Genomic DNA, 115,343 nt, shown 5'->3' on the forward strand with positions numbered 1-115,343 from the left:
GCTATTATATTCATAAAAATGAAATAGGAATGGAATTGGAAGTACTGGTAGTATAATTCGTAAAAATTTTATATAATCACCTCTCAACCAACATTAATACAATATTATCATTCTTACTGAATTACCTATCGCATTAGCTACTTTAGTAACTTATCTATGAATTTACTTGCTTATCCTTTTTGATGAGACCAACTATTAAAAAAATAAATTTCATAATCAAATATTCTAAAGACAGCTTTATGTGGTACATATAACGCAACAAGAATCCGTGCAATACCCAGTAACATAATTTTAGTAAAGGTCATCTATATTCCCTTTTTTTTGCCTTTCTATAAATTCAACAAAAAAGAGTGCATATCCTTCTTTTAGGACAGCCCATTTAGTTGATTAAATAATATCATTAATCCCCTCAACTAAACACAATTTTAATTTTGAAATAGTATACTCCTATACTTCAATAAGAAAGAGCCAATATTCTCCTTACACTAACCTGCTCGTTTCATTAAGTACATCATTTCACAAAGTTATCTTACCATATATTATCATTACATTTAAGTCATATTTTTAAAAATTACAGCTTAGACATAATATCAGAACCTTTACATACAAAAAGGCGAGTTCTAATCAAATCTCGCCCTTAATAATCTTTCATTCTTAAAAATTACTAAATACAAGTAAATTTGCTGTAACGTTTATTCCTTATTGGCATACATAGTCTCGGTACTATGACTGTAAAGTTCAATAATATTCCCAAATGGATCTTCACAATAAACTAAATAATATGGCTTTCCTTCCCATGTATTCCAGATCTCACTCCGCTTTTTCCCACCTGTTTTTGCAATTTTATCCGCAAGTTTTTCCAAGTCATCTGCTATTAAACAAATATGAAAATAGCCTTGATAATCCTGCTTTCCTCTGTCTTCCATTTTTGGTTCTTGAAATTCAAAAAGCTCGAGACCAACCTGATTCTGCGAAACCAAATGCGCATTCCTCATTTTTTTGATGTTTTTACCCAATAAGTCATTGGTCATATTATGTTCCTTTTCTAATTCTGAGACAAAGGTATATGGCCCAGCAATTAGTTTAAAGCCCAAGACCTCCCCATACCACTTGATAGCTGCCTCAATATCGGGAACGGATAAACCTATATGTGTAATTGCTGTCATTATAAATCCCTCCTGATAAGCTAATTCCCTTTGTAAGTGGCTGTCACTCCCCGGATTTTGTTAAAATGACGGTTTAAGTAGTAAGGCTCTTAACCTGTTACAGATTAATGGCTAAGAATGCCTCCTTCACATATTAGCGTAAATCCCTCCTTTAATAGGGATTTCGATAAGGCAATCCAAGCATTAAAGCACGTACCTGCATTATGTAAAAGAACATGCATCTCTTCTGCACAGCTAACGATAACGAATACGAGACTAGGCTTATACCTATTGCTTTTTTAAATCCTATCGAGGGAATATGGGGACATTTTACAGGTCGAGGAATCAAGAGAAAATGATTGATGACAAGCTTAAACTCTTGTTGAAGCTCATTACAAATAACTGATCATTATTTATAGTTACTGCGTAAAAAAGGCTCTCAACATAAACGTTGAAAGCCTTGATAGCCTAAGTGATAGATACCAATGTGCGGGGTCGTAGATTATATCAAAACACTGATTTAAAAAGCTTTTGTCAAAGCCCCGAGAGATATAATCAGGGACTTTCTATTAAAAATTCAATCTATTAAGTCGATGTCTATCTTGGTTCCGATTCCACAACATCTCCATTTTGAAAAACATCATAGAATCCAACCGTGCCAGTACCTCCGTCATCAATAAAATCCTGACTTTGTGCTCTTAAAGAATAAAACAAGTTGCCGTCTGAGTCCTCATGAAGCTCGCCAGCGCTACTAAATACTAAATCATCATTATCAAGGGCATCCTCTGCATAAGCAATCGCTGTTTCTACTGTAAACAACTCTGCTTGGTATTCGTCAAGTAGTAGTGTCCATGTATCAACACCGACAATCCCGTCCCGGACTAAACCATGCTCTGCTTGTAATTCACGGACTTGTTGGTCTGTATGTGGACCAAAATTTCCATCGACTTCTGTTTCATGTCCAAAGTGATTTAACATCACTTGTATAAATTCAACTTCAAAACTTTGGCTACCCTGTTTGACAATCGGCTGTTCTTCAGGCGGCCAATTTAATATCGCTTCGTATCCTGGTGGTATTTCTGATTCTGATAGTTGAATCGAATCATTTTCCGAGGCTGCGTCTACAGTTTGAAAGGGAACAACTTGCACTGCTACAAGCATAACTGCAGGTATTACTGCTAACCATTTCTTTTTCAACATAATCTCCTCCTAAAATAATATAGACTTCGGCATTCGCATAGGCAGATACGACAGTCGATCCCTTGTCATATCTTTTGTTATCCTCAGCTGATAGCCCGCACTATTATCCCGATGTATCGACGTCTGTATACAGATGGTGCATGGTGAGGCCAGTTTGGTCACAAGCGATAGGTCTATTTCCCTTTTTCCTTTCGCTCTCGACCACCTCCTTCGCCTTCTTATTCCAAGAGGTAATTAATTGAATATTTTACATATACCCTATTAAAAATGTGTGAAACACTTTATTGTGTACTTATTTTTATTTTTATCAATAATATAATCTATGAAACCTCAAAATGGCCATACATTTGCCAACCGCTATCTCTCCTATCTATCATTCGAATGTTGTTTTTCTTAATAGTAGCTTACCAGGTAGATTATACAAGAACATCTAGTTCATCTCGTTCTATTGCTTGAATCTAACAAAGATTTTTTACTATTAGATTCTAAAATCCACAAAAAAACTCCTAAACCCTTAGATATAAAGGTTTAGGAGCCAAAAGCCTTTTGTAATTTACTTAAATCATAATATCGATACCGGTGGTCGGGGTCGAACCGACACGTCCGTGAAGACACGGGATTTTGAGTCCCGCGCGTCTGCCAATTCCGCCACACCGGCATAGGTATGGAGGCGGTAACCGGATTTGAACCGGTGATAAAGGTTTTGCAGACCTCTGCCTTACCACTTGGCTATACCGCCAAAAATAAAATGGAGCGGAAGACGGGATTCGAACCCGCGACCCCCACCTTGGCAAGGTGATGTTCTACCACTGAACTACTTCCGCATATGGCTGGGCCACTAGGATTCGAACCTAGGGTACACGGGATCAAAACCCGATGCCTTACCGCTTGGCTATGGCCCAATCAATAAATTTGTTAATTATATGAGGGCGATCGATGGGGATCGAACCCACGTGTGCCGGAGCCACAATCCGGTGCGTTAACCACTTCGCCACGACCGCCATATAATTGTAAATGGCAGGGGTAGTAGGAATCGAACCCACATTGACGGTTTTGGAGACCGTAGTTCTACCGTTAAACTATACCCCTATTATTTATTAAAATGGTGGAGGGGGGCAGATTCGAACTGCCGAACCCTGAGGGAGCGGATTTACAGTCCGCCGCGTTTAGCCACTTCGCTACCCCTCCAACTAAATTGAAGTAAATGGTGGCTCGGGACGGAATCGAACCGCCGACACACGGATTTTCAGTCCGTTGCTCTACCGACTGAGCTACCGAGCCATAATTAAAATATTTTAAATGGCGGTCCGGACGGGACTCGAACCCGCGACCTCCTGCGTGACAGGCAGGCATTCTAACCAACTGAACTACCGGACCATTTTTGGTTGCGGGGGCAGGATTTGAACCTACGACCTTTGGGTTATGAGCCCAACGAGCTACCAGACTGCTCCACCCCGCGGTATGAAATAAAGTATTAAGATGAAATATGGTGGAGGATGCAGGGCTCGAACCTGCGACCCCCTGCTTGTAAGGCAGGTGCTCTCCCAGCTGAGCTAATCCTCCATATTGGTGACCCGTACGGGATTCGAACCCGTGTTACCGCCGTGAAAGGGCGGTGTCTTAACCGCTTGACCAACGGGCCTTATTTTATGTAATAGTGGCGGAGAGCGAGGGATTCGAACCCTCGAGGCCGCGTAAACGGCCTACACGATTTCCAATCGTGCTCCTTCGGCCACTCGGACAGCTCTCCGTATGGCTCCACAGGTAGGATTCGAACCTACGACCGATCGGTTAACAGCCGATTGCTCTACCACTGAGCTACTGTGGAATAATCCAAAATGAAATCTATTTGGTTTTTCAAACATAAATTGCTCGTCCTACCAAATGAGATATTTTAGAGTAGCTTCATTCCTGTCATACAGCTCTTGTATGGTAAGGAATTTACTTGCCTGGCGGCGTCCTACTCTTGCAGGGGCAAAGCCCCAACTACCATCGGCGCTGAAGAGCTTAACTTCTGTGTTCGGCATGGGAACAGGTGTGACCTCTTCGCTATTGCTACCAGACAATATAATTATCACCCAAGTGAACCTCAAGAAAATCAGTGACAACCAATATTATAATCGTTTTTGAAAAAAAATCAAGTATAAAGTTGGGTTTTTATAAGGTTTATACCTTAAAAACTAAATAAGAGAAAACAAGACATCAAATAAAGAATTTAGTTAAGTCCTCGATCGATTAGTATCCGTAAGCTCCACGTGTCACCACGCTTCCACACCGAACCTATCAACCTCATCGTCTCTGAGGGATCTTACTCACTCGAAGTGATGGGAAGTCTCATCTTGAGGGGGGCTTCATGCTTAGATGCTTTCAGCACTTATCCTTTCCACACGTAGCTACCCAGCGATGCTCCTGGCGGAACAACTGGTACACCAGCGGTGTGTCCATCCCGGTCCTCTCGTACTAAGGACAGCTCCTCTCAAACTTCCAACGCCCACGACGGATAGGGACCGAACTGTCTCACGACGTTCTGAACCCAGCTCGCGTACCGCTTTAATGGGCGAACAGCCCAACCCTTGGGACCGACTACAGCCCCAGGATGCGATGAGCCGACATCGAGGTGCCAAACCTCCCCGTCGATGTGAACTCTTGGGGGAGATAAGCCTGTTATCCCCGGGGTAGCTTTTATCCGTTGAGCGATGGCCCTTCCATGCGGAACCACCGGATCACTAAGCCCGACTTTCGTCCCTGCTCGACTTGTAGGTCTCGCAGTCAAGCTCCCTTGTGCCTTTACACTCTACGAATGATTTCCAACCATTCTGAGGGAACCTTTGGGCGCCTCCGTTACCTTTTGGGAGGCGACCGCCCCAGTCAAACTGCCCGCCTGACACTGTCTCCGAACCGGATCACGGTCCTGGGTTAGAATGTCCATACAGCCAGGGTGGTATCCCACGGATGCCTCCACCGAAGCTAGCGCTCCGGTTTCCAAGGCTCCCACCTATCCTGTACAAGCTGCACAGACATTCAATATCAGGCTACAGTAAAGCTCCACGGGGTCTTTCCGTCCTGTCGCGGGTAATGCGCATCTTCACGCATAGTATAATTTCACCGGGTCTCTCGTTGAGACAGTGCCCAAGTCGTTGCACCTTTCGTGCGGGTCGGAACTTACCCGACAAGGAATTTCGCTACCTTAGGACCGTTATAGTTACGGCCGCCGTTTACTGGGGCTTCGGTTCAAAGCTTCGCCTTGCGGCTAACATTTCCCCTTAACCTTCCAGCACCGGGCAGGTGTCAGCCCCTATACTTCGCCTTTCGGCTTCGCAGAGACCTGTGTTTTTGCTAAACAGTCGCTTGGGCCTATTCACTGCGGCTCCATGTAAATGAAGCACCCCTTCTCCCGAAGTTACGGGGTCATTTTGCCGAGTTCCTTAACGAGAGTTCTCCCGCTCACCTTAGGATTCTCTCCTCGCCTACCTGTGTCGGTTTGCGGTACGGGCACCTATGATCTAACTAGAGGCTTTTCTTGGCAGTGTGAAATCCGGAACTTCGGTACTAAATTTCCCTCCCCATCACAGCTTGAAATTGCCAGACGGATTTGCCTATCTGACTTTCTCACTGCTTGGGCGCACATATCCATCAGTGCGCATTCCTTATCCTACTGCGTCCCCCCATCGCTCAAACAATCATGAGGTGGTACAGGAATATCTACCTGTTGTCCATCGCCTACGCCTTTCGGCCTCGGCTTAGGTCCCGACTAACCCTGAGAGGACGAGCCTTCCTCAGGAAACCTTAGGCATTCGGTGAAAGAGATTCTCACTCTTTTTTCGCTACTCATACCGGCATTCTCACTTCTAAGCGCTCCACCAGTCCTCACGGTCTGACTTCACAGCACTTAGAACGCTCTCCTACCATTGTTCGTAAGAACAATCCGCAGCTTCGGTGATACGTTTAGCCCCGGTACATTTTCGGCGCAGAGTCACTCGACCAGTGAGCTATTACGCACTCTTTAAATGATGGCTGCTTCTAAGCCAACATCCTGGTTGTCTGGGCAACTCCACATCCTTTTCCACTTAACGTATACTTTGGGACCTTAGCTGGCGGTCTGGGCTGTTTCCCTTTCGACTATGAACCTTATCACCCATAGTCTGACTCCCAAGTAAAAGTAACTGGCATTCGGAGTTTGACTGAATTCGGTAACCCGGTGAGGGCCCCTAGTCCAATCAGTGCTCTACCTCCAGTACTCTATTTCTTGAGGCTAGCCCTAAAGCTATTTCGGAGAGAACCAGCTATCTCCGTGTTCGATTGGCATTTCACCCCTACCCACACCTCATCCCCGCATTTTTCAACATACGTGGGTTCGGGCCTCCAGTCAGTGTTACCTGACCTTCACCCTGGACATGGGTAGATCACACGGTTTCGGGTCTACGACCGCATACTCATTCGCCCTATTCAGACTCGCTTTCGCTGCGGCTCCGTGTCTTCCACTTAACCTTGCATACGATCGTAACTCGCCGGTCCATTCTACAAAAGGTACGCCGTTACCCATTAACGGGCTTCGACTACTTGTAGGCACACGGTTTCAGGTTCTATTTCACTCCCCTTCCGGGGTGCTTTTCACCTTTCCCTCACGGTACTGGTTCACTATCGGTCACTAGAGAGTATTTAGCCTTGGGAGATGGTCCTCCCGGATTCCGACGGAATTCCACGTGTTCCGCCGTACTCAGGATACACTCCGGAGGGAATTCTTTTTCAACTACAGGGCTGTTACCTTCTGTGGCTGACCTTTCCAGGTCGATTCATTTAAAGAATTCCTTGGTAACTCCGAGTGGAGTGTCCTACAACCCCAGAAAGCAAGCTTTCTGGTTTGGGCTCTTTCCGTTTCGCTCGCCGCTACTCAGGAAATCGATTTTTCTTTCTCTTCCTCCGGGTACTGAGATGTTTCAGTTCCCCGGGTCTACCTCATGCACCCTATGTATTCAGATGCATGTACTGTTCCATTACGAACAGTGGGTTCCCCCATTCGGAAATCCCCGGATCAAAGTTTACTTACAACTCCCCGAGGCATATCGGTGTTAGTCCCGTCCTTCATCGGCTTCTAGTGCCAAGGCATCCACCGTGCGCCCTTATTCACTTAACTAAGTTACAGTAAATAAGCGTACTAATTTATTAGCCTTGCTTTTATTTAATTCAGCTTCAGCTCCTAGAAACTACCGTCATAAGCAATTGACATTCCAAACGCTAAAAACCAAGCGTTTTCCAGTCTCTTGCTTATGCGTCCGTTTCTGAACAGTCGCTTCAGCCTTTTACATTAATATTGATGTCGTTGTTACTCTTATTTAGTTTTCAAGGTACAAATAGAGAGATTTACTCTCTCAAAACTGAACCAAACAACACAGTATGCCCTTCCTACCCGAAGGTAGGGTTCCGTAATAATCCTTAGAAAGGAGGTGATCCAGCCGCACCTTCCGATACGGCTACCTTGTTACGACTTCACCCCAATCATTAGTCCCACCTTCGGCGGCTGGCTCCAAAAGGTTACCTCACCGACTTCGGGTGTTACCAACTCTCGTGGTGTGACGGGCGGTGTGTACAAGGCCCGGGAACGTATTCACCGCGGCATGCTGATCCGCGATTACTAGCGATTCCGGCTTCATGTAGGCGAGTTGCAGCCTACAATCCGAACTGAGAATGGTTTTATGGGATTGGCTTGACCTCACGGGTTCGCTTCCCTTTGTTCCATCCATTGTAGCACGTGTGTAGCCCAGGTCATAAGGGGCATGATGATTTGACGTCATCCCCACCTTCCTCCGGTTTGTCACCGGCAGTCACCTTAGAGTGCCCAACTGAATGCTGGCAACTAAGATCAAGGGTTGCGCTCGTTGCGGGACTTAACCCAACATCTCACGACACGAGCTGACGACAACCATGCACCACCTGTCACTCTGTCCCCGAAGGGAAAACTCTATCTCTAGAGGTATCAGAGGATGTCAAGACCTGGTAAGGTTCTTCGCGTTGCTTCGAATTAAACCACATGCTCCACCGCTTGTGCGGGCCCCCGTCAATTCTTTTGAGTTTCAGCCTTGCGGCCGTACTCCCCAGGCGGAGTGCTTAATGCGTTAACTTCAGCACTAAGGGGCGGAAACCCCCTAACACCTAGCACTCATCGTTTACGGCGTGGACTACCAGGGTATCTAATCCTGTTCGCTACCCACGCTTTCGCTCCTCAGCGTCAGTTACAGACCAGAGAGTCGCCTTCGCCACTGGTGTTCCTCCACATCTCTACGCATTTCACCGCTACACGTGGAATTCCACTCTCCTCTTCTGTACTCAAGTCCTCCAGTTTCCAATGACCCTCCACGGTTAAGCCGTGGGCTTTCACATCAGACTTAAAAGACCGCCTGCGAGCGCTTTACGCCCAATAATTCCGGACAACGCTTGCCACCTACGTATTACCGCGGCTGCTGGCACGTAGTTAGCCGTGGCTTTCTGGTTAGGTACCGTCAAGGTTGGGTCAGTTACTACCCAACTTGTTCTTCCCTAACAACAGAGTTTTACGATCCGAAAACCTTCATCACTCACGCGGCGTTGCTCCGTCAGACTTTCGTCCATTGCGGAAGATTCCCTACTGCTGCCTCCCGTAGGAGTCTGGGCCGTGTCTCAGTCCCAGTGTGGCCGATCACCCTCTCAGGTCGGCTACGCATCGTCGCCTTGGTGAGCCGTTACCTCACCAACTAGCTAATGCGCCGCGGGCCCATCTGTAAGTGACAGCCGAAACCGTCTTTTATCTTCTCACCATGAGATGAAAAGTGTTATCCGGTATTAGCTCACGTTTCCGCGAGTTATCCCGATCTTACAGGCAGGTTGCCCACGTGTTACTCACCCGTCCGCCGCTCATTCCATAAACATTACCCCGAAGGGTTCTGTTTATTTCCTGCGCTCGACTTGCATGTATTAGGCACGCCGCCAGCGTTCGTCCTGAGCCAAGATCAAACTCTCCATAAAAGTTTGTAATACTTAGCTTTTGTAGAAGCTGACTTCTACTTGTTTTAAAAAGAAAAACGAGTTTCCTTTTTCTTGACATACTGGTTGTTTTGTTCAGTTTTCAAAGAGCAAATTTGTTTGTCGCGTTGTTTAGCAGCGACTTTTCTAATATAACATAACTGTTAACGTTGTGTCAACAATTAATTTTAAATTTTTGCCGCTAATCTTTAGTGGATTTTTGCGACGGATTTAACTTTATCACGGCTCTATATTAAAGTCAACGGTTATTTTACAAAAAAATATCTGTTACTTAACAATTGTTTCAAGAAAGGGACGGATTATTAGGTTCTACGCTATTTCCCGCCCACTCTTATTACATATGCAAATTAATTATTATGTGTTACTTCATCGGTTAAAATATATTTTCTTTGATATACAGCATGTCCTTTTGTCTGCTCGAGAACAACGTTAATTATATTTTTCTCAACAAGGTAAGAAAGGATCGCACTTAAGTCTAATCTATATGGTTGGATCATAACATGACTTTTTATCTCAGCATATGACCAAGCACTCTCCTTTGTTTTCATAATATCTAACAAATGCTTAGCTGATATCATGGCACGATTATGTATCACGAAGTCCATACCTATTATCATTAATTCAATTCGTTTATATACTGCTTCATTACTCTCAATGAAAACTTCATATAATTTATATACCTCGGAATCAATTTTCTTTACTTGGCTCCAAACAGTTACTTCGGGATAATAGCCTTTTTCTATTACAGCCAATCTTGCTAAATAGTGAAGGGAATTAAGTATTTTACTATGTGCATCATTAAATTCCCCTGTTTCATAAAGAGCCTTAGCTTCACTATAGCTTTTAACTAATTTGCCGAAATCAATCATTTTCCTTAAATCTCGTTTCTCTTTAGGGAAATCTCGTAGTTGTTCCTTTAACCGAGCAATGTATTCATTTCTATCAAATACGGGTTTCCCCAGAATAATCCATTCAACTGCTCTTCGATAGCCACTTGTATCAATCCATTCCACCAAAACATCCATACGGACAATATGCAGCGCCGCTGTTTTTCCTTCTATTTCATAATGCTTCACATACCAGTTTTGCTCATATTGATCCACGATAATAAGTAGAATAACATCGAATTCGTCGGTAACTGGACTGTCATGTTGAATCTTCTCTATTAATAATATCCCCAATGTATTGGGATTACTTGCATGTTCTTGATATATAGGTCTCAGCGAATTTTCCATTCTACGGTTTCCTCCATTTTCGATTTCTATTTAGAGTAATTCGTTACATTTGATTGAAAAACCTTTTTCATAATTAATTTTTTTAGTTTTTATGCTATACTACAGTTGTAAAATAAGGGGGAAAAACATGGCACAACAATTGGTATATTCAAGTAAAATAAATAAGATTCGTACGTTCGCGCTGATTCTAGTTTTTGCAGGTATTCTGTTAATGTACGCAGGTATTCTCACTAAAAATATTGAGTGGTTAATGGTTATATTTTTTATATTAGGATTACTGATGGTTGTTTTCAGTTGTGTTGTCTATGTCTGGATAGGAACTCTATCCCTTAAGGCGGTACCTGTTGTATGTCCAAGCTGTGACAAGCCAACCAAGATGTTAGGTCGTGTTGATGCTTGTATGCATTGCAAACAACCATTGACCATGGATAAGAACCTAGAAGGTGAAGCATTCGATGAAAAATATAATAAACGTAGCTATGCAAAATCACAAAAGAAACGTTAAATTACTGCACGCACTAAATCCGTCGAAATCGACGGATTTTTTTACCGACAGACAACATTGCATATCAACGATCTAACGAAGGGAAAGATATTTCAATGGAACCCCTATTGCATTTTGATTTTATAAGTGAAACGAGAAAAAATAGTCCCTTTCTTTTTAAAGATCCGATCAAAATTTTTTCCACTACTAAAATAGACGAAGTGATTCCTTTATTAAATGAAATTGAAGCAGAAACGAGCAAAGGCTACTATGCAGCAGGATATCTTTCCTATGAAGCTGCTCCTGCATTTGAAAAAGCTTTAAAAGTTCATTCTAACCCAGTCATGCCACTTCTTTGGTTCGGAATTTATGAGAAGCCGGAGAAGAAGCGACTTCAATCCGTTCAAGAATTTCATACTTCCGAATGGAAAGCTCAAACTACTTTATTCGATTATAACAATTGTATCGGGCAAATTAAAAATTACATTAAAAAGGGCATTACCTATCAAGTTAACTATACCATTCGTATGCTGGCCCAGTTTTCCGGCGATTCTGTTGCATACTACAATCAACTAGCCAATGCTCAAGCAGCAGATTACAGTGCCTATTTAAACATTGGTGATTTTACAATCGTTTCTGCTTCACCCGAATTATTCTTTCACTTAAAAGAAGGTAAGCTTACTACTAAGCCGATGAAAGGTACGATTGAGAGAGGAACTACTTCAGAAGAGGACCAGTCAAATGCAAATTGGCTTTATCATTCGAAGAAAAACCGCGCTGAAAATGTGATGATTGTCGATCTGCTGCGAAATGATTTAGGAATGATAGCAAAGCCAAACAGTGTAAAGGTACCGAAGCTATATTCCATCGAGGAATACCCAACAGTCTATCAGATGACTTCCACAGTAACTGCAGAGATTTCAAAAGAAAAAACAATTGCCGATATATTCACCGCGTTATTTCCTTGTGGCTCCATTACAGGAGCACCTAAAATAAGTACAATGAATATAATTAATCGGCTTGAACCTACTCCACGGGAAGTGTATTGTGGAACGATTGGTTACATAACTCCTGACAAGGAGGCTATTTTTAACGTACCAATACGAACAGTAATGATCGATAATCATAGTGGTGATGCAACGTACGGAATTGGCGGCGGGATTACTTGGGATTCAAATGATCAGGATGAATACAAGGAAGCACTAACAAAAGCAAAAGTATTAGCCGTCTCGCCGATGCAGTTTCAATTATTAGAAACAATTGGGCTTGAAGACGGAGTCTATTTCATTTCACAAAATCACTTAAACCGATTGAATAAGAGTGCTTCTTATTTTAACTATCATGTAGACATAGCAAGCGCAAAAGAGAAACTTCAGGATTTTGCAATTGCCCACCAACACGGAAAATGGAAGGTCCGACTACTTTCCGATCGTGATGGGCAAATTACAATAGAAGGAAAGGAAATAACTGAACTTACCGATTCTGTTCCAGTCAAGCTAGCTCATCATGCAGTAGATAAGGAAAACCCTTTTCTGCATTATAAAACAACGAACAGAAACATTTATGAAAAAGTGAAACAACGACACCCTGAAGTATTCGACGTTCTAATGTGGAATCAGGAGGATGAAATTACAGAATTTACGACAGGTAATATTGTAGTAGAGATAGAGGGCAAATTATATACACCACCATTAAGTTCAGGCTTACTTGCTGGCACGTACAGGGAAGTATTACTTAATGAGAGAATTATTTTAGAAAGAAAGTTACTAGTTGGGGAACTCAGTAGTATATCTAAAATGTGGCTCATTAATAGTGTAAGAAAATGGATGCTTGTTCATCTATTATAATGATAAATAATATTAGAGCCATAATAAAAGCCAATTGTAAGTTAATCTTACAATTGGCTTTTAGCAATTAGTGTTTTTGTGTTAGCATTCCTTGACAACCAGGGCACTTCCCGTAAACTTCAAGTCGATGATGACTTACTTCAAATCCAGTTACCTGTTCAGCTAGGGATTCTACTTCATCTAATGATGGATAATGAAAATCAACAATTTTTCCACACGCTTCGCAAATAATATGATAATGATCAGAAGTATTGCAGTCAAACCTGCTTGATGAATCTCCGTAGGTTAATTCACGAACTAACCCTACTTCTCTAAGCACACGGAGGTTATTATAAACAGTTGCCACACTCATGTTAGGGAATTTCCCTTCCAACGCTTTATATATATCATCTGCTGTTGGATGAACCATCGTGTTAAGCAAGTACTCTAGAACTGCGTGCCGCTGTGGTGTGATACGGACGCCTGATTCTTTTAATGTATCAATTGCTTTCCGTAGCCGCTTTTCAGACACCGCCAAACACCTCACTTTCAAATTAATAATATATTCAATTAACAACGTTATTAGATTGTAATCTTTATAATTAGTGTAACTGCTTACCTAGTGTTCTGTCAATATTAGAGGTTGTTCAAAAAAGTCCGGTAAAAATGACACATCGAGAGCAGTAGACCTTCGACTAAGTACCGACACGTCCTGTGTCGAACGTCGAATTCACCACATCCTGCGGAAGCCCGGTACGGGGAGCTTACGCCGCCTCGAACTTCGACGCACAGGACGTGCTAGTGTCGGCGTCGCAAAAGGACGTTGCGATCTTAGACGACCTTGGTCCTTCTTATCCTCCTTTTCGAACACATACCATAAGTATATTATACAAATTGAATTAAATATCTACCTTTAACGGTAATTCATCGCCACCTAGCTTCTTATTAACATATCTAGCTGCAACAAATAGAAAATCGGATAATCGATTTAAATAGGATAATACAAGATCATTTTTCAATTCATCACCTAGACCAACCACGATACGTTCTGCTCTTCTAACAACCGTTCTCGCAGTATGCAAGGCGCTTGAAGCACTATGACCAGACGGAAGGATAAAGTTTCTCAGTGGATCTAATTGACCATCCCAATTGTCAATTTGGTCCTCCATCTCTTGAATATGTTCCTGCTTTAATTTCCAGTTTACCTCTTTATCAGCTGGCGTAGAGAGCTCAGCCCCTACATGAAATAGAATCGTCTGTACACGATGCATCTGCTCTAAGAACTGCTCTTTCTCATTCCAGTCTTCCTGATTGAGAAAACTTAGCGCAAGACCAATTATAGAATTTGCTTCATCACATGTTCCATACGCCTCTACACGTAAATGATTTTTTGGTACACGTTCGCCATAAACTAATGACGTTTGTCCTTTATCACCAGCACGCGTATAAATTCGCATTGCTAATACCCCCTAGATAAATCGATTTTATTCGTATAATCGCCCGCACCAGTTATATACTGGTCAAGATTTTTTGTAAAAATCTCTAATGCCCGTGTTACATAATCTGGTGAAAGACCTGATATATGAGGGGTGATTGTAATGTTATCCTCTGACCAAAATGGATGGTCTTTCGGTAATGGCTCTTGCTCCGTTACATCCAAAATCGCGTGAGCAATTTCATTTTCTTGTACAGCTTTAAGAATCACTTCACTGCTAACTGCGTCACCTCGTCCCATATTTAAAAACACGCCATGATTTGGCATTGCATTAAAATGATTATCCGTAAAAAATCCGCTTGTCTCTTTTGTTCTCGGTAGTACTGATACAAGGAAATCTGCTTCAGCTAACACATGCTTAAGCTTATCATTTGTAACATTTTCATCAAAATACGCTACATTTTTTCCACTTCTGGATACACCAATCGTTTTCATTTGAAAAGCTTTTGCAAGACGAGCAACCTCTTGACCGATTGCGCCAGTTCCAGCAATAACAATTGTACTTCCAGTTATTTCTTTTACTTTTACAGATTTGTCCCATCGATGGGCCTTTTCATTTTGCATCAATATTTTTTCCTGGCGATAAACTTGTAATAACATTGATATAGCATATTCAGCCATTTGTATCTTATGAATACCTCTTGCATTCGTTACGATAATTTCTTTTTCCTTAATGAGTTCAACAGGTAATTCATCTACTCCAGCCGATAGAACCATAATCCATTTAAGGCTGGCTGCACGTTGAATAACCTGCACATTAACATCACTACCATACGTGACAAGAACCTCAGCCTCAGCTAAATATTTCTTCGTCATCTCATCACTTTCGGAGAATAAAAAATGTTGATTGGAATAGTCCTGTTTTAACTTTTCTTGATGCTTGCCTGATATTTTTGCTGAAAATAAAATCATTACGAAAGCCCTCCCCCTAAAACCCCTTTCTTCTATACTAATTGTTTTTTTTAAAACTGAAAACAATAAAGCAAAACAGCCCAAAATTGGACTGCTTCCTTCGTACGCTTTATGATAGATTTTCTTTTATAAATTCTAACGCTTCTTCTACATGCCCTTTGACTCTTACTTTTCGAAATTCCTTTTGGAGTTTTCCTTCTTTATCAATGATGAACGTAGAGCGTTCGATTCCGTAATATTCTTTTCCGAAGTTCTTCTTCAATTTCCACACATCAAACATCTCTGCAATTTTATGGTCTTCATCAGCTAACAATAAAAATGGCAGTTCATGTTTATTAATGAACTTCTGATGGCTTTCAGCCGGGTCTGGACTAATACCAATAATTACGGCGTCTAATTCCGCAAAGCTCTCATGCTGATCGCGAAAATCACAAGCCTCTGTCGTGCATCCTGGTGTCATATCCTTAGGATAAAAGTATAAAACCACATGCTTACCCTTGAAATCAGATAGATGCACCTGCTCGCCAGATTGACTTGGCAACGTGAAATCCTCTACTTTTTTTCCAATCTCTATTGTCATGAAAATTTCCCTCCAACTTAAAACATTCTATTGCAACTATATCATATCAAGCTGATAGATTCATATATCCCTGCTTCTATCTCGAGATTGAAGCACTCTAACCACAAATGCAGCCGGTAAAATATATCCGATCAATGCTTGTGTTAAAGCAATGAATCTCCCAATTCCAACTGGAGTAATATCTCCATATCCAACCGAAAGTAATGTAACGCCACTGAAATAAACGGAATGGATAATAGATCCTATAATACTTACCTGCCGCAGCTCCCCGTTTTCTACGAGAACAATTCCTTCAATAGATAAAATGAAATAAATCATGCCATAGCCAAACATAAGAATGATATAAATAATGAGTAATGCCATAAATATCTCTATCGAAAACCGACTCTCCTTCATTTCCAGAACTTGAGCAAAGCTTTTCCCATGGAAAAAGTCAAAGAAGCTTTTTATCACGATAAGGCATATCCCAATCATAACTAGCCAAGGTATAACCATTCAGGACCCCTCATTTATAATTGTTATATGATATATGTATGCTTCATACTGAAAAAGCTTGTCTTAGAAAAAACGAAAATGTGAAATTTGACGTTCGCCACTTCGTAATCATTCTGTATTCCATTTTATGTTATATTAGTTAATGTCAGTACGGAGAAATCAAGGGAGGATTTCAGAAATGAATTTCACAAAATCAGAAGAGCTTCACACAGAAGCTTTGGAACATATTGTTGGAGGAGTTAATTCACCTTCTCGTGCATTTAAAGCGGTAGGCGGTGGCTCGCCTGTATATATGGAACGTGGGCAAGGTCCTTATTTTTGGGATGTTGACGGAAATAAGTACATAGATTATTTAGCAGCTTATGGCCCAATTATAACTGGTCATGCACACCCACATATTGCTAAAGCTATTGCACACGCTGCGACTACTGGTGTCTTGTATGGTACACCGACAAAATTAGAAAATCAATTTGCTAAAATGTTAAAGGAAGCAATTCCTTCTCTGGAAAAGGTTCGTTTCAACAATTCAGGAACCGAAGCAGTTATGACTACAATCCGTGTAGCTCGCGCTTATACAGGTAGAACAAAAATTATTAAATTTGCGGGCTGTTATCATGGACACTTTGATGCGGTACTCGTACAAGCTGGCTCAGGACCATCTACACTTGGCACTCCAGATTCAGCAGGAGTTCCTAAATCAACTGCTGCCGACGTCATTACCGTTCCCTTTAATGATTTAGATGCTTATAAGGAAGCACTAGATAAATGGGGAGATCAAATTGCTGCTGTATTAGTTGAGCCAATTGTAGGGAACTTCGGAATTGTCGAACCACATGAAGGCTTTTTACAAGCTGTTAATGATTTAACACACGAAGCAGGAGCACTTGTTATTTATGATGAAGTGATTACTGCCTTTCGTTTCACCTATGGAAGTGCACAGCAGCTATATGGAGTAGAACCTGATATGACAGCAATGGGTAAAATCATTGGTGGAGGACTTCCTATTGGGGCCTACGGTGGTCGTAAAGATATTATGGAACAAGTTGCACCACTTGGACCTGCATATCAAGCTGGAACGATGGCTGGTAATCCTGCATCAATGGCTTCTGGTATTGCGTGCTTAGAAGTTTTGAAACAGGATGGCGTATACGAAAAATTAGATCAGCTTGGAGAAATGCTGGAAAATGGTATTTTAGAACAAGCTGAAAAATATGGTGTGCCTATTACAGTCAATCGTTTGCGTGGAGCACTGACAGTATACTTTGGTGAAGAAAAGATTACGAATTATGAACAAGCTGAAGCTACAGATGGAGATGCGTTTGCAACCTTCTTTAAACTAATGCTGAACCAGGGAATTAACCTAGCACCATCAAAATATGAAGCATGGTTCTTAACAACAGAGCATAAGGAATCTGATATTGCTCAAACAATAGACGCTGTTAGTCACGCCTTTAGTGTCATGACAGGTAAATAAAAACACTGTAGTTTGTCCCAAATTCTTTTTAAGATAACAAAACAGATAGGAAAGTTAAGCTTTCCTATCTGTTTCTTTATTTGGACTTGCTTCCTTCATCCAAATTCTGAATTTGATACAACTGATGGTAGTCCCCTTGTTTTTCCATCAATTCTTGGTGAGACCCGACTTCTGTAATTTCGCCGTTTTCAATCACAACAATTCTATCGGCATGCGTGATCGTTGCAAGGCGATGTGCAACAATAAAGGTTGTACGATCTGCTGCTAATTTTTCCATTGTTTCCTGGATTAAATGTTCGCTCTCCAAGTCTAACGCGGAGGTTGCTTCATCAAAAATTAAAATCGGTGGATTTTTGAGAAATACGCGCGCAATGGCAACCCGCTGCTTTTGTCCACCTGATAATTTTACACCGCGTTCTCCTACTAACGTGTCATATCCATTTGGCAGGTTCGTAATAAAGTCATGCGCATTAGCAGCCTTTGCAGCAGCAATTACTTCTTCGTCCGTTGCGTCCGGATTTCCCATTCGAATATTCATAGCGATGGATTCACTAAAAAGAATATTGTCTTGTAAAACCATTCCAATGTTATTCCGAAGTGCTCTTGCTTTCATATCACGAATGTCCATCCCATCGACTTTAATCGAACCATCCGTAACATCATAAAATCTTGGGATCAAACTAATTAAGGTAGACTTCCCGCCACCACTCATCCCGACAAAAGCAATCGTTTCTCCTTCCTCGACATGCAAATTGATGTTTTTCAACACCTTTAGCTCCGCTTCGTCATATTGGAAGGAAACATTTTCAAAATCGACAGCGCCATTAACTCTTCCAGGATCAATCGCATTTTCCTTATCGACAATGTCATATTTCTCATTCATAAATTCAAAAACACGATCAATCGAAGCGACTGCTTGAACCAATGTCGTTGATGAATTAATTAACCTCCGAAGTGGACTGTATACGCGTTCCAAATAGCCAACAAAAGCGACCATTGTTCCCATCGTTACATTACCTATAATGACTTGATAGCCCGCAAAAGCAATGACTAAAAGCGGAGCAAGATCAGTAATCGTATTTGTTACAGCGAATGTTTTGGCATTCCAGTTTGTATGAACAAGCGCTTTATCAAGAAAATTCCCATTGCGCTCTACAAATTGTATTTGTTCATAGTCTTCTAACGCAAAGCTTCTCGTAACAGGTACACCTTGAACACGCTCATGTAAATGTCCTTGAACTTCCGCTAACGCCTGGGATCTGTCCCTTGTCAATTTCCTGAGTCTCCCATAAAAGTATTTAATCGCAAACCCAAAGAATGGGAACAATATAATCGAAACAATGGTTAATCCAATATCCATTGATAGCATAATACCTATTGCAATGAGTATCGTTATTAAATCTAACCAAACGTTCATTAGACCTGTAATGACAAAATTCTTCGTCTGTTCGACATCATTTATTACCCGGGAAATAATTTCGCCAGTTTTTGTCTGAGAATAGAATTTCAAACTTAGCTTCTGGATATGATCAAAAAGTCTATCCCGAATATCATATAAGACTTTATTGCCTACCCACTGTCCAAGGTATTGACGAATGTATTCAACTGGTGGCCGTAATAATAAAAATACTACAAAGGCAATTCCCATTACCCATAGCAATTTACTTATTTTGTCAGCATCACTCATGTTTTCTGCAACGATGATATCATCAATTACATACTTTAAAATTAATGGCATTAATAATGGGATACCAAATTTAATAATACCGATGACTATTGTCCAAAGTATTTTCCACTTATACGGGGCAACAAATTTCATGTATTGCTTTACACTGCTCATATTATCATTCCCAATCTTTTTAATTCATCTTTTGCTTAGAAAAAATTTGCACTCGTTAATGGGATTCTTAGAATGCCTTCTTTACTTGCTTAGAATCCCTTACCTTATACTTTAAAGTGCAAACCTTCAGCGAATGACTTAGTTGCACTTATAGTCCAATAGAAAATCCTTGTTACAAATAAGGTAACAAGGACAAGTCCCTTTGTATTTCATGTATATTTCTTACTCACCGATAGGTTAAGTATCGTTCATACCAACCATCAATAAAATCTGGTGCAAAGGGACCTTTTCGTTGACGTACCCACCGCAATAAATATTCTATATTATTATGAAGAATTCGATCTAGTACAACTGGGTAATTCATCTTTTGGCGATGGTCTTCATATTCATCCTCATCCAAAAGATCATATGTCATATCTGGATATACTTTCACATCCAAATCATAATCGATATATTTCAATGCCTCATCATCGTATACAAATGGAGAACTGATATTACAATAGTAGTGAATACCATCGTCTCTCAGCATACCGATGATATTAAACCAATGCTTCGCATGAAAATAACATATTGCTGGTTCTCTTGTGACCCAGGTGCGACCATCACTTTCCGTAACTTGTGTTCGGTCATTCGCCCCAATTACAATAGTTTCTGTAGCTTTTAATACCGTACTGTTCTCCCAGATCCGATGAAGCTGTCCATTATGTTTATAGCTCTGTATCTGCATTTTTGAACCTGCTCCCGGAGTAACCATCCTATCTTCCTTTCCCCGCTCTTCCGCCATCAATTATCATTCATTATAATGCTAACCAAATTAAATATAAAGTATTATGAATCCTAAATGGAAAGCTCGGGCAATTTTTATGTGTTATTAGTTAGGGATAAGATGAATTGAATTCAATGAAAAAGAGCTTCCTAATTAATAGGAAACTCTTCTTCACTGTCATACACAAATATTTACTTCTTTTTTGCTTGTGACTGTTGATTTTGTTGCTTTACTTGCTGAGCATCTGTCTCAGAAGCAAATTCAGTACCGAATTGACCTTGACCTTGAGCAGCCTGTTGATTCTGCTGTTTTACATGCTGAACATTTGTTCCAGCAGCAGTTTTGTTAGGTTTTTTAGCCATCAGTATCACCTCCAACAATGATTAATTTAACCACATAACAAATTGTTATCCATTAAATTTGTAAATTTTTCATGAAAAAACTACCAGCGGATAATAATCTGGATTTGGCGCAATTTATGAATGCATTTCACTTCATTATTGGAGGTAGCCGCAATGCAAACACCTAGAGATTTCACTGAACTATCTATGATAAGCAAAACAAGGTGGCAGGATGAAGAATTACAATTTTTTCAGCATGCACTTTCACAAATTTTACCTTACATTAATGCAGAGGGCTTAACAATTCTGCATGAAATTAATAAAGAAATTTACAACCGGGCGGATTAGAAGACTTGACATTCGTTGGTACGCATTTAGACGAATATCTTAGTTGCACTTATGCAGAGAGGAAAGTTTTACCTTCACTCTCTGCATAACAGGACTTCCAATATACATAAGGAAGTCTTAAGGATTTATAAATATTTCATCATTTTTTGATGCGAAACAGGGAATGGGTACTTCCCAATAGCTTCTTTATCAATAAATATTACTCGCTCATCATCTGTTTCTGCTTGCAGTGTATATGCTTCAAATATCTCGAGTTGCCAGATAATATGGGAGAATACATGCTTCAATTTTCCTTTTCGTTCACCAAGCTGAATACGTATTCCATACTCACTATAAACCCAGGTTTCAAGATGCTCCATTCCGATCTCTTCAATCGGTACCATTGGGAACTGCCAGAGATTTGCTAATAATCCATTTTCTCCGCGTTTTTCAATAACGTATTCGTCTTTGTCATTTTTTATTAACAATGCAACATACGCAATCGGTTTTTGTTTCTTTGCTTTTGTTTTTATCGGTAACTCTTCTTGAATGCCTTCTGAAAAAGCAAGACAATGATCTTGTACCGGACAAAATAAGCAAGTTGGGGATTTCGGTGTACAAATTGTGGCACCTAGATCCATAATTGCCTGATTAAAGGATGAGGGATCCTCTGTTGAAATTACTTGCCGAACATAATCCTCAAACAGTTTCTTTGTTCGTGGCATCGCGATATCCGCTTCAATTTTCAATAGACGTGAAAATACTCGCATGACATTTCCATCAACCGCTGGTTCAGGTTGATTATACGCGATAGAAAGGATAGCTCCTGTCGTATATGGACCAACCCCTTTTAATCCTCCAAGTTCCTTACGATTCGAGGGAACTACTCCTCCGTACTCAGAAACGACTTCACGAACTGCGTTTTGAAGGTTGCGCGCACGGGAATAGTAACCTAAGCCCTCCCATGCTTTCAATACTTCCTGCTGGTCTGCTTTCGCAAGCTCGTAAACCGTTGGATATTTCTCCATAAAACGATTAAAATATGGAATAACGGTATCGACCTTTGTTTGTTGCAGCATAACTTCAGAAACCCAAATTTTATATGGATCACGTTCTCTGCGCCATGGAAGATCCCGTTTACTTACGTTGTACCAGTGCAGCAAATCTGCTTGAAATTGATCAATGTTAAAATGTTGTAATATATTATTAGTCATCAAGGCACTTCCTTTTATGTTACAATATGTTAGGTAGTATTATCTTCAAATTTGTATTCAAGGCTATCCTAAGGAGGACCTTATTATATGGATACTGGCACACATATAGTTATGGGGATTGCACTGGGCGGTTTAGCTACACTTGACCCTGTAGTGCAAAGTGATCCTACACTATTTCATGCAGTATTAGTCGGGACAGTGGTTGGTTCACATGCCCCTGATTTTGACACAGTTTTTAAACTAAAAAATAATGCAACCTATATACGCCATCATCGTGGTGCATCACATTCTTTACCTGCAATCATTCTTTGGGGACTATTGGTGTCCAGTGTTATCTATATGTTCGTACCACAGGTTAGCTATTTGCATCTATGGCTATGGACATTTTTGGCAGTGATTATCCATGTGTTTGTTGATCTATTTAATGCATATGGAACACAGGCTTTTAGGCCTTTTTCAAGTAAATGGATTGCGAAGGGCTTTATTAATACCTTTGATCCATATATTTTCTTCTTAAATGTTGCTGGTATCTGTGCTTGGGCGCTAGGAGCTAATCCTGGTTATACATGGATTACCATTTATACTGTGATTGTATTATATTACATTAAACGGTATATGGACAAAAGAGAGATTGTAAAAAAAATCCATGAATATTATCCAGATACGGTAGAAGTTGCCACATCTCCTACGATGAAGCAAAATTATTGGCGTGTAGCAATTACAACGAAAGATAAATTTTATGTAGGCACTGTTGAAAATCGGCATATTGAAATTGTGGATGAATTCTGGAAGGTTCCCTTACCTGAAACTCCAATAATCGAAGTAGCGAAAACAGATAAGAATATCGAAGCCTTTCTAAACTTCTCTCCTGTTTACCGGTGGGAAATTAATTACTTCGATTCTTTTACAGAAGTTCGCTTCATCGATTTACGTTACCGCTCTAAAACGTATTACCCCTTTGTAGCGGTCGTAAAAATTGACGAGAATATGGAAATAATCAGTTCCTATACAGGATGGATCTTCTCAGAACACAAACTGCAAAGTAAACTATATGTCGGCGATCCAACTACGTAAAGGAAAACTTCATTCGCTGGGGTTGATTTCTTTTTCCCGCTGAATGTTAACTAACAGCACAAGGGTGCCCCACGGACCCTTGAACAGAATCGCAGAAAAAACAGCAGGCACTTACCTGCTGTTTTTTTCTATTTTGTTACCTTTTTACCTAACAACGAAATAGGCAATGCTTCTATCTGCTCGTACATTTCTTCAAGTAAATTTATTCGGTATCCCCATGCAAATACACCATTTATATAACTAATTTTAAATGTAAATCCAGGCTCCATTTTTAATTGATATACTTCATTCGCCTGAAAATCTTCCGGATTCATCGTATATGCAAGCGCAACTTGCATTTTACGCTCATTAATCTGCACCTCTGAAATATTTCCTAATTGTTCTGCTTTCTGTGCTTTTTCTTTTAAAACACCAATTTCCCTATGTAGCTGTTCGATCGAATAATCGCTATATCGATAATTCATCCTTCTCTCCCCTTCCCATTCTATCTTACCAATTGTGTGGACGAATGGGAACACATTCAGATAGCTAAACACCCATGATTGATTTAATTTACAGAATTGCAGCTATGACTACTGGTAATCCTGCTTCTTTCCATCCAAAAATTGGTTGATTAAATCGAAGGAAAAACCTTTCCGGTACAAGGATTCTGTCATTTTTTGCCTTAATGCAAATCCCTCATGCTTCGATTGATATTTACGTAAAAGCTTTTCCCCCTGAAACACGAGTGCATCCCATTCCTCTGACTGATCTTTCCCTTCTTCCATACTTGCTAGTGCTTTTGTGATTGCATCCTGTGTAAAACCTTTTTGAATGAGATTTACTTGCAATTGCTGAATTTTTTTACGAAACGCTTCTTTTTTTCCAGTATTTAGCTTTTTCTGGATATGCTTTTTTATTTTCTCAAGCTGGATGTCCAGCGGATAATTTTCTAATGCAAGCTCAGCCTGTTGCGCCAAAACTCCTTTATCAATCAATTCCTTTTTGATTAAAACAGGACCTTTTGTTGTCGTATTGATTCGTGATTGGACAAAAAAGTGAGCAAATTGCTGATCATCAATTAACTTCTCGTTTATTAATCGCTTCATAATTTGTTCGATATGCTCTGGATCTACTTCTTTTTTTACTAAGTAATCCCTAATTTCTTTTTTTGTACGCATTCGATAGCTTAAAAAGTGAATAACCTGGGTATATGACTTATGAACTGTATCGTTTTCAACAAGCGTAGCTATCATTTCGCCATCAAGTTCCATACCCTTACGAAGTCGATATTCAATTAATATCGCTTCATCTACACTAAACCCATATTCTTCACCTTGCTTCGTATTTAAAAAGATATTGAACCGATTTTTATGTTTCTTTTGAGTTGTTATCTTCGTTATTTTTCGCACGTATTCCACCTCTTCCTCTTATCATAACAGAATAATAAGGGGGAAGGAAAAGACTTGAGAGTTCGTTTTGAACAACCTCTAAAATTTGTTTAACAAAACACTTAGATTTTTATCGGAAGCGTATATACTAAACATATAACACAAAATTTGATTAGGAGGATGGATATGAATTTTTTAATTAGCGGTGGAACCGGATTTGTCGGAAAACACCTTTGCCAAGCACTTCAAAAGAAAGGACATCATACGTATATACTTACAAGGTCCCCTCTCGATCATATGAACACGAAGGCCACTACTTACATAGATTATAATTATCCGGTGGATAATTTACCACCTATTGAAGGTGTTATCAACCTAGCAGGAGAATCTCTCTTTGGTTACTGGTCACAAAAGAAGAAAGATCAAATTAAGAACAGTAGGTTAGAAACGACAAATGTATTAATACAATTAATGAAACAGATGAAAATAAAGCCGAATGTATTCATTAGTGGATCGGCAGTTGGCTATTATGGCATTTCTGAAGATCTTATTTTTACGGAAGCTACTGCAAAATCTGGAAAAGATTTCTTAGCTGAAGTGGTTGTAGAATGGGAGCAGATTGCCAAAAAAGCAGAAACTCTTGGAATTCGTACAGTTTACACGAGATTTGGCGTGATTCTTGGTAAAGAAGGATCGCTGCCATTAATAAGTCTTCCAGTAAAATTATTTGCTGGAGGGAAAATTGGAAACGGTGAACAATGGATGTCATGGATTCACATAGAAGATGTTGTTCGATTGATTGATTATTGTCTCTTTAATAAGTCAATGGAAGGGGCAGTCAATACAACAGCGCCTCATCCATTGCGAAACAAGGATTTCATGCGTACGTTAGCAAAAGTATTAAAGCGACCACACTGGACCACAACTCCTTCCACACTAATACATGCTGCGATTGGAGAAATGGGGCAACTAATTACGAAGGGTCAATATGTGTTACCACAAAAAGCATTGGATCATGGATTTGAGTTTAAGTATCCAGAGTTAGTAAAAGCCTTGAAAGAACTGAAGAAATCATAGTTAATTTTTCTGAACAAAATTTTTACAAAAAAAGTATTTGCTTTTTAAGAAAAAGGTTGTAAAATAACCTTATCAAATTGAGTTTAAAAAGAGGTCAAAAAGGTCCTGGGTTGGTTATGCTACAATGCCTTACTGCCTCTATTAAAATACGAAAGAGATGAATAAAATCGTAATACAACACTGAATTAAATAGGGAAGGCAAATGGTGCGCCACCAGCATTGACTGGTTCTAGTGGGTTCGATTCCCACCCCGAATTTTTGTTGAACGCGAAAATAAAAATTCGAGGGTGGGCTACTTACTGGATTTCCTTTTGGAAAGTCAGCAAGTATACCCACCTGGAATGAGGAGGGTATTTTTTATGTTGAAAATACGTGATTTGCATGAGGTGCCAGTACTTTTTGAACTGATGTCACATCCAGATGTATTTCCCTATGTTAGACATAAAGCAGAAACAAGCGATGAATTTTATTTCCTTACGAAGATGACAATCGAAGCCGAAGAAAACGGCGAGCTCATTTCTCGTACCATTGTCGACGAATATTTACAGCCAATCGGCACAATCAATTTATTTGATATTCAGGATAATCACGGGTTTTTAGCAACATGGATTGGCCAGCCCTACTTCGGAAAAGGTTATAATAAACAAGCAAAAGAGCAATTCTTTGATTTATTATTCTTCACCTATAATATTGAAGGTATTTTTATGAAGGTAAGAAAGACAAATATACGTTCCATGAAGGCAGTTTTAAAATTACCCTACGTTGCTTTAGCTAATGAAATTTATTCTGATGTTTACAATCAAATTAATCCGGAAGAAGACATATATGATTTATTCGTCATTACAAAAGATCATTATGTGTCTTATCAACAATTCAGATCGATGGAAACAGAATCTACAGATGAAGAAGTTTCCTAAGGAAGCATATTTTGATTCATTTTGGGCATCCTAGTAGTAAAGTGAGGGATGTCCATGCCAAGGTTAAGACCAGGTCAAAGTGAGAAGTTTCTCAATAAAACACAAGAAGTTCTGTACCAAAAGGAATTCAAGCATGCAGACCGTATTTACAAACAGTTGTCACAAAGAGGAAACCGAAGCTGACTGCTTTGGTTTCCTTTTTGTTCAAAAGGGTTACGAAGCTTAGTGCAATTTAATATTTTATTGCTTCTGTATCCATCGCAATCCATTTTTTTAACTTATTAACCGCCTCTTTTTTTGCTTCCTTTTTTCTTCTGCCAAAGCCATAACCGCAGATAATATCTGTTGAAACTAATTCAGCTACCGCCTGCCAAATTTGTTCTTGCTTTATATTCCAAGCATATAGAATGACTGTATTGTTTTCTTCTTCCAGTATTTCTATAGTATCTACCGGGAATATTGCTTGTATTAGCTTTATTTTCGTTTTACTCGTTATCATTGGATGATACAAAATCATACAGCCTAAATTCATGATTATCCCCCCCTTTTGTTCCCCTTTGGAACATTTTACTATATGTTACATTACCGAACAAGGAATCCATCTCTTATCTCACGTAACCGTGATAGGATTAAAGTTAGCTTAAAAGTAAAGAACGGAATCCTAATCTATAATGCAGAGTGTGATAAAAATGAGTCTTGAACAAATTGCATATAATATTAAATTTTTTCGTGATCAGCATAACTGGACACAACAAGAGCTAGCAGATAAATTAATGATATCTCGTTCTGTCGTTACAAAATGGGAAAACTCGACAGCTACTCCCGATATAGCTTCATTAATAAAGCTCAGTAATGTATTCGATGTATCACTTGATCATTTAACAGGGAATTATTCGTTTCGTAATGACTTATTAAAAGACTTTAAACGAATATATAGTTCAAAAGACAAACCCTTTGATGATGAGATTGTTGAACTAATGGAATACATCATGATACACCCCATGTTTAAAGAACAAATATATAAGCTAAAGAAGTTGCCAATTAAAAAGCAACTATCTGTGCAACAGCTATTCAGTAATTTAATCGATCAGTATGAAAAGCTTTAAAAGAGACTAGAATTTGAATTCAGTCTCTTTTTTATTGCACTTTTTTAGTTATATCTGTTATACTACTTATATAACAGATATAACTATTAGAGAAAGGGTGCTAATTGAATGTGTTTATAAACTTAAATTTAGAATCCAGTGAACCGATTTACATTCAGCTACAGCAGCAAATTATTGAAGGAATAGCTAAAAAACAGCTTCAACCTGGAGATGCGTTACCTTCTGTTCGATCATTAGCAGCAGATATTGGCATCAACCTGCATACAGTTAATAAGGCTTACCAGCAATTGAAACAAGACGGGTTTATTTTGATTCACCGACAAAAAGGTGTCGTTGTTCATCCGGATGGGGTTCCACAGGCTGATGAGGAATATAGACAAGAGCTAAAAGCTAAGCTCCGTCCCCTTATAGCCGATTCCATATGTCGAGGGTTAAGCGAGGTTGAGTTTAGTCAATTAAGTAAAGAACTGTTTCAATTATTCAATGAAGAGGAAGGTGAAAAGAATTGAATGGTTTTCTGATTATTATATTTCTGCTTATTCTAATTCCGGTATTTATTTCTACTATGTTTATCCCTTTCTGGACGCGTAAAACAGAAAGCTTTGGGGTAACAATTCCAGAAGAAATTTACCAAAGCGTAGAATTAAAGCAAATGCGAAAACGATATATGCGAATTACTGGGATAAGTGGATTCATTGTAACGGCAATATTTTTATCCATAGGTGCTTCCATTACCTTGGACGAAAATATGTTTAGTTTATTATTCAGCGTCCTAATCTTTGGATATCTTATTAGCTCTTTTATCATTTATTTAACCTTTCATCGTGAAATGAAATCGCTGAAGAAAAGGAAACAATGGGGTATAGAAAAATCACAGCAGGTTTTTGTTAGCATCCAATTCCGCTCCCAAAAGCTTAATCATTCCAATTTATGGTTTCTTCTTTCTTTTATAGCAACAATCGGGTTGATCGTCCTGACATTACAATCGTATCACCAAATTCCAGATAGAATCCCACTACAATATAATTTTGCTGGAGAGGTTACGAACTGGGCAGAAAAATCATACCGTTCTGTTCTTATCTTACCGATTATGCAATTATATTTAACCCTGCTTTTTGTCTTTATCAATACCATGATTGCAAAAGCAAAACAACAAATTAATGCGGACACACCTGAGGAATCAATGCGGAAGAATGTTATTTTTAGGAGGAGATGGTCTGCTTACATTATTATTACTGGGATTGCATTAACACTGTTATTCTCGCTTATTCAATTGTCTCTCATCTATCCAATAAATCAGCAGTTGTTAATTATTATTCCGCTTGCTTTCAGTATCGCGTTGACATTAGGAGCTATCATACTTTCGGTTACAACTGGGCAAGGTGGCAGCCGCATAAAAAATAATTCAAATGCTTCAACCGATGGCGCAATAATGAATCGGGATGATGATGCACATTGGAAGCTTGGGATATTTTATTTTAATCGGGAAGACCCTTCACTTTTTCTTGAAAAACGATTTGGTGTCGGCTGGACAATCAATTTGGCACGGCCGCTCGCTTGGATTATTTTCTTAGGCATTATTGGGCTGGCAGTTATTATCCCTTATTTGCTTGGAGCTTAATGTAACTATCGGAGGTGAATTAATGCAAGCAATTATTGAATCTATTAATTGGAGTATCGTTGCTCCTTTTATCGTCATTCAAGTTATTTTAATGATTGTTGCTATTCTTGACTGGGCAAAAGCGGATGATTTTCGCGGTGCGAGATGGCTTTGGTTTTTTATTATCGTTATTTTAAACACAATTGGCCCAATTATTTACTTTATTTTCGGAAGGAGACGGTGATCGATGACCTTGCTAACCGTTAACAATCTAGCAAAAACTTACGATGGAAAGACTGCAGTTAACAATATAAGCTTTGAATTTGAGTATGAAAAGTGTATTGCACTCATCGGACCAAATGGCGCAGGTAAAACAACAATTCTCCGCACACTTGCGGGGCTTCTAAAGCCTTCAGAAGGGACCATTCGCATTTCTGATGTGGCAAGTAACGATGATGTTCGAAAATATATTGGGTATCTGCCCCAATATCCTGTATTCCATCCATGGATGACAGGTATGGAATTTTTAGTTTATAGCGGACAGCTCGCTTTTCTTTCAAAAAAGGAAGCAAAAAATCGTGCAGAGATACTACTTGAGAAAGTAGGTATTGCCGATGCAAGGAACATGCGAATTGGGAAATATTCTGGTGGAATGAAGCAGCGCCTTGGAATTGCTCAAGCAATTATTCATAAACCAAAGCTACTAATACTGGATGAACCCGTTTCATCACTTGATCCAATTGGTCGTCGAGAGGTTCTTACATTAATGGAAGAATTAAAGAAAGAGATGTCTATTCTTTTCTCTACGCATATTTTAACTGATGCAGATGAAGTAAGTGATGCGTTATTACTTTTACATCAGGGAAATATTGTAGAATCTGGGTCGATGGCAATGTTACGGCAAAAATACCAGACCTCAACGATTGCGTTAGAATTCGAAAGTGATTTGCCTAGTTATCAAGCCAAAGTAAATGCTCTAGAAAGTGTTTCAGGTAGTCACGTGGAACGAAACGTTCTCCAAGTTAATGCAACAGATATTGCGATCGCACGACAGGAGATTCTTGCTACTGCTGCAAAAGAAAACTGGGAGCTCGTAAACTTTAAACTTAACCGCGCTTCACTTGAGGATATGTTTATGAAAGTGGTGAATAGCTGATGCAATGGATGACACTTTTTAACAAGGAAATGATGGAAAACTGGCGTAATAAAAAATGGATTTGGGTACCATTAGTATTGATTTTACTTGCCATTTTAGATCCGATTTCTAATTATTATTTACCGCAAATTATTGAAGCGGTTGGTGGTTTACCAGATGGAGCGATTATTAATCTCCCTGAATTTGCACCAGCTGACGTTGTGATGATGAGTTTAAGTCAGTTAAGCAGCCTAGGTGTGTTAGTGATTGTACTGATGGCAATGGGGACAATTGCGAGTGAGCGAAAAAGCGGTGTTTCTGAATTAATACTTGTGAAGCCTGTCTCCTATCGAAACTATATTACCGCTAAATGGGCAGCATTGCTTGCTCTTGTTTGGGCTGCACTGTTCGTTGGCTTACTTGCAAGCTGGTATTATACGAATATTTTATATGGTGATCTTTCTTTTAAAAGTTTTTTGCTTATTTTTATTTTCTATGGACTGTGGCTTACTTTTGTCATTTCCATCGTCATTTTTTACAATACATTAGTAAAAACTCCTGGCCTTGTCGCATTTCTATCTATTTTGACGATAATGGGAATGAGCATTGTGACACAAATATTCGGGCACATTCTTGAATGGAGTCCGAATAATTTATCAAGCTATATTTATGAGATGGTAATTGCTGGTGAAGTTTCATCTGATCTTGTTGCAACCTCGGCGATTACGATTGCGTTCTCCCTCATCTTGCTAGTTGCTTCGATATTTACGTTTAAGGCGAAGGAATTGGCTGGTTAATTGCTGTAGAGGTGTACGGAAGTGCCATTGGATTGATCGATGGGTGTCGGTTTTCAACAAAATGATGCTTTTAATTTTGAGGATGGTGCTAGTTTCATTCGCGATAGTGCTTTATTCTGTGGAATGGTGTCTTAATTGAGCGGAGTAGTGCTTTATTCTACGTTATGGTGCTTTATTTGAGCGGAGTAGTGCTTTATTCTACGTTATGGTGCTTTATTTGAGCGGAGTAGTGCTTTATTCTACGTTATGGTGCTTTATTTGAGCGGAGTAGTGCTTTATTTGATTGATATGCACGATGGTACTATTGGTTTGACAGTAGCAATTTATTCAGGGCAGAAAGGACTGGCGAGCCAGTCCTTTATTTTTTTTATTTTGTACTTACAGTTGTTACTCTTCGTATCAATAAGAATGAAATGAGATAAATTACAATGCCTATGCCGAAAATTTGCAGGAACAAGGTTAGCTTTAAATCTGAAAATAAATCGGTAAAAAAGTCAATTAACCAACCTTGTGCAATCCCAACAAATAAGATAATCACTTCAATCCCGACAACAATTCCTCCCCCTAACAGTCCATATCTATAAAATATCAGACCAGTTAAGAACATTACAGTTAGAAAAAGAAACATTACGGACATATCAATAATTACTCTATTAACCCATGTATCTTCCATGAGCTGTGCCACGTGCATAAAACCAAATGTATGGAGATTTGTTACATCAGTAAAATATAAAATAATCGTGTGTAACGTATTTGCAATTACTGCTTTCATTAAAGCTATTGCAGCAAAAAACAGACCAAGACTTATAAATAAGTTCTTTCTCGTTGCGCCCATCTTTAGAGCAAAAGGAATACTTTCTCTTACTGTAATAAACCCTAAAATACCACAATATACGTAGATGAATTGAAACATGAAGTAGAGACTACCATCTTCCACCCCAAGTAAAAAGTAAGAAATCGTTAATGAAACGCCTAGTATACCGAGTAAAATTGTCCAGAAAATCATCAGTGAGTAGCGTATATCCGTTATGAAGAAATAAAGTAATCCATTTATCTGCCTGCCCATTTTAAGCACCCTTCTTTCTTTCTGTTAAATAAATCATTAACTCTTGGATTGGAATACCTTCCACTTCTAGTCCATGCACATTTGCATCTGATGCCGTTCCATAAACGTATGCAGTCATTACTCCTGCAAGTTGCTTTCGCTCAATTACTTCCTTACCTGCTAGGAATCCTTCAACTTTCTCAATGCTTCCTGAAACGGAGATTGTGTTATCACGAAGTGTCTCCGCCTCTTCTTGTAAAACCAGTGACCCTTCTCTTAAAATAAGTACTTCTTCAAACAGCAAGCTCACTTCATCAATTAAATGGGTGGAGAAAATAATCGTTCGCTTTTCTGTCTGATATTCTTCTAACATAATTTCGTAAAATCTTTTTCTTGATGGTGCATCAAGTCCGATATACGGTTCATCAAAGATTGTAATTGGAGCTTTACTTGCAAGGCCAACTGTAATACCTAAAGCCGATTCCATTCCTTTGGAGAGCGTTTTTACTTTTGCATTTAAGCTTAAGTTATATTCCTGAATCAAGTCCTCTGCTAGTTCTTGATCCCAATTTGGGTAGAAATACGAATATATTCTAAGGACATTTTTAATCTTTAAATCCTTTTTAAAGTTGTTTCCCTCTTTAATTAAACAAATCGATTCGGTTAGTCGCTGGTTATCGAACGGATTCTCTCCATCGATCAAAATCTCACCACCGCTTGGTAATATCTGTCCAGATAGAATATCCATAAATGTCGTTTTACCAGCACCATTTCTCCCGAGTAATCCATAAATTTTTGGTTCATCTAATGTGAAAGAAACATTGTTCAGAGCAGCTTTTTCTTTATACTTTTTAGATAGATTTTTCACTTCAATCTTCATTTGAAGTATCCTCCCTTTCCACCATTTCGATAAGTTCCATTGCACTAATACGTAGCTTCTCCGCCTCACTTTTTAGGGGAAGCATGTAATTTTCATAAAATGACTTCTTTCGCTTTTCAATTAAGATTTGCTGTGCATCTTCGGTAACAAACATCCCAACACCCCTCCGTTTAAATAGAATGCCCTCTGCGACAAGCTCATTGATTCCTTTTGCTGCAGTAGCTGGGTTAATCTTGTAATAAGCTGCAAATTCATTTGTAGATGGAACGCGTTCTTCTGCTTTTATCGTTTCATTTATGATGGAATCCTCTAGCTGTTCTTTAATTTGAAGGAATATTGGCTTACTATCATCTAATGAATTTTTCATATTCAGTTCCTTCCTATTTGGTTAATTACTTATGTAACTAACCCTATAACTAATGAACATTTTTGTCAATAGTTTTTTGAAAAAATAAAAAAACAGCCTAGCAAGTGCCAAACTGTTTTAAGTCTTATATTGTATCCAACTGGACCTTAATCCTCACCAATCTTCTTGTCTTCACTCTTTGGGAGTCGTCCTGCTTTTTTTACGGATTCCCGAAGCAAAAATTCTACATGACTGTTGACGCTTCGAAACTCATCCTTTGCCCATGACTGGAGGATATCATATAATTTGGGGTCTATCCGCAATGGAAAGTTCTTTTTTTTAGCCATAAATACCCCCTCTTTTATTGATATAATGAACCAGTATTGATCACTGGCTGCGTCCCATGATCTGACACAATCGCAACGAGTAAATTATTAATCATCGCTACTCTGCGCTCCTCGTCTAAGTCAACAATCCCCTCTTTTTCAATTCGCTCAATCGCATCCTGCACCATTCCGACCGCACCATCAACGATTTGCTTACGTGCAGAGATAATTGCACTTGCTTGCTGGCGCTGCAGCATTGCCTGAGCAATTTCTGTTGAGTAGGCAAGATGTGTCAATCGTGCTTCAATCACTTCAACGCCAGCTACTTTCAAACGATCCTGGAGTTCTACTGTTAATTCATTCGATACTTCTTCTGCATTCCCGCGTAGTGTAAGCTCAACATTTTCAAACGTATCATACGGGTATTTTGTAGCAACCGCTCGAATAGCTGTTTCACTTTGAATTTCGACAAACTGTTCATATTTATCAACATCAAAAACCGCTTTTGCTGCATCCACTACTTTGAACACAATAACTGCAGCTATCTCAATCGGATTCCCGTTCACATCATTTACTTTCAAACGATTGCTATTAAAGTTTCGCACACGTAGTGAAATGGTTCTCCTCACTGAAAATGGAATCGTAACTACAATACCTTCTCGTCGTATTGTCCCCATGTACTTACCGAGAAATATAACGACAACCGACTGATTAGGCTGCACAAGCGTTATTCCACTGCCTAAGGTAACAGCTAAGATTAAGCAAATCCCACCTAGTACAAACTGTTCTTGAACAAAACTGAATACCGTACCTGCCAAAAGCAATGCAACGAGAAGAATACCGATGAAGCCATTTATCATCCAAGCCTTTTTCTCATGAATCATATTAACACACCTTCCAAAATGATTTTATTTTTATATTAATATGATATCATTTTTGTATTAAATTGTAAATTAAAATGTCAGAATAATTAACTAGCAGCATTAATTATATTTGAAATCGGATCCTTTTTAGGTATTACAAAATAACCTCCACCGTCTGTATAAATGACCAGATCGCCGAGCGCCGCAGTCGAATAAATAAGGGCATTTACACTATATAAATTGTCAATCACCTGGTCTACTGGATGTCCATAATTATTATCTTTACTATAGGTAAGAATAGCTATCTCAGGATTGACTTCTTGTAAAAATTCTAATGATGAGCTTGTCTTTGACCCATGATGTCCAACTTTTATTATTTCGGATTCAACATCATAATCTTCCATTATTTTTTTCTCCTGTTGTTTCTCTACATCACTCATTAATAAAAAATCCATCTCCTTATAGGAAACCTTTAATACAATCGATGACTTATTATTGTTTTTAAATTTTTCATAGGCATTCCAGATTTCAATATTAATCAGTGGATCAATTTCAATCGTGTCATTTTTTTCTGCGATTTGAACTGGGATATTCTGTTTTCTTATTTCCGATATATATTTGGCAAAAGTTCTTGTTGGATGCAGCTTTCCCGTATCGAGAATTTCATTGACAGTGACAGCTTTCATCACTTCCGGAAGACCGCCAATGTGATCCATATCTGGATGTGTTGCAACTAATAAATCTAATTCAGCAATACCTTGGCTTTTTAAGTACGAGATGATTTTTTTCCCAGACCCGGGTGGCCCACCATCAATTAGAATTGTTTTATCTAAAGGCGTTTCAATTAGAATACTATCTCCTTGACCAACTTCAATAAAATGCATCTGCATATTTGGGGTATCTTCACTATAACTATTATTAGGATAAGCAATTAGGCAAATATGAATAATGATAATTACTGATAGCCATCTTTTCATAAAAAACATCCTTTTTTCGCTGTTTGTTATAGCTTTTACGAATGTTCATATGTTATTAGCTTTTTATTGTAGGGATATTTTGGGTTGAATATTAGTATTGAAGGCTGCGACAACAGTGTTTTTATCACTTGTTACAGCAAAAATAACGCGGTCTGAGCATTTTCGAATTACGGTAAAATAACTTTATTCTGGAGAGATTATTAGGAAAGGATGGATTCCTAGACACAGCCTAATGTAGAATCGTGGTTCTGAGTTACCAAATGGCCTCGTTTTCTTTTTATTCGGGCACTCATCATCTTTATGTGTTACCAAATTACCTCGATTTTTCTTTATTCGGGCACTCATCTCCTTTATGAGTTACCGAATGGCCGCGGTTTCTCTTTATCTGGTCACAGGTCTCTCCATCTGGGGTCACAAGATCTTATACCACGGGTAACTGGTCCACACTTTCAAATAATATAAAGCCGTTAAATTTAATTCCCTAACTTACATAAACAAAAAAACCCGCTGCAAACACGCAGCGGGTTTCACTTAAGCTATTACTTTTTCTGAACGACAATCTCCTGATCAACAGCATCGACATGCACATTATCGACTGTTTCTTCTTCTAGAATTAAATCTGTTAATTGATCTTCAATTTTATCTTGGATGACACGACGTAATGGTCTTGCACCGAATCGTACATCATAGCCTTGTTTAACGAGCTCTTGCTTCGCTTCATCTGAAATTGTAATGTGAATATTATTTTCTTCAATCGTTTCTTCAAGATCTTTTAGCATTAAATCTACAATTTTTAATAGATCTTTTTCTGCTAACTCATTAAAGTTAACAATTGCATCGAAACGGTTCAAGAATTCAGGTTTAAAGTAGTCACTTAGGTTTTCCAATGTTGATACAGATTCATGACGATCACTGTTAAAGCCAACATTGACTGATTTTACTCCAGTTCCTGCGTTACTTGTCATAATAATCACAGTTTCTTTGAAGCTGACCTTTCTGCCATGTGAATCGGTCAAATGACCATCTTCCATAATTTGCAGGAACATATTCTGTACGTCTGGATGTGCTTTTTCAATCTCATCCAAAAGCAGGATAGAATATGGATTGCGGCGAACACGCTCAGTTAGTTGTCCTGCCTCTTCATGACCAACATAGCCTGGAGGTGATCCAATAATCTTAGACACAGCGTGTTTTTCCATGTACTCACTCATATCAAGACGAATCATCGAGTCACGCGTACCAAATAATTCTTCTGCTAATACTTTTGTCAGTTCGGTTTTCCCTACACCAGTTGGTCCGACAAATAAGAAGGATCCAATCGGGCGATCTTTCGCTTTTAGTCCTGCACGACTACGGCGGATTGCTTTAGCAACTTTATCAACTGCTTCATCCTGACCAATTACTTTCTTACGCAGGTTTTCGGCAATATTTTTCATTTTTGCTTGTTCATCTGCTTGCATTTTCGTTACTGGGATGCCTGTTTTCTCTTCGACAATTAATTGAATATCTGAGATGTCGACATCTAGTACTTTTTCACCGTCTACGGCTTTTTCAACTTGCTTTTGTAATTGAATTTCCTGATATCTTAGATTCGCAGCACGTTCATATTCTTCTTTTTCTGCCGCTTCTTGTTTCTCTTTGACTACCTCATCTAAACGTTTCTGCAAGGAATCGGAATCTTTTTGGGCATTTGCCAGGTTTAGACGTGATCCAACCTCATCCATCAAGTCAATTGCTTTATCTGGCAGGAAACGATCTTGAATATAGCGACTTGATAGTGTCACAAATGCACGAACAACCTCATCTGAATATCGAACTTCATGGAATGCTTCATAACGATCTTTGATTCCATTTAAGATTTGAATAGCATCTTCTTGCGAAGGTTCATTGACCATGATTGGCTGCAAACGGCGTTCTAGTGCCGCATCCTTTTCAATTTGACGGTACTCTTTCAATGTCGTAGCACCGATTAATTGCAGTTCACCACGAGCTAGTGCCGGCTTTAGGATATTTCCTGCATCCATTTGGGAACTTTCTGCAGTCCCAGCACCGACGATTAGATGAATTTCATCGACAAACAAGATAACATTTTCACGTGCTTGCAATTCTTCAATCAGTTTTTTCATACGTTCTTCAAATTGTCCGCGTATTCCTGTATTCGCTACAAGTGAAGCAACGTCAAGCAAGTAAATTTCTTTATTGAGCAGCTTGGCAGGTACATTGCCTTCTACAATTTTAACTGCTAGTCCCTCTGCGATTGCTGTTTTACCAACACCTGGCTCCCCGATAAGAACCGGATTATTTTTTGTTCTTCTATTTAAAGTCTCAATAACTCGTTTAATTTCTTTATCACGGCCGATTACAGAATCAATGCTACCAGCACGTGCTGCATCATTTAGATTTTTTGCTAATTGGTCAATCAAGCCATTCCCTTTGTTTGCTTTTTGTTTTGTTTGTGTTCCCGTTTTGCTTGCTCCATTACCTTGGAAGAAGTTATTTGAAAATGCTTCATTGAAATCCCCGAACGGAGAATTTGAAAAGAAGTCATTTGAATTCATCATCTTTCCTTGAAGCTCTTGGAAACATGTAGCACATAAGTGCATTTCCACTCGCTGATTATTTATCTGCATTTGCGCATTTATATTTGCTTCATTTGTTCCACATTGTTGACATTTCATTTTCCATTCCTCCTTGGAAATATTCCATATCGTTCTCAAGTTTGACTTTGACTATCTTTGACCTTAACTACATTATACTCTGACCTTTTTTGACTTTCAAGTGTTTTGATAAATTTTTTTATAAAAAGTGAAAAATCCCGACTAGTTATTAGTCGAGATCGTTGGATATACTTTATTTAACAGCTTCCCTTTGGCGTAATTCAACACGCCTGATTTTTCCAGAGGTTGTTTTTGGAAGCTCGTCCAGAAACTCAATTTCCCTTGGATATTTATATGGTGCTGTTAATGCTTTAACATGCTCTTGTAATTCTTTGACCAATGCTGTTTCGTCATGATCTATATTATTTTTTAATACGACAAATGCTTTGACAATACTTCCTCGAATCTCATCCGGACTTGCGACAACAGCACATTCCTGAACATATGGATGTTTGACCAAAGCATCTTCCACTTCAAATGGACCAATCGTATAGCCAGAGCTAATTATAATATCATCGCTTCTTCCCTCAAACCAAAAATAGCCATCCTCATCTTTGCGTGCCCTGTCTCCAGTGATGTAGTATTCTCCACGGCGAGAATGCTTTGTCCGCTCTATATCTTTATAGTACTCTCTGAAAAGAGCTGGACTATCTAATTTCACAGCAATATCACCAACTTCATTCGTTGAGACTGGTTGACCTTTGTCATCAACAATTTCCACATCGTTACCTGGAGTTGGTTTTCCCATGGAACCAGGTTTCACTTTCATTCCTTTCATTACTCCTAATAGTAATGTGTTTTCAGTTTGACCATAGCCATCGCGAACTGTGATATTGAAATACTTGCGGAATACATCAATAACCTCCACATTCAATGGTTCACCAGCAGATACAGCACTTGTTAAAGCCGAGAGATTATAGTTGCTAATCGTATCTACTTTTGCCATCATTCGATATTCTGTTGGCGTACAGCACAGGACATTGATTGCTTGCTTCTCTAAAATGCTTAAATATTTTTGTGCATCATATTTTCCGTGATAAATAAAGCCAGTTGCTCCTGTACCAAGCACAGATAAAAACGGAGTCCATATCCATTTCTGCCAACCAGGCCCAGCCGTTGCCCATACTCTATCTCCCTCTTTAATAGAAAGCCAGTGCTCTGGAGCCGTCCTTAAATGCGCATAGCCCCAACCATGTGTATGAACAACACCTTTTGGACTTCCTGTTGTACCAGAAGTATAGGAGATAAAAGCAATATCATCCTTTGTTGTCGATGCAATCTCTAGTACATCAGATTGTTGTTCTCGTAGTTCATCTAAAAAATAAAAATCATCCCGAGTCTCACCAACCACAAATTTGATTAGCTCATCATACTCCTCAATATCCTTATATTGTTCTACGTAAGGATAATAGCTGATTATTCCACGCACTTCACCATGGCTTACACGGTATTGCAAGTCTTTTGTTTTTAGCATTTCAGAGCTTGGAATAACAATAACCCCGACTTTGATTGCTGCCAAATATACTTCATAAGCCTCGATTAGTCGAGGTACCATTATAAGTACTTTATCTCCTTGCCTTAGTCCTTTTTCAAGAAGGGCATTACCTATTTTATTAACGTTTTTCATTAATTGTTCATAGGTCACTTCTTTTGTATGACCTGTTTCATTTTCCCATATTAGTGCCGTTCGTTCTGTATTTGTAGCATGCTTTTCCATCTCCATTACAATATTATAATCTGTTGGCGCGATTAGGTCTCTCCGATTCACCATGTATCCCCTCCCACAATAATTATTTTTATTGTAACAAATAATTAAGAATATTTATATAAATAAAAACTAAGGACTTCTGTTTATAGTCCATTCTTCTTTGAGTAATCCATAAACAGTCCTGTCTAGGTATTCACTGTTTAAATACTCAAAGTTGCGAATAACTCCCTCTTTTTTGAAACCTAAGCGCTCTGGTATTGCTTTGCTTTTCGTGTTTTTTGATGCTGCATTGATTTCAATCTTTCTAAGTTCTAAATCCATAAATGCATGATTAATAAGCTTTTGACAAGCGCAAGTAACCAGTCCTTTTCCTACATAGTCATCTCCCAGCCAATACCCGATTTCAGTTTTTCTCGCAGTCCAGTCAATATATAAATACCCTATCGAACCGACGAGTATAGCATTGTACCAAATACCTGCCCAATACCCATTGTTTTCGGATAGTCTTTTCAGTGACTTTTCTATGAATAATCTTGTGTCTTTAATATTGTTTGTTTTTGCGGGGAATGAGAGCCACTCCCCTATACTGTCACGGCTTCCATCAATAAGATGATATAATGCTTCCGCATGCCTTGGTTCAAAGATGGAGATATAAGTGTCCTCATTAATGATTACCTTGTACATAAAGCATACCTCCCTTAATAATCCATTCTCTCCATTAACTTTAACATAAAAGTCTTTGGAAAATTCCTCTCAACTTATTTGATTTGGTGGTGCTGAAAAGAGCACTGAATGAACCACCCTCCACTTAAAACGTCCGTTTTTGAAGTGGGGGTTTCCTACTAATTAAAAAAGACCAAATCGATAATTCGATTTGATCCTGTAAATTGATATCATTTTAAATCTCAAGTAACTGCTGTTATATAATTACTCAATCAGCCGAAGAAATAGGCTATCACGGCTGATTGATTTGATACAGCAAAAAGTATCGACCGAGAGATGAGCTGTCACGGTCGATTAATAACATAAACTGAGAAAGATCAACCGTGATAAAGTTTTTAGGAAAAGCAGTTGTCCTTCATTCCACAATAAACATTCCTCGAGTGTTTCCGCTACAGTCCAAACATTCCATTTGGCAGCATATCATTTAATAGTAAATCATCAAGGCTTTTGAACGTATATCCTTGTTTTTTTAATTCCTTGATGACTTGCTCGAGTGCTTGGGCATTGTCTGATGACACAGCATGAAGCAATATAATTGCCCCTGGATGCATTTGCTTCATTATTTGCTCATAAGCATACTCCCAGCCTTTTTGATCTGCAATTTTCCAATCAGCAAAGGCTAGTGACCAAAACACATGAATTAACCCTAGTTCATTTGACCATCGTAATGTGTTTTCATTAAAAACACCACGGGGTGGTCGAAGAAATTTTATTTCCTTTTGATCCGTTAATTCTGCTACTGATTCCTCTAAGGTTTCCAATTCCTTTTTAATCGATTCTTTATTCATAATCGTAAAGTCAGGATGATGGTAAGAATGATTTCCAATAATATGTCCTTCATCAACCATCCGCTTCACAAGATCGGGTTCACTTTCTACATAATGCCCGGTTATGAAAAATGTTGCCGGTACCTTTTCCTGTTTCAACACTTTTAAAATATCCGCTGTATATCCCTGCTCATATCCATTATCAAATGTAAGGTATATATTTTTCGCACCGGAATCATCTACATAATAGGCGCCATATTGATCAAGCATTTCCTTATAATGACCTATTTCTGGAATTTGGTGATCGGAATTCTTTTTATACCCCCAGCCAAATGCGCTGGTAGTGCCCGGCTCCATAAAGCAAATGAAAAAGGCCAGAAAAACGATGATTGATTTTAACGTAAATTTCCGCATAACAACCCACCTAGTTTTTTTCTTACCTTTTCCTACATGCTATTTAATTATTCACATTACAAAATAAGTGCTGCTATCCATCCAAATATAAATAACGGAATATTATAATGGAGGAAGGTCGGCACACAAGTATCCCATATATGGTGATGCTTTCCGTCTGCATTCAGACCAGATGTAGGTCCAAGTGTGCTGTCCGATGCAGGAGAACCTGCGTCCCCAAGTGCTCCCGCTGTTCCAATTAATGCCGCAGTTGCCATTGGCGAAAATCCAGCAGCAATACAAATTGGTACATACAAAGCTGCAATAATTGGAATCGTTCCAAATGAAGAACCAATCCCCATTGTGATTAATAAGCCAACTAATAATAAAATAAAGGCAATAAGTACTTTATTGTTGTTTAAATAGCCAGAACTCAATTCAACAAGCGCTTCTACCGCTCCTGTTTCATTTAGAACCTCTCCATATCCTGATGCGACAAGCATAACAAATGCGATTGTTCCCATCATGCCAATTCCTTCTGTCATCACCTTGTCACCTTTTTTAAAGGGGATAACGAAGAATAAAAACATAAGCACAAGTCCAGTTAAGGCACCTGCGATAAGGTTTTGGGTAACCAGCTGTACAGCTAATGCGCCCAAAATAGCTATTATTGTAAACAAATGCTGCTTATTAAATGGGACGCTCTCTGTCGTTGCTGTTGTAATTGTAGATTCTGTTCCACCAGCTCCAGGTATTGCATCTCTATCTTTTCGATAAGTAATAAAAATAGCGATAAATAAGCCAACAATCATCCCGCTTCCTGGGATAAGCATCGCTAGTGATACTTCGTTCTCAGTAATAAAAGTGCCATTTTGTATCATGCCTTCTTCTATAATTCCTTGAAAGAGAAGCCCAAATCCTGCTGGTATCATAATGTATGGAGCTTTTAAACCAAATGTTAGGGCTGATGCCACAGCACGGCGGTCTAAACGCATTTCATCGAACAATTTTAATAAAGGCGGTATTAAAATTGGAATAAAAGCAATATGCACTGGCACTGCGTTTTGTGATAAACAAGCAACTCCGGCTATTGCAAGTACCAGCATTGTTTTCTTACCTGTCAATTTGCGAATTAAAAAATTCACTAAAATCGTTGTAATGCCGGTATAACTAATTGCAACAGCAAACGCACCTAGAAGAATATAACTCAATGCAGTATTCGATGCTGCCCCCATTCCACTTACCATCATTTCAATTGAATCTACCAGACTTAATCCCGCCATTAATCCTGCTACAATCGACGCAGCAATAATGGCTATAATTACGTTCACGCGCAGTAAACATAAAATTGTCATTACAAGCACGGAAACAATTACAATCCATTCCATCTCAAGCTTCCCCCTATGTTCTTATCTATGTTGTGTAATTGAATTTAACTTTAATACTTTAATATGATAAAGCATTAAAACGGATTTTTCAACCCTTTTATGAAAATAAAATACCCTGTAAATAAATTCACAGGGCTTGTAACTATTTTAATTGGAATGAAAAGGATACATGATCCTGAACGGGAATCCAAGCACCAATCCCTTGCTTCGTAACATTTTTAACTACTAGGGATTTCTTCGAGCCTTTTAACTGAAGATAAACTTCTCCAAAAGTAACCTGCCCTTTTTCATTCACTGCAGGAGCAAATGCTTGCAAAGTTCCATTTTTCTTAGCTGGTATTGCATAGGAATTATCTTTCTTCGTATTTTTGCCGATTATCGTCTGATAAGAAAGTGGAAGTTTTGTTTTTTCCTTTGATTTAAGCAGCATCATTTTTTTAACATCTTCCGGATTTGTAATTTTATTGGTTAAGGCACCTTTAATTTCCTTTTCTTCCTGTTGAATATAATTCATATTTTGTGGCGCTTCCTCACCATAATTACTCAATTCATTTGTGTTGATTGGCTGGTATTCCCAATTGATATTTGATTCATCTGATTGATAATTTAACGGCCAGCGTCCAAGATAGACCATTCCCCGGTAACCGATAGCAACCGGTGAAGGCTTTAATGATGTTTCATTTAGCATTTTAATCAGATCAGGGTTTTCAACAGGTATGGATAATGCGTCAAGCAATTCCTGGGTTAGTTCGCTTGGCTCAATGACTTCCTGGTCCTCTGTTGAATTTGGAAACGTATTTTCTTTCGCTATATTCAACACATGGTTTGGAATTTCAACAGCGTCCTCTGATTTTTTCGCAGCCGATCCGACCGATGGGAAAAGCATACTTAATAAGAAAGCAATTATGACAAACTTGGTCATTTTATTTAATTTCATGTTTCCCATTCCTTTCTTTTTCCCTATTTTTTTCGATTGAGGAGGAATTTATACATTACTTCATGAAATTGACTAAATTACTTTCTGCTTTTTTTCTTTTCAACCTATTCATGTTCCAGCTGCACTAAAAAAGGCTGCCCAAGATTGAGCAACCCTACCTAAACAAATCGACTATATCGTTTTTCTAATCGTTCTTGTAAAACGCCAATTAATATACATATTGGCCAATAAATAAGTGCTACAAGGACATACATTGTCATCGCATCAAATTCTCTTCCTGCTACAATCTGTGTCTTCTGAAATAGCTCTGGAACGGTAATAACAGCTGCTAATGATGTAGCTTTTACAACGTCCATGAACACATTTGTGAGTGGCGGGATTGCTATCCTCGTTGCTTGAGGCAAGATAATCTTTCGCAGTGTTGTCCAGTATGGCATATTCAATGCCTTTGCCGATTCCCATTGTCCTGTATCAATACTATTAAGCGAGGCCCTGTCCACTTCAGCAATATATGCCGCACTATTCAGCCCAAAACCAATAATAGCTGCTGCTGTTGCTGTGAATTGAATACCAACTACCGGCAGACCAAAATAAAGTATAAAAAGAAATACGAGCATTGGTGTACCACGCATAAAAGAAATATAAACACGTGCTGGAATGCGTAATAGAACATGCTTTGATCCTCTAGCTAAAGCTAGGAACAGGCCTAATACAAGACCTATTCCCATTCCGGCTATCGATACAATCAATGTCATTGGCAATCCCTCTAGGACAAAGGGTAAACTATTAATGGCTAATTCAATGTCAAATAATCCTCCGAAATCAAATCCATTGAAGTTCATTTATCAATTCCCCTTACAGATCAAGGCCTTCTATTTCTTCAATATCGCCTTCTGGTTTTTCAGAAGCATCTTCTTCATAAAATTGGATTGCTAACTTTGATAATGTTCCATCTTCACGCATCTCACTTAATACACGGTTTATCTCTTCCGTTAATTTATCCGCACCTTTTGGTATAACAACCGCCTGTTCAGTTGGATGGAATTTTAATGTTGGATGCAAATGCAAATCGAAATCAGGAAATGCTGCGACACCAAATTTCGTTAAATAATAGTCATTAATAACAACATCAGTACGCGCATTGCTAACATCGCTTAAATAAGCCTCATTTGGAGCGTTTCCATATGTCACAACCTCAGCACCAAAATGCTCGGCAATTTGACTGTAAATTGTCGTTGCTCCACCACCTGCTTTTTTGCCTTCTAAATCTTCTAATGACTCGATTCCAGAGTTATCGGATTCACGAACCGCCATTGTCGAATAGGAATATTTATATGGTTCGCTGAAATTAAATTCTTCTTTTCTTGAATCAGTAGGCTCGATATCATTCGCTGCCACATCAATTCTTCCACTTTGAATTGCTGGAAGCATACTGTCAATTCCCATTATCTCAAAGCTTACTTCAAGATCTAAACGTTCTGCGATTTCACGCATTACTTCCACATCATAACCTGTTAATTCATCGTTCTCATCGTAATAGGATGCAGCAATTAATGTACCGGAAGTTCCGACTATAAGCTCACCTGCATCTTGAATTGCTTCCCATCTTTCATCTGATGAATCTTCCCCTGCTGTATCTCCAGAATTGCCACATGCACTTAGCACAGCAATCATAACTAAAGCTAAAAGCATTAAAGATAACTTAAGCTTTTTCACCAAAAGCACCCCTTTGTTATATATAATTTTCAAATGCAATTGTAACAGAATTAAGTTGATAAAACAACGTAATGAATTCTGTTTTAAATGATTTTACTAAAAAATTGTAACAATTAATCTGTTTCTGTAAATTTATTTTTAGAAAACTAGCCATGCACCTAAAACTTTGGTGAATGGCTTAGTTGTACATGTAAAAAAGGAAAGTTTATTATTTGCAAAATTTATATTGACTCTTGCCTCTTTGCTGATATAATAATAAATATCTAATTAGAATTATTATAAAAAGGTAAACATTATTAAAAGGAGGTAACTGTCATGTCTACTGATACTTTAGAAATGAAACGTACAACTTGGAAGACTCCAATTTCCAAGTTAAAAACAGTAGCTATTTATGAGCATCACGAATTAATTGCTGCGCTAATTAGCGGGCTCCTACTACTCCTAGCATGGATTTTTAAAGATCAATTAACCTCTGTTCTTTGGTTTACGCTTCATGGATTTGCATTTGCAATTGGTGGATATGCGAAAGCGAAGGAAGGCATCACAGAAACGATTCAAACAAAGAAATTAAATGTAGAAATCTTAATGATTCTTGCCGCAATTGGAGCAATCACAATCGGTTATTGGACAGAAGCCGCTATTTTAATTTTTATTTTTGCATTGTCTGGTGCTCTTGAAACCTATTCGATGAATAAAAGCAATCGAGCAATCTCATCATTAATGGAATTACAACCTGAAGAGGCTTTACTCTTGCAAGACAAACGAGAAACGACAATACCTGTTTCCCAGCTGAAAATTGGCGATACTATTCTCGTAAGGGCTGGCGAACGCATTCCAGCTGATGGAGTTATCGTTAAGGGTGCTTCTACGATTGATGAAAGCACGATTACTGGTGAATCACTGCCTATCTACAGACAAAATCAGCATGATGTGTACGCAGGCACTGTAGCCCTAGATGGTACATTAACAATAAAGATTACAACAAAACCAAATGAAACCTTATTCCAAAAAATTATCCAGCTTGTCCAATCTGCACAAGAGGAGAAATCAACCTCACAGTTGTTTATTGAAAAGTTCGAGAGCACATACGTATATGGAGTGCTAGCAATTGTAGCTATTATGATGTTTCTTCCATATCTTTTATTTAACTGGACACTTTCTGACAGTATTTACCGGGCAATGGTGTTACTAGTTGTAGCTTCTCCTTGTGCACTCGTAGCTTCCATCTCACCTGCAACCTTATCCGCTATATCGAATGCTGCAAGGAAAGGGATTCTTTTTAAAGGTGGCGTACACCTTGAAAATTTAAGCAACATCCAAGCTATTGCATTGGATAAAACAGGGACACTTACCAAAGGGAAGCCAGCCGTAACAAATGTATATATGGACGAAGCTGTTAATGAAAAGGAAATCTTGTCTATTATCGGGGCTATTGAAAAAGAATCGACACACCCTATTGCCAAATCGATAACTGCGTATTGTTTGGATAAAGCTGGAGTCCTAGCTCCTACTTTTGAGATTAAGCATCTAAAAAATATTAGTGGAAAAGGAATTATCGCTACAGTAGGAAGTAATGAGTGGAGAATTGGTAAAGCAGACTTTGTAGGAAAAGAGTTAACAGTGGCCTTTCAACAACAATACGCAGACAAACAATCCACTGCTGAAAAAACATCTACCTTCATTCAAATAAATGAGCGAATTATCGGTATGTTTATCCTAAAAGACACGACAAGAGAATCAGCAAAAGAAGCGATTCATAACTTAAAGTCAAATGGCATTGAAACGATTATGCTTACTGGTGACAATGAATTGACGGCTAAAGCTGTTGCCGGGGAAGTTGGCATAAACCAATACAAGGCCAATTGTCTTCCACAGGATAAAGTCGAATACGTCAAATCGTTTAGGAAGCAATACAAAACGGTGGCAATGGTCGGAGATGGCATTAATGACGCTCCTGCTTTAGCGAATGCCAATGTAAGTATTGCAATGGGAGAAGGAACAGACATCGCACTCGATACAGCAGATATGGTATTGATGAAAAATGACCTAACAAAAATCACAAACGCAATTCAAGTATCCAAACGAATGAATCGTGTTATTAAACAGAATATCATCTTTTCTTTAAGCATCATTTTGTTGCTTGTTCTTACAAATTACTTTCAAATTATTGATTTACCACTCGGTGTTATTGGTCATGAAGGGAGCACTATCCTCGTTATTTTAAATAGTTTGCGTTTACTGAAATAGCTGCCTTTTAGGGGGTAGCTATTTTCTTTCACCGATCATGGGCGTCTATATACTTTTTCTATAAATGCGTTTAATACACCACCAAGAATAATAATGATGCCAAATAGATAAAACCAGAACATCAGTATAATGACTACCCCTAGACTTCCGTATGTAGCAGAGTAATCACCAATCGTAATGACATAGAAGGAAAATACCCATGATACGAACTGCCAGCTTATCGTAGCGAATGCAGTACCTATAATAACAGTTTTAAAGTATATCCGTTTATGAGGTGCTAATTTATAGAGAAAGAGAAGCACAATAAAGAAGATCGCAGAAGAAATACCCCAGCGAAATGTTTCCCAGGTTTGCAAAAAGTCTTCTGATAAACCAAATATGGAAAACAAATACAAGCCAATCATTCTTCCAAAAACCGGTAAAATTAATGCGATGATAATGACAATTACGATGGCAATGGTTAGTAATATCGCGATTAGTCTCCCAAAAAAGAAAGAACGGTTATTCTCGATTTCATACGCTCGATTAAATGCTTTGGTTATGGCGTTAACCCCATTCGAAGCAGCCCAAAGTGTACCGATAATCCCAATAGAAAGCAGACCACCATTTTGCTGGTTGAGCATTTGACCAATATTATTATTGATCAATTCCATTACTTGCGGGGGCGCATAGGTTGCAATCGTATCTAAAATTACTTGAGCATCAAGCGGTAAATATCCAATTAAATTTAATAGAAATAATAAAAATGGGAACAGTGACAACAGAAAAAAATATGCTAACTGTGCAGCAAGACCAAACACATCCACATTTTCGACGCGCTGATAGAACTGCTTCCCAAGAATTAGTATTTTTTTCACGTTCACTCGCTCCCATAAATTAAATATAGTAAATCATTTTCAATACGTTCTTCTACTTTACTATATTTAGTTTAACCCTTTTTTATTCGTAACCTTTTCTAGCGTTGATTCTACTTGCTCTAAAGCATTGATTGCATTCTCTGCACCACTTGCAATCGTTTGATTTAATTCATCAAAGGTATTACGCAAGCTATGAATTGCTTCAGAAGGGTTACTAATAAAGTGAGATGAGCATGATTTCGCTGCGTCAAATCTTCCTTTCGCATAGCTTCTCGTATTTTTGTCGAATAAAGCGACAGCCCCACCTACTACAGCCCCAATAGTCATACTTAAAATGATTCTACGTTTTCCCATTTTCATTCTCTCCTTTAAACAATATGGTATGTATGCTTTATAGATTTTAGTAAATGAACACAACCTGTTAAAACTAACTGATAGGTGTATTCAAAATTCCCCGTATAATATGGATCCGGAACGTTTACATCCTCTGGGTTTTCGACAAAATCCATTAATTTCGCGACTGTTACCGAGTCATCCAGCACCTTTCGGATCTTGTTCAGATTAGCTATGTTCTGATCATCCATTGCAATAATGTAATCAAAGTCATCCCAATCCTGTTCCTTCACTTGTCGTGCGAACATGCCCTCATACGAAACTGCTTCACGGTCTAATAATTTTCTTGTTCCTTCATGTGGTACATTTCCAACATGCCAATCACCAGTCCCCCCTGAATCCACCTTAATTCTATCAGAAAGTCCTTCTTTTTCCACTAAATCACGAAAAATAGCTTCTGCCATTGGCGACCTGCAAATATTACCTAAACAAACAAATAGTACACGAATGTCCATGATGATAACTCCCTTCTCCATTTTCTATTATAAGCAATATAGTGGTTCATAAGCAAAAAATTATAAATAGGAATGGATGATTTTTTGTTTTATTATGTCGAACCCTTTCGATAAATCATTATTAACTAGGGATTTTGTCAATCGATTTTATAGCGTTTAAGTAGTTCAGAAGTTTTTGCAGACTAAAATAACTTTTATTTCCTCTTGACAACTCATCCAATTTTCGAAATATTAGTAAGTATAAGTAATTAAGGGGGATGATTCAATGATAGGTTTTTTAGAACAAGTAAGTGCGTTTGTTTGGGGACCGCCATTATTAATTCTTATAGTTGGAACAGGGATCTATTTAACTTTCAGACTTGGCTTTGTGCAAATTCTTGCGTTACCAACAGCGTTATTAAACGCATTCAGTCGCAAAAAGCAAGATAAGTTGTCAGATGGAGATATTTCCCATTATCAAGCCTTAACCACGCAAATGGCGGCAACAATTGGGACTGGTAACATTGTAGGGGTAGCTACAGCTGTTATTGCCGGGGGGCCAGGAGCTGTATTTTGGATGTGGGTCATGGCGATTTTTGGTATGGCAACAAAATACGCGGAAGCCGTGCTGGCTGTAAAGTACAGGGTCAAAGGTGAGGACGGACAAATGTCCGGGGGACCGATGTACTACCTTGAAAGAGGCTTAAAATTAAAATGGCTAGCTGTTGCATTTGCGATTTTTGGATCAATTGCAGCATTCGGAATTGGTAACATGGTACAAACAAACGCCGTGTCCGCTGCTGCTGAAAATTCATTTAACATTCCAACATGGGTTACTGGAATTATTCTTGCTATTGTTACTGCATTGGTTATTCTCGGTGGAATTAAAAGTATTGGACGTGTAACTGCTTTCTTTGTACCAATCATGGCTGTATTTTATATTATCGGTGGCTTAATTATCATGACGCTTAACTTTGATATTGTTCCAGCCGCTATTAACCTCATCCTAACAGATGCATTTACTGCAAGTGCTGTCGGTGGTGGTATCCTAGGTACGGTTATCCGATACGGAGTTGCACGTGGGATTTTCTCAAACGAAGCAGGTCTTGGTTCTGCTCCCATTGCAGCTGCTGCAGCAAAAACAGACTACCCAGGAAGACAAGGCCTCGTTTCAATGACACAGGTATTTATCGATACAATCATTGTTTGCAGTATCACTGGAATTACGATTGTTATGGCAGATCTGCACCAAACTGGTGTAGCAGGTGGTGCCTTAACTGGTGAGTCCTTTGGTGTTTTCTTAGGAACGCCTGGAGTCTTAATTGTAAGTATCACGACAATCCTATTTGCTTATTCTACGGTTATTGCCTGGTCCTATTACGGGGAAAAGTGCCTTAACTATTTATTCAAGAGTCCAAAGGCAATTACAATCTATCGGTTTGTATGGGTTGTTGCTGTTTTCTTTGGTGCAACTACAGTTATTGATATCGTGTGGCTATTTTCAGACATTTTTAATGCATTAATGGCGATACCTAACTTAATCGGACTCCTCGGGCTATCTGGCGTCGTAGCTTATGAAACAAAACGATTCCTGAAAATAGCGAAAGAAGAAAAAAAGCAAGAAAGAGCTGCGAAATCGAAATCTGCTTAAAGTACAAAAGCGGAAGCGCCAAGTCGCTGTGCTCTGAAGCTGGATCTGTACGTGAACCGGGGATATTCGTTCATTCGAATATCCCCGGTTCTCACATGTCCACAAAGCGTTAAAACTACAGTAAGACTTCCCTCGTCTCCGTGTCTCTGACTCGGCACTTGCACCTTTGTTCTTAAAACAAACTTAAATCCCACTGATTAGCGATGTGCCTCAACAATTTAATACCACCAATACTATTCCCCTGCAGATCAAGAGCAGGTCCAAAAACGCCGATGCCACATCCATCTAAAAACGGAAGTTCCTCATCCCTTACTCGTGGTGGAACGACTGCTACAATTCCACCGGATACACCACTTTTGGCAGGAATACCAACATATGCAGCGAATTTCCCTGAAGCATCATACATTCCACACGTAAGCATCAATGCTTTTACTAAACGCGCAACTGATCGTGGTATAATTTCTTCTTCTGTATTTGGATCACGTCCATCATTGGAGAGGACTAATCCGATTTTTGCTAAATCACTTGTTGTTATCTCTATCGAACATTGTTTAAAATATGTCTCCAACGTAATTCCAAGATCAGATTCCAAATAGCCGCCCTCTAATAAATAGTAACCGATTGATCGATTTCTCATCGATGTATCACGTTCTGATTCATATGCATCTACATTTACTTGCGGTCGATAGCCAATCATTTTTTCCATTAGAACAAAAAGTGAATCTAGTTTCTGATCCGATGTTTTACCACTTAATAGCGAAGATACGGTAATTGCTCCAGAATTAACTAATGGATTAAACGGCTTCTTCGGCTGCTTCATTTCGAGATGCATAATAGAATTAAACGCTTCACCAGTAGGCTCCACATCCACTCTATTTAATACATAGGAAAGTCCCCTATCCATACAGGCAGCAATAAAGGTCAATACTTTGGAAATACTTTGGATTGTAAATTTTTCTTCTGTATCACCTGATTTAATCGTAACACCATTTTTTCCAATAATCGATATGCCTAGTGCGTGTTGATCAGCCTCTGCCAAAATCGGTATATACGTAGCAACTTCACCATCAACTGTTTGCTTTTTATAAAAATTAATCCAACTGTCAACATAATCCTGAAGCCATTCCTTCGACAATTCTGTGTTTAAGTTAACAGATCCTTGTACCATCATTACCCACCTCATTAACAGTATGTGCATCCAAACAAGTTTGTATCTATGTATACCCTAAAACGTGCTACTATATAGCTTTTATAATAACAGCTTTTCATATAGTTTCTACTATACTGCAAGAAAGAATTAGTTACACGATTGAATATGAAGCATCCATCCTATTGTTTTAAGCGTGATAAATTGTGCACATCCGTTTTTAAGCCTAAAAAAAAGAGACCAGCTAAAAGCTAGTCCCTAATACTATATTATTTTCCGATGAATTGCTGTGTCCAGTGGTTACCTTGCTCTACATAACCTACCCCAATGTGAGTATACTCACCATTTAGGATGTTTGCACGGTGACCTTCACTATTCATCCACGCATTCACAACTTCTTCTGGAGTTTGTTGCCCTTTAGCAATGTTCTCTCCAGCTGTACGGTAAGAGATACCGTAGCTCTTCATCATGTCAAACGGTGAACCATGGTTCGGGCTGTTGTGATCAAAGTAGTTGCTTGTTGCCATATCACGGGATTTTTCGCGAGCTACTTTACTTAATTCTGTGTCAACTTCCAATGGACTTAAACCTTGTTTTGCTCTTTCTTGGTTTGTTAACTCTACTACTTCTTGTTCAAACTGACTTAATTGCTGTGAAGTTTCTTGATTTTGGTTAGATTGCTCTTCTTTTTGAGCTGGTTGCTGTACAGGTGTTGCAGCTTCCTGCTCTTGTTCTTTAGCTGGAGCTTTCTCTTTTGCTGGCGCTTCTTGTTTTGCTGGCGTTTCAGCTTGTTCTGATGCTTCTTGTTTTGCAGGAGCATCAGCTTGCTTTTGATTTTGTTCTTTTGCAGGAATGGATTTCCAGTCTATATTTTTCCAATCAAGCTCGCCATTCAATACCTTATTAATAAGGCCTTGGATATCTCCCTCTGATACATTTCCCGTTTGTCCATTTACTGAATAATAGACTTTATATGAAGGGTTAGTTGATTGATCTTGATTTGCTGACGCATCAGCAGTAGATGTAAATGCTCCGCCAAGTAATAGCGCAGTTGATAATGCAGTAGCGATTCCTACTTTTTTAAACATCTTTGTTACACTCTCCTTTGGTTTTGTTGTTTCTTGCAAAATCATCATAGCACGGGATTTTTGTAATATTTAAGGAAAGCTTTTCCAAACTAGAAAAATAGTTATCGATAAATTTACCTATTAAACTCGAAACCTTGTATTCCATAGAAAAGTTCTAAATCCCTAAATTCGACTAAACAGGTAAAAGTTCAACATACAGGAAAAAATTAGTACAATTTTACGGTTGACACCTTTTAAATAAAGGGTTTATATTACAGGTTGCAATGATTTGTAAACAAACTGTCACTTGCATTTCCCCCACTAAATGTTTTAATTTTAAGAGTAACGTTCTTTATTATAGTAGATAGGATAGTGAAAACTTTATCTCTATTTAATTTAACAAATGCATTTTACGATTAAATTATGGATGCAATATTTAAACTAAATTCGGGTATATAATTTGAAATAGTCATATCCTATTTATATATACTTCAATAAGCACTTTACACTAGCATCGGAAGTTTATGCTGTTATATGTACATAACTATTAAAACTTCTCAATTAAAAACAAATGCGATACTTCTATCAGAATGATTCTGATAGAACGAAACAGCTTTTAGGGGCAGAACCCCTATCATATAAATTTGAACTTATAAACAACGGGAATACTGCCCCTTAATCTACGATACAATAAATTGTCATCATTGGAGGAACCTATTATGTTTTCAAACGCGGAAATCGGAATTGATCTTGGAACAGCAAATATACTTGTCTATTCAAAAACAAAAGGAATCGTTTTAAACGAGCCATCTGTTGTGGCAATCGATATTGAAACAAAAAAAGTTGTAGCAGTTGGTGCGGAAGCAAAAGAAATGGTCGGTAAAACACCGAAAAACATTGTACCTATCCGCCCTTTACGGGATGGTGTGATTGCGGACTATGATGTTACTGCCCAAATGCTAAGGGAACTATTGAAAAAAGTAAGTAAAACGCTTGGGATGTCTATGCGCAAACCAACTGTTGTCGTTTGTACTCCTTCAGGTAGTACGACAGTTGAAAGACGTGCAATTCATAATGCGGTAACAAGCTATGGTGCAAAGCATGTGCATTTAATTGAAGAGCCTGTTGCAGCTGCAATTGGTGCAGATTTACCCGTTGATGAACCAATTGCCAATGTAGTCGTTGATATTGGTGGAGGAACTTCTGAGGTAGGTATTATTTCCTTCGGAGGAGTTGTCTCTTGTAATTCAGTACGCACTGCCGGAGACAAAATGGATGATGAAATCGTACAGCATATCCGCAAAACGTATAATATTTTAATTGGTGAACGCACTGCAGAAAATATTAAAATGGAAATCGGTTATGCACACCCGAATCATAAGGAAGTCACGATGGATATTCGCGGTCGTGATATGGTAACTGGTTTGCCTAAAACGATTGAAATAACGTCTACTGAAATTTATAATGCGATTAAAGAATCTCTAGAGCAAATACTAGAAGCAATTCGCGCTACATTAGAGGATTGCCCTCCAGAGTTAAGTGGAGATATTGTTGACCATGGCATTGTCTTAACAGGTGGAGGCTCCCTTTTAAATGGAATGCAGGAATGGCTTGCTAATGAAATTAGTGTACCAGTTCATATGGCTCCAAACCCGCTTGAATCGGTAGCCATCGGTACTGGACGTGCTATAAAGATGATTACAAAACTACAAAAAGCAGCGAAATAAGAAACAAAAGCAGACTTGCTATGTTTATAGCGCTTCATGAATAAAAGCTGGCTTCAAAGAGAATATCTTTGAGGTTAGCTTTTTATACTATTTTTTAGTCAACAGCCAATATCTATTTACATATTTTTCAGAATAAAGTATACTTATTAATAATACTGTGAAAAACGTATGCCACGTTATTCTACATTAAATTGAATTTCCATAACTGCCTAATTTGTTCACATTCCTATAATCAGGTATGTTCCAACAAACAAAAGCCAGTTCGAACAAAATTGCAGCAATCCTGCATTTGTTTGGGCTGGCTTTTTTTATAACATGAGAAAGGAGGAACTACATGACTGGTGCATTAAACAACATTAAAATTCTCGATCTATCAAGGGTGCTTGCAGGTCCTTATTGCTCAATGATTCTCGGCGATCTTGGTGCAGAAGTAATCAAAGTCGAGGCACCCGGTGGAAGTGACGAAACACGCGGATGGGGCCCCCCTTTTCAAAACAGCGTCAGCGCTTACTACCTATGTGCTAATCGTAATAAAAAGAGCATTACCGTGGATTTGAAAACAAAAGAAGGAATTGATCAGATAAAAAAAATAATAGCCGAATCAGATGTAATCATGAACAATTTTAAAGCCGGGACGATGGAGCGCTTCGGACTCGATTATGAAACCGTCGCACAATTGAATCCTTCCATCGTTTACTGCTCTATTACCGGTTTTGGGGAGACCGGCCCATACAAACATTTACCAGGTTATGACTTCATTATCCAAGCAATGAGTGGATTAATGAGCATTACGGGCACAGAAGCATCCGGTCCACAGAAAATGGGAGTTGCTATTACCGATATCTTAACCGGACTATACGCCTGTATTGGAATTCAAGCTGCATTGCTTGAGCGAACCAATTCAGGTAAAGGTCAGAAAATCGACCTTTCATTATATGATTCAGCTGTCAGCGCCTTGGTCAATATCGGAAGTAATTACTTGATTTCCGGGAAAATACCCTCGGCTCTCGGTAATCATCATGCCAATATCGTGCCATACCAGACCTTCATCACAGCGGATGGAGAAATGGTAGTTGCCGTTGGTAACGACAATCAATTTAAAAAGCTCTGTAGCCTATTAAATGTCCCTCATCTCAGTAACGATCGGAGATTTGAGAAGAATGCAGACCGGGTAAAACATAGAGATTTGCTTGTTTCACGTTTACAAAAAATTTTTGCAACAAAGCCGACGGCATATTGGTTAGAACAATGTCATACAAATAACATTCCATGTGGACCAATTCAAGATTTACAAGATGTAAGCAATGACCCACAACTGCATGAGCGAGAAATGTTCGTTGATTACGAACACCCTACAGCAGGTCCTATCACAATGATTGGAAGTCCATTAAAACTTTCACGAACACCTGTCGCTTACAATCTGCATCCTCCTGATGCTGGTGAACATAATCAGGAATTTCGTATAGACGATAAAGAAGTAAAAAATAAGTAAACAAGGAGATGAGCTAATGAATTTTGAATTTAATGATGAACAGAAGATGCTGCGTGAAACGGTAAGAAGCTTTACAGACAAAGAAATTATGCCATACATTGACGGGTGGGACCGGGAAGGAAAGTTTGACTTAAGCATACTAACGAGACTTGCAGAGCTTGGACTAATGGGCGTCTGTATCCCTGAAGCATATGGTGGCAGTGGAATGGATTATAACGCATTAGCTATTGTTTGTGAGGAACTGGAGCGAGGCGATACCGCCTTTCGTACAGCTGTTTCCGTGCATACGGGGTTAAATAGCATGACATTACTTCAATGGGGAACAGAAGAGCAAAAGCAAAAATACCTTACACCACAGGCAAAAGGTGAAAAAATTGGTGCATTTGGTCTCACCGAACCTGGCGCTGGTTCGGATGTTGCAGCTTTACAAACGACAGCTGTACAAGATGGTGACCACTATATTTTAAACGGTCAGAAAACATGGATCTCACTATGTGATATTGCCGATCATTTTATTGTTTTTGCTTATACTGCAGATCGTTCCGAAAAGCATAAAGCTATTTCTGCTTTCATTGTTGAACGTTCTTGGGAAGGTTTCTCATCGAAGGCAATCAAAGGCAAGCACGGCATCCGATCCGGTAACACAGGTGAAATATTTTTTGAAAATATTAAAGTACCGAAAGAAAATCTGCTGGGCGAAGAAGGAGAAGGATTTAAAATTGCCATGTCAGCATTAGATAATGGGCGCTTCACAGTTGCTGCAGGTGCTGTTGGACAAATTATGGCTTGTCTGGAAGCTTCCGTTAAATACTGCCATGAACGAGAAACATTCGGCAAAGAGATTGGAAAACATCAGCTCGTGCAGCAAATGATTGCGAAGATGGAAGCAGGCTATCAAATGAGTCGTTTGCTTGTTTATCGTGCAGGTGAGCTTAAAAACCGAGGAAAACGCAATACCAGAGAAACTTCTCTTGCCAAATGGCAGGCCTGTGACTTCGCTAATCAAGCAGCAGATGATGCCGTGCAAATCCACGGTGCTTATGGCTATTCCGATGAATATCCAGTAGAACGCTATTTACGGAATTCGAAAGCACCGGTTATTTATGAGGGAACTCGAGAAATTCACACGATTATGCAGGCAGAATATGTATTAGGGTATCGGGAAGATAAGCAGTTGAATAAAATGCTTCCTGCCTGGGATGGAGAGAAGGAGCGCGTTTAAAAAACAATAATCTATTTCCCCTAGCATATTAAATGCTAGGGTTTTTATCTATTTCTAAAACGTGTACAAATACATCATTCAACATAGAAATGATGAACGTATCTATGCAGAATGATTTCTTATTCATATACTATGATGAAACAATTTATTGATAGGAAGGAGAGACACTAATGGCATTACAGCTTATGAAATTATTTGTTTCTGCAACAACGGAAACGGAGGTTACGCCAACGGTTGATAAGTTTTTCTATGTAACGGTAGCTGATACTGCACCAGAAGGCACTTTAACAATTGATGCAGCTGATTTCTTTGATGATTTAGGTGCTGAAGTCGTTGAACTCCCCGAGTTAATAGCGAATAACAGTTACTATAACCTATATATAAATGGTGTATTACAAATGCAGGATATTTCAACTTATACGCCTGGTGCAACTGGTGTAGGATCACTTAGTATTGTGGTACCCACTGGTACAGACTCCATAGTAGCAGAAACACCAATCGTATTAGAAATAGCCAACTTCGATACGACTTCTACTACAGATATTACAACATAACTTCATTTGAAATAGGGTGGTCTATGCCACCCCTTAATTAATCGATTACGATTGGTGAATAGTAATGAATTGCAAATTAATTGGAGCTCCTTCTGGAGGTACATCACTTGTTTTTAATTGCAATATACCTTCCTTAATCTCATAGGTAACTGGAGGTTGTAATACACCATTAATAAAGAGATTTACATAGGAGACCTTCATTGGATCTAATATCCCGCGATTACCGTATTGTTTTAATTCATCTTTATTCGTATATAGAAGACTTTTCCCATCAGACAATGCATTATACTGGTAAGTATCAACTTTATTGATTTTCCTAGCAGGTTTTATAGGAATTTTAATACGAAATTCGGAAGTTGTATTGACCATATCATATACACGACGAGTAGAGACAATATGCTTTTTATTATGTTTTATTTTGGCCACCTACCTCTTTTTATAAAGTAAAACTTCATTCAGTTAGAGTTCCCTTCCGCCCACTGAATGTTAGTAGAACAGAAACAGAATTATTATTTCTACATCCTATGTTTCAACTAAAAGAAGCGTTCAAAAAAAGCCACCTAATTACAGTCCAATAAATAAGCAACTTGTATAGAAGCGGAAAAATCAAGTTTCAATAAATTCTAAATAAAAGAAGATGGTACACAGTCAGTACCATCTCCTCTTCTTATTTTGTCTCTATATAATTCACATATTGTTTATACAAATCATTTAAGGCGGACGAAAGGGCATTGCCTGCTTTCCCTAAGTAATGCTGTTTTACCATTTCAATTGGCTTTTCCATCCCATCCTGCAAGCTGTAGCCTCTTAGCAATTGTTGAACAAATTCTCTCCCATGCTCCGTGGCTAAAGTACAATTTGCAGCTACGATAACACCATATTTTTTATCAATTTCTGCTGTAATAGTTAATGTGTCATAAATACTTTTAGCTGCCATTCCTGCGGGCAGCCTTGCGTGACCTGCAATAAATATGGTATTCACGATTGGTCCAATCCCTTCATCTTATTACACTCACTTTACCTTTACTGAATTCGCTTCTAAGATTGACTCTGTTTCTGTAATATTTACACCGCGTTTCTTCATCGCTTCGATATAGGTATGGCCAGGGACAATCTGTTCTGGCGGATATACGCCTTTTTTCGCAATAGTTCCATCACCAATCATCTGTGCAACAACTGATATTGTATTCGCAGTCGCTCGAGCCATCGCTGTTACATGTGTTTTTCGATCCTTATACGTCGTCATCTCATATGCATAGGTTGCTTCCGTCCCATTCTTTTCACCAGAAACAATTACCCTTAATAAGACTGCATCTTCCTTCTCACCTAATTCAACGATGGGATCAAGTACTTTCAGAAAAACATCGCGCGGTCGAATCATCTGACCATTTACTTCGACCTCATAATCTAGCTTCGTTAAATTTAAATCAACAAGCAGTTTAAATTTCTCCGCATGACCGGGATAACGAATTGTTTTGTATTCAAGTGTCTCAATATCCGGAAAAGATAGCGAAAGTGTTGATGTGCCGCCAGATGTATGAAAAGCTTCCAACGGGCCAAACCGCTCAAAATAAATTTGCTCTACTTCTGTTAATGAAGGGATTTCCTGCTTGATACCATTACGAATAATGAGGGAAGGATCTGTATAATGATCGAAAACCCCTTCCATTGAGAATACATGATTATATTCAATTGGAGGATCTGGCTTTACAGGAATTCCACCAACATATAATTTAATCGACTTTACTTGATCAAGCTTGCTTGCACCATAGCCTGATAAAATATTGATCATCCCAGGAGCTACACCAAGATCTGGAATGAGTGTAACTTGAGCAGTTTTCGCGTCATCTGAAAGCCCCAGCACTTTATCTGTCATATGCCCAATATGTCCGCCTAAATCTACTGCGCTGACCCCTACCTCAATTGCAGTTTTAGCAACGATTTCATTAAACGAATAAAATAGTGCGTTTATAACCACATCAAACTTCCGAATAAACGCTGCAAGCTCCTCTCTATTACCCGCATTTACTTGATATGCTTTTAATTTCTTAGTATCCAGCTGCTTACTTACGAGCCGCGCCCGCTCGATATCAATATCTGCAAGCCCGACATGTGTTACACCTGGACTCGATACCAAATCACGTACTGCTTCTTTTCCCATCAAGCCTGAACCTAATACACCTATTTTCATTCGATTCACTCCCTGCTTAGACTGGTAAAAGCAACCTCTATCTATATAACTATTCAAAAAGCCTTCATCATAAATAGCTTATGATTCTACATCAATTTGTGCGCGTTGTAATTTCCCACTGTAATCCACGTAAATTGCCTTCCATTCTGTAAAAACATCCAATGCTTGAATGCCTGAATCTCGGTGACCATTCCCTGTTCCTTTTGTTCCTCCAAACGGCAAGTGAATTTCTGCTCCTGTGGTTCCAGCATTCACATAGACAATTCCTGTATCGAGATCTCGCTGCGCTTTAAAAACCCGATTCACATCGTTTGTAAAAATCGAGCTGGACAGTCCGTACGTCACACCATTATTTACCTCAATTGCTTCTTCAAAGCTGGAAACGGGGATAATCGAAACAACCGGGCCGAAAATTTCTTCTTGAGCAATTCGCATATCTGCCGTAGCATTGGTGAACAGGGTCGGCGCAAAGTAATAGCCATTTTCATGTGCATCTTCCGTCAGCTCGTAGCCTCCCGCAAGCAGTTTGGCCCCCTCTTCCCTGCCGATTTCAATATATTGCTTAATTTTAACAATGCCTGACTGGTTAATGATCGGTCCTACTTTAATTGATTCATCAAGTCCATTGCCTATAGTCAGCTTATCCATAGCAGCAAGCAGTCTCTCTTCCAATGTACGTTTTACTTTTTCATGTACAATAACCCGACTGCATGCTGTACATCGCTGACCACTCGTTCCGAAGGCACTCCAAAGAATTCCTTCGACTGCAAGATCTAAATCAGCATCATCCATTACGATTACAGCATTCTTCCCACCCATTTCTAAGGAAACCTTTTTTAATTGCTTTCCACATTCACTTGCAATATTTCGACCTGTATCATTGGAACCCGTAAAGGAAATAACACGAATAGCCTCATGATGGACCATCGCATCTCCAACGACAGATCCTGCACCAAATACAACATTGACAACCCCTTTAGGCAGGCCAGCTTCCTCAAAAATTTTGGCAAGCTCATATGCCATGATTGGTGTTTCCGTAGCCGGTTTCCAAACAACTGCATTTCCGGCGACAATTGCAGGAAAAGACTTCCATGTTGCAATTGCAATCGGAAAATTCCACGGTGTGATAATACCTACAACTCCAACGGGAGCACGTTGACTCATTGCAAATTTATCCTTCAACTCAGCAGGTGTTGTCTGACCAAATAAACGACGACCTTCCCCTGCCATGTAAAACGCCATATCAATACCCTCTTGCACCTCACCGCGAGCTTCTTCAATTACTTTCCCGTTTTCCATAGTCAGCAGCTGAGACAGTCTTTCTTTACGTTCTTTCATAATGTAGCCAACACGGTATAGCACTTCTGCACGTTGTGGTGCAGGAACAAGCGCCCATTCCTTTTGTGCGGCTTTTGCAGCAGCTACCGCTTCGTTTACCGCTTCTTCCGTAGATAAAGGCACTTGCACAATTTCTTCCCCAGTTGCCGGATTTATTACTGCTTGGGTTTTACTTACATTCACCCATTCTCCATTAATAAAATTATTAAGTTTTTCAACTTCCAATGATAGCGTTGTCAAAATTATCCCTCCCGAATAAAATAGTGCAGTAAATGACGTGCTTTTACCCTATTTCTATATATATTTATTTTCTATCTTTAGTATAAATGAGTATATGTTAATTGTACAATTGTTATTAATATACTAAATTTATTGGATATTTTTTTATTCCTTATGTTAGATTGAACATATATCAATTTAATACAAAAGAGGTGCTATATTTATGATGCGTACACGTCAATATGCACAGCAACTGGATCAAGAGGATACTTTACAACATTTTCGAACCGAGTTCCACACACCTAACAATACGATTTATTTTGATGGTAACTCACTCGGATTATTATCCAAACGCACGGAACAATTTGTAACTGAAGTTATGAATGATTGGAAAAACCATGCAATCGATGGTTGGACACTTGGTCATCATCCTTGGTTTTATTTAGCTGAAAAGCTTGGGAAAATGTCCACCAATCTTGTTGGTGCAAAACCAGAGGAAGTAATTATTACTGGTTCAACAACAACCAACCTCCATCAACTGACAGCGAGTTTCTATCACCCAAAAGGCGCAAAAACGAAGATTCTTGCTGATGTATTGAATTTCCCTTCTGATATTTATGCATTAAAAAGCCAATTAGCACAAAAAGGATATGATGCCCACACACATCTTATTCAAGTACCGAGTGCTGATGAGAATACGTTGAAATCAGAAGACATCATCGACTACATGACAGAGGAAATCGCATTAATTGTCCTGCCAGGTGTCCTATATCGCAGCGGACAAATTCTAGACATGCAAAGGTTAACAAAAGAAGCTCATAAGCGAGGAATCCTTATTGGCTTTGATTTATGCCATTCGATTGGTGCCATCCCTCACAGTCTATCAGAGTGGGATGTGGACTTTGCTTTCTGGTGTACGTATAAGCATTTAAATGGAGGCCCTGGAAGTGTTGGGGGGCTGTATGTTAATCAAAAGCATTTCGGCAAAACACCTGGACTTGCTGGATGGTTTAGTTCTTCCAAAGAAAAGCAATTTGATATGGAGCATAATCTGACCCCAGCAAATCATGCAGGTTCCTACCAAATTGGAACACCACATGTATTAAGTATGGCGCCATTACTCGGGTCACTGCAAATGTTTGAGGAAGCCGGCATTGAAAATATCCGCAAAAAATCATTACAACTAACAGCGTACTTGATGGACTTGATTGAAAGCGAATTAGCTGCATATTCCTTTTCCATTGCCAATCCGAAGCAAGATGATGAACGAGGTGGACACGTTTTACTGTTGCATTCCGAAGCAGCACGGATTTGCAGAGCTTTAAAAGCAAACGGCATCATTCCTGACTTTCGCAACCCAAATGGAATACGGATAGCCCCTGTCGCCTTATACAATACATTTGAAGAGGTATGGCAAATGGTTCATATTCTGAAAACCATTATGGAGAAAGAAAGCTATAAAAACTACGAAAATAAACGAGGTGTAATCGCATGAGTAAATGGATTGATATTTCTCAAGCCTTAACGAATGATATCGCACATTGGCCAGGAGATACACCATTCAACTACAAACTGTCAGCCACGAAGGAGCAGACCGGCTCTGCCAATATTGGAGAAATCACAACAAGTCTGCACATTGGGACACATATTGATGCACCCTTTCATTTTAATTCTAATGGTAAAACGGTAGATCAGCTCGATCTTGATCTTTACATTGGAAAAGCAATCGTTATTGATGTCAGTCATACCGATAATATTACAGCGGCAGTACTAGAAAATTACCAATTTGATTATGCAACAAGACTGCTGCTGAGAACATCACTACCGAACAATCCAAAACGGTTCCCAAGAGAATTTCCTTATCTGGATCCAGAGATTGCCCAGTTTTTAAGTGAAAAGGGTATACAATTACTTGGCGTTGATATCCCCTCTGTCGATGCACCGGACAGTAAAGAACTCACCACACATCACGCCCTCCATCGGCATGGAATTCACATTCTGGAAAATATAATGCTAAAACATGTCATTCCAGGATCCTATGATTTAATCGCTTTGCCGTTAGCTATCCATGGTGCGGATGGCAGTCCAGTCCGCGCCGTATTACGTCCACTTGAGGAGAATGAATCATGACGGATTCTTCCAACAAAACATTTCAGTCGGAAAAAGGAATTCATACGGATTTTATGGAGAAAATGACATATGGAGATTACCTTCAGCTCGATCCTTTATTATCAAGTCAAAAACGATTATCCAGTCACCATGATGAAATGCTATTTATAATTATCCACCAGGTAAGCGAGTTATGGCTAAAGCTAATTATTCATGAAATGCAGGCAGCAATCAAAAAGATTCAAGCAAACGAACTGCAAGCGTCCTATAAAATGCTTGCACGTGTCAGCAAAATCCAATCCCAAATCATTCAAGCATGGGATGTGCTTTCAACATTAACACCTGCAGAGTACATGCAATTTAGGGATAAACTAGGAAATGCTTCCGGGTTTCAATCTTATCAATATCGGCTTGTCGAATTTGTCCTAGGCTATAAAACACCATTTATTTTAAAAATATATCAAAAAGACAAAGAACTTCATCAAATTCTAATGGATGCGTATCATGCACCTGGTCTATATGATGTTGCCATTCAATCTTTAGACAAGGCAGGTCTGCCAATTGATAAAGGAGTTTTAGATAGAGATATTTCGAAAACATATCAACAAAATGCTAGTGTTGAGCAGGCATGGCTACAGGTCTATCAAAACGTCGATCGCTATTGGGACCTTTATCAATTGGCTGAAAAGCTCGTCGATATTGAAGATTGGTTCCAGCAATGGCGTTTCAGACATATGAAAACAGTTGAACGCATTATTGGTCACAAGACAGGTACTGGAGGATCATCTGGTGTCAGCTATCTAAAAAAAGTACTGGAGCATTACTTTTTTCCTGAACTTTGGGAAATTCGAACAAAGCTTTAACAACGATAGAACTTCCTTCAAAAATGAATTGATTATGCTATACTAATAAGATAACTTTTTCAAACATGAAAGGAATTACAGCATGAACAAAAACAAAGAACAATGGTCGACAAAGCTCGGCTTTATCCTATCATCTGCTGGAGCGGCAGTCGGTCTTGGAGCAATTTGGAAATTCCCATATATGACAGGAATGAATGGTGGAGGTGCCTTTTTCCTATTATTTATTGGCTTTACCATCATTCTAGGTCTTCCTCTCTTAGTTGGGGAATTTATTATTGGAAGAAGTTCACAAAAGGAAGCAGTCACAGCTTACAAAACATTAGCACCAAAAACTCCTTGGTCATTCATTGGACAATGGGGCGTTGTTGGTGCATTCATCCTGATGGCATTTTACAGTGTCGTAGGCGGCTGGGTCCTTCTATATAGTTTCATGTCACTGCCTGGACAAATTATAAAAGAAAACGCAAATTATCCCGAACTATTTGCTAATATAACTGGCAGTCCAACCTTGACAATTGTCGGTCTTGGATTATTTGTATTAATAAATATTATTGTTGTATCTCTCGGAATTACAAATGGAATCGAGAAAACAAATAAGGTGTTAATGCCATTACTTTTTATTTTCTTTATTATACTTGTCATCCGTTCCGTTACATTCGAAGGAGCAATGGAAGGTATCCGCTTCTTCCTGCAGCCAGACTTTTCCAAACTAAGTGCTGAAAATGTCTTATATGCACTCGGTCAAGCATTCTTTTCATTAGCAGTAGGAATCTCGGTGATGGTGACATACAGCTCTTACTTGAAAAAAGATGTCAGTTTACCGTCATCAGCTGGATCGGTAAGTATTATGAATATATTTGTTTCCTTGCTTGCAGGTTTAGCTATCTTTCCTGTTGTATTTGCCTTTGGTTTGGAGCCTGCAGAAGGACCTGGATTATTGTTTATCGTGCTGCCTGAGGTATTTGCACAAATGCCGTTCGGTGAATTGTTTTTAAGCTTATTTTTATTGCTGTTTTTATTCGCGGTGTTGACATCATCCTTCAGTATGCTGGAAATTATTACAGCAGCTTTCACAGAAAATAAACAGCGCTCAAGAAAGAAAGTTGCATTCATTGCCGGTTTACTCGTATTTCTCGCAGGCATTCCATCTGCACTCTCTACCAACGTGCTTACGGATTTCACTATATTCGGTTTAACTGTATTCGATGCAAGTGATTTCCTTGTGAGTAATATCATGCTTCCTGGTGGCTGCCTATTTATTTCATTGTTTATCGGATTTAAACTGGATAAATCATTATTAAAGCAGGAATTTTCTTATGGAAACCAGTTAGCTGATGGATTGTTCCACGTATGGTTCCAGATCATGCGTTGGTTAGTTCCCGCTACAATCATCATCGTTTTCTTAAGTTCTGTCGGAATTTTATAGTACGAAGATTTTTACACAAGGAGAAAAGGAAAGATTCCGCTGGAGGAGTGACATACATGCCACGTAAAATTGTAATTGTTGGCGGTGTTGGTGGCGGCGCTACGGTTGCCGCCCAAATCCGCAGAAACGATAAAAATTCCGAAATCATCATCTTTGATAAAGGGGGGTATATTTCTTACGCAAATTGCGGTATCCCCTATTATCTTGGCGATGTGGTTCAAAATAGAAAGGATCTCCTGTATCCTCCTGAGAAATTCACGAAAAAATACAATGTATCCGTGCATACGAATACAGAAGTTATTTCAATTTCACGCTCAGATAAAACCGTGCACTATCGGAAAGGTAAACAAGTGCAGGAGGAAACCTTCGACAAACTGATCCTTTCTCCTGGTGCATCTGCAATTGTTCCAGACATAGAGGGTATCAATAATAATCGAACCTTTACAGCGAAAACGATTGAGGATATGGATGCTGTTCATGCATTCATCCAACAAAATACACCGAGGTCAGTTGCTGTAGTTGGTGCTGGGTTTATCGGATTAGAGATGATCGAAAACTTGCATGCCCTTGGGTTGAATTGCACCATCATCGATCGCTCATCACAAGTAAGCAAAATCATTGATGATGATATGGCGGCAATAGTTGAAGAACATTTGAAGGATAAAGGAATTGAGGTCATTCTGAATGATGGCTTGAAGGGGTTTAAAAATGATGGCAAGACATTACTTTTAAATAGCGGGATACAACTGGAAGCAGACATGACAATTCTCGCTATTGGAATAAAGCCTAATACTGATTTAGCTATCAATACGGCACTGGAGTTAGGTAGTACTGGTGCTATTTCTGTGAATGAATATATGCAAACAACAGATCCTGATATTTATGCGTTAGGAGATGCCGTAGAAACAAGAGACCTATTAACCGGCTCACCAAGACATATCGCACTAGCTTGGCTTGCACATCGTCAAGCAGCTATTATTGCTGCACACTTAGATGGAGAACAAATTCCTTATCGCGGCAATACAGGCTCTTCTATTTTGAAGGTATTTGATTTAACAGTGGCAGCAACCGGACATAACCGACAGAGCTTGCAGCAGGAAGGCAAACAATTCGAGAATGTAGTCCTTGCCTCCACTTCCCACGCTAACTATTATCCAGGTTCCAAGAAACTCTGGTTAAAACTTTTTTTCCATCCAGAAACAGGGCTGATTTTTGGAGGAAATATTGTCGGGTATGATGGTGTTGATAAGCGGATGGCTGTATTGGCTACTGCTATCAAAGGAAATTTAACTGTAAATGACCTACCAGAGCTGGAACTCGGATATGCACCACCTTATTCCAGTTCAAAGGACCCCATCAATATTCTTGGCTATAAAGCAATCGATATGCTAAAAAAGTAAATCCCGGCTAAAGGCCGGGATTTACTTTTTTAAATATTATCTTCAAATTGGTAAATAAGTTCAAAGCTCGTTTCATCCAATAACTCTGCAACATGGACGCGTAAACCATGTCCGAATATAACCTCATCCTCTGTCATCGCCACAATCATAGCTTTCGTATTACTACGAGTATCAACATATATATCTCCAACAGCAGGCTTTAATGTATCATCATTTTCAGCAAGGTAGCTAATCGATTCATCTTTTAGCTGTTGTTCTTCAGGTACAAGATTTTTATCATAATAAGCGATTTCTTGACTTGCATCCTGCCGACCTGGAACCATGACAACATATTCATTATGTTTCACACCATTATCACGTGTTGTATTCACATTTCCGTTCTCAACACTTTCCACTTTTTCGATTTCATTCAATGAATAATGATCTAAAAAGTCTGGTGCAGGTTTAACGATTAAAATATAGTCGCCTGGCTCTGGCTTCGCATATTGATCAATCGTGTAACGTTTGCCATAAAAGATAAATGTATCATTATGCTTCGGTCTATAATAGTCAATCTCACTTGCCTTCGTTAAAATTTGTTTCATATCCTTCAAACGATACAAGTGTACAGATTGTTTAAACATCGGCTTTACTGAATACACTTTATGGAGCTCGTTTTGATAAAACACAAACTGGCCTTTCCTCACTTGATAAAGCTTCATTCCGTTCCCTCCTAATTAAAGCATTATTTCCATTATAACTAGTTTCTATCATAAAGTGAATCTTCATTCCACCTTATTTCACATGATGTCATCTACGGACCTTATTTTAAACAGTACCCGATAATATAGCTCTGTGATTATTTTCCCATATGCAGTCCATTTTTAAACCTTTATTTTGTCAGTTTCACTTTTATTTTTATTTTATGAAACTAATCGTCTTCCCATTTCGTATTACCAATTAGAAACGAACATAGGAGATGTGAACATGACAGGAATATTAACAACTACGATTCTTACTTTTATTCTCTATATCATAATTGCTGTTTACTTTATTTTTAAAAATCAGCAACAGCGGAAAACGACAATCAAAGCTGCTGGATTTACGTTTATTAGTCTTTTCATTATTACAGCAATCATCGTCTATATTTTCATGCCTACCATCACTATTCCAAATATGTCAATTGCAAACTTAATTGTCGCTTTCATTGGAACACTTGGTTTATATGGATTGACGATGAGCAAACCACTTACAAAAGCAAGTCGTCCAATCGATGTGGTTTCATCTGGAATTATTGTATTAGCAGTCATCGCAGTTCCGACATTTTTTATCCTTGGCATTTCTGCTTTAGATAATAGCTATGAGTCCATTAAAAAAGAAGAAATGGAAGAAGCAAAGCCACTCGATAAAGATGCTACACCAATTGTTGTATCACCAGAATCTGCACGTAACAAGGTTCAAAAAGCAATGAGTGTTGTTCCAAATACCCAGTTTTATGATCTAGGTAAATTACAGGTACAAATGGTAAATGACGATATCGTATTCATTGCTCCAGTTGAATTTAGTGGTTTCTGGCGTTATTTCCGCGGTAAAGAAACAGAAGGATATTTTACCATATCTGCTACAGATATCAATGCCCAACCGAAATTTATTGAAAGTAAAATGAAGTATACGAATTCCAGCTACTTTCAACATAATATCCAACGAACGATTTATGGGGAATATCCAGCTTATATTCAAAGTGGCAGCGCACAAATCGAGGTAGATGAGGAAGGGAAACCATGGTATGTACAGACGTTGTATAAACCAATTGGCCTTACAAATAAACCAAACATGTCAAGGCTGCATGTCGCAGTTGTTGACCCGGTAACAAGTGATGTATCCCTTTATACAACAGAAGATGCACCTGTTTTTATCGATGGTTCGATTAGTTCTGAAATGGCTTCTGATCAAAATGAGTATTTCGGAAAATACGTGCATGGCTGGCTGAACTCTATTTTTGGAAAACGGGATGTAAAAATACCAAACGAATCTGGAACGGAAAGTAATGTAACACCTATTTTTGATGAACAAGGAAACATGCATTATTTTACAGATATGTCCTCTCCTAAAGAGAATATTGATTCTGCTTTAGGCTACACACTAATCAATGCTCGTACAGGTGAATTAGTGTATTACAATGGAGAAAAAAATAATGGAATCATGGATAGTAAAGGTGCAAGAGAAATCGTTGATAAAGAATTCCCAGAGAAAAACTGGAAAGGCTCCATGCCGATTTTGTATAATATTGACGGAAATCCAACCTGGGTAGTCAATGTACTAGATCCGAATGGATTATTTAAACAATATGCCTACATTAAGGCCGCTGATTCCGATTTTGTTGTTTTCGGTGATACTGCAAAACAGACACTAGGTGCCTATCGAATTGCACTTGCACAGGATCCTAGTAATGTGGAATCTACCGGTGAAGCAGCAGGACATGAAAGCGTCAGTGGTGAGATTGAACGTGTTGTTATTACAACCCAAACAACTGGACAACTGATTCAATTTTTATTAACAAATGACACAACCATTTACACATTGAGCTCAACTAAGGCTCCTTTAGCGGTCTTTTTACAACAAGGGGATCATGTTCAGCTAGAAGCAAATAAATTGGATAACGGTACTGCCATTGTCGAAGCTATTGAAATCGATGGCTTACAATAGAAAACAGGGTGCCCCGATTTTTTCGGGTACACCCTGTTTTGTTTACTTTTATAACGTCACTTGAAATTATCATGCATGAACAGATAGTAATACCCCACTGAATGACGTTGCACTTTATTGATTCTCCATTTCCTCAATTAATACGGAGAGTTCCTCCCAGCGTTCCATTTTCTTTTCCAGTGCTGCCTCAGTTTCTTGCTGGTCCTCATATAATTTCTGTATTTTTTCCGAGTCACTTCCGGCATCGATAATGGCCTGCTGCAATGCTTCAACCTTTTCCTCTAACTCCATTATTTGATCTTCAATTTTTTCCCATTCTCGCTGGTCATTGTAGGAAAGTTTTTTCTTTTGCTTCTTCGGCTTTTCAATTGCTTTTTCAGTCTTCTGCGCTGTGCTTATATCGAAATGACGTTGTTCTAAATACGCACTGTAATTCCCTTGGAAGCGTTCTGTCCTTCCATGTCCCTTAAAGACAAGCAAACGATCAGTAACACGATCTAAAAAGTAGCGATCATGGGATACGGTAATGACGACACCAGGAAAATGATCCAAATATTCTTCCAGAACACTAAGTGTCTGTGTATCTAAATCATTTGTCGGCTCATCCAAAAAGAGTACATTCGGCTCTGTCATAAGCACTTTCAATAAATAAAGCCTGCGTTTTTCCCCGCCAGATAATTTCCGAATATAGTTATATTGTTCTGAACGGGAAAATAAAAAGCGTTCCAGCATTTGCTCAGCAGTTATAACTTGACCGTCCTTTGTATGGATGACTTCTGCAACCTCTTTAATATAATCAATCATCCGCATACTTCCATCTAGTTCCTCATCACCCTGCGTATAGTAGCCGATTTTTACCGTCTCACCGATTTCAATTTCACCTTCATCCGGTTCGACTCGATCCGCCATTATATTAAGCAAAGTAGATTTTCCAGAGCCGTTGGCACCAATAATACCGAGGCGCTCCCCTGGAATTACGAGATAACTGAAATCACGCAAGAGCGTTTTACCATCATAGGTCTTCCCAATGGATTTCAGCTCAATTACCTTTTTACCTAATCGTGTAGAACCTACTTGAAACGCTAGATGGTCTTTTTTCGTATCAAATGTTTCCTTTTTCATTTCTTCTGCGCGTTCAATTCGTGCCTTTTGTTTTGTTGATCTTGCTTTTGCTCCACGTTTTAGCCATTCTAATTCACGACGTAATGTATTCTGGTGTTTCTGCTCATTACTAACTTCAAGCGCTTCTCGCTCTGCTTTCTTTTCCAGAAATATTTCATAATTTCCTTCGTATATATACAAATTTCCTTTATCTAACTCGTAGATTCGATTCGTTACCCGATTTAGGAAATAACGGTCATGTGTCACAAGGAGAAGAGATCCTTTATAGGACTGTAAGTATTTTTCGAGCCATTCTACCGTTTCATTATCCAAATGGTTGGTTGGCTCATCTAGTATCAGTAAGTCAGCTGGCTGAATAAGCGCCTTTGCGATAGCAACACGCTTTTGTTGTCCACCCGAAAGCTCGGTGACTTTTTTGCCAAAATCTGTTATCCCAAGCTTCGTTAATATTGTTTTAGCTGCAGTGTTCGCTTCCCATGCTTCCGCTTCATCCATCTTCTGCTGGAGTTTTAGCAACTCCTGTTGATAGGTGCTATTCTCAGCATCCTCCTGCAGCTTGAGTAATGCAGCTTCATATGCCCGCATCAACTTCATAATCGTCGACCCGCCGTAATAAATCTGGTCAATAACAGTTAGGTTAGGATCAAGAATTGGATCCTGTGCCAAATACTCAATTCGGTAATCTTTTGCATGTTTCAAATTTCCTTTTTCGGGTGATTCTATTCCAGCAATCACTTTCAAAAAGCTTGATTTCCCTGTTCCATTTACACCAATCAGTCCAATTCGCTCTTTGTCAGTAATTGTACAGCTGATGTCATTAAAAAGAACTTTATCACCATAAGATTTATGTAAATTTTCAATAATAAGCATTGTTTAACCTTCCTCACGCTTTTCAATTATAGTTCGCGTTTTCATGTTATCGTCATTTTCTTTTCCGTATCAACTGCTTTATCCAAGCTTTTACAATTATAACGATTAAAAATAAAAGCCATGATGTCACTAAATAAAAAATAAGTTTAGCTCCTTCATTCATTTCTGAAAAAAAGGTGGCCATTCCGATCCATATCGCTCCAATCATGACGAGCTGTCCAAGTAATAGTTTTATGATAATCTCCCCCGACTTTCTTTACTAGTCTATGTAATAGTTTAGCGTACTGGCGCTTAATTTTCCATTTATAAAAACAGACTGCTCTATTCCTTACCAAGCTCCTCATTATTTATGTTATAAAACAGGAAAGGAAATCGGGCTTAGTGCCGATTTCCTCAATTCATTTTTTCGTATTCAGTTATCATTTGTTCATAATTCAAAGGCCCATACACGCGTTGCCCAATAATTCCTTTTGTATCAATCATATAGGTTGTAGGGATTGGGCTTATTCTGTATAACCTGGATACTTGCCCTTCCTCATCCATTAATACCGGAAAGGTTAGACCATATGTTTCAATAAACTCATTTACCGTCTTTTTATTCATTTCCATGTTTGTTAAATTAACCGCAAGCACCACAGCATCTTTGTCTTGGTAGAATCGTTCCAAATCAGGCATCTCTTCTCGACATGGCGGACACCAAGACGCCCAGAAATTAAGTAATACGCGCTTTCCCTTAAAGTCAGATAGCTGAACAGTCTCACCATCACTTGTAATCAATTTAAAGTCAGGCGCCTTCTGACCAACTTCAGTACCAATATCCTCTGCTGCAACCAATCCTATAGTTGAAAAGAAAACTCCGATAAACAGTAGTGCTGAAACGATTCGTTTCATCCTGTTATCACCACCCATAAGTAATCATCTTAGTTTCCCTCGTTAGCCAATATCCATGCATGCTTATCGATAATTTTCACCCATTTGATATATAATACATGTAGTGTAATAAGAAACGTGTTCTACAGAAGGAGAGAATTTATGGTACTGCAAAAGGGAAAATACAATTGTATTACAGATGTAGGCGATGTGAAGGTCGGACATGTCACACTCTATGAGAAAATCGATGATCACGATACGATATGTACTGGGGTAACCGCTATTCTTCCTCATTCAGGCAATTTATTCAAGAAAAAAACACATGCTGCAAACGCAGTAATAAATGGTTTTGGAAAAACAACTGGTCTCGTACAGCTTGATGAGCTTGGATTATTAGAGTCACCCATCATGCTAACAAATACCCTTAGTGTTGGTTCTGTTATGCAAGGAACTTTACAATACATGCTTGAAGAGAATGAGGACATTGGTGTAAGTACAGGGACAATTAACCTTGTTGTCGGCGAATGTAATGATGGCTACTTGAATTCCATTCGGCTTCAAGCAGTAAAACCAGAACACGCGATTCAGGCAATTAAAAAGGCGAGCACAGAACCTGTCCAAGAAGGTGCTGTTGGCGCTGGAAAAGGTATGGCATGCTTTGAATATAAAGGCGGAATCGGCACCGCTTCTCGTATCATTTCAGCAGGCAAGGAAAATTATACCGTCGGATGTCTGGTATTAAGTAATTTTGGCAAACGGGAGCAAGCACTATTTGCCAATTGGAATAAAGCCAGTCTGGACACTCCTGATGGTTCGATTATGATTATAATTGCCACAGATGCACCACTTTATGATCGACAGTTAAAACGACTAGCCAGTCGTTCTGCAGTTGGACTAGGTCGAACAGGAAGTACCATAGACCACGGGAGCGGCGACATCGCCATTGCTTTTTCTACCGCAGCAACATTTGAACACAACTCAGATCATACTATTGGATCAATCTCCTTTATTCGAGATGACCATCCAGCAATGGGTCAGCTGTTCCAAGGCGTTATTGAAGCAACAGAAGAAGCAATTATGAATTCTCTAAAACACGCGGAAACTACTGTGGGAAGAAGAGGTAGAATGCTCAAAAAAGCGCCATTGTAGAAAGGGAGGAGAGCATTTTGCTCTACTCCCTTTCCCATTGCTTAGCGTACTATAAAATTTGAATACTTTGGGTAACTAGTTACCCAAAACAGCCACGTCCAGCTCCAGCGCTAAAGCTGTAGCGAGACTTCCCTCACCTCCGTACGATAAAGAAGACTTGCCGATTGGCTGCGCCAGAGGGTTAGTCGCACTTATACCCTTGTGGTGAAAGTCAACATCGACTCCAAGTAAAAGGATGGCCGACTAAAATCAGGCTAAAGCCTAACATCGGCATACCCCTTACAGGGGCATGTTTCCTTTTAGATGAACTTGACTTTTCGCCCATAACGGCGAAAGTCATAGTTCATCTTATACTTTGGAGTGAATCTCCTGCGTAAGAATGTTCGACAAGTCGAACCACCCCAAAGTACGGGGCGCAGTCCGTACGTCGCTTACCGGACGCTTCCACTTTTGTTCTTTTTACTTCGACTTCTTCAAAAATGATTTTGGCACATCTGCTTGGAACAGCAGTAATTGTCCAGTAGTTGGATGTTGAAATGATAATACTTTCGCATGGAGACCTAATCTTCCAATCACATTATGTTTAGACCCGTATTTTTTATCGCCAACAATCGGATGTCCAAGATCCTCCATATGGACACGTATTTGATTTTTACGGCCAGTTTCTAATTTTACTTCAAGCAATGAAAAATCCTCATTGGATTGCATTACTTTATAACGCGTTATTGCAAGCTGCCCATCATTTTTAATAGGACTAGAATAGACTCTATGCGCCTTACTTTCCTTAAGCCAGGATGAAATATAGCCGTCCTGCTTCGTTACTTCTCCTTCAACTAACGCAACATACGTACGTTCCTTAACCACCCGTTTCCAATTATTTTGTAAGGTTTGCTTTACTTCTTTATGCTTGGCAAACAGCATTACGCCGGATGTACCTTTGTCTAAACGGTGCACAACAAATATTCGATTATCTGGGTCTTCCTGTCTTACATATTCCATCAGCTGGTGGTAAGCTGTTTGCTTTTTTTCCTTTTCTGTTGCAATCGCAAGCAGTCCTGCTTCCTTATTGATAACAATAACGGCATCATCCTCATACAAGATAGACATGCCTATTAATACATTCTGCTTAATCGCAGCTTTATTTTTTAAAATCGTAACTTTTTGTCCAGGATGCAAGGCATAATTGTACTTCGTTTCAATATGATCATCAACCGTTACCTGACCACGGGCAAGTATTGATTTAACGGAATTGCGACTACGATTTGACATGACCTTTATTAAAAAAGGTAATAATTCACTTGCCTCTTCTACTTTAAATTGAAGTGACTTTGGTTGCTGTTTATTTTTTGAATGATATTTACTAGCCATATGATAAACTCCTCTATAGTTGAATAGCAGTTATATTAGAGAACTTAGCATTCTCAGAGCCTTTAGCGAATGCCTAAGTTGCACTTATGCAGAAAGAAATATGCAGACTGCCAAAAAAGTGTTAAGTATATGCTACACTTTCCTTCAATAAAGTCTAGCATATACTTAACACTAATTGAAATTTGCCATTTTTTTAATCTTCATCTTTCACATCTATATCTTCTGGTATTGGTTCATTTAGATATTCTTGAATCATTTTTTTGTACTTTTCTACTTGTTCAAAATGTGTTGTAAACTGTTCTTTATTAATTAAATACTGCTCCCCATCATGAATTGCACGTATACGTCCTTGCATAACCAGCGCTGTAACACTTGAGGGATTCATTGCTATATATTCCGCGGTTTCCTCGATTGTTAGGTACATGAAATTACGCGCCTAACACATCTCGAAATTCTGGAGTATTTTCGATTTTATTTTTCGCATAAGGACATAACGGTGTTATCTTTCTGTTTTTTTCACGGGCAAACAAAACGACCTGCTCTACTAATTTTCCAGCAATACCTTGACCACGTAATTCATCTGAAACATATGTATGATCAATTACAATTTTCGAATCTCCAATTTGCACAAACGTAATTTCTGCAAGTGGTTCTTTTATATTGTCTCCTACATAAAATTTATTTTCGCCTTTATTAATAGTAGTCATTTTTATCCTCCTCAAATTTACGTCTACCACCCTCTATTATACCTCACTTGTCAAACAATTGTGGTGGAAATAATATCAATTCTATTCAATCCCTTGATGGAGAAAGGAAAATAATCCTTTACATTCACTTTACAGTAACTTAACAATAGATTGTTATACTGAAATAGTAGCAGTCCGAAAGACCTGTTTATCTTTGCGAAAATTAAGGAGGCATCAATTTTGTGAAACGGTTTTACCATCTCTTACTTACTAAAACAAATTTACATGCTAGATTGAGTATATTGTTTTTATCTTTAATCTTTTTATCCGTCACTGCGGTTGGAGTTACTTCATACATACAAGCGAAGCAAATGACAATAACTACGATTGAAGATCGATTAGTTCGCGAAGCTCAATTAATTGGTTACATAGCAGAAAATCTCCACTTTCTCTACGTGAGTGATGAAGATTATTTTATGCAGCAATTGAATTCTAACATTCGTACGCAGCAGAGCCAATTAGAAACCGATGGGATGGAATCGGATTTCTTTTATATTGCTGATAATAGTGTAACACCTTTTCCAGTCAGTGCGGATTCACTGCCAAATATTCCTGATTCTTTGGTTCAAACCATTACAGAATCGCAGGATGGGCAGCTTCAGCGCGTAATTGATGGCGAAACGTACACAATAACTTTCCAACAAATGGACGAAATTAACGGCACCTATGTATTACTTGTGCCGACACAATCATTTATGGCACCTGTTAATAGTATGGGATTTGTATCTATTTTAATTACCGCTACAAGTATTATTCTTTCTACTATATTGATTATCCTTTTTGTTCGTACCTTAACCAAGCCGCTTTCTGTTCTGCGAGACACAATGCGGGAAGTTCGTAATGGAAACCTTCAGAATTCGGTAGCAATGAAAACTACAATACCAGAATTTGTATCATTACATAGAAGCTATGATTCCATGATTAACCAGATGACGACCATGTTTAATGAGTTAAAGAAAACTGCAGTTGAATTGTCGCGTACAGGAAAGACACTAGAGCATTCCTCTGATGACGCACTACAATACAGCCATGATTTAACCGAGTCTATTAATGTTGTAAAATTAGGTGCAGAACAAACTGCGAACAGCTCAGAAAGCAGTGTAGCAAGCTTTATTACGATGAAAAACAAAACAGAGGATATCATCACGAATATGGCTATTGTATTTAGCAATTCCAAACGTATGGGGAATACAGCAATTACTGGCGAAAAACATATATCACGATTAATCAATACAACACAAGCTTTCGAAAATGACTTTGAGCATTTAACCAAAACAATTCAGCAAGTAAATGAATACTCGATGTCCATTTCAAATTCAGTAGGATTAATTCAAGGAATTGCAGAACAAACAAAACTATTAGCACTTAATGCAACGATTGAAGCTGCTCGTGCTGGAGAATCTGGTAAAGGTTTTTCCGTTGTCGCCAATGAAGTTGGTAAACTTGCAGAGCAATCTTCCGCAACTGCTGCTAAAATCACTCAATCTATTAGCAATATGGGGAATATTACCTCCAATGCTACTGAAGAATTTGAACAAATGTTAAATAAGATAGGTTTAAATATTACGACAGCAAACGATGCAAAGTTATCATTGGATAATCTTATGAAGGAAATCGCAAAGGTTGGGACAAAACTTCAGGATATGAACGCAGAGCTAGAAAGCTTAAAAAATGAAATTCCTGCTTTAGAATATGCGGCAGATGAATTTGCTTCTGTTTCTCAAGAAACGTTAGCTAGCGCTGAAGAAATGCGCGTAAAAAGTGAACAGCAATACGAACAAATGCAACGTACACATGAGGTGGGGTTAACAATATCTGGATTGTCTAAATCTTTAGAGCGTGTGACAACACAGTTTGAAATAGAATCATCCAATCCATAATAAAACATAGTCGCAAGCGTCCGGCAAGCGAATTACGGTGGAGTGAAGTCTGACTACAGCTGTAGCGCTTCTTGGACGTGGCTGCTCCGGTATCTAAGTTATCAAATGCATGCAAACTTTATAGTTTCCTGCCAATTATAAAAAGCGTGATCGATTCGCACGTAGCGAAACTGATCACGCTTTTTTTTTTATACAATATGTGGCTTTCTTCTATCTTATTGTACTTCCATTCGCAAATCACCAGTTTTTGCCCAACCAATTACTTTCAATGCATGATAAACCGAAATAGAGATAATAATCGGTAGGAAGACACCTACTACAAGATACATTATTAATGTTCCTAGTCCTTGATTCGCTATAATATTTAGCGGAGCGATAAAGGAATTTAACCCGAGTCCAGCAAGCTGATATGGAACTTGGAAATCAAATAGAATAATAGCGATTGGTGCACAAATAATTGATGAAAGAAATGGGCCAATTACTAATCGTGGATTCTTCACGATATTGGGTACCTGTACCTTAGGTGTAAGGAATGACTGTGCAATATTTGCTCCAAGTTCATTTTGTCTAAACGACATTGCAGTAAAACCAGCAAATTGTGCCGTACAGCCGATTAATGCAGCAGCACTAGAAACAGGATCAAGCTGGAGTGCAATCGCGATAGCTGCTGAAGAAGCCGGCGACATAAGAAATACACTCCATATAAGGGCAATAACGATCGAACCAACCAATGGTGATCCTCCCACAGAAGTAGCAATCTTTTCACTTAACCATACAAGGACAGGAGTTGTGACCCATGCTAGGAATACACCTGACACGCCCCCAATCATGATTGCAGTAAATGGAATAGCGAGCATATCCAACTTCGTCTTTCCAGTTACTCTTCTACCAACCCATGTTGCGATAACTGCTGCCAAAACGGCACTTACAGGCTGTCCAGTTGTCAGGACCCATCCACCGTCAGCGGCAAGCTGCAGAGCATTCGCGCCAACCGTACTACTTGCCATTGCACTAAAGATAACTAATGTATTTCCACCTAACTGATATGCAATTCCAGCTCCGATAGCTGGGGCAAGCATTAGCTGAGCAGCTGTACCAATTGTTGTAAATCCTGCCCAACCAGTAATGGTTCCAAAAGCTTCAACCAACAAACCAATTCCGAGTGTTACCAACACGGCGTTTGCAAGCCCGATAGAAGCCTTGTACATTCGATCAATGATATATTTCTTCGTTGATTGTTTCATGATGTATATCCCCTTATATTTTATTCAATGTAAAATGATGGACAATTCCGACATTTCAGTGAATGCATTGTCTTCATTGCAGATAGAATGTCTTCACGAAGTGTCCAAACCCTACCAAACAAATTCTTTTTAACGAATGCCAGTCTATAAGTTAGTCAAATAAATTTGCTGCCTTTTATTTCCCAAATTATCTCTTTTCACTCGTAATAAATTGTTACTATCATATTACGATTTTTACTTAGAGTCAAAAGTAATTTTATTATGAACATTTAAACAATAAGTCGTTTTTGTGACAACGCTATCAACTTGATTGTTTTTGACTGTTTTTGATGTTATTATACTGATTAGGAGGGTGTATATGTTAACTGAGGAACGACATACATTCATATTAAATGAATTAAAACAGGCGAACATTGTTAAAACGCAAGATTTAATGAATGCACTTAACAGTTCAGAGTCTACAATAAGAAGAGATCTGCAACATTTGGAGGAAGCTGGAGAATTAACACGTATCCATGGAGGAGCAAAGCGTATCTATCAATTGGATAGCGAACAGTCAATTCAGGAAAAATCCATCAAAAACAATCAAGAAAAAATAGCCATTGCAAAATTAGCAGCTTCTTTTATTGAAGATAATGACGTGATTTATTTAGATGCCGGAACAACAACATTAGCAATGATTGAATTCATAAATAAGTGGAATATTACTGTAGTAACAAACGGAATCGTACATGCATCCTTACTTACAGATAAAGAAATCAACACCATTTTAATAGGTGGTAAAGTAAAGCCATCAACAAAAGCTATTGTTGGTACTCCAAGTCAAAATGAACTGCAAAAATACCAATTCAATAAATCCTTTCTAGGAATGAATGGAATCGATGCAACATTCGGCTGTACAACCCCCGACCCAGAAGAAGCGGCATTAAAAACAATTGCCCATCAGCATTCTGCGACAGCTTATGTCTTAGCAGATTATACAAAATGGGATAAAGTTCACTTCGTAAACGTATGCGGGATCGAAGAAGTTACGTTGATTACGGATTCCTGTCATGAGGACCTTAGACCCTATAAAGCGAAAACAACAATTTGGGAGGCGAATCAATGATTTACACAATTACCTTAAATCCATCCATTGACTATATCGTACAAGTGAAGAATATGGACCTTGGAAAATTGAATAAAATGACAAACGATCTAAAACTCCCTGGAGGCAAAGGTATTAATGTATCTCGAATTTTACAAGAACTTGATGTACATTCAACCGCACTTGGTTTCTTAGGGGGATTTACCGGAGATTTTATTTCCAATTGGTTACAAAAGGACAATATTTCTGCAGATTTCATCCAAATTCAAAATGATACGAGAATTAATATTAAGCTAAAATCAGAGCTTGAAACTGAAATTAATGGGCAAGGACCTGCCATCTCCACTGAAGAAGCCGATGCTCTCTTAAAACAAATCGGTAATATTTCCAGTGAAGATAGTGTTATTTTATCGGGAAGCAAGCCACCTTCTCTCCCAGATAATTACTACCATACATTAATTGATGTGATTACGAAATCCAATGCTGCATTTATTATCGATACTACTGGTGAAGACTTAAAGGCTGCATTGCCTTATAATCCTTTACTCGTTAAACCGAATCTCGAGGAATTGGAAGAGCTATTCGGAACTAAGATAAACACGAAAGAAACTATCCTGCAATATGGCAAGAAATTACTCGAGCTTGGAGCACAGCACGCAATCGTCTCCATGGCTGGTGATGGCGCATTTCTTTTCACAAAAGAAGTCATCTATAAAGGAACAAGTCCAAAAGGAGTTGTTAAGAACTCTGTAGGAGCAGGTGACTCCATGATTGCCGGATTTGTTGGTGAATATATCAAAACAAAGGATGCAGAGCGAGCATTTAAGATGGGGATAGCTTCTGGCAGCGCAACAGCCTTTTCTGATGATCTAGCGAAGCGAAACGATATTCTCGCTTTAGTTGATCAAGTAAAAATTTCCCCTGTGTAAAAATATTAATAAAGGATGATAACCTTGAAAACAACCGAATTATTAAGAAAAGATATTATGATTATGGACTTGCAGGCAACAACCAAGGAGGCCGTAATTGACGAAATGATTCGTAGCCTCCATAAAAATGGCGTTGTCCAGGATGCAGAGGAATTTAAAGAGGCTATATTAAACCGTGAAGCACAATCCTCTACAGGTCTTGGTGATGGCATTGCAATGCCACATGCTAAAACAAAAGCAGTAAATGAACCTGCAGTGCTTTTTGCCAAGAGTACAAAAGGTGTTGAATATGAGTCGCTAGATGGTCAGCCTGCATATTTATTTTTTATGATTGCTGTTCCAGAAGGTGCCAATGATACTCACCTGCAAACACTTGCATCACTTTCCAAATTATTAATTGACCCAGATTTTGTCGGGCAGCTCAAACAAGCAAACTCACCTGATGAAGTTCATCAGCTGTTCAATCAGTCTGAAGAAGATGATACTGAATCCCCAGCGGATACAATGGTTGATACCGATTCAACTAAACCATTTATTGTTGCTGTTACCGCCTGCCCGACTGGAATCGCTCATACGTATATGGCTGAAGATGCTTTAAAGAAAAAAGCAGCTGAAATGAATGTCGACATTCGTGTAGAAACAAATGGCTCGGATGGAGCGAAAAACCGTTTAACCGATGAAGAGATCGCACGTGCAGATGCCGTTATTGTAGCAGCAAGCAAGAAAGTAGAAATGGCTCGGTTCAATGGCAAGCGTGTATTGGAAAGACCGGTAGCAGACGGTATTAAGAAAACAGAAGAACTGATTACCAAAGCAGTGAATCATGATGCAGCTGTTTATCATGCACAAGAGTCTGCTGTCAGTTCTGATAACGAAGAAAAGCAAAAATCATCTGTACTAAACACTGTGTATAAAGATTTAATGAATGGGATATCACATATGCTGCCATTTGTTATTGGTGGTGGTATTCTATTAGCGATTTCCTTCCTATTTGAAAGTATTTTAGGCAGTGACAGTGAAATTTTTCTTTTCCTGAATGAAGTTGGTGGCAATGCATTCAACTTCTTAATCCCAATATTCGCTGGATTTATCGCAATGAGTATCGCAGATCGCCCTGGATTAATGCCAGGTATGGTTGGTGGATTAATTGCTGTTCAAAGTGAAGCTGGGTTTATTGGTGGCTTAGTTGCTGGTTTCTTAGCTGGATATATCGTTGTACTTTTAAAAAGAGGTTTACGCGGCTTACCACGAGCATTGGATGGTTTAAAGCCAATCTTGCTTTACCCTGTTTTAGGTCTATTTTTCACTGGCCTTCTTATGTATTTTGTGTTTGGCCCAATTTTTGCCGGTCTTAACCATGTGATGGTTGAATTTTTACAAAACCTTGGAACAGGAAATGCAGTTATTCTTGGAGCATTACTTGGTGGCATGATGGCTATCGATATGGGTGGCCCATTTAACAAAGCTGCGTATGCATTTTCGATTGGTATTTTCACGGACACTGGAGATGGCAGCCTGATGGCAGCAGTTATGGCTGGAGGAATGGTGCCACCACTTGCCATTGCGCTTGCTTCAACATTTTTTAAAAACAAGTTTAATGAAAATGAACGCAAATCAGGTGTCACGAACTATGTGATGGGAATTTCCTTTATTACGGAAGGTGCGATTCCATTCGCTGCTGCAGATCCATTACGCGTAATCGGATCCTCGGTTCTAGGAGCAGCAATCGCTGGTGGTTTAACGCAATTCTGGAATAGTGCTATCCCAGCACCACATGGAGGAATTTTCGTAATTCCTTTAGCAGAGAATCCTTTATTCTTCCTGCTTTCCCTTGCCATTGGTACTGTTGTATCAGCTGTATTGCTTGGCTTATGGAAAAAGCCAGCTGTTGGTCAAGGAAAATAAACTTTAATAAAAAGCCGGCATCCACTTATAAGGATGCCGGTTTTTTTTGCGATTTAATATTTAAATACCATCGTTACAATCTGGTATCCTGCACCAATGGTCCAGAATAATAAATAATCTCCGCGTTTAATTTTGCCGGATTTAACGCCTTCATGCAGAACAATAAATGGGCTACTAGTGCCTGTGTAACCAAATTGATCTCCTACGTAAACAATCTGATCATCATGAATATTGAATTTTTCTTGAATCTCTAGAATTGTTGCAAGTGAAAATTGCGAGAGGCAATATATTCCGATATCCGCTTTCGTTAGGTTATTTCTTTCAAAGATTGTTTCGAAGGATTCCTCAACATGTTTCATACTTTCACTTCCATCAAAAGGAATCCATTTAATATATTTGCCTTGAGCCACCCCTCGTAGTGTATTCGACAATCCCTGTTCAGGATAAACAATATTATTTCTGCTTTTCGAATCTACTGCATAAACTGAGTCGATGAAGCCTGTATCTTCTTCTGTCGTCTCTAAAATTACCGCAGCAGCAGCATCACCATAGTTAGAATATGTAATTTCATCTTCTGGATCACAGAGAAGTGAGTTATAATCTGAACCTACAATGAGGGCAGTTTTTACGTTTGGATTTGCTTTCATATAACGTGATGCCTGTTCAACCGCTGCTGTCATTCCTGCACAGTTTGCATTCGAGTCCAGTACAATCGTGTGCTCATCTCCTTCAATGGCATTGTGCAGAAATAATGCATTCGTTGGAAATGTATATTCTGGTGTTTGTGTAGAGAAGACAAGCATATCAATATCTTTTCCTGACATTCCCGCTTTTTCCAGTACCGTTTTACTTGCCTCAATCGCCATCGTAAGTGCATTCTCATCATTGTTTTTAATGATATAGCGATCTTTCCTTCCCATATGTTGGACAAATCGTCTGATATCTTTGCCTTGCTTTTGGAAATGATCGAGGTAAAATTCATTATTCACTAATGTTTGTGGATGATAAATTCCTACTTCCTTTATTCTGATATTCATAAGATGTAAAATCCCTTCTTCTATATCTGATTCATGATAATTGCTCAATCTAAAAGAACAAGATTTTTAACGAAACCTTGTTCTTCTTCTCGTTTCATTCAGTTTTAGTCTGACGTAACTTCTACGTTTGTTAACCCTGTGTTTCTAGCAAGTCTGTTAAATTGCATTTTTAAAACTACATTATCCTGCACCTTGAAAATTACCTTGTTAAATCCAGATTCTTTGTATAAACCGAAGCATGCTTCTAAATGGGGAACCATATCTGCCGAAACAACTTGCATCGACGTACAATCGAATTCAAGCGTGTATTCTGCTGGGTTAATCGAGTTTACAGCTTTATGATAATCATCTACAAAGCTTTGCGCATCTTCTGGTACAAATGTCCCACTAACCATACAATCTATTAATTTTTTTGCTTGGTTTAATCTTACATAATATTTTTCTTCCAATTTCAAAACTCCTAACCTTATAAGCTTAATCGAACATTTGACAGATGAGGAAAATTTTACTATCTGCCAAAGACGACAAGAATTAGTATAGCAAAATGAAGGTCTATTGTCACCTTTTAATAGACTTATAAAGTCCTAATTAACCATCCTTTTGTACCTATATAAAGGAGTTAGTGCAATGCTTGGTATTAACCTACATCTATAGAGTTTGAGAAAAAACCCCAGCTAACTAACAGCAACTCGATAGCTTTTGGCAACTCCTCTTCAGGTATTCCTGCAAAGCCAAGAATTATTTTTGGATCACCACGATAACGTTTTTCCATCGAATAAGAGGATAAGCCATACACTTTCAAATCTGCTTCTGTTGCTCGATGGATAAGCTCTTTTTCATCCATCCCATTTTTCACAGCAAGAACGATATGAAGTCCTGAATGTTCTCCAATTACTTGCAGCTTCTCTTGGTAAGGCTTTAACATCTCTAATGTCTTCTCTAATTTCCTGCGATAAATTTTTCGCATGCGATTTAAATGCTTTTCAAAATCTCCGTTTTTCATAAATTGTGTTAAGATATGCTGATCAATCCTTGAAACGGAACAATGATAAAATGATAGCTTGTTTTTGTATTTTTGCAGCAATAGCTTAGGGAGCACCATATAGCTAATACGAAGTGAGGGGATGAGCGATTTGGAAAAGCTCCCTAAATAGATTACTCTTCCCGCCTGGTCCATCCCCTGTAACGAAGGGATTGATTTCCCGCTGTAACGAAATTCACTATCATAGTCGTCCTCAATAATATAACGATCTACTGCAGCTGCTGCCCAATTTAAAAGCTTAACTCTGCGATTCACAGACAATACAGATCCATATGGAAAATGATGCGATGGCGTTACATAGACAACATTCATTTGTTTATTTTCGATTGTGCTCACGTCCACTCCTTCATCATCAACTTCAAGTGGATGTACTTCATTTGGATAGTTGCTTAATATTCGAGAAATCACATGATAACCAGGGTCTTCCACACCATAGACTGTCTGGTGCTTAAATAATAGGACAAGCTGTTGCAATAAAAATTCGCTCCCTGCACCGATATAAATCTCTTCTGGAGCACATTTTACACCTCGGGCATGATATAAATAGTGCGCAATTTCCCGGCGGAGCTCAAATTCCCCCTGGGAATCACCTAACAGAAGCAAGGAATGGTTTTGCATATCCATGGAGTTTTTTGCATACTTCCTCCACTTGGAAAATGGAAAATTTTCCGTATCCACCCAGCTTGGGTGAAAATTATAAATCACAGTTTCCTCTTCTTTTTCATCCTCTGCTGAAGCTTCTGCCTGATGCACATATTCTAAGTCGGCATACGCCAATACAAAATATCCCTTCCTCGGTATACCATCCACATACCCTTCAGCCACTAATTGCTCATAGGCGGTTTCAACTGTATTTTGACTAACCTTTAAAAACTCAGCAAGCTTCCGTTTTGAAGGCAGCTTGCTTCCATATTCCAGACGCCCATCTATAATTTCTGTTTTGATAAATATATATAATTGTTCATATAAAGGGACATCACTCGTTCGGTTTAAATGGCAGGACAGCATATCCATAATTTTTAGCACTCCTTTTTTCTGACCCTATCATTTTTATAAAAACTGACACTTTTAATACAGCCACATACTTTTTATAATAAACTAAATTCTGAAAAAAACAACACAGAAAGTGAGTGGTAAAAATGGAAAAATTATTAGGCACTGAAACGGTAAAACGAGGGATGGCGCAAATGCAAAAGGGCGGCGTCATTATGGATGTTGTTAATGCGGAACAAGCGAAAATTGCAGAGGCTTCAGGTGCGGTTGCTGTTATGGCATTAGAAAGAGTACCATCCGATATTCGTGCTGCTGGTGGAGTTGCTCGAATGGCTGATCCTCGCATCGTTGAAGAAGTAATGAATGCTGTATCCATTCCTGTCATGGCGAAAGCACGTATCGGGCATATTGTAGAAGCTCGTGTTTTAGAAGCAATGGGAGTAGATTATATTGATGAAAGTGAAGTATTAACGCCTGCGGATGAAGAATTCCACCTGCTGAAAAGCGCATATACAGTACCATTTGTCTGTGGCTGCCGTGATTTAGGGGAAGCTGCACGCAGAATTGGGGAAGGTGCTGCCATGCTTCGTACAAAAGGTGAACCTGGAACAGGGAATATCGTTGAAGCAGTTCGTCATATGCGTCAAGTAAATGCACAGGTCCGCAAAGTAACCTTAATGAACGATGATGAGCTTATGACGGAGGCAAAAATCCTTGGTGCCCCTTATGAAATATTAAAACAAATTAAGGAAGCAGGAAAGTTACCAGTTGTTAATTTTGCTGCCGGTGGGGTTGCTACACCAGCTGATGCTGCTTTAATGATGGAATTAGGTGCAGATGGCGTATTCGTAGGATCCGGGGTCTTCAAATCAGAAAACCCAGAGAAGTTCGCAAATGCCATTGTACAAGCAACGACCTATTACAATGATTATGACCTAATTGGTAAGCTTTCCCAAGAGCTTGGAAGTGCAATGAAAGGAATCGATATTGCTACACTTGCTGCTGAAGAGAGAATGCAAGAAAGGTAAGCTTCTTAAGAAAGGATGAAAGTCATGAAAATCGGCGTCTTAGGATTACAGGGTGCGGTTGAAGAGCATATCAAGCAAATTACCGCTTTAGGATTAGAAGGAATAACAATTAAGCAACCCGAACAACTTCAGGAAATTGATGGTTTAATCTTACCAGGCGGAGAAAGCACAACAATAAGCAGACTTATTCATCGTTATGGATTCACTGATCCAATAAAGAAATTTGCAAAGAGCAAAAAACCGATTTTCGGTACTTGTGCTGGAATGGTACTGCTCGCCAAAGAGCTTTCAGGTTCAGAGGATTCACATCTTGGATTAATGGATATTTGCGTAAAACGGAATGCTTTCGGCAGGCAGCGCGACAGCTTTGAAGCGAAGCTCGATGTTAAAGGTATTGCTGACCCATTTACAGCAGTCTTTATTCGAGCTCCTTATGTGGAGAGCGCAGTAACTCATGTGGAAATTTTAGCTACATATAACGAGCATATTGTTGCTGCAAGACAAGAGCACTTACTTGTCAGCTCCTTCCATCCCGAACTAACTGGGGATACACGTTTCCTGGAGCTATTTGTTAGTATGGTTACAGAATACAAAAAGGAATTAATCATCTCTTAATAAAGAAGCAAGTTAGGTTTGTAAAAAAGCAACCTAACTTGCTTTGTCAATTTAGCTTTTGAGAATATACAGTGACCAATTATCATTACTAATCCATGGAATGAAAGATTGCTTTCGTTCGCAAATTCTCGGGTTTGAGAGATATGCAGAAAGCTAAGTTTTGAAAACTACTTTAACGTTTGCGAAGAAACGATTCGATCTGTCGTTTATGATGCTGATCATGCCAGATAAAACCACACACATAGTTATATAACGTATGGGGGTAACCCGAGTACGGATCAATTTCTTCCCGATTTAATACAAATTTCGCAAAGAATACTTCATCGGTCTTTTCCTTCAAACTAGAAACCAATGCTATCCTGTTTTCGATTAGCTCTTCAATGAGTGTATTGAAAGAAACACCAGATAATGCATATTCGGAAGCCTGATCATTCAATACTTGAAATTCAACGCTTTCAATCCTTGCATTGGGTTTCATTTTTGGAATCGTTTCCTCAGCAATGTATTTGTCCCAGAATGCTAGATGTGCAATAATTTCAGCAACAGACCACTTCCCTTCTGTTGTAGGATGAAATAGTACATCAGAATCGTATGCTAGCAACGTTTTTACCCATGGTATAAACCGTTCTAGTGTGTCAATTAATTCTTCTTTTGTTTTCAAAAGAATACTTTCCTTTCTACTTTCTTTGATTTTAGTAAGCGCATATCCCTTAAAACACTTATTCTAAATCCATTTTAAACACATAGCTCACCTTATTATAATTCATCTTACTTTCATAAAAACGATGTGCACCCTCTCTTTGGAGACCTGATGACAGCGCAACACATTCATATTTATTTGATTTAGCCCATTCATGCACATAAGAAAGCAACGTTTCACCATACCCTTTGGAACGCCTCGTCTGACTTGTAACTAAATCACAAACCCAAACAAATCGACCATAATAGAGTGTTATCATCGGCTTGAATCCAACAACCGCTACAATCTCGTCTTGATCATACAAAGCGATAATTTTATAGCTATCCTTTTCTCGTGCTTCCTTGACCAAATCAAGATAAGATTGTTCACTGAGGTGTGTACGAAGCTCCCGCATAACTGGATATGCTTCTAATATGTCTTCCTGTGTTTGCAGTTCTTTTATCACAACGCTCATTAGATTATCCCCTTTTCTCTTCCCATTTCAATCAGACGTTCATAAGGGTCACCTTTAATCCCTAGAACTTCGCAAAAGGCTGGTTCTGTTTTAATCCCTTGTTGTTTAAGGTGAATCACCTTTTCCCGGAGCTTCGATACTTCTTTCAATAGATGATGTTCGACGATCATATGTAGGTAGGCGTACTGTTCATAAACGGCTTTTGATTGACCGAATAATTCAAATTCAAACCCGCCATAATGAAAGTTAGTCTTGATTACTGGAGTATCTCGTATCCGTATTTGCTTTATTGTAAATCCTTCATGCTCCCCATACAATCTTATGATACGTGTTTTAAAATCACTAAAATCATTCACTTCCAAAATAATATCCAAATCAGAATCTTTCACATCTATTCCAATTGGAATCGTTCCACAAAGTATTGGTGTATAATCAATTAGATCTTGCATCATGTTCAATTGTTTTATAGCCTTATACGCTTGCTGTTGCCTCGGGTTTCCCTGTTTTAAATAGCAAATTGTATGAAACATTGCTAAGCCCTAGCCCCCCTGCAGAAAAACTGAATTATTTGTAAAATATCTTCGTAGATAGAATACTACAACTCTACTGGAAAACAAAAAATAAAGTAGGGAAACCACTCCCATGGCTTCCCCTTTATCAAACCGAACGTGCCCTATTAATATTAAGGCATCTGGCTTATCAGTATGTTACAGTGATTATCAATAAGATACCTTCCAGGCATTTTGCATCTTTTGGAGTCAGTGAGGAGTATAGTATTACTCGCCATTCCTTGATGGACCTTCAAATAATTTTCCCAAATTAAATTGGTTGTTATCATTACATCTTATCTGCGACTCAGAGTCATAGATCTTTTCCATTCTGTGATTTAATGTTTAGTCATTAAATTACTTCCGTACTACGCGAAGGTTAACCCCCAACTAAATCAAAGATTTAGAAAGGGATTCCACCTTCGATTGATGTTCAATTTTTTGATTTTATAGACTTGCTGTAATATAATATTTATTCATAGGAACTTTGAATTTATTAATATCAAATAGAACGCTATTTACCGATAGTATCTATGAAAGGCAAAGGGGTTGACCCAGATGAGTAAGCGCAAGAAAAATTATTTGCAAGCAATTCCAGTTCTACTTTTTTTAATCATTATAGTATTTATTTTTGATTTACCCAAAACTAGTAGCTTTATAACGCTAGGTGTACTTGTTGTCTTTAACATTTTTGTATATGAGTTATTTATATTTAATAATAAAAAGAGCTAGTAAACTTTTATCTGAATAATAAAGACCGTTGGGATTTTCTCAACGGTCTTTTGAGTATATTTTCTATTAAATTAACTTGTTCTAGGGTTATCCTCAGTTGGGAACTACACTTATATCTGATGCCTCATACCAATAATCTTGTCCCCTATTACCTCTTTCATATTCAATACTTATTAAAAAGTTATCTGCCGTAGAACTATTTAATACAGTTTGAATACCTCTTGAGCCTAGGTCATTGCTAATTATAAAACTAGATAGCAACCCTGAAGCTCCACTTGCTCCTATGCTAATTCCAAAATTGGAAAGTGGATATGTCACTATTCCAGCAGCAATGCCAAAGCGTACATTGTCTAATGCATCTTCAGAGGATTCTGCATATTCTATTTCGTGAAGGAAATTAACTAGCTCACTTCTCGTTATGCTTTCACTAGTTTCAAAGCTTAGACCAATTTCTTGAGCTTCGTAAGGTGTCACTCCAATTACCCGACTAACTGCTGCTGAGACATTAAAAGCGAACGCAGAGACTAAAAACGATGCTACTACTCCCATAATAAGTATTTTTTTAAAGATATTAACAACCTCCAAATTTTATAGTAAGTCGCGACTTAACGGAAGGATAACACACTAAAGGGAAATTTCAAAATAATAAATCAAGTAAAAATTTTGCTTATTTTAAATGGTGCTAAAACATGAAAATTCAGATAACGTTGTGTATTTAAGTTTCGTTAGAAAAGACCCTGTACTCTATATAAAAATGTTATCAACTCCACGTTTTAAAAGAGGTTGATAGAATACTACAACTCTACTGTAAAAATAAAGAAAAAAGCGAAGAGTTTCCTCCCCGCCCGTTAAGATATTTTCATTTCCGTACTGTCCATATTGATTCGTCTTTGCTCTGCTGCTTTTTTTCCATGAACGATATAGTAAATTCCTACACTTAATAGAACAATAACCGCCATTGCAATATATAATCCTCTAAATCCGATAAGAGGTAAAACAAACCCTAACAAGAAAGGTCCGACACCGATACCGAAATCAAAGAACACAAAGAATGTAGATGTTGCAAGTCCAATTCGTTGCCTTGGAGCCTGATTGACAGCAATCGTTTGAGCACTTGATTGGAAAGTTCCGAAACCGACTCCGATTACCGCTCCAGCTAAAAGTAAACTGATTCCAACACTTGCTTGACTTAAAATAACTAATCCCACAGCAAATAGTAAAAGCGATGGATATACTACGCTGTTCTCGCCTTTTGCATCAAATAATCGGCCAGTAAAAGGTCTAGAAGCTACCAGAAAAATTGCATACATGATAAAGAAAAAGCTAGCCGCATCTACCAAGTTGATTTCCGCTGCATATGCAGAGAAAAAGGATAAAATACTAGAATAAACAAAACCTACAGTAGCTACAAGAATCGCGATTGGAATAGTTGTTTTTTCAAAGAAATCATTAATATGAAATCCTTTTCGCGTTGGGGTCGGTTCATTCACAATATCTACCTTTGGTACACGTAAGAAAACTGTTGCAATCAATGCAACAGCTGCGAAGACAGTAGTAGCGATAAAAATCATCGGATTGTTAAAGTGTTGACTAATATACAATCCTAGGAATGGACCGATTGCCATGGCTAAATTTGTACTTGTTGCAAAGTACCCCATTCCTTCACCACGCCTTACAATTGGGATAATATCTGCCGCAATTGTACTCGTAGCTGTCGTACTAATTCCAAAAGCAAAACCATGAATAAAACGAATGACTAATAATGCAGCCAAATTATTGACTGGGAAATAAAATAGCATAAAGACCAAAAATAAAGCGAGCCCAAAGAGCAGCAATTTCTTTTTGCCTACCTTATCTATAATTCTTCCGGCAATTGGACGGACAAGCACTGCTCCAAGCACAAAAATACTCGATGCAAGCCCTGCCTGACTTTGGGAGGCATCGAATTGATCTACAGCATAAATAGCTAACGTTACAATTAACATATAAAACGAAATAAATAACAAAAAATTGGATGTCGCGACCATAATAAAGTCCTTCGTCCATAATTTAGGTTTTTGACTCATACTGATACTTACTCTCCTTACTTAAGTTTATCTCTTAGTTGCTGAATTGTTCGAAACGAAGCTTCCATTTCTGTTTCAGGAATTTCTGCTAGTAATGATTGTTCAAATTTATTGACAACATCATAAGCTTTTTCATACATTTCCAAGCCTTTTTTTGTCAATTGCATCTTCCGCTCTCGCTTATCCTCACTTGGAAGACGTTCAATTAATTGTTGTTCCTCCAGCCGTTTGACAGTACGAGATATCGTCGGCTTCTCAACATCCAAATAATTCGTTATCTCTACAAGAGTAGCCGATCCGCACTGCTTTAAATAATAAACAATGCTCCATTGGGAATAATATAAACCTACTTCAACTAGATGCTCATTCAATTTTTTCCTAAACGTTCTTGTAAATTGCATGTTTAATTGAAAAAATCGCTGGGACAATTCAAACCCCTCCTAAAAAGTTACCTAAGTAACTATATACCATTTTAACATAAAAGTCTAGGGCAGATGGGGATGTTCATTATTTTTTAATTGGATAATCGAAATACAGATAATGATTGCTCTTCTCATTTAAATTATTTATCCCTAACGTCCACCTTTTTAACTGTCTTCCATACATAATACAAACTTTCTTTGGAAATATAACAACAATGGTTTAACCAAGTTTATGGTACTTTTAAACAAAAGAATGGAGGCTTTTTTATGGTTCAACATAACCCACACGACCAGATTCAACAAGCTACTCAACTTGTCCACCAGTCCATGGAATCGATCCAATCAGCAAAAGATCATGCAAGCGTAGACCATCAGCAATACGAACAAGCTACTGAGCAGCTGCAGCGGGCTGAAGATGTATTGCAGCAAGCACAGAACCAATACGGAGAGCAAGCCCTGCAGAACCCTCAATTTCAACAAACACAGGAATTGCTGCATAATTTAAGGCAGCAGCTTCAAAAGGTAGATCGTCAAGAAAATAGAAACTTTTAATGAAAACCCTTATCCTAAGATTAAGTTAAATAAACGCAAACAAATAAGGGATTCGTCATCACTCTTCGATTTGACGAATCCCCCATACTATCTTAACAAAGCATTGAATATATTTAATGACAATCCTAGATCCTACCTAATTTTAACGATTATCAACCTTTTCAGGATACATATCATGGTTCATCATCCGGTGCTCTGCCATTTGTTCATATTTCGTTCCAGGTTTACCATAGTTGCAATACGGGTCAATGGAAATACCACCACGCGGCGTGAACTTCCCCCATACTTCAATATATCGCGGATCCATTAGCTTAATTAAATCGTTCATTATAACATTTACACTATCCTCATGAAATCCGCCATGGTTGCGATAGCTGAATAAATACAGTTTGAGCGATTTACTCTCTACCATTTTTACATCAGGTATGTAACTAATATAAATCGTTGCAAAATCAGGTTGCCCTGTCATCGGACATAACGTCGTAAACTCTGGAAAATTTAATTTTACAAAATAATCCCGATCTTGATGGTTATTTTCAAATGCCTCCAGCACTTCTGGATTATATTCATATACATAGGATGTTCCTTGGTTTCCTAGTAAAGTCAATCCTGACAAATCTTGTTCCTTCATGTAATTCCCTCCACTTATTTGTTTTCAGATAAAAATCTACCTTGCAGACCTACCAAAAAAAGCCGTGTACCCCTAAGGCACACGACTTTAATCGCATCACTTTCCTTAGTTTTTTATAGAGGGTTAAAGCTAAGAACCTCTTTCGCATATTTACGAGTTTATTATATAGATGAATTATATATATGTCAATTTACACAAAACAGCATAAGAGGTAGTTTTAAGTAAAATTTTCCATTTACATAGACTTTTCTGTCAATAGGTGTTATAAAAGAAAAGCACCCTTATCTGTGCAACGACATCTATATCAACGATGCTAGCATCGATCATGAAAAACCTGGTAAAAGGACTTGACTCAATGCTTGAATCTAGCAGTAAAAGCTAAGTCCTTTTTATCTTCATATAAGCAATTTATTTTAAACATCATGCCTTTTTCAAAGCCTAAACATCTAAACTTTTTTAACAAATTCAGATTTCAGCTTCATTGCTCCAAAGCCATCGATTTTACAGTCAATATCATGATCGCCATCAACTAATCGAATATTCTTCACTTTCGTCCCTACCTTTACAACAGATGAACTTCCCTTTATTTTCAAATCTTTAATTACAGTGATTGTATCCCCGTCTTTTAGGACATTTCCGTTTACATCTCGAATCACATGCTCATCTTCATTGTTTTCCTTACCTGATTCTATAGTCCATTCATGCACACACTCTGGACATATAAATAGATTTCCATCTTCATATGTATACTCCGAATTACACTTCGGACAGTTTGGTACTTCTTTCATCACATGCTTCCTCCATCCATTATATATGCTCTTATCATGCCATATACGTCTTGCATTAACAACCTTCCCCGAATTGTATAATGAAAGTTCCGCGAATCTACTTTATAATGATGTTCAAACTAAAACAAGCAATGCCAGAAAATAACCAGCATTGCTTACTAAAATCCCTATTTCGTATAATTATCAAAATATCCTTGGATAAAGACAATCGGCGTACCTTTGTCGCCACTTCCTGAAGTCAAGTCAGCAAGAGAACCAATTAAGTCCGTAAGCTTTCTCGGAGTTGTCCCTTGTGCTTCCATTGCTCCAACAAGATCCTCATCTTTCTCATTAATAAATTTTGAGATTGCTTGCTGCAGTTCCTCGCCTTTCAAATCGGAAAAATTATTATCTGCAAGATATTTTAATTTTACTTCATTCGGTGTTCCCTCAAGTCCAGCTGTAAAAGCAGGAGATACTACTGGATCTGCGAGTTCCCAAATTTTACCTACAGGATCTTTAAATGCTCCGTCTCCATAAATCATTACTTCCACATTTTTTCCTGTTTTCTCTTGCAGCATACTTTGAATTCTGTCCACTGTCGGCTGGCAATTACGCGGGAAAAGCTTTACCTTATCTTCTGTTGATTTGTTTGAACCCAACAGTCCATATTCCTCATTATATCCACTGCCATCAATTGACTCTGCCAGGATATTATCAAGGCTATAAACCTTCTCCCCACCATTCGCTTCCAAAATTCTTTTCGTTCTGAATCTCGTATGAATATCACAAGCAAGCACACTCTTTGTATAATCTAGAATTGACTTCGGATTGTTCGAAAAGATAACCTCACATTCAACCCCAAATTCCTCAATAAGTGATTTATAATACTCAATATAATCTACACCAGTAAATGTATGCTTCAAATATCCAAAGTAATCACGGAATTGTTTTTCTGTTAAAACATCTGTCCAAGGATTAACTCCTTTTTCATCAAGCATATCAATACTCACTAAGTGATTCCCAACCTCATCTGACGGATAGCTGAGCATTAACACAATCTTTTTTGCACCTTTTGCAATTCCGCGAAGAATATTTGCAAAGCGATTTCTACTTAGGATTGGGAAGATAACACCCACAGTATCATCTCCAAATTTCGCGTGGACATCGTTCGCTATGGCTTCAATTGTAGCGTAGTTTCCTTGTGCACGAGCAACAATTGATTCTGTCAAAGCAACTATATCTTTATCATTAATTTGAATTTTTTCTGTTTCTGCAGCATGTAACACACTATCAACAACGATTTCCTCTATTTGATCACCTTGATTGATAATCGGACAGCGAAGACCTCTAACTACAGTTCCAACTACTCTTTCCAATCGAATCGCTCCTTCAATGTTAATGTCATTATGTATCTCTTTACTTGTAATATACATGGTATTAATGATATAAGTAAAATGAATATAACTAATATCAGATATAAGGAGCACTTATATGGCTAGCAAATTAGATTTATATAAGATATTTTGCAAAGTAGGAAAAACGAATAGTTTCTCGAAGGCAGCTGAAAGCCTTTATATGACACAGCCAGCTGTAAGTCAGGCAATTATGCAGTTAGAAAGAGATTTGGATACCCGACTTTTCAAGAGAACCCCCAAAGGCGTAACATTGACACTTGAAGGCGAGCTTTTATTCGAATACGCAAATTCCGCAATTAATTTAATTGATGCTGGAGAGGAAAAAATATTAGAATTTAAAAATTTAACGACAGGAGAGTTAAAGGTCGGAGTGGGGGATACAATTTCCCAGCATTTCTTACTTCCATATTTAGAAGATTTTCGTCATAAGTATCCTAAAATTAAATTTCATATTGTTAACGGAACGACTTTAGAGCTTTCTTCAGCTTTAAAGTCAGGAGAAGTCGACATTATTCTTTGTAATTTCCCGCTGAACGATCCAACATTTGAGCAAATCCCTTGTATGGATACCCATGACATCTTTGTTTGCGGGGAAAAGTTTAAATATATTTTATCCAAGCCATTGAGCTTCAAAGAATTAGTAAAGCTCCCTTTAATATTTCTCGAACCAAAGTCTAATTCAAGAAGATATGTAGAAAATCAGTTGAAATCAAAAGGAATAACAATCGCACCTGAAATGGAATTAGGCTCGTATAATTTGTTATTGGAATTCGCCAAAATAAATTTAGGGATTGCATGTGTAACAAGAGAATTTTCCTTTAGTTATTTGAATAGCGGTTTATTATATGAAGTGAAATTAGAAGAAGAGATACCGAAAAGAAGTATTGGAATCTGTTTCTTAAAGAGTGTTCCACTTTCTCCTGCTTCGACAAGGTTTGTAAAAATTATCCAAGGGGATTCAATTGGAAATAGGGCTCTTTCCCTCTAAGCGGGCGCATTAACTGAAAGTGGATCGTTGTATTTATTACGATCCACTTTCAGTTAATCTTTAGTTATTAGAATATTTTTCAACCAATACTTATTTCATCCGTTTATAATTTTTATGGTTTACAACTGTTTTAATTGGTTCTCCAGTTCCTTTATGATCACCAATTTTAACGATTACAGAGTTTTCACGAATCATGAGGACCTCTCCGGTTTTTCCCTTTTGTTCACCTTTTACGATTTGGATTTTATCCCCTTCGCTTACCTTCTTATCAACATTTGCTGTTTTATTCTCTTCTGACATGTCCAATTCCTCCTCTAAACCAACTAAATTAATCGGCAGTGCATTGTATTTACCTTATTTTAACACTCAAGTTAATCTTACAATATCTTTACAGTAACTTCACTTAATTTTAATTGAAACCTACTTTATTTAACATAATTAGGTTTCGATATTGCGACAACCTTATAAACTTGCCATTAAAGATTATCCTCTACACGTTTATCATGTTATATCCCATCTGTCAAGTTACTAAATTTATTTTGTTATTAAAAACGCTTTAAATTCAAAATTCCATTTGTTAATAACCATATATTTCCTCCCATTCCTAACTCTTCCTATTCTGTTATACCATTGAAACATCCATCATTAACTTGCAATAATTTTCATCACATTGTTAACTTATACCTGTTTGTCATGGTTGCAATTTAGGGTAGTATATAGTGTATCATTCATTTCAAACTGGAATTTCCTTAAGAGAGAGGAAGTGTGTGACGTTGGAAATTTGCTTTATGCGTAATCGTAGAAAACCAGCAAAATTCGCAAGACTACTATCAAAAGCTGCTAAATATTATGGTATTGACTTAATTTATTGTCATCCAACCGAGATCAATATGGAAGAGGAAATTATTCACGGAAAAATACTAAAGCATAACAAGTGGGTAAAAAAAGATATTTCTATCCCTCCATTTATTGATTTAAGCAGCTATTGCTATAAATATAAAGAAGAAATGAAATTTTTAAAGGAAAGAAGCATTCTATCTAGCTATGGTAAATTCGGCTCGAAAGAAAAGGTATATAAAATGTTGGGAGATGATGGAGAATTTAAACACTTACTCATTCCTTCCCAAACTGCTCAACATTTCGAAGCGTTTTATAGCTTCTTAAATGAACATAAAGAAATTATAGCAAAACCTCGAAATGGACAAAAGGGCGAGGGTATATTTCTGATTTCTATGAAAGATGACAGCTATATACTGAGCTATGAAAATCAGGAAAGAAACATTTCTTTAACGGAACTAAAAGATTTTTTTGAGAACCAGATTAACCCAAAGATCTATTTGTTTCAAAAATATATAGAGTCCAAATCAGAAGCTGGTGATCCTTTTGATTGCAGAATTCGACTTGAAAAGAATGGAAACGGCGAGTGGAGTGTCCCTATTTACCTCGTTAGGATCGGAACGAACCAAAAGGTCGTTTCGAATGTAGCGCAGGGTGGTAGTGTCAGTACGTTAACACCCTTCTTAAAAGCAAACTACGGGGAGAACTGGAAAGCAATCCGAGATTCAATTAAACGGATAGGAAAGACGCTGCCATATAAAATTGAGAAATTATCGAAGCAAGCTACTTCCATGGGTATTGACATTGGAATTGATAAGCATGGAGAGCTTTACTTATTTGAAGTAAACTCTGCACCAGGTGTAGAATTTGGCACAGGTGAAATCGCAAGCATTAAAGCTGATTATTATCATTACATTTTAAACAAAATTTCTAATCAGCCTGTTCGAGATAAAGAAATGTTATATTCTTAAATGACTTTTTGCAGCTATAAGTAAACGTGATCCCCGTACCTTTCCTAGGTACGGGGATCTCTTTATTGATTTAACGGCATGTGTAACCAGCATCTGCATGAATAACGGTTCCAGTTACATAAGAAGACTGATCAGAAGCTAACTATAGACTTGCTTGTACAAATTCCTCTTCTGTTTGACCGGTTTCCTCTATAGCACCTCTTAACAGGTGTATTAATTGCTTCTGGCGCTACAGAGTTAACGCGGATATTTTAATCCCCATTTTCTAGTGCAGCTACCTTTGTCATACCTACCACACCATGTTTTGCAACAACATAAGCAATATTATTTGTACTATATTTACGTCATCCCCTTTAATCAATTGTTGTAATTCATATTTCATTAGGAGAATAACTATCTTGTTAGGATCTTGATAATACGATTGGCTCAGCATTCTCCATAGTTGCTTTGTATAAAAGAATATTGCCTTCGTTCGCTTCTATTGTTCCTGTATCTACTTGAAAATTTTCATGTAATGCGATCGTCCAAGCTGCTTCACCATTCTTTTTTAAAACAATGGCAAGTGTCCCAAACTGATGTATATCATCCCATTGGAATATTTCTGCTTCTCCATTCTCGGTCACAGTAATTCCCTCGGGACCGCTAACCAGCTCAACGTTATCGCCTTGCCAGTTGCCATGTGTTTGTGCTCCAACATAATAATAGGAAATGCCACTTCCACGATCTCCATAAGTAGCAATGAACTGCTGTGTTGTATTATTTGCTGCTTTATACGTAACTGCTCCAACATCTTCCGCTAACCATTCAACTTGATATTCACCTATTGTCTGTTCTGGCAATACTTCCTTTGGACGAGCAAGAATACCATAATAGGATCGATAATAAATAGCTTCACCACTTTCCATATTCTCTTTAATGGAGAGAACATGCTTCCAATCAGGCGATATGCTTGTGATATTTTTAATCTCATTGTTGCTGCTAATCAGCAGAAAAACATGCCCGATAATAAGAAGTGCCGAAATGCTGGAGATACTCATTATAAATTTTCTAGTTGATTGAAGAAGCAGTAAGATCGCTAACGTTAGACAAACCAAACAAACGATATTTATGATATAGAATAACCGATTATCCACATACTCTACTTGGAATCTTTCGTGAAGGACAAGGTATCCTATTTGCATACAGAAAAAGCCAATTGCTACGAGAAATAACATCCATCCCATAACTTTTTTCCATTTACTCGTGTTCTGCTTCATCTGGCGGAACCTCCTTTGAAAAATCCCATGTTTGACCGTTATCCGTTGAGATAAATTCCCCTTTGACAAGTCCGCCTGCATAATCTCCGGTTGGCCCTTGATTTATCAACATCTTCAGCCGCTCTCCCTCTTTTACTGGAATTTCTGCGATTACAAAGACCTCATGATATTCCTCTGGCATAATAATGGATGCCTGATTCCACGTATTTCCCCCATCCTCAGTAACATAAAGCATCGGTTCTACCGGATTAATCGTTCCATAGGACAGGAAACCTGTAGTTTCATCCACAAAGCCACCATCCGAAATAAGTCTTGTCACTTCTGTATAGGTTGTTTCTTCCCAGCTCTTTCCTCCGTCATGTGTTAGAAAGACTGCGGAATATTCTTGAGACATGGTTCGACCACCAGAGATAATTGCATACCCAAAACGATCGTTTAAAAAATCTACTTTTCTAAAACGCATTACCGAAAATGGTTCAGTTACAACAGATTTCTCCCATGTTTCACCCTGATCGACAGAAAAAAGAAAAACGATTTGTTGTGCTTCCCAATCGGTTCCTTCCGAATAGAGAAAACCAACTCGCTCTTCCGTCAGAACATAGCTATTATCAATTAGCTCCTGCTCGCTCCCATTATACTCACCAGTAAATAGCTGGTTCTTCTCAACCGGAACCTCAACCCAATCCTCGCCATTATTAAAACGAAGGTTAAGCTGATCATTTTGTAAAGAATACGTAACAGCATCGTCAACGGTAACAGGTTGTAATTGCTCTGGTTGCGCTTGTTCTATTTCATCTAAGCTGTTTTCCTGCGAATTATTTACCAGAGCTGATTGTGGGAGCGAGACTCGATTTGAACTCTGATGATAGATTACTGCCATTATCACCAGGGCAATCACCATCACACCCGCTCCTAGTAAAAGATGATTTTTCACGTGTTCACTCCTTTTATAGTAGGTCTCTTTTTTAAAGTCTTTTAGGATATACGATAGTAAAATCAGTAATTGTCCATTGAATAATTCTCCTCTTTTAACTAAAAAGATTTTCTGAACCCTCAATTATTACTATCGCAAATAATACCCTCGTAAAATCAATCCTCCGGTTCTTCGTGTAACCCCCAAGGAATTCTAGCTTCAAATTCTAATTGTATGAACGGATGAGTCGACCTATCTTGTAATAAAAATGAACCCTTACCAAATCCAAATGTGAAGTTTTTAATTGTAGTGGTAGTTGTATCATCCCATGAAGAATCCGTACAATATTCGCCCTCTACTAGTCTGCCAACTATAGGATAATTCCCCATATATAAGTGCAGCCCATCTTCCATTTTTCCGAATTCCGATAAATTGTTTGGCATGGATGGTTGAATTCCCAGTAGGTTAAAAATGTCAATGATAGTAGAATCTAAATGTTTGCACATAACCATGTAGTTTTCGCAGTATAAACATTCGCAAACCTCTACATTTTCCCTATATAATTCTTTTGTCTGATTTACATCAACTTCTAACAACCAATTTATTAAGCTAATCTCTCTCACATTACTCCCACCTGAATTTTATTTTTATCTTTATAGTTTCCGGATCTTCTTCCCGTCCCCGTATTCGTGTATTTCTGTTATATCTATTCAAAATCGTTTATATATTTTAGGGCAAGTAATAATATTATTCTATCAGAAAAAGAAACTCTTATTTATATTGTATTCCTTTTCACTGATCAAAACGAGTAAAAATCAATACAAATTTACTCAAATTTAGGTGACGGCATAAAGCTCGTTCCGCTGTACAAAGAGTTAATTACTACTTATTTGATTAAGCAATTAAAAAGCTGGAACCATATGGCTCCAGCTTTTTAATCATTTATCAATTATTCACTTACAACCGTAAATCTTTCATTTACGTGTTTTGCATCTTCCATTTCATCGACAATTGCAATAGCAAAATCTGCATAGCTAATATAGCTTTGACCTGCTTCATTAAGAAGCAAGACATCTTTTCCTGTTTTGTAGGAACCTGTTCGTTCTCCCTCTGCATCAAATATAGCGGAAGGGCTGACAAACGTCCATGCTAATTTATCTGTCTCCTGTAATTCTTTTAAATTTCGTGCCTGCCCATTTGCAGTTGGTTTAAATACATCTGGAAAATCTGGCGTATCGATTATGCGGATTGTTTTGTTTTCATCAGCATAAAGACTCCCAGCTCCTCCGACAACGATTAATCTAGCGTTTGTTTCATGCAGTAGCTTGATTAGGTGATGTCCAGCATCAACATGTGCTTGCTCTTCACCAAGTGGGGCACCGAATGCATTTACAATTACATCAAATTTATGAAGGTCTTCTGTGTTCAGATCAAAAATATTTTTTTCGATGATGGTAATATTTTTAACGGCTAGCTTTGAAGCATCTCTTACGATAGCCGTAACTTGATGTCCACGATCCATCGCCTCATTTAAAATTAATTTCCCGGCTTTTCCACTAGCACCGATAACTGCAATATTCATTTTTTATTCCTCCAATTTTAGTTGAATGAATTTTATCGTAACCACGCTATACATAAATTATTTACCTTGACTCATCGCTTTCGTTAACCTTGGAACAACCTCAGTTGCAAGTAACTCTATATTTTTCTGTACTTTTTCAAACGGCAGTCCACCAATATCGATTTGCGCCAGAAAACGTGTGTGTCCGTATAACTCATGCTGCCTGAGGATTTTCTCAACAATTAGTTCTGGACTTCCAACAAATAATGCTGTTTCGGGACTGGCAACCTGTTCAAAGTCACTTCTAGACATTCGCGTTCCCATGCCACGCTGACGATTGACATAATTCCAGTAGTTGGCGTAATACGGATAAAACTCATCCCTCGCTTCTTCTGTTGTTTCAGCAAGGTAAGTATGCCCTGTCACACCAACTGTTAATGTATCTGGAGAATGTCCCGCCTCCAATCCTGCCTTGCGATAGATATCAACCAACGGCTTAAAACGCATTGGATCTCCACCCAATATCGCGATCGCCATACCTACACCGAGTCTCCCCGCACGAGCAGCACTTTCCGGTGTCCCGCCAACTCCAATCCAAATTGGCAATTTCCTTTGTACAGGACGTGGTGAAATTTCCGCATTTTTTAATGCTGAACGAAACTTTCCATTCCACGAAACGATTTCATTTTCATTGAGCTTTAAAAGTAAATCCATATGCTCGCTAAACAGTTCATTATAATCATTTGTATCATAACCAAACAATGGGAAAGATTCGATAAAAGCTCCTCGTCCAGCTAAAATTTCTGCACGTCCATTTGAAATTAAATCCAATGTAGCAAAGTCTTCAAATAAGCGAACAGGGTCAAGTGTGCTGATAACACTGGTAGCGCTCGTTAATCGAATCTGATTTGTCGCATTAGCAATAGCAGCTAATACCACAGCTGGTGAGGAAACCGCATAATCTAAGCGATGATGCTCCCCTATCCCAAATACATCCAGACCGGCTTCTTCTGCCAGCTTTGCCGCTTTAATAATTTCATCTATTCGCTGTTTCATGCTGATTGTTTTTCCAGTGATGGGATCTGGTCCTATATCCGCAAGTGTGTAAATCCCTATTTCAATCCCATTTTCTTTTAATGTTGACAATGCTTCTTCCACCTCTTAGATCGTTAACTCAATCCGATTTCCGGACGGATCATACGTCATTCTTCTTCCTGCTTCTTCAGTTACCGAAACGCCGATTTTTTTCAAGTTAGCGACTGTTTCCTTAATCGCTTCTTCATTCGGTAAAACAAGTGTATAGAATTCCATACCTACACTGTTTTCAGCTGGCTTCGGTGCTCCAACTCCATTCCATGTATTGACGCCAATATGATGATGATAGTTGTCTTTTGATAGGAATAGCGCCTGTCTTCCATAACGATTCACAACATCAAATCCAAGACCTTTCACATAAAATTCCTCTGTCTTGTCTAATTCAGAAACATGTAAATGGATATGCCCCATTAGTGTGTCTTCAGGCAGTCCTTCCCATGTTTCACCTGGTACACGATTCTTTAGTAACCTTTCAAAATCCAATGGGTCAACTGCCATTGCAACTTCTTCATCAGTCCAACTCCATTCTGATGGATTACGATCAATATAGATTTCAATTTCGTTTCCATCAGGGTCATGTAAATAAAGTGCTTCGCTTACAAGGTGGTCTGAGGAACCAAAACGAATACCTTTTTCTGAAAAATGCACAACAATATTAGCCAAATCTTTTTTCTCAGGCAATAGCAGGGCAAAATGATACAACCCAGTCGTTCTTCCTTGTTTTGGAATAACATCTTTTGGTTGCGTTAATGATAAGATGCTCGTCTTCCCGTCTGTTGTTAATTTTGCTGTATTAGCTGTTTGTTCTAATATATCGAAACCAATTATTTCTTGATAGTACTGTAAAGACCTTGCTAAATTTTCTACCTTTATGTTGACATGGCCAACGAATGTCGTTGGTTTAGTATGGAACCCCATAATCATCCTCCTCGTTTTTAATTCAATTAAATAGTTTGTTTGCTAAAATAAGCCTAATTCTTCAGCAGTTGTTTAGAATTAAACATTGTATTTTATTCATTTATAACATCTTTTTAATAAGATTACTTTATGTAACTAAGTTTATAATCAGAACTACATATTGTCAAGTAATAAATTTTATTTTTATAACAAAATGAATTTTTATGTTATACTTAAAGTAAGCGAGGTGAATATAATTGGCACAACCAACAATCTGTCCAAAGTTTGAAAAAGCCATCTCACTGTTAAGTCAAAGGTGGACGGCATTAGTAGTTTATCAATTATTGCTAGGAACACAACGTTTTAGTGAAATCCAATCAGCTATCGGCATAAGTGGAAAAGTATTATCCGACCGTTTAAAGGATTTAGAAAAGCAAGATATCGTGAAACGTGAAGTTATACCAGATACACCAGTGATTATTGAATACTCTTTAACAGAAAAAGGGCGTTCAATGGAGCCAATATTGCGAACGATCGAGAGCTGGTCACAAGATTGGTTTCAATCCGAATCTGAGAAATGACAGATTGGAAATCCACTTAATCATAAGGAAGGGTTGTCCTCCAAAATCATGTTGGCTGATTTTGGAGGACAACCCTTTTTCTTCTTACTCGTTTTTATTTAAAATTTCATCGATTGCTTGTAGCTCTTCTTTCGATAATCGAATGTCACTTGCTTTAACATTTTCGCGAATTCTCTCTTTGCGTTTTCCACCTGGAATTACTGCATCTACGCCTTCCTGAGCAAGCAGCCATGCTAGTGCTAAATTCGGCAAGTTCGTATCCTTACGTACAGCAAACTTGTTTAATTCATCTACTTTATCAAGCGTTTGAATATACTGCTCTCCTTGGAACAATGGAACAGACTGGCGCCAATCACCCGCATCTAATTTAGTCTCCTTTGTAAATCCTCCGCCTAGTAATCCAAATGCTAATGGACCATATGGAATAAATGAAATATTATTTTCTCTTGTGTATGGCAATAATGCTTCCTCAGCAGATCGATCCAGCATATTGTATGGTGATTGCAAGACAGAAATGTCACCATGTGCATTCGCTTCTTTTAACTGCTCAATAGATAGATTTGAAACCCCAATCGACCGAATTTTTCCTTCTTCCTTTAGACGCGCTAACTCACCAATTGATTCGGAAAAAGGCGTTTTATTATCTGGGAAGTGCAAATAATATAAGTCTACATAGTCTAATTGCAGCCTTTGTAAACTTTTCTCAACTGCTTCCCTTAAATATTCAGGACGATTATCTGTTTTCACATCATCTAAATTCGTAAAGTTTTGTGCTCCCTTTGTTGCAATAACAAAATCATCACGTTTAAATTCTTTTAATGCTTCACCAACTAATTCTTCCGAACGTCCAAGACCGTAAATGTCAGCAGTATCAATAAATGTTACCCCAAGGTTAAGTGCTTCCCTTACTAAATCTTTTCCATCTTGTTCATTTAAATTTTGGAATAGATTATGACCACCAACAGCATTTGTACCAAGTCCAATCGCCGATATTTCCAAATTTGATTTCTTTAGCTTTGTATAATTCATGTTTTTCCCTCCTTGTATTTGAGTAGCTATAGCATAATTTCTACATGTAAAAACTACAAATATTCTTGGTAAAGTTTCAAATAATGAAACTCACTATGATTATTTTGTAGTAAACTATCCAAACACCTATACTACAGAAGACGGGGTGATAAAAATGGCACAAAATCAAGTTTCTACATTAAGAAAAGGACTTCTCGTATTAGAACTGGTTAAACAAAATGAGGGAATTACTTTAGCAGAGGTGATGAAGGAGCTTCATTTAAGTAAGTCTACAGCATTCCGATTATTAACGACCTTAGAAGAAATGAAGTATATCTATAAAATTCAAACATCGTATTTCTTTAATCCAAAGGTTTTCCTTGATGAATCTGAAAAACGCTCCTCAAAGGGCTGGACATCTTTACGTTCCATTTACCAAGCAGCAGAAAACCTGCAAATGAGTACCTATTTAGGAAAAGTAGATGGTACCGACTTAGTTATGACCCAGGTATTACACGCTCCTTTCCAGCAATCAGCAGACGAAGAAATGGGTAACCGCTCTAAATTACATCTATCTGCTTTAGGCAAAGTCATTTTAGCACATTTAGATGATGCTAAATTAACTCCCCTACTCGATAAAATGGCACTGGATCCTGCCACAGTCAATACGTTTCAAGACTCCCAATTATTTCGTTATCATTTAAAGGCGATACATGAAGATGGATACGCTTTTGATGACGAAGAACGAGCTGTTGGTCTCCGTTGCGTTGCTGTACCAGTTTTTCGCAATAAGAAAGTCATTGCTGCATTAGCTATTGCGGCACCAACAGATCAACTATCACGTAGCAGTGTCAAACAAATTGCTTTAAAACTAAATGTCGGTAGTAAAGCAATCACACAAGAATTAGAGGCTTTAGATAATATACATTAATTTATATAACGGAGGAATAACATGAAAAGCAATGTTCAGCACTTATTTCAAGACTTTACATTTAAAAATGGTGTCCATGTAAGGAATCGGTTGACGATGGCACCAATGACGACTTTTTCTGCAGATAGCAATGACTATGTTTCACAAGAAGAGATTGATTATTATAAAGAACGCGCAAATGGGATAGGTACAATCATTACTGCTTGTGCCTATATTTCCAAAAATGGTAAGGGCTTTGATGGCCAAATGAGTATCGATCACGATGGGACAATTGATGGTCTTACGAAGCTTGCTGAAGTTATCCACGCCGGTGGAGCAAAAGGGATTGTTCAACTTTATCATGGTGGCCGTTTAGCAGTACCTCGGCTTACTCCAAATGGTGAAACCGTTAGTGCTAGTGCAGTTCCGCCTCTTGGAGATCGCGGATTTTATAGTATCGATCAAGCACCTCGAGCATTAACAACAGAAGAAGTTTATGAAATTATCACAGATTTTGGTGAGGCAACACGCCGTGCAATTGAGGCTGGATTTGATGGTGTTGAGCTGCATGGAGCAACAGGTTACTTACTTCAGCAGTTTGTTTCACCACATTCTAACTTAAGAACAGATGAATTTGAGGGTCGTCACCTATTCGCATTAAAATTAATCGAAGAAGTAAAACAAGTCGTCCAAAAACATGCAACAAAACCATTCCTAATCGGTTATCGTTTTTCACCGGAAGAGCCAGAAACACCAGGAATCACGATGAAGGAAACATTTGCTTTAATGGATGACTTAATTCAGGCAGACATTGATTATTTGCATATTGCAACGACGAATGCATGGGCAAAATCCCGCCGAGGCATTGTTAGCGATAAATCCCGTACCGAGTTAATTGCTGAATATGTTGACGGGCGTGTGCCAGTAATCGGTGTCGGCAATGTGCATACACCGGATGATGCTGCACGTGTGTTAGAAAAAGGAAAGACAGAATTTGTCGCACTTGGACGAGCTATTGTCGTTGACCCACATTGGGTTGAGAAAGCAAATGCTGATCAAGAAGACACGATTATTCATCACCTAACAGAAAATGATCAACAAAACGCAGTCATCCCAACACCATTGTGGAAATTAATTTTAGAGGTTCAAGGTTGGTTTCCAGTTAAAGAAACAGAGGAAAGCTTGAATTGATTTTTCATGTTGTATAGCCGACATAAGAAAACATGAAAATAACTTATAAAATGAACGTTTTCAGGCAGTGCTCGAGTAGTGCTCGAGTGGAAGTTCCATGGCATATAACCCACATTCCTTACCTTGCTTGGCAGATAGGAAAGTATAGAACTTTCCTATCTGCATAACTGCAACTGTCAGCTCTTTCGTGATATGACTTTGTGAGAAAGGAAAGAAAAGACCTAAACTTTCTGGAGCAATTTGCATAAACGACTTCATTTAGATTTATCTTTTGATTATATACTTTTCACCAAGCTCCGTCTTTTATATACATAAATATCCTTAAATCTCTTGTATATGTGTATGCTTAAATTCATCGGAATACTTTAATCCATAGCTGAATAATCGATCCATAAAGATATGTGCAAACCAAATGATAGATAATAAAAGCAAGAAATCTTTTGCGAAAATGACCGAGCAAAAAATAAATAATAAAGGCAATATAAAACTATGACCAATGTTATAAACGGTTGCACCTACTTTATTGTTCCATGCATATCCAATCATTGTAATATCGGGAACAAATAACAGCACAAAAAATAACCATATTGGAAAATCCAGCAAAACATACATGTAAAATGAGAATACAAAAGCAATTCCATTTTCTATTCGAACCATTCGCTGATTAGTCATTAAATCCCCCCGATTGAATATTATTGAAAAATCCAAACAATAATTCTTCAATAACTTCTTTGTTTCTTTCGTATTTTCCTTCGTTGATTAATTCCTTAATTCGATGCACTACTTTTAATGCTTGCTGATAGAACCGAATCTTTTCTTCAAGGTTAATCATTTTTTCATCTAATAACGAGACGGTAGAAACGTTGCATTCGATTGAAATTGGTTGATCTCTTAACAGAAGTACTTGTTGAATCTCTTTAATGGTAAAACCTAATTGCTTTAATACAATAATAAATTGTAACTGTTTCTCGCAGGCTACATCATATTCCCGGTAACCATTTTCCCGCCTTTTCGGAACTAAAATATTTTCCTTCTCATAGTAACGAACAGTATCCGGTTGAATATGGTATTTTGCAGCAAAGTCTTTAATTTGCATAGCAGCAATCCTCCCATAAAAATAATAACATTGGAGAAAACTCCAAGGTCAATAGTTAATTTCTGAGCGAAGAAACAAAACCATCACAACAATATCAATTGTACAATTATTGATTCGTATTGAAAATACTTCTTATATTAAACTGCTCAATTTGTCCATTCAGCTTTAACTATATAGCCTATGGCTTGTAAAATTCCCTTTCAGTTCAATAATCATAATTTCTGGGGTTTTAACTTATGTATGATTAGCCTAGCCTTGAAAATAATAAGATTATCTCTGCTATTAAAAGAAGAGGATAGGTGATATAAATGGCATTTAATCCCCCAAAGAAAACGGCTAGACTTGCTGTTGAACACGGTGCAAAAAAGGCAAATTTGCCGATTTTAACTCAATCCATATTGGGATTTTTAGCAGGAGCATTTGTCGCTTTTGGTTTTTTGTTAGATATTCGGGTTACAGGTAATCTTCCAGTGGAAATTTGGGGATCAATGGGATCATTTATTGGAGCATCTGTCTTCCCTGTGGGTCTTATTTTTGTACTATTGGCCGGTGGAGAGCTATTAACAGGAAACATGATGGCTGTAACAACAGCAAGATTTGCAGGTAAAATTAAAACAACATACTTAATTAAGAACTGGACCATTGTGGCTATTACTAATTTTATTGGTTCTATATTTGTTGCATATTTCTTTGGTCATCTTCTAGGCTTAACAGAAACTGGCCCTTATCTAGAAGCGACCGTTGCCATTGCTGAGGCAAAAATAGCGGATCCATTTATGCTTGCGTTTCTATCCGGTATTGGTGCTAATTGGCTGGTTTGTTTGGCAGTATGGCTTTGCTACGCAGCCGATGATGTTACAGGCAAAATCCTTGGTATTTGGTTTCCAATTATGGCCTTTGTAGCAATCGGGTTTCAGCACGTTGTTGCAAATATGTTTGTTATCCCAGCCGCTATCTTTGCCGGGTATTTTACCTGGGGAGAGTATTTGATAAATTTCGTAGCTGTTTTTCTTGGAAATGCTGTTGGAGGAGCTTTTTTCGTAGGTGGATTATATTATTTAGCATATATTCGTGAAAAGGTTTAAACACATAGGAGAACTACTAAAGGGATCTGAGAACGCTTGCTTAAAACATCAAAAAACCCAGGTTTATTCTATACCTGGGTTTTCATCAGTTTGCAGCGAAGTAGGGTGGATAAGGTTATCCGCGCAATCCGAACAAACGTCTAATATTCTATATGGGCGCTGTTCTTTTTCGGTTTCCTCTTCCCTGCCACATACTTCACAAATTCTAGGCAAATGAAAAACCTCCCTTTTAGAGGTTGTTCAAAAAGTCCGGTAAAAATGACACGTCGAGAACAAGGACCTTCGACTAAAAAACGACACGTCCTGGTCGAACGTCGAAGTCACCACATCCTGTGGTAGCCCGGTACTCAAAACTTCACCACCTCGAACTTCTAGGTCTTTTTATCCTCCTATTTGAACATACACTTTTACATGTCATCCTCCAGTTTATTTACTTCATAACCTAGGTCTTTTACTGCTTGTTCGAAATCGATTAGTGATCCTGCATCCTCGTCATAAGAAATAATCGCTTCATTGGTTTGCGTATTAATTTTAATATTGCGAACTCCCCACACGTCATGCAAGGCATCGCTTACTTTCCTTTCATCTTCCTTTTTTAGATCTGGAATAGAAAGTTTATGTGTTATCATTTTCATCACCTTCACTTAAGAAGTATGTTTTTGAGATAATCCTTCACCCATACCACTTAAAAATTGAATCATCGCATTAAGGGAATTTCTTACTTCAATATCTTTTGTTGACTTATAGAGGTTCCACATTCCAATATTTTCATTGTAATTGGAGGCTTCTGTCATTCTTTCTAATCCTTTATTTACCCCATTAAAGATTGCCTTTATTTGATCGGGATCCATATCGGAAAGCAATTGAATGGTGCTCATTCCATTTTTGATAATATTATGCATCCCAGTTTGGTTCAGTTGTTCAACGGCAATTGCGCCTACTTTTTCACGTGTGCGCAGCAAACCTTTGAGCATATCAAGAACTCCAAAATCATGGAGTTCTTTTAATATAATAAGGGTATCTTCAATAGCTTCACGGTTTTCCGCAATTTGTTTAATTATAGCTTGCAGGTCTTGTGCACGTTCTTCCTCTTCACTAAGTTGTTTTTTCTCAATTTGCCTTATTGCCCTTGCCACGTAAACCACCCTCTCTTCTTATCACTTCAGGTATCGGCGTAAAATCATCTCTTCTCCATTTTTTCTCTACTTCTACACCGATATGTGGTTGTGGATTACCGAAACGGTGATTATTTTTTGGCAATGGAGATTCGCCTGTTTTCTCGAGCACTTCCATTCTTACTTGTGCCTCTTTATAATTTGGTGTATGTGTGTCTTTGTCATAGTAACTGCTTGTTAACGCATTTACTGCTTTTTCGTATTCCACGGTATTCATAGGCAGGTACAGTTCATTCCCCGTTACTCTTTCAGATACCAATACACGCACTTTCACCTTTCCATAAGGGGAAATGAGACGGACGAGTGAACCGGTCTCGACATTTCTTTCTTCTGCTAGTTCTTTCGAAACCTCAAGCCATGGCTCGGAAACCATCTGATTAATTCCGGCTGATTTATTAGTCATATTGCCTTCATGAAATTGTTCCAAAAGTCGTCCATTGTTTAGGTGAAGATCAAATTCTTTCCCAAACTCCATTGGTGGAGTCCAATCAACTGGGAATAATTTTGCTTTACCATCTTTAGATTTAAATTCTTCTTCATATAGCAATGGTGTGCTTTCTCCGTTTGGTTTAACAGGCCAAATTTGGCTATCCCACCCTTCAAGAAGATCATAGCTTACACCTGCGAAAATAGGAGCTAATTTAGCTACTTCCGCCATAATTTCTGATGGGTGTTCATACTTCCAGTCAGCTCCACATTTATTTGCAAATTCCTGGAAGATTTGCCAGTCTGGTTTACAATCACCTAATGGTTCTAATACTTGGTAAAAGCGTTGGATTCTTCTTTCTGTGTTTACAAAAGTACCTTCCTTTTCCAAACTAGGAGCAGCTGGTAAAACAATATCTGCGAATTGGGCCGTTTTAGAGAAGAAAATATCTTGCACCACGAAGAATTCCAGTTTTTCAAATGCTTCATGTACGAAATTAATATTGGAATCAACCAATGCCATTTCTTCACCGAATAAGTACATGCCTTTTATGTTGCCATCCATAATACCATCCACGATTTGGTGGTTATCCAGACCAGGATCTTTAGGCAGCTTTGTTCCCCATGCTTTTTCATAGCGTCCACGTACTAAATCATTTTCAATTGGTTCATATCCTGGCAGCCAGTTTGGCATCGTTCCAAAATCACTTGCTCCCTGTACATTATTGTGACCACGAAGCGGATAAGCACCTGCTGCAGGTTTACCAAAATTTCCTGTGACCAATAAAAGGTTAGCAATTGCGGTACTTGTGTCTGTACCACCAAGGTGTTGTGTAACACCCATAGCCCAAAGGATACATGTACCGTTTGATTCGTGTATCATTTCCGCTACTTGTATTAATGTATCTTTCGAGATACCTGTCACTTTTTCCGCATAATCAAGCGTAAATTTTTCTAATGATTGTTTATACTCCTCTACTTGATTAACACGTTTTTGTAAAAACGCTTCATCTTCCCATCCTTGATCAAAAATATACTTCGTAACAGCTGACAGCCATACTAAGTCTGTTCCTGGTTTTGGATGAATGTATAAATCAGCTCTATCAGCCAGTTCATTCTTCCGCAAATCTGATACGATCAGTTTCTGACCATGTAATTTATGTGCCCGTTTCACCCTTGTTGCCAATACGGGATGGGATTCGGAAGGATTTGCACCAACAACCATTACTAAATCAGCTGCCGCGATGTCCTTGATTGTTCCAGAATCCCCACCAATACCAACTGTGCGCATAAGTCCAGCTGATGCAGGAGTTTGACAGTATCTCGAGCAATTATCAACATTATTAGATTGAAAAATGGAACGAGCTAGTTTTTGGAATAGGAAATTTTCCTCGTTTGTACATTTAGAAGATGCAATAAAACCAAGCTTGTCGCCACCTTCTTTTTCTTTAATTTCCATAAACTTCTCGGCCATTAAGCTCAGCGCTTCTTCCCAGGTTGCCTCGTGAAATTTATCTCCTTTACGAATCAATGGTTTGGTAAGGCGCTCCTCACTATTCACAAAATCCCAACCGAATTTCCCTTTGACACAAGTAGAAATACCGTTAACCGGTGCATCACTCTGAGGTTGAACTTTAAGAATATCTCTACCTTTTGTCCATACTTCAAAACTACAACCTACCCCACAATAGGTACAAACCGTTTTTGTCTTCTTAATCCGATCTTCACGCATCGCCGCTTCAACATTGGAGATGGTGAAGATTTCCTTATATCCTGGTTCCACTTCTTTTGTTAGATCAATCATTGGTTCAAGGATATTATTTGGTATTCCCGTCATGTACCCAGCTTCACCGAGCATGGATTTTTCCATTAGAGCGTTACAAGGACATACGGAAACACAATGTCCACATGATACACAAGAAGATTCATTAATTGGCACATCATTATCCCAAATGACCCTTGGGTGTTCCCGATCCCAATCAATGCTAAGCACTTCACTTACT

The 115,343-nt window shown here is 38.3% G+C and carries 113 protein-coding genes, 14 tRNA genes, 3 rRNA genes and 1 riboswitch (1 of these 131 cut by a window edge); of the genes, 40 read left to right on the plus strand and 90 right to left on the minus strand.

What is annotated here, in order from left to right; translation table 11 throughout:
* Positions 1-692: 692 nt before the first annotated feature.
* The 20 genes from NYE61_RS07765 to NYE61_RS07860 form a co-directional block, all read right to left on the minus strand.
* Positions 693-1,166: a VOC family protein gene (locus tag NYE61_RS07765; RefSeq protein WP_303451179.1), complete on the minus strand. Its 474-nt coding sequence runs from the start codon at positions 1,164-1,166 to the stop codon at positions 693-695.
* Positions 1,167-1,742: 576 nt separating this feature from the next.
* On the minus strand, positions 1,743-2,345 hold the full coding sequence (locus NYE61_RS07770; RefSeq protein ID WP_339317260.1) for a peptidoglycan-binding domain-containing protein: 603 nt from the start codon (positions 2,343-2,345) through the stop codon (positions 1,743-1,745).
* Positions 2,346-2,919: 574 nt separating this feature from the next.
* Positions 2,920-3,003 (minus strand) — tRNA-Leu (locus NYE61_RS07775).
* 7 nt (positions 3,004-3,010) lie between these two features.
* Positions 3,011-3,084 (minus strand) — tRNA-Cys (locus tag NYE61_RS07780).
* Positions 3,085-3,094: 10 nt separating this feature from the next.
* Positions 3,095-3,169, minus strand: a tRNA-Gly gene (locus NYE61_RS07785).
* Positions 3,170-3,172: 3 nt separating this feature from the next.
* A tRNA-Gln gene (locus NYE61_RS07790) sits at positions 3,173-3,247 on the minus strand.
* Positions 3,248-3,273: 26 nt separating this feature from the next.
* Positions 3,274-3,346: transfer RNA gene (locus NYE61_RS07795), tRNA-His, on the minus strand.
* 14 nt (positions 3,347-3,360) lie between these two features.
* Positions 3,361-3,434, minus strand: a tRNA-Trp gene (locus tag NYE61_RS07800).
* 14 nt (positions 3,435-3,448) lie between these two features.
* Positions 3,449-3,533 (minus strand) — tRNA-Tyr (locus NYE61_RS07805).
* Between the two features lie 17 nt (positions 3,534-3,550).
* Positions 3,551-3,626: transfer RNA gene (locus tag NYE61_RS07810), tRNA-Phe, on the minus strand.
* A 19-nt stretch (positions 3,627-3,645) separates the two neighbouring features.
* Positions 3,646-3,722 (minus strand) — tRNA-Asp (locus NYE61_RS07815).
* A gap of 5 nt (positions 3,723-3,727) precedes the next feature.
* Positions 3,728-3,804: transfer RNA gene (locus NYE61_RS07820), tRNA-Met, on the minus strand.
* A gap of 28 nt (positions 3,805-3,832) precedes the next feature.
* Positions 3,833-3,908, minus strand: a tRNA-Val gene (locus tag NYE61_RS07825).
* A 4-nt stretch (positions 3,909-3,912) separates the two neighbouring features.
* Positions 3,913-3,987 (minus strand) — tRNA-Glu (locus tag NYE61_RS07830).
* 16 nt (positions 3,988-4,003) lie between these two features.
* Positions 4,004-4,095, minus strand: a tRNA-Ser gene (locus NYE61_RS07835).
* 3 nt (positions 4,096-4,098) lie between these two features.
* Positions 4,099-4,173 (minus strand) — tRNA-Asn (locus NYE61_RS07840).
* A gap of 119 nt (positions 4,174-4,292) precedes the next feature.
* Positions 4,293-4,408, minus strand: a 5S ribosomal RNA gene (gene rrf, locus NYE61_RS07845).
* A 152-nt stretch (positions 4,409-4,560) separates the two neighbouring features.
* Positions 4,561-7,479 (minus strand): 23S ribosomal RNA (locus NYE61_RS07850).
* Between the two features lie 303 nt (positions 7,480-7,782).
* A 16S ribosomal RNA gene (locus NYE61_RS07855) occupies positions 7,783-9,344 on the minus strand.
* Together the 16S, 23S and 5S rRNA genes with 14 tRNA genes alongside form the textbook arrangement of a ribosomal RNA operon.
* 365 nt (positions 9,345-9,709) lie before the next feature.
* Positions 9,710-10,597 (minus strand): nucleotidyltransferase-like protein, encoded by an 888-nt coding sequence (locus NYE61_RS07860; RefSeq protein WP_303447608.1) that lies wholly within the window; start codon positions 10,595-10,597, stop codon positions 9,710-9,712.
* A gap of 127 nt (positions 10,598-10,724) precedes the next feature.
* On the opposite strand from NYE61_RS07860, the gene NYE61_RS07865 reads away from it, so the two are divergent.
* Together NYE61_RS07865 and pabB are read left to right on the plus strand one after the other, a co-directional pair.
* Positions 10,725-11,102, plus strand: a complete 378-nt coding sequence (locus NYE61_RS07865) for a YgzB family protein (protein WP_303447609.1) — start codon at positions 10,725-10,727, stop codon at positions 11,100-11,102.
* Between the two features lie 95 nt (positions 11,103-11,197).
* A complete protein-coding gene (gene pabB / locus NYE61_RS07870) occupies positions 11,198-12,928 on the plus strand; it encodes an aminodeoxychorismate synthase component I (RefSeq protein WP_303447610.1) in 1,731 nt (576 codons plus the stop codon).
* 67 nt (positions 12,929-12,995) lie between these two features.
* Here the strand turns inward: pabB and perR are convergent, their stop codons facing one another.
* The 5 genes from perR to NYE61_RS07895 form a co-directional block, all read right to left on the minus strand.
* A complete protein-coding gene (gene perR, locus NYE61_RS07875) occupies positions 12,996-13,439 on the minus strand; it encodes a peroxide-responsive transcriptional repressor PerR (RefSeq protein ID WP_095313614.1) in 444 nt (147 codons plus the stop codon).
* 367 nt (positions 13,440-13,806) lie between these two features.
* Positions 13,807-14,364: a cob(I)yrinic acid a,c-diamide adenosyltransferase gene (locus NYE61_RS07880; RefSeq protein ID WP_303447611.1), complete on the minus strand. Its 558-nt coding sequence runs from the start codon at positions 14,362-14,364 to the stop codon at positions 13,807-13,809.
* Between the two features lie 2 nt (positions 14,365-14,366).
* Positions 14,367-15,314 carry a D-2-hydroxyacid dehydrogenase gene (locus NYE61_RS07885; protein ID WP_303447612.1) on the minus strand — a complete coding sequence of 316 codons (948 nt, stop codon included), beginning with the start codon at positions 15,312-15,314 and terminating at the stop codon, positions 14,367-14,369.
* Positions 15,315-15,423: 109 nt separating this feature from the next.
* Positions 15,424-15,894, minus strand: coding sequence for a thioredoxin-dependent thiol peroxidase (bcp, locus tag NYE61_RS07890; RefSeq protein WP_251661643.1), 471 nt, complete (start codon positions 15,892-15,894; stop codon positions 15,424-15,426).
* A gap of 60 nt (positions 15,895-15,954) precedes the next feature.
* Positions 15,955-16,389 carry an ion channel gene (locus NYE61_RS07895; protein WP_095313621.1) on the minus strand — a complete coding sequence of 145 codons (435 nt, stop codon included), beginning with the start codon at positions 16,387-16,389 and terminating at the stop codon, positions 15,955-15,957.
* Between the two features lie 178 nt (positions 16,390-16,567).
* Here NYE61_RS07895 and NYE61_RS07900 point away from each other — a divergent pair, with 178 nt between their 5' ends.
* Positions 16,568-17,863: a glutamate-1-semialdehyde 2,1-aminomutase gene (locus NYE61_RS07900; protein ID WP_095313623.1), complete on the plus strand. Its 1,296-nt coding sequence runs from the start codon at positions 16,568-16,570 to the stop codon at positions 17,861-17,863.
* Between the two features lie 76 nt (positions 17,864-17,939).
* On the opposite strand, the gene NYE61_RS07905 is transcribed toward NYE61_RS07900, so the two are convergent.
* The 3 genes from NYE61_RS07905 to NYE61_RS07915 all read right to left on the minus strand — a co-directional run bounded on the left by NYE61_RS07905 (position 17,940) and on the right by NYE61_RS07915 (position 20,831).
* The gene (locus NYE61_RS07905) at positions 17,940-19,703 is read right to left on the minus strand and encodes an ABC transporter ATP-binding protein (protein ID WP_303447615.1); all 1,764 of its coding nucleotides are present in this window, start codon (positions 19,701-19,703) and stop codon (positions 17,940-17,942) included.
* A 226-nt stretch (positions 19,704-19,929) separates the two neighbouring features.
* Positions 19,930-20,457, minus strand: a complete 528-nt coding sequence (locus tag NYE61_RS07910) for a DUF402 domain-containing protein (RefSeq protein ID WP_095313627.1) — start codon at positions 20,455-20,457, stop codon at positions 19,930-19,932.
* Between the two features lie 203 nt (positions 20,458-20,660).
* Positions 20,661-20,831, minus strand: coding sequence for a gamma-type small acid-soluble spore protein (locus tag NYE61_RS07915; protein WP_095313629.1), 171 nt, complete (start codon positions 20,829-20,831; stop codon positions 20,661-20,663).
* 153 nt (positions 20,832-20,984) lie between these two features.
* Between NYE61_RS07915 and NYE61_RS07920 the strand changes: the two genes are divergently transcribed.
* Positions 20,985-21,158 carry a hypothetical protein gene (locus NYE61_RS07920; protein WP_168927301.1) on the plus strand — a complete coding sequence of 58 codons (174 nt, stop codon included), beginning with the start codon at positions 20,985-20,987 and terminating at the stop codon, positions 21,156-21,158.
* Positions 21,159-21,283: 125 nt separating this feature from the next.
* Here NYE61_RS07920 and mutY read toward each other — a convergent pair whose 3' ends face one another.
* Positions 21,284-22,351: an A/G-specific adenine glycosylase gene (gene mutY, locus NYE61_RS07925; RefSeq protein ID WP_303447616.1), complete on the minus strand. Its 1,068-nt coding sequence runs from the start codon at positions 22,349-22,351 to the stop codon at positions 21,284-21,286.
* 87 nt (positions 22,352-22,438) lie between these two features.
* Between mutY and NYE61_RS07930 the strand changes: the two genes are divergently transcribed.
* Positions 22,439-23,425: a metal-dependent hydrolase gene (locus NYE61_RS07930; RefSeq protein ID WP_095313633.1), complete on the plus strand. Its 987-nt coding sequence runs from the start codon at positions 22,439-22,441 to the stop codon at positions 23,423-23,425.
* Between the two features lie 128 nt (positions 23,426-23,553).
* On the opposite strand, the gene NYE61_RS07935 is transcribed toward NYE61_RS07930, so the two are convergent.
* Together NYE61_RS07935 and recX are read right to left on the minus strand one after the other, a co-directional pair.
* Positions 23,554-23,889, minus strand: a complete 336-nt coding sequence (locus NYE61_RS07935) for a YfhH family protein (RefSeq protein WP_095313634.1) — start codon at positions 23,887-23,889, stop codon at positions 23,554-23,556.
* A gap of 108 nt (positions 23,890-23,997) precedes the next feature.
* Positions 23,998-24,816 (minus strand): recombination regulator RecX, encoded by an 819-nt coding sequence (recX, locus tag NYE61_RS07940; protein ID WP_303447618.1) that lies wholly within the window; start codon positions 24,814-24,816, stop codon positions 23,998-24,000.
* Positions 24,817-24,981: 165 nt separating this feature from the next.
* Between recX and NYE61_RS07945 the strand changes: the two genes are divergently transcribed.
* The 3 genes from NYE61_RS07945 (at position 24,982) to NYE61_RS07955 (ending at position 26,972) form a co-directional block, all read left to right on the plus strand.
* Positions 24,982-25,872 (plus strand): TIGR01777 family oxidoreductase, encoded by an 891-nt coding sequence (locus NYE61_RS07945; protein WP_303447619.1) that lies wholly within the window; start codon positions 24,982-24,984, stop codon positions 25,870-25,872.
* Positions 25,873-26,231: 359 nt separating this feature from the next.
* Positions 26,232-26,789: a GNAT family N-acetyltransferase gene (locus tag NYE61_RS07950; protein ID WP_095313640.1), complete on the plus strand. Its 558-nt coding sequence runs from the start codon at positions 26,232-26,234 to the stop codon at positions 26,787-26,789.
* Positions 26,790-26,843: 54 nt separating this feature from the next.
* Positions 26,844-26,972 (plus strand): YfhE family protein, encoded by a 129-nt coding sequence (locus NYE61_RS07955; RefSeq protein ID WP_095313642.1) that lies wholly within the window; start codon positions 26,844-26,846, stop codon positions 26,970-26,972.
* 49 nt (positions 26,973-27,021) lie between these two features.
* On the opposite strand, the gene NYE61_RS07960 is transcribed toward NYE61_RS07955, so the two are convergent.
* Positions 27,022-27,321, minus strand: a complete 300-nt coding sequence (locus NYE61_RS07960; RefSeq protein WP_118890396.1) for a hypothetical protein — start codon at positions 27,319-27,321, stop codon at positions 27,022-27,024.
* 157 nt (positions 27,322-27,478) lie between these two features.
* Here NYE61_RS07960 and NYE61_RS07965 point away from each other — a divergent pair, with 157 nt between their 5' ends.
* The 6 genes from NYE61_RS07965 to NYE61_RS07990 all read left to right on the plus strand — a co-directional run bounded on the left by NYE61_RS07965 (position 27,479) and on the right by NYE61_RS07990 (position 31,427).
* Positions 27,479-27,895 carry a helix-turn-helix transcriptional regulator gene (locus NYE61_RS07965; RefSeq protein WP_158586312.1) on the plus strand — a complete coding sequence of 139 codons (417 nt, stop codon included), beginning with the start codon at positions 27,479-27,481 and terminating at the stop codon, positions 27,893-27,895.
* Between the two features lie 110 nt (positions 27,896-28,005).
* A complete protein-coding gene (locus NYE61_RS07970) occupies positions 28,006-28,404 on the plus strand; it encodes a GntR family transcriptional regulator (RefSeq protein WP_095313647.1) in 399 nt (132 codons plus the stop codon).
* Positions 28,401-29,516, plus strand: coding sequence for a DUF5808 domain-containing protein (locus tag NYE61_RS07975; protein WP_339317266.1), 1,116 nt, complete (start codon positions 28,401-28,403; stop codon positions 29,514-29,516). Before NYE61_RS07970 ends, NYE61_RS07975 begins: the two co-directional genes overlap by 4 nt.
* Before the next feature lie 22 nt (positions 29,517-29,538).
* The gene (locus tag NYE61_RS07980) at positions 29,539-29,739 is read left to right on the plus strand and encodes a PLDc N-terminal domain-containing protein (protein ID WP_303447623.1); all 201 of its coding nucleotides are present in this window, start codon (positions 29,539-29,541) and stop codon (positions 29,737-29,739) included.
* Positions 29,740-29,742: 3 nt separating this feature from the next.
* Positions 29,743-30,651 (plus strand): ABC transporter ATP-binding protein, encoded by a 909-nt coding sequence (locus NYE61_RS07985; RefSeq protein WP_339317268.1) that lies wholly within the window; start codon positions 29,743-29,745, stop codon positions 30,649-30,651.
* An 8-nt stretch (positions 30,652-30,659) separates the two neighbouring features.
* Positions 30,660-31,427, plus strand: a complete 768-nt coding sequence (locus NYE61_RS07990) for an ABC transporter permease subunit (RefSeq protein ID WP_339317270.1) — start codon at positions 30,660-30,662, stop codon at positions 31,425-31,427.
* A gap of 367 nt (positions 31,428-31,794) precedes the next feature.
* On the opposite strand, the gene NYE61_RS07995 is transcribed toward NYE61_RS07990, so the two are convergent.
* The 14 genes from NYE61_RS07995 to NYE61_RS08060 form a co-directional block, all read right to left on the minus strand.
* Entirely contained in the window at positions 31,795-32,493 is a 699-nt protein-coding gene (locus tag NYE61_RS07995) for a hypothetical protein (protein ID WP_095313654.1), read from the minus strand.
* Position 32,494: 1 nt separating this feature from the next.
* Positions 32,495-33,352 carry an ABC transporter ATP-binding protein gene (locus NYE61_RS08000; protein WP_303447626.1) on the minus strand — a complete coding sequence of 286 codons (858 nt, stop codon included), beginning with the start codon at positions 33,350-33,352 and terminating at the stop codon, positions 32,495-32,497.
* Positions 33,342-33,719 carry a GntR family transcriptional regulator gene (locus NYE61_RS08005; protein WP_095313658.1) on the minus strand — a complete coding sequence of 126 codons (378 nt, stop codon included), beginning with the start codon at positions 33,717-33,719 and terminating at the stop codon, positions 33,342-33,344. Before NYE61_RS08005 ends, NYE61_RS08000 begins: the two co-directional genes overlap by 11 nt.
* Before the next feature lie 146 nt (positions 33,720-33,865).
* On the minus strand, positions 33,866-34,045 hold the full coding sequence (locus NYE61_RS08010; RefSeq protein WP_095313660.1) for an Arc family DNA-binding protein: 180 nt from the start codon (positions 34,043-34,045) through the stop codon (positions 33,866-33,868).
* 14 nt (positions 34,046-34,059) lie between these two features.
* Positions 34,060-34,905, minus strand: a complete 846-nt coding sequence (locus tag NYE61_RS08015) for an SPFH domain-containing protein (protein ID WP_205126998.1) — start codon at positions 34,903-34,905, stop codon at positions 34,060-34,062.
* An 89-nt stretch (positions 34,906-34,994) separates the two neighbouring features.
* Positions 34,995-35,864 carry a ComEC/Rec2 family competence protein gene (locus tag NYE61_RS08020; protein ID WP_303447627.1) on the minus strand — a complete coding sequence of 290 codons (870 nt, stop codon included), beginning with the start codon at positions 35,862-35,864 and terminating at the stop codon, positions 34,995-34,997.
* A 539-nt stretch (positions 35,865-36,403) separates the two neighbouring features.
* Positions 36,404-38,542 carry an ATP-dependent Clp protease ATP-binding subunit gene (locus tag NYE61_RS08025; protein ID WP_118890393.1) on the minus strand — a complete coding sequence of 713 codons (2,139 nt, stop codon included), beginning with the start codon at positions 38,540-38,542 and terminating at the stop codon, positions 36,404-36,406.
* A 172-nt stretch (positions 38,543-38,714) separates the two neighbouring features.
* Positions 38,715-40,289, minus strand: a complete 1,575-nt coding sequence (locus NYE61_RS08030; protein WP_303447864.1) for an acyl--CoA ligase — start codon at positions 40,287-40,289, stop codon at positions 38,715-38,717.
* Between the two features lie 69 nt (positions 40,290-40,358).
* The gene (locus NYE61_RS08035) at positions 40,359-40,913 is read right to left on the minus strand and encodes a GNAT family protein (protein WP_251661444.1); all 555 of its coding nucleotides are present in this window, start codon (positions 40,911-40,913) and stop codon (positions 40,359-40,361) included.
* Positions 40,914-41,341: 428 nt separating this feature from the next.
* Positions 41,342-42,133 (minus strand): delta-lactam-biosynthetic de-N-acetylase, encoded by a 792-nt coding sequence (gene pdaA, locus NYE61_RS08040; RefSeq protein WP_303447628.1) that lies wholly within the window; start codon positions 42,131-42,133, stop codon positions 41,342-41,344.
* Between the two features lie 56 nt (positions 42,134-42,189).
* Positions 42,190-43,500: a Na+/H+ antiporter NhaC family protein gene (locus tag NYE61_RS08045; protein ID WP_095313669.1), complete on the minus strand. Its 1,311-nt coding sequence runs from the start codon at positions 43,498-43,500 to the stop codon at positions 42,190-42,192.
* 142 nt (positions 43,501-43,642) lie between these two features.
* On the minus strand, positions 43,643-44,437 hold the full coding sequence (locus NYE61_RS08050; protein WP_240033870.1) for a YfkD famly protein: 795 nt from the start codon (positions 44,435-44,437) through the stop codon (positions 43,643-43,645).
* Between the two features lie 158 nt (positions 44,438-44,595).
* Positions 44,596-45,279 (minus strand): amino acid ABC transporter permease, encoded by a 684-nt coding sequence (locus tag NYE61_RS08055; protein ID WP_095313670.1) that lies wholly within the window; start codon positions 45,277-45,279, stop codon positions 44,596-44,598.
* Between the two features lie 13 nt (positions 45,280-45,292).
* On the minus strand, positions 45,293-46,153 hold the full coding sequence (locus NYE61_RS08060; RefSeq protein WP_240033869.1) for a transporter substrate-binding domain-containing protein: 861 nt from the start codon (positions 46,151-46,153) through the stop codon (positions 45,293-45,295).
* Between the two features lie 315 nt (positions 46,154-46,468).
* On the opposite strand from NYE61_RS08060, the gene NYE61_RS08065 reads away from it, so the two are divergent.
* Positions 46,469-48,400 (plus strand): heavy metal translocating P-type ATPase, encoded by a 1,932-nt coding sequence (locus NYE61_RS08065; RefSeq protein ID WP_303447630.1) that lies wholly within the window; start codon positions 46,469-46,471, stop codon positions 48,398-48,400.
* A 35-nt stretch (positions 48,401-48,435) separates the two neighbouring features.
* On the opposite strand, the gene NYE61_RS08070 is transcribed toward NYE61_RS08065, so the two are convergent.
* The 3 genes from NYE61_RS08070 to NYE61_RS08080 form a co-directional block, all read right to left on the minus strand.
* Positions 48,436-49,257: a YihY/virulence factor BrkB family protein gene (locus tag NYE61_RS08070; RefSeq protein WP_095313673.1), complete on the minus strand. Its 822-nt coding sequence runs from the start codon at positions 49,255-49,257 to the stop codon at positions 48,436-48,438.
* A gap of 66 nt (positions 49,258-49,323) precedes the next feature.
* Positions 49,324-49,611 (minus strand): YtxH domain-containing protein, encoded by a 288-nt coding sequence (locus NYE61_RS08075; RefSeq protein ID WP_095313674.1) that lies wholly within the window; start codon positions 49,609-49,611, stop codon positions 49,324-49,326.
* Positions 49,612-49,625: 14 nt separating this feature from the next.
* Positions 49,626-50,105, minus strand: coding sequence for a low molecular weight protein-tyrosine-phosphatase (locus NYE61_RS08080; RefSeq protein WP_095313676.1), 480 nt, complete (start codon positions 50,103-50,105; stop codon positions 49,626-49,628).
* Positions 50,106-50,370: 265 nt separating this feature from the next.
* On the opposite strand from NYE61_RS08080, the gene NYE61_RS08085 reads away from it, so the two are divergent.
* On the plus strand, positions 50,371-51,735 hold the full coding sequence (locus tag NYE61_RS08085; protein ID WP_303447631.1) for a sodium:alanine symporter family protein: 1,365 nt from the start codon (positions 50,371-50,373) through the stop codon (positions 51,733-51,735).
* 172 nt (positions 51,736-51,907) lie between these two features.
* On the opposite strand, the gene NYE61_RS08090 is transcribed toward NYE61_RS08085, so the two are convergent.
* Both NYE61_RS08090 and NYE61_RS08095 read right to left on the minus strand, forming a co-directional pair.
* The gene (locus NYE61_RS08090; RefSeq protein WP_303447632.1) at positions 51,908-52,903 is read right to left on the minus strand and encodes a glutaminase; all 996 of its coding nucleotides are present in this window, start codon (positions 52,901-52,903) and stop codon (positions 51,908-51,910) included.
* A gap of 248 nt (positions 52,904-53,151) precedes the next feature.
* Positions 53,152-53,970 (minus strand): CAP domain-containing protein, encoded by an 819-nt coding sequence (locus NYE61_RS08095; protein ID WP_095313680.1) that lies wholly within the window; start codon positions 53,968-53,970, stop codon positions 53,152-53,154.
* 698 nt (positions 53,971-54,668) lie between these two features.
* On the opposite strand from NYE61_RS08095, the gene mreBH reads away from it, so the two are divergent.
* From mreBH to NYE61_RS08115, 4 genes are all read left to right on the plus strand, one after another.
* Positions 54,669-55,676, plus strand: a complete 1,008-nt coding sequence (gene mreBH, locus NYE61_RS08100) for a rod-share determining protein MreBH (protein ID WP_303447633.1) — start codon at positions 54,669-54,671, stop codon at positions 55,674-55,676.
* 334 nt (positions 55,677-56,010) lie between these two features.
* Entirely contained in the window at positions 56,011-57,168 is a 1,158-nt protein-coding gene (locus tag NYE61_RS08105; protein WP_339317277.1) for a CoA transferase, read from the plus strand.
* 16 nt (positions 57,169-57,184) lie between these two features.
* A complete protein-coding gene (locus NYE61_RS08110) occupies positions 57,185-58,390 on the plus strand; it encodes an acyl-CoA dehydrogenase family protein (RefSeq protein WP_303447635.1) in 1,206 nt (401 codons plus the stop codon).
* Between the two features lie 170 nt (positions 58,391-58,560).
* A complete protein-coding gene (locus NYE61_RS08115; RefSeq protein ID WP_095313685.1) occupies positions 58,561-58,944 on the plus strand; it encodes a DUF4183 domain-containing protein in 384 nt (127 codons plus the stop codon).
* A gap of 45 nt (positions 58,945-58,989) precedes the next feature.
* On the opposite strand, the gene NYE61_RS08120 is transcribed toward NYE61_RS08115, so the two are convergent.
* The 4 genes from NYE61_RS08120 to NYE61_RS08135 form a co-directional block, all read right to left on the minus strand.
* Complete coding sequence (locus NYE61_RS08120; RefSeq protein WP_316246672.1) at positions 58,990-59,370, minus strand: DUF4183 domain-containing protein; 381 nt, start codon at positions 59,368-59,370, stop codon at positions 58,990-58,992.
* Between the two features lie 241 nt (positions 59,371-59,611).
* Entirely contained in the window at positions 59,612-59,926 is a 315-nt protein-coding gene (locus tag NYE61_RS08125) for a DUF3870 domain-containing protein (protein ID WP_095313687.1), read from the minus strand.
* Between the two features lie 30 nt (positions 59,927-59,956).
* Entirely contained in the window at positions 59,957-61,135 is a 1,179-nt protein-coding gene (locus tag NYE61_RS08130) for a saccharopine dehydrogenase C-terminal domain-containing protein (protein ID WP_095313689.1), read from the minus strand.
* A 78-nt stretch (positions 61,136-61,213) separates the two neighbouring features.
* A complete protein-coding gene (locus NYE61_RS08135; RefSeq protein WP_303447636.1) occupies positions 61,214-62,713 on the minus strand; it encodes an aldehyde dehydrogenase family protein in 1,500 nt (499 codons plus the stop codon).
* A gap of 202 nt (positions 62,714-62,915) precedes the next feature.
* Between NYE61_RS08135 and kynU the strand changes: the two genes are divergently transcribed.
* From kynU to NYE61_RS08160, 5 genes are all read left to right on the plus strand, one after another.
* Positions 62,916-64,187, plus strand: a complete 1,272-nt coding sequence (kynU, locus tag NYE61_RS08140) for a kynureninase (protein ID WP_303447639.1) — start codon at positions 62,916-62,918, stop codon at positions 64,185-64,187.
* Positions 64,184-64,822 carry an arylformamidase gene (gene kynB / locus NYE61_RS08145; protein WP_303447640.1) on the plus strand — a complete coding sequence of 213 codons (639 nt, stop codon included), beginning with the start codon at positions 64,184-64,186 and terminating at the stop codon, positions 64,820-64,822. Before kynU ends, kynB begins: the two co-directional genes overlap by 4 nt.
* A complete protein-coding gene (gene kynA / locus NYE61_RS08150; protein ID WP_095313694.1) occupies positions 64,819-65,664 on the plus strand; it encodes a tryptophan 2,3-dioxygenase in 846 nt (281 codons plus the stop codon). Before kynB ends, kynA begins: the two co-directional genes overlap by 4 nt.
* A gap of 82 nt (positions 65,665-65,746) precedes the next feature.
* Entirely contained in the window at positions 65,747-67,090 is a 1,344-nt protein-coding gene (locus NYE61_RS08155; RefSeq protein ID WP_303447646.1) for a sodium-dependent transporter, read from the plus strand.
* A 56-nt stretch (positions 67,091-67,146) separates the two neighbouring features.
* Positions 67,147-68,490, plus strand: a complete 1,344-nt coding sequence (locus tag NYE61_RS08160; RefSeq protein ID WP_303447647.1) for a CoA-disulfide reductase — start codon at positions 67,147-67,149, stop codon at positions 68,488-68,490.
* 29 nt (positions 68,491-68,519) lie between these two features.
* Here NYE61_RS08160 and NYE61_RS08165 read toward each other — a convergent pair whose 3' ends face one another.
* Positions 68,520-69,191, minus strand: coding sequence for a hypothetical protein (locus NYE61_RS08165; protein ID WP_095313698.1), 672 nt, complete (start codon positions 69,189-69,191; stop codon positions 68,520-68,522).
* Positions 69,192-69,456: 265 nt separating this feature from the next.
* Between NYE61_RS08165 and NYE61_RS08170 the strand changes: the two genes are divergently transcribed.
* Complete coding sequence (locus NYE61_RS08170) at positions 69,457-71,175, plus strand: DNA-binding protein (RefSeq protein ID WP_303447649.1); 1,719 nt, start codon at positions 69,457-69,459, stop codon at positions 71,173-71,175.
* A gap of 114 nt (positions 71,176-71,289) precedes the next feature.
* On the opposite strand, the gene NYE61_RS08175 is transcribed toward NYE61_RS08170, so the two are convergent.
* The 3 genes from NYE61_RS08175 to NYE61_RS08185 form a co-directional block, all read right to left on the minus strand.
* On the minus strand, positions 71,290-73,167 hold the full coding sequence (locus NYE61_RS08175) for an ABC-F family ATP-binding cassette domain-containing protein (RefSeq protein WP_095313701.1): 1,878 nt from the start codon (positions 73,165-73,167) through the stop codon (positions 71,290-71,292).
* Between the two features lie 52 nt (positions 73,168-73,219).
* A complete protein-coding gene (locus NYE61_RS08180; RefSeq protein ID WP_339317283.1) occupies positions 73,220-73,375 on the minus strand; it encodes a hypothetical protein in 156 nt (51 codons plus the stop codon).
* 185 nt (positions 73,376-73,560) lie between these two features.
* Positions 73,561-74,058 (minus strand): TlpA disulfide reductase family protein, encoded by a 498-nt coding sequence (locus tag NYE61_RS08185; protein WP_095313716.1) that lies wholly within the window; start codon positions 74,056-74,058, stop codon positions 73,561-73,563.
* Between the two features lie 141 nt (positions 74,059-74,199).
* Here NYE61_RS08185 and NYE61_RS08190 point away from each other — a divergent pair, with 141 nt between their 5' ends.
* Positions 74,200-75,186 (plus strand): P1 family peptidase, encoded by a 987-nt coding sequence (locus NYE61_RS08190; RefSeq protein WP_095313705.1) that lies wholly within the window; start codon positions 74,200-74,202, stop codon positions 75,184-75,186.
* A 459-nt stretch (positions 75,187-75,645) separates the two neighbouring features.
* On the opposite strand, the gene NYE61_RS08195 is transcribed toward NYE61_RS08190, so the two are convergent.
* From NYE61_RS08195 to NYE61_RS08205, 3 genes are all read right to left on the minus strand, one after another.
* On the minus strand, positions 75,646-76,554 hold the full coding sequence (locus NYE61_RS08195; protein ID WP_303447651.1) for an RluA family pseudouridine synthase: 909 nt from the start codon (positions 76,552-76,554) through the stop codon (positions 75,646-75,648).
* Between the two features lie 193 nt (positions 76,555-76,747).
* On the minus strand, positions 76,748-76,978 hold the full coding sequence (locus NYE61_RS08200) for an excisionase family DNA-binding protein (protein ID WP_095313720.1): 231 nt from the start codon (positions 76,976-76,978) through the stop codon (positions 76,748-76,750).
* A 4-nt stretch (positions 76,979-76,982) separates the two neighbouring features.
* Positions 76,983-77,261 (minus strand): GNAT family N-acetyltransferase, encoded by a 279-nt coding sequence (locus NYE61_RS08205; protein ID WP_095313722.1) that lies wholly within the window; start codon positions 77,259-77,261, stop codon positions 76,983-76,985.
* Positions 77,262-77,482: 221 nt separating this feature from the next.
* Here NYE61_RS08205 and NYE61_RS08210 point away from each other — a divergent pair, with 221 nt between their 5' ends.
* A complete protein-coding gene (locus NYE61_RS08210; RefSeq protein ID WP_095313725.1) occupies positions 77,483-79,180 on the plus strand; it encodes a methyl-accepting chemotaxis protein in 1,698 nt (565 codons plus the stop codon).
* Between the two features lie 215 nt (positions 79,181-79,395).
* Here the strand turns inward: NYE61_RS08210 and NYE61_RS08215 are convergent, their stop codons facing one another.
* Positions 79,396-80,424 (minus strand): PTS sugar transporter subunit IIC, encoded by a 1,029-nt coding sequence (locus tag NYE61_RS08215; RefSeq protein WP_303447653.1) that lies wholly within the window; start codon positions 80,422-80,424, stop codon positions 79,396-79,398.
* A 358-nt stretch (positions 80,425-80,782) separates the two neighbouring features.
* Here NYE61_RS08215 and NYE61_RS08220 point away from each other — a divergent pair, with 358 nt between their 5' ends.
* The 3 genes from NYE61_RS08220 to NYE61_RS08230 are packed head-to-tail and all read left to right on the plus strand — an operon-like array spanning position 80,783 to position 84,345.
* Positions 80,783-81,532: a DeoR/GlpR family DNA-binding transcription regulator gene (locus NYE61_RS08220; protein ID WP_205126999.1), complete on the plus strand. Its 750-nt coding sequence runs from the start codon at positions 80,783-80,785 to the stop codon at positions 81,530-81,532.
* On the plus strand, positions 81,529-82,440 hold the full coding sequence (gene pfkB / locus NYE61_RS08225) for a 1-phosphofructokinase (RefSeq protein ID WP_095313730.1): 912 nt from the start codon (positions 81,529-81,531) through the stop codon (positions 82,438-82,440). The genes NYE61_RS08220 and pfkB overlap by 4 nt, the downstream gene beginning before the upstream one ends.
* A gap of 24 nt (positions 82,441-82,464) precedes the next feature.
* Entirely contained in the window at positions 82,465-84,345 is a 1,881-nt protein-coding gene (locus NYE61_RS08230) for a fructose-specific PTS transporter subunit EIIC (protein WP_303447654.1), read from the plus strand.
* 53 nt (positions 84,346-84,398) lie between these two features.
* Here NYE61_RS08230 and NYE61_RS08235 read toward each other — a convergent pair whose 3' ends face one another.
* The 3 genes from NYE61_RS08235 to NYE61_RS08245 form a co-directional block, all read right to left on the minus strand.
* The gene (locus NYE61_RS08235; protein ID WP_303447865.1) at positions 84,399-85,382 is read right to left on the minus strand and encodes a ketoacyl-ACP synthase III; all 984 of its coding nucleotides are present in this window, start codon (positions 85,380-85,382) and stop codon (positions 84,399-84,401) included.
* A 104-nt stretch (positions 85,383-85,486) separates the two neighbouring features.
* On the minus strand, positions 85,487-85,831 hold the full coding sequence (locus tag NYE61_RS08240) for a hypothetical protein (protein WP_303447655.1): 345 nt from the start codon (positions 85,829-85,831) through the stop codon (positions 85,487-85,489).
* 188 nt (positions 85,832-86,019) lie between these two features.
* Positions 86,020-87,438, minus strand: coding sequence for a PLP-dependent aminotransferase family protein (locus tag NYE61_RS08245; RefSeq protein ID WP_303447656.1), 1,419 nt, complete (start codon positions 87,436-87,438; stop codon positions 86,020-86,022).
* Between the two features lie 125 nt (positions 87,439-87,563).
* On the opposite strand from NYE61_RS08245, the gene pdxS reads away from it, so the two are divergent.
* Entirely contained in the window at positions 87,564-88,445 is an 882-nt protein-coding gene (gene pdxS, locus NYE61_RS08250) for a pyridoxal 5'-phosphate synthase lyase subunit PdxS (RefSeq protein WP_149472698.1), read from the plus strand.
* A 24-nt stretch (positions 88,446-88,469) separates the two neighbouring features.
* Positions 88,470-89,060, plus strand: a complete 591-nt coding sequence (gene pdxT / locus NYE61_RS08255; RefSeq protein ID WP_095313739.1) for a pyridoxal 5'-phosphate synthase glutaminase subunit PdxT — start codon at positions 88,470-88,472, stop codon at positions 89,058-89,060.
* Positions 89,061-89,232: 172 nt separating this feature from the next.
* Here pdxT and NYE61_RS08260 read toward each other — a convergent pair whose 3' ends face one another.
* From NYE61_RS08260 to NYE61_RS08285, 6 genes are all read right to left on the minus strand, one after another.
* A complete protein-coding gene (locus NYE61_RS08260) occupies positions 89,233-89,721 on the minus strand; it encodes a DinB family protein (RefSeq protein ID WP_095313740.1) in 489 nt (162 codons plus the stop codon).
* A gap of 58 nt (positions 89,722-89,779) precedes the next feature.
* Positions 89,780-90,214: a GNAT family N-acetyltransferase gene (locus NYE61_RS08265; protein ID WP_095313743.1), complete on the minus strand. Its 435-nt coding sequence runs from the start codon at positions 90,212-90,214 to the stop codon at positions 89,780-89,782.
* Positions 90,214-90,744, minus strand: a complete 531-nt coding sequence (locus NYE61_RS08270) for a DUF4269 domain-containing protein (RefSeq protein WP_095313744.1) — start codon at positions 90,742-90,744, stop codon at positions 90,214-90,216. The genes NYE61_RS08265 and NYE61_RS08270 overlap by 1 nt, the downstream gene beginning before the upstream one ends.
* A gap of 843 nt (positions 90,745-91,587) precedes the next feature.
* On the minus strand, positions 91,588-92,043 hold the full coding sequence (locus NYE61_RS08275; RefSeq protein ID WP_095313745.1) for a hypothetical protein: 456 nt from the start codon (positions 92,041-92,043) through the stop codon (positions 91,588-91,590).
* Positions 92,044-92,342: 299 nt separating this feature from the next.
* Complete coding sequence (locus NYE61_RS08280; protein WP_095313747.1) at positions 92,343-93,560, minus strand: MFS transporter; 1,218 nt, start codon at positions 93,558-93,560, stop codon at positions 92,343-92,345.
* A 17-nt stretch (positions 93,561-93,577) separates the two neighbouring features.
* The gene (locus NYE61_RS08285) at positions 93,578-93,988 is read right to left on the minus strand and encodes a MarR family transcriptional regulator (RefSeq protein ID WP_095313749.1); all 411 of its coding nucleotides are present in this window, start codon (positions 93,986-93,988) and stop codon (positions 93,578-93,580) included.
* A 261-nt stretch (positions 93,989-94,249) separates the two neighbouring features.
* On the opposite strand from NYE61_RS08285, the gene NYE61_RS08290 reads away from it, so the two are divergent.
* A complete protein-coding gene (locus tag NYE61_RS08290; RefSeq protein WP_095313751.1) occupies positions 94,250-94,534 on the plus strand; it encodes a hypothetical protein in 285 nt (94 codons plus the stop codon).
* Between the two features lie 142 nt (positions 94,535-94,676).
* On the opposite strand, the gene queF is transcribed toward NYE61_RS08290, so the two are convergent.
* From queF to NYE61_RS08305, 3 genes are all read right to left on the minus strand, one after another.
* Positions 94,677-95,165: a preQ(1) synthase gene (gene queF / locus NYE61_RS08295; RefSeq protein ID WP_095313753.1), complete on the minus strand. Its 489-nt coding sequence runs from the start codon at positions 95,163-95,165 to the stop codon at positions 94,677-94,679.
* Positions 95,166-95,264: 99 nt separating this feature from the next.
* Positions 95,265-95,311, minus strand: a riboswitch (PreQ1 riboswitch).
* Between the two features lie 300 nt (positions 95,312-95,611).
* Entirely contained in the window at positions 95,612-95,953 is a 342-nt protein-coding gene (locus tag NYE61_RS08300) for a zinc ribbon domain-containing protein YjdM (RefSeq protein ID WP_303447657.1), read from the minus strand.
* A 167-nt stretch (positions 95,954-96,120) separates the two neighbouring features.
* Complete coding sequence (locus NYE61_RS08305; RefSeq protein ID WP_251659652.1) at positions 96,121-97,311, minus strand: coenzyme F420-0:L-glutamate ligase; 1,191 nt, start codon at positions 97,309-97,311, stop codon at positions 96,121-96,123.
* A gap of 115 nt (positions 97,312-97,426) precedes the next feature.
* Here NYE61_RS08305 and NYE61_RS08310 point away from each other — a divergent pair, with 115 nt between their 5' ends.
* Entirely contained in the window at positions 97,427-98,338 is a 912-nt protein-coding gene (locus tag NYE61_RS08310) for a LysR family transcriptional regulator (RefSeq protein ID WP_303447658.1), read from the plus strand.
* A 90-nt stretch (positions 98,339-98,428) separates the two neighbouring features.
* Here NYE61_RS08310 and NYE61_RS08315 read toward each other — a convergent pair whose 3' ends face one another.
* Positions 98,429-98,638 (minus strand): DUF2187 family protein, encoded by a 210-nt coding sequence (locus NYE61_RS08315; RefSeq protein WP_095313761.1) that lies wholly within the window; start codon positions 98,636-98,638, stop codon positions 98,429-98,431.
* A gap of 488 nt (positions 98,639-99,126) precedes the next feature.
* Here NYE61_RS08315 and NYE61_RS08320 point away from each other — a divergent pair, with 488 nt between their 5' ends.
* Positions 99,127-100,146, plus strand: a complete 1,020-nt coding sequence (locus tag NYE61_RS08320) for a YheC/YheD family protein (protein WP_303447659.1) — start codon at positions 99,127-99,129, stop codon at positions 100,144-100,146.
* Positions 100,147-100,547: 401 nt separating this feature from the next.
* On the opposite strand, the gene NYE61_RS08325 is transcribed toward NYE61_RS08320, so the two are convergent.
* From NYE61_RS08325 to NYE61_RS08350, 6 genes are all read right to left on the minus strand, one after another.
* A complete protein-coding gene (locus NYE61_RS08325) occupies positions 100,548-101,402 on the minus strand; it encodes a hypothetical protein (protein ID WP_303447661.1) in 855 nt (284 codons plus the stop codon).
* The gene (locus NYE61_RS08330; RefSeq protein WP_303447663.1) at positions 101,383-102,336 is read right to left on the minus strand and encodes a sialidase family protein; all 954 of its coding nucleotides are present in this window, start codon (positions 102,334-102,336) and stop codon (positions 101,383-101,385) included. The genes NYE61_RS08325 and NYE61_RS08330 overlap by 20 nt, the downstream gene beginning before the upstream one ends.
* A gap of 155 nt (positions 102,337-102,491) precedes the next feature.
* Positions 102,492-102,938 (minus strand): hypothetical protein, encoded by a 447-nt coding sequence (locus NYE61_RS08335; protein ID WP_303447664.1) that lies wholly within the window; start codon positions 102,936-102,938, stop codon positions 102,492-102,494.
* A gap of 326 nt (positions 102,939-103,264) precedes the next feature.
* Positions 103,265-103,897, minus strand: coding sequence for an NAD(P)-dependent oxidoreductase (locus NYE61_RS08340; RefSeq protein WP_095313770.1), 633 nt, complete (start codon positions 103,895-103,897; stop codon positions 103,265-103,267).
* 57 nt (positions 103,898-103,954) lie between these two features.
* A complete protein-coding gene (locus NYE61_RS08345) occupies positions 103,955-105,022 on the minus strand; it encodes an LLM class flavin-dependent oxidoreductase (protein ID WP_303447665.1) in 1,068 nt (355 codons plus the stop codon).
* Between the two features lie 15 nt (positions 105,023-105,037).
* Entirely contained in the window at positions 105,038-105,889 is an 852-nt protein-coding gene (locus tag NYE61_RS08350) for a VOC family protein (protein WP_303447666.1), read from the minus strand.
* 236 nt (positions 105,890-106,125) lie between these two features.
* On the opposite strand from NYE61_RS08350, the gene NYE61_RS08355 reads away from it, so the two are divergent.
* A complete protein-coding gene (locus NYE61_RS08355; protein ID WP_303447667.1) occupies positions 106,126-106,449 on the plus strand; it encodes a helix-turn-helix domain-containing protein in 324 nt (107 codons plus the stop codon).
* 84 nt (positions 106,450-106,533) lie between these two features.
* Here the strand turns inward: NYE61_RS08355 and NYE61_RS08360 are convergent, their stop codons facing one another.
* A complete protein-coding gene (locus tag NYE61_RS08360; protein ID WP_303447668.1) occupies positions 106,534-107,478 on the minus strand; it encodes an aldo/keto reductase in 945 nt (314 codons plus the stop codon).
* A gap of 154 nt (positions 107,479-107,632) precedes the next feature.
* Between NYE61_RS08360 and NYE61_RS08365 the strand changes: the two genes are divergently transcribed.
* A complete protein-coding gene (locus NYE61_RS08365; protein WP_303447669.1) occupies positions 107,633-108,388 on the plus strand; it encodes an IclR family transcriptional regulator C-terminal domain-containing protein in 756 nt (251 codons plus the stop codon).
* A 21-nt stretch (positions 108,389-108,409) separates the two neighbouring features.
* Positions 108,410-109,558: an NADH-dependent flavin oxidoreductase gene (locus NYE61_RS08370; protein WP_303447670.1), complete on the plus strand. Its 1,149-nt coding sequence runs from the start codon at positions 108,410-108,412 to the stop codon at positions 109,556-109,558.
* A gap of 60 nt (positions 109,559-109,618) precedes the next feature.
* Here the strand turns inward: NYE61_RS08370 and NYE61_RS08375 are convergent, their stop codons facing one another.
* From NYE61_RS08375 to NYE61_RS08385, 3 genes are all read right to left on the minus strand, one after another.
* Entirely contained in the window at positions 109,619-109,816 is a 198-nt protein-coding gene (locus tag NYE61_RS08375; RefSeq protein ID WP_251659641.1) for a hypothetical protein, read from the minus strand.
* A 63-nt stretch (positions 109,817-109,879) separates the two neighbouring features.
* A complete protein-coding gene (locus NYE61_RS08380) occupies positions 109,880-110,230 on the minus strand; it encodes a DUF4260 domain-containing protein (RefSeq protein WP_095313780.1) in 351 nt (116 codons plus the stop codon).
* On the minus strand, positions 110,223-110,654 hold the full coding sequence (locus NYE61_RS08385) for a MerR family transcriptional regulator (protein ID WP_095313781.1): 432 nt from the start codon (positions 110,652-110,654) through the stop codon (positions 110,223-110,225). Before NYE61_RS08385 ends, NYE61_RS08380 begins: the two co-directional genes overlap by 8 nt.
* A gap of 308 nt (positions 110,655-110,962) precedes the next feature.
* Here NYE61_RS08385 and NYE61_RS08390 point away from each other — a divergent pair, with 308 nt between their 5' ends.
* Entirely contained in the window at positions 110,963-111,739 is a 777-nt protein-coding gene (locus tag NYE61_RS08390; RefSeq protein WP_095313783.1) for a formate/nitrite transporter family protein, read from the plus strand.
* A gap of 63 nt (positions 111,740-111,802) precedes the next feature.
* Here NYE61_RS08390 and NYE61_RS08395 read toward each other — a convergent pair whose 3' ends face one another.
* The 4 genes from NYE61_RS08395 to fdhF all read right to left on the minus strand — a co-directional run.
* Entirely contained in the window at positions 111,803-111,952 is a 150-nt protein-coding gene (locus NYE61_RS08395) for a hypothetical protein (RefSeq protein ID WP_158586313.1), read from the minus strand.
* Between the two features lie 194 nt (positions 111,953-112,146).
* Positions 112,147-112,368: a heavy-metal-associated domain-containing protein gene (locus NYE61_RS08400; RefSeq protein ID WP_251659637.1), complete on the minus strand. Its 222-nt coding sequence runs from the start codon at positions 112,366-112,368 to the stop codon at positions 112,147-112,149.
* A 15-nt stretch (positions 112,369-112,383) separates the two neighbouring features.
* Positions 112,384-112,875, minus strand: coding sequence for a hypothetical protein (locus NYE61_RS08405; protein WP_251659635.1), 492 nt, complete (start codon positions 112,873-112,875; stop codon positions 112,384-112,386).
* On the minus strand, positions 112,850-115,343 hold the 3' portion of the coding sequence (gene fdhF / locus NYE61_RS08410; protein WP_251659633.1) for a formate dehydrogenase subunit alpha. 497 nt of this gene lie beyond the right edge of the window; 2,494 of the gene's 2,991 nt are visible here — the last part of the coding sequence; the start codon falls outside the window, past its right edge; it ends in the stop codon at positions 112,850-112,852. Before fdhF ends, NYE61_RS08405 begins: the two co-directional genes overlap by 26 nt.

It is taken from the genome of Oceanobacillus sp. FSL W7-1304 (assembly GCF_037969805.1).
GTDB classification, from domain to species: domain Bacteria; phylum Bacillota; class Bacilli; order Bacillales; family Amphibacillaceae; genus Oceanobacillus; species Oceanobacillus profundus.

Excerpts from the sequence above, each read along its gene's own strand:
- NYE61_RS08115 (WP_095313685.1), top strand. The coding sequence starts at position 58,561 with ATGGCATTACAGCTTATGAAATTATTTGTTTCTGCAACAACGGAAACG.
- NYE61_RS07990 (WP_339317270.1), top strand. The coding sequence starts at position 30,660 with ATGACACTTTTTAACAAGGAAATGATGGAAAACTGGCGTAATAAAAAA.
- NYE61_RS08385 (WP_095313781.1), bottom strand. The coding sequence starts at position 110,654 with ATGCAAATTAAAGACTTTGCTGCAAAATACCATATTCAACCGGATACT.
- NYE61_RS08155 (WP_303447646.1), top strand. The coding sequence starts at position 65,747 with ATGAACAAAAACAAAGAACAATGGTCGACAAAGCTCGGCTTTATCCTA.
- NYE61_RS08215 (WP_303447653.1), bottom strand. The coding sequence starts at position 80,424 with ATGAAACAATCAACGAAGAAATATATCATTGATCGAATGTACAAGGCT.
- NYE61_RS07960 (WP_118890396.1), bottom strand. The coding sequence starts at position 27,321 with ATGAATTTAGGCTGTATGATTTTGTATCATCCAATGATAACGAGTAAA.
- NYE61_RS07915 (WP_095313629.1), bottom strand. The coding sequence starts at position 20,831 with ATGGCTAAAAAACCTAACAAAACTGCTGCTGGAACAAATGTTCAGCAT.
- NYE61_RS08025 (WP_118890393.1), bottom strand. The coding sequence starts at position 38,542 with ATGAAATGTCAACAATGTGGAACAAATGAAGCAAATATAAATGCGCAA.
- NYE61_RS08370 (WP_303447670.1), top strand. The coding sequence starts at position 108,410 with ATGAAAAGCAATGTTCAGCACTTATTTCAAGACTTTACATTTAAAAAT.
- NYE61_RS07965 (WP_158586312.1), top strand. The coding sequence starts at position 27,479 with ATGAGTCTTGAACAAATTGCATATAATATTAAATTTTTTCGTGATCAG.
- NYE61_RS08390 (WP_095313783.1), top strand. The coding sequence starts at position 110,963 with ATGGCATTTAATCCCCCAAAGAAAACGGCTAGACTTGCTGTTGAACAC.
- NYE61_RS08315 (WP_095313761.1), bottom strand. The coding sequence starts at position 98,638 with ATGTCAGAAGAGAATAAAACAGCAAATGTTGATAAGAAGGTAAGCGAA.
- NYE61_RS07895 (WP_095313621.1), bottom strand. The coding sequence starts at position 16,389 with ATGGTTATACCTTGGCTAGTTATGATTGGGATATGCCTTATCGTGATA.
- mreBH (WP_303447633.1), top strand. The coding sequence starts at position 54,669 with ATGTTTTCAAACGCGGAAATCGGAATTGATCTTGGAACAGCAAATATA.
- NYE61_RS08045 (WP_095313669.1), bottom strand. The coding sequence starts at position 43,500 with ATGGAATGGATTGTAATTGTTTCCGTGCTTGTAATGACAATTTTATGT.
- bcp (WP_251661643.1), bottom strand. The coding sequence starts at position 15,894 with ATGACAATAGAGATTGGAAAAAAAGTAGAGGATTTCACGTTGCCAAGT.
- pdaA (WP_303447628.1), bottom strand. The coding sequence starts at position 42,133 with ATGCGGAAATTTACGTTAAAATCAATCATCGTTTTTCTGGCCTTTTTC.
- pfkB (WP_095313730.1), top strand. The coding sequence starts at position 81,529 with ATGATTTACACAATTACCTTAAATCCATCCATTGACTATATCGTACAA.
- NYE61_RS08130 (WP_095313689.1), bottom strand. The coding sequence starts at position 61,135 with ATGAAAATAGGTGTATTAGGTTCAGGCTTGATGGGAAAAGAAGCAGTA.
- NYE61_RS08310 (WP_303447658.1), top strand. The coding sequence starts at position 97,427 with ATGGCTAGCAAATTAGATTTATATAAGATATTTTGCAAAGTAGGAAAA.
- NYE61_RS07995 (WP_095313654.1), bottom strand. The coding sequence starts at position 32,493 with ATGGGCAGGCAGATAAATGGATTACTTTATTTCTTCATAACGGATATA.
- NYE61_RS08300 (WP_303447657.1), bottom strand. The coding sequence starts at position 95,953 with ATGAAAGAAGTACCAAACTGTCCGAAGTGTAATTCGGAGTATACATAT.
- NYE61_RS08020 (WP_303447627.1), bottom strand. The coding sequence starts at position 35,864 with ATGAAAAGATGGCTATCAGTAATTATCATTATTCATATTTGCCTAATT.
- NYE61_RS07930 (WP_095313633.1), top strand. The coding sequence starts at position 22,439 with ATGGATACTGGCACACATATAGTTATGGGGATTGCACTGGGCGGTTTA.
- NYE61_RS07860 (WP_303447608.1), bottom strand. The coding sequence starts at position 10,597 with ATGGAAAATTCGCTGAGACCTATATATCAAGAACATGCAAGTAATCCC.
- NYE61_RS07945 (WP_303447619.1), top strand. The coding sequence starts at position 24,982 with ATGAATTTTTTAATTAGCGGTGGAACCGGATTTGTCGGAAAACACCTT.
- NYE61_RS08065 (WP_303447630.1), top strand. The coding sequence starts at position 46,469 with ATGTCTACTGATACTTTAGAAATGAAACGTACAACTTGGAAGACTCCA.
- NYE61_RS08205 (WP_095313722.1), bottom strand. The coding sequence starts at position 77,261 with ATGACTACTATTAATAAAGGCGAAAATAAATTTTATGTAGGAGACAAT.
- NYE61_RS08000 (WP_303447626.1), bottom strand. The coding sequence starts at position 33,352 with ATGAAGATTGAAGTGAAAAATCTATCTAAAAAGTATAAAGAAAAAGCT.
- NYE61_RS08360 (WP_303447668.1), bottom strand. The coding sequence starts at position 107,478 with ATGAATTATACAAAGCTAAAGAAATCAAATTTGGAAATATCGGCGATT.
- NYE61_RS08380 (WP_095313780.1), bottom strand. The coding sequence starts at position 110,230 with ATGACTAATCAGCGAATGGTTCGAATAGAAAATGGAATTGCTTTTGTA.
- NYE61_RS08365 (WP_303447669.1), top strand. The coding sequence starts at position 107,633 with ATGGCACAAAATCAAGTTTCTACATTAAGAAAAGGACTTCTCGTATTA.
- NYE61_RS08275 (WP_095313745.1), bottom strand. The coding sequence starts at position 92,043 with ATGGGAGTAGTAGCATCGTTTTTAGTCTCTGCGTTCGCTTTTAATGTC.
- NYE61_RS08180 (WP_339317283.1), bottom strand. The coding sequence starts at position 73,375 with ATGATTGGAGCGATATGGATCGGAATGGCCACCTTTTTTTCAGAAATG.
- NYE61_RS08010 (WP_095313660.1), bottom strand. The coding sequence starts at position 34,045 with ATGGCTAAAAAAAAGAACTTTCCATTGCGGATAGACCCCAAATTATAT.
- NYE61_RS07955 (WP_095313642.1), top strand. The coding sequence starts at position 26,844 with ATGCCAAGGTTAAGACCAGGTCAAAGTGAGAAGTTTCTCAATAAAACA.
- kynU (WP_303447639.1), top strand. The coding sequence starts at position 62,916 with ATGATGCGTACACGTCAATATGCACAGCAACTGGATCAAGAGGATACT.
- NYE61_RS07935 (WP_095313634.1), bottom strand. The coding sequence starts at position 23,889 with ATGAATTATCGATATAGCGATTATTCGATCGAACAGCTACATAGGGAA.
- NYE61_RS08325 (WP_303447661.1), bottom strand. The coding sequence starts at position 101,402 with ATGAAGCAGAACACGAGTAAATGGAAAAAAGTTATGGGATGGATGTTA.
- NYE61_RS08105 (WP_339317277.1), top strand. The coding sequence starts at position 56,011 with ATGACTGGTGCATTAAACAACATTAAAATTCTCGATCTATCAAGGGTG.
- NYE61_RS07985 (WP_339317268.1), top strand. The coding sequence starts at position 29,743 with ATGACCTTGCTAACCGTTAACAATCTAGCAAAAACTTACGATGGAAAG.
- queF (WP_095313753.1), bottom strand. The coding sequence starts at position 95,165 with ATGAAGGAACAAGATTTGTCAGGATTGACTTTACTAGGAAACCAAGGA.
- NYE61_RS08265 (WP_095313743.1), bottom strand. The coding sequence starts at position 90,214 with ATGAGCGTTGTGATAAAAGAACTGCAAACACAGGAAGACATATTAGAA.
- NYE61_RS07770 (WP_339317260.1), bottom strand. The coding sequence starts at position 2,345 with ATGTTGAAAAAGAAATGGTTAGCAGTAATACCTGCAGTTATGCTTGTA.
- NYE61_RS08090 (WP_303447632.1), bottom strand. The coding sequence starts at position 52,903 with ATGGTACAAGGATCTGTTAACTTAAACACAGAATTGTCGAAGGAATGG.
- NYE61_RS07950 (WP_095313640.1), top strand. The coding sequence starts at position 26,232 with ATGTTGAAAATACGTGATTTGCATGAGGTGCCAGTACTTTTTGAACTG.
- NYE61_RS08080 (WP_095313676.1), bottom strand. The coding sequence starts at position 50,105 with ATGGACATTCGTGTACTATTTGTTTGTTTAGGTAATATTTGCAGGTCG.
- NYE61_RS08175 (WP_095313701.1), bottom strand. The coding sequence starts at position 73,167 with ATGCTTATTATTGAAAATTTACATAAATCTTATGGTGATAAAGTTCTT.
- NYE61_RS08035 (WP_251661444.1), bottom strand. The coding sequence starts at position 40,913 with ATGTACAAGGTAATCATTAATGAGGACACTTATATCTCCATCTTTGAA.
- NYE61_RS07880 (WP_303447611.1), bottom strand. The coding sequence starts at position 14,364 with ATGCGAATTTATACGCGTGCTGGTGATAAAGGACAAACGTCATTAGTT.
- NYE61_RS07910 (WP_095313627.1), bottom strand. The coding sequence starts at position 20,457 with ATGGTTACTCCGGGAGCAGGTTCAAAAATGCAGATACAGAGCTATAAA.
- NYE61_RS08085 (WP_303447631.1), top strand. The coding sequence starts at position 50,371 with ATGATAGGTTTTTTAGAACAAGTAAGTGCGTTTGTTTGGGGACCGCCA.
- NYE61_RS08220 (WP_205126999.1), top strand. The coding sequence starts at position 80,783 with ATGTTAACTGAGGAACGACATACATTCATATTAAATGAATTAAAACAG.
- NYE61_RS08350 (WP_303447666.1), bottom strand. The coding sequence starts at position 105,889 with ATGGGGTTCCATACTAAACCAACGACATTCGTTGGCCATGTCAACATA.
- kynB (WP_303447640.1), top strand. The coding sequence starts at position 64,184 with ATGAGTAAATGGATTGATATTTCTCAAGCCTTAACGAATGATATCGCA.
- NYE61_RS07865 (WP_303447609.1), top strand. The coding sequence starts at position 10,725 with ATGGCACAACAATTGGTATATTCAAGTAAAATAAATAAGATTCGTACG.
- pdxT (WP_095313739.1), top strand. The coding sequence starts at position 88,470 with ATGAAAATCGGCGTCTTAGGATTACAGGGTGCGGTTGAAGAGCATATC.
- pabB (WP_303447610.1), top strand. The coding sequence starts at position 11,198 with ATGGAACCCCTATTGCATTTTGATTTTATAAGTGAAACGAGAAAAAAT.
- NYE61_RS08190 (WP_095313705.1), top strand. The coding sequence starts at position 74,200 with ATGGTACTGCAAAAGGGAAAATACAATTGTATTACAGATGTAGGCGAT.
- NYE61_RS08075 (WP_095313674.1), bottom strand. The coding sequence starts at position 49,611 with ATGGGAAAACGTAGAATCATTTTAAGTATGACTATTGGGGCTGTAGTA.
- NYE61_RS08290 (WP_095313751.1), top strand. The coding sequence starts at position 94,250 with ATGGTTCAACATAACCCACACGACCAGATTCAACAAGCTACTCAACTT.
- NYE61_RS08280 (WP_095313747.1), bottom strand. The coding sequence starts at position 93,560 with ATGAGTCAAAAACCTAAATTATGGACGAAGGACTTTATTATGGTCGCG.
- NYE61_RS07765 (WP_303451179.1), bottom strand. The coding sequence starts at position 1,166 with ATGACAGCAATTACACATATAGGTTTATCCGTTCCCGATATTGAGGCA.
- kynA (WP_095313694.1), top strand. The coding sequence starts at position 64,819 with ATGACGGATTCTTCCAACAAAACATTTCAGTCGGAAAAAGGAATTCAT.
- NYE61_RS07885 (WP_303447612.1), bottom strand. The coding sequence starts at position 15,314 with ATGATTTTATTTTCAGCAAAAATATCAGGCAAGCATCAAGAAAAGTTA.
- NYE61_RS08050 (WP_240033870.1), bottom strand. The coding sequence starts at position 44,437 with ATGAAATTAAATAAAATGACCAAGTTTGTCATAATTGCTTTCTTATTA.
- NYE61_RS08005 (WP_095313658.1), bottom strand. The coding sequence starts at position 33,719 with ATGAAAAATTCATTAGATGATAGTAAGCCAATATTCCTTCAAATTAAA.
- NYE61_RS08110 (WP_303447635.1), top strand. The coding sequence starts at position 57,185 with ATGAATTTTGAATTTAATGATGAACAGAAGATGCTGCGTGAAACGGTA.
- NYE61_RS08160 (WP_303447647.1), top strand. The coding sequence starts at position 67,147 with ATGCCACGTAAAATTGTAATTGTTGGCGGTGTTGGTGGCGGCGCTACG.
- NYE61_RS08375 (WP_251659641.1), bottom strand. The coding sequence starts at position 109,816 with ATGAAGTCGTTTATGCAAATTGCTCCAGAAAGTTTAGGTCTTTTCTTT.
- NYE61_RS07980 (WP_303447623.1), top strand. The coding sequence starts at position 29,539 with ATGCAAGCAATTATTGAATCTATTAATTGGAGTATCGTTGCTCCTTTT.
- NYE61_RS08400 (WP_251659637.1), bottom strand. The coding sequence starts at position 112,368 with ATGATAACACATAAACTTTCTATTCCAGATCTAAAAAAGGAAGATGAA.
- NYE61_RS07900 (WP_095313623.1), top strand. The coding sequence starts at position 16,568 with ATGAATTTCACAAAATCAGAAGAGCTTCACACAGAAGCTTTGGAACAT.
- NYE61_RS08340 (WP_095313770.1), bottom strand. The coding sequence starts at position 103,897 with ATGAATATTGCAGTTATCGGTGCTAGTGGAAAAGCCGGGAAATTAATT.
- NYE61_RS08235 (WP_303447865.1), bottom strand. The coding sequence starts at position 85,382 with ATGAATATCAGAATAAAGGAAGTAGGAATTTATCATCCACAAACATTA.
- NYE61_RS08055 (WP_095313670.1), bottom strand. The coding sequence starts at position 45,279 with ATGAACTTCAATGGATTTGATTTCGGAGGATTATTTGACATTGAATTA.
- NYE61_RS08185 (WP_095313716.1), bottom strand. The coding sequence starts at position 74,058 with ATGAAACGAATCGTTTCAGCACTACTGTTTATCGGAGTTTTCTTTTCA.
- mutY (WP_303447616.1), bottom strand. The coding sequence starts at position 22,351 with ATGACTAATAATATATTACAACATTTTAACATTGATCAATTTCAAGCA.
- NYE61_RS07920 (WP_168927301.1), top strand. The coding sequence starts at position 20,985 with ATGCAAACACCTAGAGATTTCACTGAACTATCTATGATAAGCAAAACA.
- NYE61_RS08165 (WP_095313698.1), bottom strand. The coding sequence starts at position 69,191 with ATGAAGCTTTATCAAGTGAGGAAAGGCCAGTTTGTGTTTTATCAAAAC.
- NYE61_RS08170 (WP_303447649.1), top strand. The coding sequence starts at position 69,457 with ATGACAGGAATATTAACAACTACGATTCTTACTTTTATTCTCTATATC.
- pdxS (WP_149472698.1), top strand. The coding sequence starts at position 87,564 with ATGGAAAAATTATTAGGCACTGAAACGGTAAAACGAGGGATGGCGCAA.
- NYE61_RS08320 (WP_303447659.1), top strand. The coding sequence starts at position 99,127 with ATGCGTAATCGTAGAAAACCAGCAAAATTCGCAAGACTACTATCAAAA.
- NYE61_RS08270 (WP_095313744.1), bottom strand. The coding sequence starts at position 90,744 with ATGTTTCATACAATTTGCTATTTAAAACAGGGAAACCCGAGGCAACAG.
- NYE61_RS08095 (WP_095313680.1), bottom strand. The coding sequence starts at position 53,970 with ATGTTTAAAAAAGTAGGAATCGCTACTGCATTATCAACTGCGCTATTA.
- NYE61_RS08195 (WP_303447651.1), bottom strand. The coding sequence starts at position 76,554 with ATGGCTAGTAAATATCATTCAAAAAATAAACAGCAACCAAAGTCACTT.
- NYE61_RS07905 (WP_303447615.1), bottom strand. The coding sequence starts at position 19,703 with ATGAGCAGTGTAAAGCAATACATGAAATTTGTTGCCCCGTATAAGTGG.
- NYE61_RS08245 (WP_303447656.1), bottom strand. The coding sequence starts at position 87,438 with ATGGATATGCTGTCCTGCCATTTAAACCGAACGAGTGATGTCCCTTTA.
- NYE61_RS08200 (WP_095313720.1), bottom strand. The coding sequence starts at position 76,978 with ATGTACCTAACAATCGAGGAAACCGCGGAATATATAGCAATGAATCCC.